The sequence below is a fragment of the Bacillus sp. FSL M7-0003 genome, from assembly GCF_038628485.1.
Lineage (GTDB): Bacteria > Bacillota > Bacilli > Bacillales > Bacillaceae > Bacillus > Bacillus safensis.
The window spans coordinates 2,705,031-2,817,736 of the sequence record NZ_CP152024.1 but is presented as its reverse complement, the minus strand read 5'-3'; the positions used below and the strand labels follow the sequence as shown (position 1 = coordinate 2,817,736).

Genomic DNA, 112,706 nt, shown 5'->3' with positions numbered 1-112,706 from the left:
AAATGATGGAGCGCTGTTAAGAATGTTTCTCCGGCTAATGAAGCTGGTACAGGTATGATGGTGACGTGTTTATGCAGCGTCATATGTCGTTTTTTCTTAAACGCCGTGAGTTGTTCCTTTATTAGAAAATGTTCAACCATTAAATGATTGACAGCATCAGAGGTATGAATGACTTGGTTGGCACCAGCACGCTCGGCATTCTTCACGTAACGATCTGTTAAAATTTCAATTAAACAATATAGCGAAGGGTTCAATCCTTTTGCTGCAAGTAAGGTCAAAACACTCTGCATATCGGCTGTCACTTCATTTTCATGCTGATCCGCGGTAATCATCAGTGCATCTGCACCGGTAATGTTGGCTTTACGCAGTGTGACGTCTTCGGTCCCGTGTCCTTTAATAAAATGAACATTCTCTAAAAGAGGCCCCTCTTTCAAGGAGTCATCAATCAGCACAATCGGCATAGCTGGATCAATCGTTTGAAACGACTGAAGCAGTTTGTTCGTTTTCTCATTCCAGCCGACGATAATGAGATGTCCTTTTCCCTTAAAGGCTACCTTGCCCTCAACATAATGGTGCTGCTTGCTGAACACAGCGGCGGCAAGTGTGGCGAAATAAGCGGTGACAAAGCTGGCTCCGATAAAAATGAGCGCCATACCTGCCACCTGCCCTGGCATGGTTTGCGGCACAAAATCACCGTAACCAACCGTAGAGACTGTAATAAGCGCCCACCAGATCCCATCAAAGATCGTATGATATTGCTTCGGTTCAAGTAAAACGATTAATTGTCCAAAAAAGAGAAGCAAGAAACAGATGATGATGGCAATTCGAAGATAAAGCGGCCACCTTAGCCAAGCAATAAAGATACGGTTTGATTTCATCGGACTCTTCCTTTCAGGAGACTGCTAATGTCAGTATGCCCGATTGGGAACACATTTTTTCATCTTTGTCATGTATTGAAATAGAACCCATATCTTAAAATAAGGGAGAAGAAGGAGGGAATTCGAATGTCGTTTGTTCAAAAGACCGTACTTCTTTTTATTGGTGTGCACTTTTTATCATCAGCTGTCATCTTACTCGTGTTTGATTTAAATGCTGTGAATCATTTTATGAATGATTTTTCATGGCTGCACTTTTTTCAAGACCTTTATGGTACGGGAACCTTTTATACAGCTTGCTTAGGTGTGTTCTTCTTTTTCATTGGTGCGGTTATCCCCCTGAAAAAGACCTAGTGCTTTTTGCTGTACATGGTACATAAAAGTCATTAAAATTGTAAATAAATATATAAAATAAAAGGAAGCTGATGAGCATGCTGTTTTTTTATTTTTTAACATTTGCCGCATTGGGATTATCATTTTGGGCACAATTTAAAGTGAAGAATAATTTTGAAAAGTATTCAAAGGTGGAAGCATCCAGTATGAAAACAGGTGCTGAAACCGCTCGATATATTTTAGATCGCAACGGGTTATACGACGTGCCTGTTGAACCGGTAAGAGGAACTTTGACTGATCATTACGACCCGACGCAGCGTGTGGTTCGTTTATCTGAACCTGTGTACTACGGCCATTCCATTTCGGCCATTTCAGTCGCATCACACGAGGTTGGACATGCCTTGCAGCATCAGGAATCCTATGGTGCGCTTGTTTTGAGACATAAGATCTTTCCTGTCGTGAACTTTGCATCTGGTGTTGCTCCGCTTCTTTTCCTTGGTGGAATTTTGCTCAGCAGCCTTAACTTAATCGGGCTTGGGATCATTTTGTTCTCAGCAGCTGTATTCTTTCAGCTTGTGACATTGCCTGTCGAGTTTAATGCAAGTTCTCGTGCAAAAGATATCATTGTTTCAGAAGGAATCATTAGAAGCAGTGAAGAAAGAGGCGTGAACAAGGTGTTAAATGCTGCAGCTCTGACGTACGTAGCAGCGGCCCTTGTCTCCCTGTTTGAATTGCTCCGTTTTGTAATGATCTTCCTAAATGGCCGTAATGATTAATTGATGCCAGAGGAGGTGAGCCCTTACCAGTGTTAGGTAAGGGTTTTTTTGTATATTTTAAACGTATTTTTAGTCATATTACTCATTGCTGCGACAGCATTTTTTGTTGTCACTGAATTTGCGATTGTGAAAATTAGAGGCTCTAAAATCAACCAGCTGATCGAAAGCGGTGATAAGAGAGCCATCCATGTTCAAAAGCTGATATCAAATCTCGACGAATATTTATCCGCCTGCCAACTTGGCATTACCATCACGGCCTTAGGTCTAGGGTGGCTGGGTGAACCGACGGTGGAGCATTTTCTGCATCCGCTGTTTGAAAAAATCGGGCTTCATTCTGCATTGACTGACATCCTTTCGTTTATCATCGCATTTGTGATCATTACGTTTTTACATGTCGTGGTGGGAGAGCTCGCGCCTAAAACAATTGCCATTCAAAAGGCAGAGGCCGTCAGCCTTGTGACAGCAAAACCACTCATCTTTTTCTATAAAGTCATGTACCCGTTTATTAAGGCATTAAATGGGGCTGCACGAAGTATCGTGAAATTATTTGGTTATCATTCTGTCAAAGAACATGAAGTGGCGATCAGTGAGGAAGAATTGCGACTCATTTTATCTGAAAGCTATGAGAAGGGTGAGATTAACCAATCTGAGTACAAATATGTGAATAAAATCTTTGAATTTGATAACCGAGTGGCGAGAGAGATCATGATCCCGCGTACAGAAATTTCAGCTATAGAGATTGAACAGACCTTAGAAGATGTGACCCATTATATGCTGAACGAAAGGTACACACGCTACCCTGTTATTAAAGAAGACAAAGATCATGTGATTGGTGTTATCAATAGCAAAGATGTATTTAAGGCCAGCTTCCTAAATCAAGATGTATCTATTGAAGACTTAATGCGTCCGGTGATCCGAGTGATTGAAAGCACCCCTGTTCAAGAATTGCTCATTTTGATGCAAAAGGAACGAATCCATATGTCAGTGCTCGTAGATGAATACGGAGGTACAGCGGGACTTGTCACAGTAGAGGACATATTAGAGGAAATTGTCGGAGAGATTCGAGACGAATATGATCAGGATGAAACACCTCATATCGTTAAAAAAGGTGATTTTCATTATGTGATGGATGGGAAAGCATTGATTGATGAAGTAAATGATTTATTGGATTTAGCCATTGAAAATGATGATGTTGATACAATTGCAGGCTGGATGATGACGCATAAATTTGATTTTGACATTGGAGATACGATTGAAGCAGAAGGCTGTGAATTTACGATCATTGATGCTGAAGACCACCATATTCGAACCATTGAAGTCAAAAAGGTTCACTTTTCTTAAAAACCTCGCATTGCTTGACGAGGTTTTTTTGCTTGGTAAACTTTAGATAAGAAGATTTGTTTCACATAAAAAGGGTATGGTTTTTATAGAAACATCAAAAAGGAGCAGCTCATATGAAAAAAATCAATGTACAAACAGACAGACGCGATGACATGATCGATGTCACACACGAGGTTCTCCAATATGTCAGGGAAACAGGCATACAAAACGGAACTGTCATCGTCTATTGTCCACATACGACAGCTGGGATCACCATTAATGAAAATGCGGATCCAGATGTGAAACGGGATATGCTTCGCCGGCTTGATGAAGTCTTTCCGTGGAAACATCCAAAGGATCGCCATATGGAAGGAAATACGGCAGCACATATGAAAGCGAGTTATATGGGGGCGTCTCAGCATGTTCTCATTCATGATGGAGATCTTGTGCTAGGCACGTGGCAGGGAATCTATTTCTGTGAGTTTGACGGGCCGAGGCAGCGTCATTTTTATGTACAAGTAATGTCAAACGAGTAAGAGATGGGGGAAATAAATGGGGGATATCAAAAAGTTGCAAATCGAACATGGAATCATCCAAGCGCCAATGGCAGGAGGAGCTGTGACACCGCAGCTGGCAGCCGCTGTTTCAAATTACGGAGGGCTTGGCAGTCTGGCAAGTGGATATGTGCAGCCTGACGATTTGAGACAGCAGATTAGACAGGTCAAACAGCTGACATCTCGCCTGTTTCAGGTCAATGTGTTTGTACCAGAGCCAATTCCTGATGTGAAAAAAGAGGATGTGGCATTTTGGAAGAGGAAACTGCCTGTATGGTCCGAAGCTCATAGGATGCCAAGCGAAGAAGAATTGTGGGATGATTTTGAACAAAAAATCAACATTCTTCTGGAAGAAGACGTTCCGATTGTTTCCTTTACATTTGCCTGTCCAAAAGAACAAACGATTCACCGCCTAAAACAAAAGGGGATCTTTTTAATCGGAACGGCCACAACAAAAGAGGAAGCACTGCTTTTAGAGGAAAAGGGAATGGATGCCATTGTTCTGCAAGGATGTGAAGCAGGAGGGCACCGCGGCACATTTTTACATACAAAAGGAGACGCTCTGCTGGGACTCATCAGCCTGATCTCAGATGTCAAACGGGTCTGCCGCGTGCCTTTGATTGCCGCAGGAGGCATCACGGACCGATCAGGTGTCAAAGCAGCGCTAGCGCTTGGAGCAGATGCGGTTCAAATCGGTACACGGTTTTTAGCCAGCAAGGAAAGTGCTGCGGCAGAAGTATATAAGAAGGCTATTTTACAGGCACAAGGCAGTGAAACAAAGGTGACCAGACTTTTTTCTGGGAAAAGAGCGAGAGGTATTGTGAATCAGTGGATGGAGGATGAAAGCCTGCATGAAGATCGGGTTCTTCCTTATCCAGTTCAGCATGTATGCACAACACCGATGCGAAAAGCAGCTGCTGCCGGCGGTAACCCTGATCAAATGGCTCTGTGGGCAGGACAGGGGGTTGGACGTATTCACTCGATTTTAAGCGTTGAAGACATCATGCACGAACTGACGCAGACATAAAATCATGATGGGTGGTGTGACAGGATGGACATCTTAAAACATTCCTACCGAAAAAAAGGCCAGATTGAATTTTGGTTTGATGATTTCCCTCATTCTCCTGCTGTCCTTACGCCCATTCGTCATTACTATTTTGTTCGCTACGTGAAATGGAGCCGGCACGACTCGCCGGTTACAAGAAAAGATTTAGAAGAAATGGAGGTCCTTGCGAACACGATGCTTGGCACACTCCAAAATTATCGTAAACGCAAGGCATACAAAAGCCCCTTGTCATAACCAAGAGACAAGAGGCTTTTTTTAGCTGCCAAACATTTGCCTGAGATAAATGACATCCATCCGTGTAGTCTGCGGTAATAAATAAGCGGATTGAACCGCACCTGGCCGTCTTCTCTTATTTAGTTTGTCGATAATTTCTGCCGCTGTTAAAATTCCAAGCCCGTGACCGTAATATTGATCTTCTCCTAAGTAAATCACATTTTCTCCGCGCCATTGCGACTGCTGATAGCTAAACTCTGGATTTTCGAAATATAGACAATCCCCATAGATAAAATCATTCCCGCGCTCTGTATAAATCGACAAAGTATCATAGTGCCAGTCATACAGTGTTAAACTGAGAAGTCTCCGATTAAACTTCTTCTCTCCTACTGTTTGCAAGACCCCCATATAAAACACAATGACAATTGCCGTTGCACATTCAAATGCATATTTTGAACCATTTTCAAAAATGTCTTTAATGCCTCTAGATGGCTCCACTTGATAGCGCAGCTCTAGTGCTCCTGCTTCCGATACTCGCCAAAACGCATCATTTGCACGCGATCTTTGAAAGATGGCAAATGAGGCACCGCTTTTATTCAAATCTCTTGCAGCATTCATAATGTTCGATCTTAAAGTGACCTCAAATAGCAAATCAGATGCTTGCCTATAGCGGAACGTATCATTTGAGGCTTGTAACTGCATCAAAATGCTCCGCTTTTGTCCCTCTAGCTGAAACGATGCCAGCTGCTCATTTGTCACTGGCTGTCCTGAAAGGATAATCATATGAAAAGCGCCCCCTTTTGTATTAGCGTATGCAGGGTGCTTGGGCAAGGAATCAATTTGTGAAAATAAACAAAATAGCATCCTTTTTATTTGAAAAACATGAAAATACTATGAAGATGTCCGATATAAAACATATCGTTTAAAAGGAGGAAAAACATGAAAAGTGCAATAAAATGGTTGAAAAAACCATCGATTTCCAAGAGACTGATTATTTCATTCACACTTGTTCTCGTCTTGCCAATCATTACACTTAGTACAATTTCATATCAGATTGCCAAAGAAGAATTAGATCATGAAATCATGTACGGAGCAAAAGCAAGAGTCAATGATATGAATGACATGATCGAGCAAAAGCTTTTGAATAAAGAAAACGCGGTGAAACTTTTTACTCAAACAACTACTGCTGCAGACTTTAAAAAGAAAAACCAGGACGAACTGTATGAGCATTTTGAAATATACAGCAAAATCAACGAAGATGATGTAGTTGGATTTTATGCAGCAAGTAAAAATCGTGATTTCATTCAGTTTCCTAAAGTAGACATGCCAAAAGGCTATGACCCAACAACACGCGATTGGTATCAGCAAGCGATGCAGGATGAAAAAGGTGAGCCAGTTGTCACCAATCCATATATTTCTGCTACAACAAACGGCATGGTGGTCACGATTGCCCAGCGCCTGAAGGACGGGTCGGGAGCAATCGGAATCGACATTGATGTGCAAGACATTGTTGATAAAATCAAAGAAATTAAAATTGGACGAGAAGGATATCCAATTATTGCAAATAAAAGCAAACAAATTGTAGCCCATCCAGAAGAAAAATCAGGATCTGAAGTCACAGGAAATATTTCATCAATCCTTTACAGCGGCAAAGAAGGAACATCAACTTATGAGAATAAAGGAGAACAAAAACGTATCGTTTTTGTCACAAATGATTTAACAGGTTGGAAAATTGCTGGAACGATGTTTGTATCAGAAACAGAAGAAGCAGCACAGCCAGTTTGGAATTCTGCCATTATTCTTTTAATTACTTCATTTATCCTTGGCGGTGTCGCTATCTTCTTCATCGTTCGCTCGATCACCATTGGACTGAGAAGGCTTGTTGATTTCTCAGAAAAGGTGAGTGAAGGGGATTTAACAGAAACCCTTGAAACCAAATCGAAGGATGAAATAGGAGACCTCACAAGAAGCTTCAGCAAGATGAGTGAATCTCTTCGTGACGTCATTCGCGCTGTACAGCAATCTGTCGACAACGTGGCTTCGGCTTCAGAGGAGCTGACGGCAAGTGCCAGCCAAACGAGTCAAGCAACAGAGCATATCACGATGTCAATTGAACAATTTTCAAATGGAAATGAAGCACAAAACGAGAAAGTCGAATCCAGTACGAATCAGCTTGTGGCAATGAACGAAGGATTACAAGATATGTCACAAACCTCATCTGAAGTGGCTGCTGTCTCACTTCAATCAACAGAGGCGGCTGGTCAAGGCGGACGCATTGTTGAAAGCACAGCAAGCCAAATGAAACATATTGATACATCTGTACAAGAAGCAGAACAGGTCATGAAAGAATTAGAATACAAGTCTAAAGATATTACGAGTATTTTAAATGTCATTAACGGCATCGCGGATCAAACAAACTTACTTGCGCTTAATGCAGCAATTGAAGCAGCAAGAGCAGGTGAATCAGGACGCGGCTTCTCCGTTGTTGCAGAAGAAGTGAGAAAACTAGCTGTCCAATCCGCAGATTCAGCGAAAGAAATTGAGAAGCTTATCCAAGAAATTGTGTTAGAAATTGCTAAATCTCAAGATATGTTCAAAGCAGTCAATCGAGAAGTAAATGCAGGACTTGGTATGACAGAAGAAGCAAAAGAAAGCTTCCAGCACATTTATGAGGCGGCAGAAGGAATGTCGAAAAAACTGTCGCAATTAAACGATACAGCTATTGACCTATCGAGCGGTTCAAAGCTTGTTTCACAAGCGATGCAGGAAATGCGCCAAGTCTCAAGAGACAGCGCAGCAAACATTCAGGACATTGCGGCTTCGGCAGAAGAGCAGCTAGCATCTATGGAAGAAATCACATCTTCTTCTGTGACACTTGCCAACATGGCGGAGGAACTAAAAGAGCTCACAAGTCAATTTAAAATTAATTAAATAATGATGAAAAAGTATCCAGAATTGTCTGGGTATTTTTTTTATTTTTAAACCTCATTTCCTGCCTCTAAAAATACACCTTTCATCCGATAATAACTTTAGAGAAGTAAAGGGGGAAAGTTAAAATGGGAAAAATGATCCAATGGTTCAAAAAACCATCCATTTCAAAGAAATTAATCATTGCCTTCTTGGTAGTTCTTATCCTGCCGACTGTGGCACTGACAATTAGTGCGTTTTTTACATCAAAGACAGAACTAGACAAACAGATTATGCGCAGTGCGATGAGTCAGGTCAATGCATTTGATACCTTAATCAATGAGAATATTGGCAACAAATCAGATGCTGTGACACTGTTTTCAGACTCGCTCAAAGCGTCTAATCTTCAAGAAAAAAATAGAAATGCGACCATTAAAGAATTACAGCAATTTGGAAAAATTAATGAAAAAGATGTTTCTGCGATCTATGCAGGCTCTGAAAAGGGATTGTTTATGCAATACCCAGTTCAAAAGATGCCAGATGGCTACGATCCAAGAGAACGTCCATGGTATCAAGAGGCATTGAAAGCAGAAAACGGCAAACAAGTCATCACAAAACCATATGTAGCAGCATCTACAGGCAAAATGGTTATCACAATTGCCCAAAAAACGAAAGATGGTTCTGGTGTCATTGGTCTTGATATGGAAATTGACAGCCTGCTCCAAAAACTAAAAGAAATCAAAATTGGGCAAAAAGGCTATGCTTTCATGATGGAGAAAGATAAAACGGTTTTAGCAGATCCAACCCAAAAGTCAGGAAGTCAGGTCAATGAAAATCTGGCCAGTATTATTTATAAAAACAAAGAAGGAAGCGGCAGCTATACCCTCAAAGGAACAGATAAAAAGGTTGCATATGTCACCAATGAATTAACCGGCTGGAAAATTGGTGGAACAATGCTCGTATCTGAAGTAGAAGAAGCGGCAAAGCCCGTTTTCAATACTGCCATTATCGTATTCAGTGTCACACTCATTGTAGCAGGAACCCTCATTTTCTTTATCGTCCGCTCTATTTCAAAAAGATTATCCAATCTTGCCCGCTTCTCGAAAAAAGTCAGCGAAGGTGATTTACGCGATAAGCTTCAGATCCAGTCAGATGACGAAATTGGACAAGTTGGTAAAGGCTTTAATACAATGATTGATTCATTGCGATCCCTCATTGGAGCCGTTCAAACTTCTGTTGAAAATGTCGCATCTTCATCAGAAGAACTGACTGCCAGCGCAGGACAGACAAGTAAAGCAACAGAGCATATTACATTAGCCATTGAACAATTCTCCAGCGGAAATGAAAGCCAAAATGATAAAGTCGAATTGAGCTCAGTCGAGTTAGATGAGATGAATCGTGGTCTTCAACATATGAATGAATCGGCTGAATCTATTACGGCTTCATCGATCAAATCAACAGATATCGCAGGAGAAGGCGGCCAGCTTGTTGAAAAAACGGCTTCTCAAATGAATGTCATTGATCAGTCCGTGAAAAAAGCAGAGAACGTCATTAGTGCGCTTGAAAATAAATCTAAAGACATTACCCAAATTCTCGGTGTCATCAATGGAATTGCGGATCAAACGAATTTACTTGCGCTAAATGCAGCGATTGAAGCAGCAAGAGCTGGTGAATCTGGCAGAGGCTTCTCCGTTGTAGCAGAAGAAGTAAGAAAACTGGCGGTTCAATGTGCGAACTCGGCAAAAGAAATTGAGAATTTGATCAAAGAAATCGTGCAAGACATCGACGTATCCCAGGAAGTATTCACTGCGGTGAATCGAGAAGTTCAATCAGGCCTAAGCTTCACTGAACAAACGAAAGTAAGCTTCCACAATATTTTTGACATGACAAAGGAAATTTCTAACCAGCTTCAAACAATGAATCAAACCGTTGTTCAGCTTTCAAAAGGCTCTGCACATGTGTCAGAGGCTGTTCGTGAGATTGCAGACGTATCACGTGAAAGCTCGGCAAATATTCAAGACATTGCTGCTTCAGCTGAAGAACAGCTGGCATCAATGGAAGAAATCAGCTCGTCCTCTGCCACACTCTCTTCGATGGCAGAAGAATTACGCGATTTAATTAGCAAATTTAAAGTTGAGTAGACAGGAAGAAAAGAGCCTCCAGCTAGAGGCTCTTTTTTATTGGATAAACCAAAAGAAATGGGTAATTATACTTATTTTTTGTTTTTATTGAACATTATTCCTTGAAAAATAATTCATATTACCTAAGAATAGAAGAGAAAGACCACAAATCATAAATCAAAAGGAGTAGAGTCATGAAAAAATTCAACTTTTTTAAGCACTTTACGATGTCGAAGAAATTAATTACTGCATTCTTAGCGATTCTCCTAGTGCCAATTCTCGTATTGGCCGCATTTTCTTATGAAGTGGCATCAAAGTCTCTCAATGATGAGATTATGTCTAGTGCTGCAAATGGTGTTCAACAATTAAACGAACTCATTAATAAAGATATACAGCCTAAAATTGACATTGTTTCATATTTATCCAGATCGGTCAAAAAGGAAGAATTGACTGCTAAAAACAAAGATTTACTCAAAGTGAAATTAGAGCAATTATCGGAAACGGATGACGATGTAGTAGAAGTATTTGTTGCAGATCAAAATGGTAAACTAACTGAATATTCCGAGATTCACAAAGGTAATGCAAAGAGCGCAAAAAATGAACCATGGTTTCAGCAATCGATGGGAGAGAAGAAACTCATCATTTCAGATCCTTTCACCGACAAGTCATCAGATGACCTGCTCATCACAATATCTGAACAGTTAGCAGATGGATCTGGTGTGATTGGGGTGAATGTTCGATTAAATACGGTTGTAAAAGATACAAACAGCATCAAAATTGGCCAAGAAGGCTATGCGTTTATCGCCACATCAGATCAGCGTTATGTGGCCCATAAAACCGATAAGGCGGGGACAAAGCTGACTGGTGACTTCATCTCAAAACTATATGATAAAAAAGAAGGCAGCTTTGAATATGAATACAATGGCCAGCCGAAGCAAATGTTTTTTGCCACAAATGAAGCAACCGGCTGGAAGCTAGCTGGAACGATGTATGTGAATGAAGTAAAAGAAGCCGCACAGCCAGTGCTCGACTTAACAATGATTATCCTTGCGGCTGCGATTGCCATTGGCGGAATCGCGATTTATTTTATTATTAAATCGATTCGAAAGCCACTGATAGAGCTCTCTGAATCGGCTGAGAAAATCAGTCAAGGTGATTTGACCCAGCATATTGAAGTTCGTACGCACGATGAAATTGGTAAGCTAGCGCAAAGCTTTAACGACATGTCAGCAAAGCTGAAGCAAGTCATTCAAGCTGTCCAAAATTCCATTGAAAATGTGGCTGCTTCGTCTGAAGAGTTAACGGCAAGTGCAGGACAAACAGCTCAAGCGACTGAGCATATCACATCATCTATTGAACAGTTCTCAAACAGCACTGAACATCAAAATGATATGATCGAAAAAAGCTCAGTCCAGTTAAACGAAATGGATCGGAGCTTATCGCATATGGTCGACACAACCTCTCATATGATGGAATCGTCGATCGAATCGAGCAAAACCGCTCAGGCTGGAGGAGAACTCGTTCAAAAAACAGCAGGTCAGATGCAAACGATTGAGCAGGCAGTAAAAGAAGCAGAGCTTGTCATTGCAGGCTTGGAGCAAAAATCAAAGGATATTACAAACATTCTTGGGGTCATCAACGGTATTGCGGATCAAACGAATCTCCTTGCTTTAAACGCTGCGATCGAAGCCGCACGAGCAGGTGAAGCAGGCAGAGGCTTCTCTGTTGTCGCAGAAGAAGTCCGCAAATTGGCAGAGCAGTCAGGAAGCTCTTCAAAAGAAATTGAAAGCCTGACGAACGAAATTGTGGAGGAAATAGAAAAATCGCAGAAAATGTTTAAACAAGTAGCAGGTGAAGTACAATCTGGATTAAACATTACAGATGAAACGAAAGTGAGTTTTGAGAAAATCACTGATAAAACATCAGAAATGACAGAACAAATGAAACAAATGAACGGATCAGCCAAAGAGCTATCGCATGGCTCAAATGATATTTCTCATGCGGTGAATCAAATCAAAGAGCTCTCAAGAGAAAGCTCAGCAGGCTTCCAAGATATCGCAGCATCAGCAGAAGAACAGCTTGCATCTATGGAAGAGATCAGTTCATCATCTGCCACTTTATCTCAGATGGCAGAAGAACTAAGGGAGCTCATTAAACAATTTAAAATGTAAGAGAGTAGCGAAACACCTGACGTCAAAACGTCAGGTGTTTTTCCATTCGATGCATATAAATTGGGTAATTTGGACTTATTTAGACTTTAATAAGTTAAAAAAGTAAAGAACCTAGTAGTACTTCCGATATATATACTATCTTACTAAAAGGAGTTTTCTTTTTTATGAAATTCATACAGTATTTCAGAAAGCCATCTATTTCAAAAAAGCTCGTATTCTCTTTCTTATTTATTCTTTTATGCCCAATCATCGTATTGGCATTCTCTTCATACCATACGGCAAGCACCTCCTTAAATGATCAAATTATGCAAAGTGCAAAGGAAAACGTAGAGCAGCTAGATAAAAATATTACGAAGGTTGTAAAAGTGAAAACAGACGCAGCCGATTTCTTTAGCAAATGGATCACGGAGAAAAAGCTCAAGCAAAAAGGAACGACCGATATTCAAGGACGCTTTGAGCAGTTCATGAGCATGAATGATGACACAGAAGGCATTTTTGTCGCTTCAAGTGACGGCAAAGTGTTTTCAAGATATCCTAATCAAAAAATGCCTGCCGATTATGTCGCAACTGAGCGTGATTGGTATAAAGACGGCTGGGCGAAAAACGGTGAGCTGTCTGTTTCAGCACCATATGCAACGGCTTCAACCGGTACACTTGTGGTGACCATCTCTAAAAAATTAGAGGATGGATCAGGCGTCATCGCGATGAACCTAGACATTGCGAATCTAGTTAAAGAGTCCAATAGCATTAACATTGGGAAACAAGGCTTTGCCTTTATTGGAAGTCCAGATCGCACATATGTGGCGCATCCAAAGAAAAAAGCAGGAACAAAAATATCTGGTGGTGAATGGTTAGAAAAACTGTATTCACAAGATAACGGAGCTATGAGCTACATGTTTGAAGGAAAAGAAAAGCAAATGGAGTTCACCACAAACAAGGCGACTGGCTGGAAGATTGTCGGGACGATGTTTGTCAGTGAAGTAGAAGAAGCTGCACAGCCAGTCTTTAACATGGCCGCTATTATTTTAACAGGCGCGCTTATCATTGGCGGGATTCTAATCTTCTTTATCATCCGTTCCATTACAAAACCACTTTCCACTCTTGTCTCTTCTTCGAAGAAGATCAGTCAGGGAGATTTGACAGAAAAAATTGATGTCCGCTCAAAAGATGAAATTGGACAGCTTGGCACAAGCTTTAATGAAATGAGTGAGTCCCTAAGAGATGTCATTCAAGCTGTACAAACATCTGTTGAGAATGTCGCTTCATCATCTGAAGAACTGACGGCGAGCGCAGGTCAAACAACAAAAGCAACCGAACATATTACATCATCTATTGAAACATTCTCAAACGGCAACGAAAATCAAAGCGAAATGGTGGAGCAAAGCGCGGCTCATTTAAAACAAATGAATGAGGGTCTGAACGAAGTTGCCGAAACGTCTGATGTCATCACATCGTCATCTATTCAATCAAAAACAGTTGCGGAAACAGGCGGACAGCTTGTGGAGCAAACTGTTGGCCAAATGAAGACGATTGACCATTCAGTGAAAGAAGCTGAAGGCGTGATCAACGGGCTAGAGCATAAATCAAAAGATATCACAAACATCTTAGGCGTGATTAACGGTATTGCGGATCAAACGAATTTACTTGCACTAAATGCCGCCATTGAAGCAGCACGCGCAGGCGAGTCAGGCAGAGGATTCTCTGTTGTTGCCGAAGAAGTGCGTAAACTAGCGGTTCAATCATCGGATTCAGCAAAAGAGATTGAAAAGCTTGTAAATGAAATCGTCACTGAAATTGAAACATCTCAAAATATGTTCAAAGCAGTGAATGAAGAAGTGAAGAATGGTCTTACAATTACAGATCAAACGAAAGAAAGCTTCTCACAAATAAATGAACAAACAGCGGAAATCGCAGCAAGAATGAATGAAATGAATACAACGGTGCGCGAGCTGTCGAAAGGATCTGAGCAAATTTCTAAAGCAGTGAATGAAATTGCAGATGTATCGAGAGAGAGTTCAGCAAGCATCCAAGATATCGCAGCATCTGCTGAAGAGCAGCTTGCTTCTATGGAAGAGATTAGTTCTTCATCTACGACTCTTTCCCAAATGGCGGAAGAATTACGTGATTTAATTAAAAAATTCAAGATTAGTGAATAAGGTTAAGTGGTTCTCCTCAAGGGGAACCGCTTTTCTTTTTAACAGGACATCTCGTACAATAGAGGAAATCGAAAGAAGAGGAGAGATAGTATGCGTTTATCAGATAAGAAGGTCATTGCGTTTGTCAGCGATGATTTTGAAGATTTAGAGCTGTGGTATCCGGTTCTGCGATTAAGAGAAGAGGGAGCAACTGTCCATCTTGTAGGTGAAAAAGCAAATCATGAGTACATCGGGAAGTATGGTGTGCCGGCGGTATCCGATGCAGATTTTTATTCCATTCAAGCTGATGATTATGATGCTGTGCTTGTCCCTGGTGGATGGGCGCCTGATAAACTGCGCCGCTATCCAGAAGTATTAGACATCGTCCGTACATTTGATGCGAAGGCAAAACCAATCGGTCAGATTTGTCATGCCGGCTGGGTGCTGATATCAGCAGGAATCCTGAAAGGCAGACAAGTGACAAGTACACCTGGTATTAAAGATGATATGACAAATGCTGGTGCGGACTGGTTCGATGAGGCAGTCGTCACAGATGGCCACCTCATCTCCAGCAGACGCCCGCCTGACCTTCCGCCGTATGTGAAAGCATTTGCGGATGTGTTAGCGGCAAAATAAATGACTGACACGAAACGTAAAAAACAAAGGGCGAACAAATCAATCATTCGCCCTTTGTTCCTCATTTCATGCCCTATACATTTTGTCTGTCGGCAGGATACATCACGCCCATTTGTCTTCTCGCTTCGTCCATGACAGACATGGTTTGAACAGATAAGGCAAATGTATTGACCGGAGACTGCCCCATTCCCTGCTGAATACACTCAATAAAATGATTCATTTCATAAGACATAGCTGGCTGATCATCTTTGAGAGAGATGTCAGTTTGATGTCCGTCACGGTCATGTATCGTAATTTGTGAAGGACGGTGGAATTGATCAATCACCATCGTAGCATCCTCGCCTTGAATTTCAGCCGATAAATGAGACGTTGAAATTTTAGAATGAAAAAGAAGTGCTTGATGCCCGTCATACTGTAAAAGGACTGAACCGTTCCCATCCACACCAGAAGAAAGCTTATAGCCTCTCGCGGTGATTTGATTCGGCAGACCAAATAAGGATATGACTGGGTAAACGAGGTACACCCCGATATCCATTAAAGAACCATTAGATAGCTCAGGCTTAAAGGCATTTGGAAGCTCACCGCTTCGATAGGCATCGTATCTTGAAGAATATTTACAGTAATGCGCGACCACTTGCCTGATAGGTCCAAGCTGATCAAGATGCTGTTTGATTTGAAGGAAGTTAGGCAGAAATGTCGTTTTCATCGCTTCCATCAAACAAACGTGATGTTTTTTCGCTGCGGCAATCATTTCTTCCACTTCTTTTCGATGAGAGGCGAATGGTTTTTCGCATAAAACATGCTTTTGATGCTCCATCATCAACATGGCTTGCTCTTTATGAAGGGCATTTGGACTCGCAATATACACGGCATCAAACGTATCACTTTCCGCCATTTGTTGTAAGTTCGTAAAAACCGTATCAATCCCATATTTTTCGGCAAAGGCCTGTCCTTTTTCAGCGGACCGTGAATAGACGGCTGTACATGTAAAATTAGCTAGTTCTTCACCAGCTTGTAAGAACCGATCTGTAATCCAGTTCGTTCCGATGACAGCAAATCGAATCATGTGATTCCCTCCTTCTGCTTTTCTCTGATTATACATGCTTTGAAAGCGTTTGTATGAAAGAATATTCTTTTTATTGACAAGCGGATGAAACCTTTATATAGGCTGAAACGTCTTACATAAAGGATATAAATGTACGAAAAGTGGGTAGTTTCTTCCTTCTTCGGGTAATACTCAGGATAGAAGGGAGAGAAGGAAACATGAAGCGCGTCCTGCATATAGGAAGTACATACATCTTTGCGCTTTTATTCATAGCGGCTGGTATTTTTCATGTGATAGAGCCGAGCGGCTTTGCCCGCATGATGCCAGGCTGGCCATTTCCATATGTAATGGTCTATGCGACTGCATGTTTTGAATGGCTGCTGGCCGTGCTGCTGCTTTTGCCAAATGTCAGGATTACAGCGGCAAAATCCATTGCTGTCTATCTTGTACTCATTTTCCCTGCAAACTTATTTGCTGCTCGTGAGGGAATACCATTTCCAGGTCAAGAAAATACAGAACAAGCCTTGCTATGGATAAGGCTTGTTGGACAGCCGATTCTCATTGTATGGGTGATGTCTATTGCAAAATGGGAAAAAAAGCTGAAACAATGACCACCATATCATGATCAAGTAGTGTACAATTTACTCATAAAATAGCCCGTGTTTGGAGGAACGATATGAACTCTATGCAAATGTGGAGCAGTCGATTTAGAAAATTTTTTCTTGATAACAAGTTTGTTCTCTTTTTACTCGTCCTGTTATTAATTGGATTGAATATCCTTGTTTTCATGAAAACATCATTTATTTTCACACCGCTCATTGTACTCGTCAAAACCATTGCCTTACCGATTATTTTAACGGGGGTCGTGTATTATTTATTAAATCCAATTGTCAACTTGTTAGAGAAAGCAAGAATCAAGCGGATCTATTCCATTTTGCTTTTATATATTGTCATTATTGGGATTATTACAGTGACCATCGTGTCCATTATTCCTTTTTTACAAGCTCAAACCATGAGTCTATTTCATAATCTTCCGAAATACGTCGATACGGTAGAAGATCAAATTAGACAATTAACAGGAAGTAACTTTATTAATCAAGTGCAAAACTCGATGAACTTTAACGTGTCTGAATTAGTAAGTAAAGCATCCAGTCAAGCGACGAAGATTTTGGAAAGCACCTTTACCGGTGTAGGAACATTCTTAGGGGCGCTCACAGAAGTCATCATCTCGATCGTGACTGTGCCGTTTATTCTGTTTTATCTATTAAAAGACGGTAAAAAGCTGCCTGACTATCTATTGAAATTTTTCCCAAGTAAAATGAGGGAACATACACATATCATGCTTCACGAAATGAACCACCGTCTGAGCTCGTATATTCGCGGACAGATCATTGTCAGCTTCTGTATCGGTGTTCTTCTGTTAATCGGTTATATGATCATTGGACTTGACTATGCGCTGCTGCTCGCTATCATTGCTGCATGTACAAGCATAGTGCCTTACCTTGGTCCAACAATTGCGATTACACCAGCGATTGTGATTGCACTTGTGACGTCACCAGTAATGCTGTTAAAACTCATTATAGTCTGGACAGTGGTTCAGCTAGTTGAAGGGAAATTCATTTCTCCTCAGGTGATGGGGAAAAATCTTCATATTCATCCCATTACGATTATTTTTGTTATATTAACAGCTGGTAAATTGTTTAACGTGGTCGGCATCATTGTCGCTATTCCGACGTATGCCGTTCTGAAGGTCATCACGACTCACTTATTTGATTGGTTCAAAATGCGGTCCAATTTGTATAAAGAAGAAAAGGTTTGATGTCATAATCTTTTTTTGAAAAAAATATAGTATCATAAAGACGAGCTTTCGATGAAGGAAGCTTGTCTTTATGTGGACATAGATGTTTGGCGTGTTCAAAAGATCAGAATTGAAAGGAAAGAAAATCATGAATCTATGGGATTTATTCGTGGCACTGGTTTTAGGAATTGTCGAAGGATTAACAGAGTACGCACCTGTTTCATCTACAGGTCACATGATCATTGTCGATGATCTTTGGTTAAAATCAAAGGATATTATTACGCCAGAAGCGGCCAACACATTTAAAGTCGTGATTCAGTTAGGCTCAATTTTAGCTGTTATGATCGTGTTTAAAGATCGTATTTTAAACTTATTGGGCTTAAAGAAAAATATCACCGAAGAGCAAAAGCGCAGCGGGCATAAACTGACCATCGCCCAAATTGCAGTTGGACTTGTTCCAGCCGTCATTTTAGGATTCTTATTTGAAGATTATATTGATAAATACTTATTTGACGTCAGAACGGTCGCTGTCGGTTTGATTTTAGGGGCAGTGCTGATGCTTGTCGCTGACTGGATCAATAAACGAAAAACAGAAACAAGCTCTGTCGATAACATGACGTACAGACAAGCGCTTTATATTGGACTGTTTCAATGTTTAGCTTTATGGCCAGGCTTTTCGCGCTCAGGTTCGACGATCGCAGGCGGGGTTATTCTTGGTTTGAATCACCGTGCTGCGGCAGACTTTACATTTATCATGGCGATGCCGATTATGGCAGGAGCAAGCTTGTTAACCCTTGTGAAAAATGCCGAATATTTAACACCGGACATGCTGCCATTCTTTATCGTCGGCTTTGTGAGTGCGTTCGTTGTGGCTCTCTTTGTTGTTCGATTCTTCCTAAAACTGATCAATAAAATCAAACTGGTGCCTTTTGCGATATACCGAATTATCCTAGGTGTGATTTTATTTATCCTGTTCATGTAATACTGTAAACTACTCTTTTATAAAGAGTAATTTCAGCGTGTAGACAAACCCTCGCATTCGGTGTCAGGTCTGCGCTCCAGTGCTCACGAATGTCGAATTCGCTCCGCTCCGGTGCTCGCCCTTCCTAGACTGCAAAGGTTTTCTATCACGCTGAAAAGAAGACAAAGGGCTAAAATCAAGATCATTTTAGCCCTTTGTCAACAATCTGAAACTACTCTTTTATAAGGGTAGTTTTTTTGTTATTTCGCCTAATTAAACAGTAAAAACCCCCTCTTAATTGGTAGAATAAGAATTTTTTTCATAAATTAGTGTTTAAGGGACAGATAAAGGGGTAGTACATAAACATACCAATTAAAGGAGGAGTTAGAAATAATGAGAAAAACAAGCAAAATGTTTGTTGGTTCTGTCATCGCTACGTCAATGATTGCTGCCCCTCTATCTCTTACGACTTTTGGTCAAACGGCTGAAGCTGCTACAACAACAGGTGTTGATGGAAGTGTCTCAATTGATCCAGTAGCCATTGCCGATAAAATTGAACAAGCAGTAAAATCATCTCAAAATCGTGATGGATTCGTAAAAAATGCGGCATACAGTGCGTTCTATGAAGCAGGTCAAAACTACAACGTTGTTGTCCAAAACTTAAGCCAAGACCACGACTTTAGCGGTCTGAACAATGTTGTTTACTATGATAGTGTTGAATATGACGGTATTACGTTTGGTATTTGGGTATTTGAAGATGGTACGTTTGTCAATAATGGCGACGGTGGATATATTAACTGGACGTTTGTTGGCAGCTTTGACCGAGAAGATGGAAGCGGAACTGTCGATTTTCATAAAAGATTCTAATCTTAAAAGTCTGCCGGAGAATCGGCAGACTTTTTTTATAACGCACATTCTTCTATTTCAAACCCTAAATCTTCAATGATGTGATGATCCGTTTGGACTTGCTGGCCTTTTGTTGTTAAATAATCACCAACAAAAATGGAATTTGCGGCATAAAGTGCGAGCGGCTGGAGTGTCCGTAAATTAAACTCTCTGCCTCCGGATACCCGAATTTCTTTTGTTGGGTTGACAAATCTCATCATTGCCAGCACTTTCAATGCTTTGATTGGGTGTGTTCGTTTTTGATGCTCAAGCGGTGTTCCTTCGATGGCATGAAGAAAGTTGACTGGAATTGAATCCGCATCAAGTGCTCTGAGCGCAAAAGCCATTTCAACAATTTGCTGATTGGTTTCACCCATTCCAATAATGACCCCTGAGCAAGGTGACATGCCGGACTGTTTGACCTGCTCAATGGTCGATACACGGTCATTGTATGTATGAGTTGTCGTAATGTGAGCATGATGATCATGATGTGTATTGATATTGTGATTATACCGATGAACACCCGCTTCCTTCAGCCGCTTCGCTTTTTCTTCATTTAATAACCCAAGACAGGCACACACCTTCAAAGGCATTGTTTCAGTGATCTCCTTGACTGCTGCTGTGACTTCATCTAATTCCCTATGAGAAGGCGCTCTCCCGCTTGCCACAATACAATAAGTCCCGGCTTTTCTTTTGAGAGCTTCACGCGCACCAGCTACAATGGTCTTTTGATCAAGCATTGTATATCTTTCAACTGGTGCTTTTGAAATCATCGACTGTGAACAATATCCACAGTTCTCAGGGCAATATCCACTTTTCGCGTTAAAAATCATATTTAATTTCACCTTTTTTTGAAAAAAATGAAATCGCACTTGATAGGCTGCATGCATAATAGGTAACAATTCTCTATCGTCAGCTTCAAGAATGTCTAGACCCTCTTGCGCCGTGATCGGTTCATTTTTCAGAGCTTTCTCTGCTATCGTTTCCCAAGACAAAGATATGTGTTTTATCATCATCAGCCCCTTAATATGTCAACTTATTATAAATAAAAGTTAACATATTGGTTGATCTATAGCAAGAATTGAATGTCTAGCTCGTTTTAGAGAATTGTCACATTATGAAAGGCGATGATATGATGTCATCGCCTTAAGTTTAATAAATTTAAAAGAGTTTTAGTAGGTAATTGTATAGTTGTTAATCACAAGTTCACCATCTGAATTTAGATAAGATACTTTAACAAAGCCAGGTTTTAAAAAGTAAATCCAAGTGAAATTTGGAGCAGTTTGTTTCAGTTCAACAGCATCAGTACTACCTGACAAATTTATTTTACTGATTGGAATTGAAAAAGCACCAGACCATCCTACCTTAACTTTACGGTCGATCGTAATTACTTTATTCATAATAGGAGCTTTTTCTATAACTGGTTCTTTAGGTTGTGCAGCTGCATGGGCACCTTCAGTTTGGAAGAACGTAAGAGCACCAACAGCAGCTAAAGACAATATACAAGCTTTCATGAATTTTTTCATCGGTAACACTCCTTTTTTTTTGATATATACATATATTAATAATAATAGAATTATTTGTCAATTAAATATATGAAAAAAAGAGTAATTATGGTGAAAATTGTCACATATTTGTTGGAAAAGACATGATTTTTTATTCATATGCTATTTCTTTTTTAAGGGAAAAAGAGGTATAAAAAAAGCTGGGTTTGTCCCAGCGTAAAGCAGATGAAAAGAGATGATCAATTGTCGTCACGCTTTTTTGGCTGACGACCTTTTTGCTTCTCTTTCTCTCTAATGTAGTTAATAAAATCGATGGTTTGTCTTCGTGCTTCTTCGGAAAAATCTGAGGCTGCTTTAAACGCAATTTGCAAATCAGGATCGTCTGCAAGATCGTCATCGGGCCTGCCTTTGTCCTTACCTGTGAGAAGATAATCGGTTGAGACCCCATATAACTCGGCAATTTTCACAATCATTTCACCGTCGGGTTTTCTCAAGCCGTATTCCCAGTTTGCATAAGTGGACATTGCCTTTAATCCGAGTTTTTTAGCAACTGTTGACTTGCTCCATCCATGCTTCTCTCTTAATTCAGTTAGAATCTTCCCAGTCAAATTATCCATCAGAAACACCTTTTTTCATGTTATGAGTAAATTTTATCATGAATTACACGGAAAAGATAAATAAATACACAAAAAGAATAAAAATGTGATTGACTTACTCGTTACGTGTATATTATCATAATGAATATAACTTACACATATTGAGTAAGAGGTGGACAGATGAAACTTGAAAATTTACGAGAAGAGCGCATATTGCAAGGTAAAACACAAACCTATATGGCGAAAAAATTGGGATATAAGTACACAAGCGGCTATGCGAATATCGAAATGGGCAGAACGAAGCCTAGCTTAGAAATAGCAAAGCATATTGCAGATCTGCTGAATACCGGGGTTCAAGAGCTTTTTTTTGGCCAAAAGTTACACGAAAAGAGTAATTCTTTAAAAAAAGATCGGTTCTTAGAAAAGGGGAGACGAGCAGAATGAATATTGAACATCCAATGGTGACTCAGATGAGTGACTTTGGTTATCCAAAAAGCTATTGGTTATATGACATGAAACGATATGGATACCAAACAGAAATTGAGGACAGCTTGGAGGGAGCTGAAGAAGATGAGACATCAGCTGACGTTTGATGCTAGAAAAGAAGCGCAGCTTTGTTTAGACCAAGCTGGCGGCTGGATCGCCTTTCATCGTCAGAAACCGATGTTTGTTTTTGCCACAGCAGAAGAGAAAGAGACATATATGACCCTCCTGGAGGCTAAGGTCGATGATACAAAAAAGGAGGAATCAGGGCAACGTGAAACGATGGAAGCAAATCATGACATTTTTGAAATGCTTGCTCAAAGCGAGTAAAAACGAACAAGACATCCGCCAGTGGTCAAAGGATGACGGGAGATCATAACATGGTCATCCATTTAATGATTGAACATGAGCATTTGTTAACAAAAGAGACATTGATGAAAAGAATACGATCAGCTGCAAAAGGGCAATGCCCCCAAAAATTAAAAGGCGCACTATCACTTGAAATTCGTTTATTTGATCACATGCCGTTTGACATAGCTGACTGCCAAAAAAAGCGTACATACGCAGAAAAAGGGTTGATACGCCCAGTACACGTCAGCATCTTTCAGCCGAATCTACAGCATATTCAAGAAGCACTTCATTCTATAGCTGATGAAGTCCCTCTGCAGCTGGTCGATTTAAGAGTTTCCCAGTTTTATAGTATGTGTCCAAGAGTTGAAATCATTATCAATACGGTAGGTGGTGGCACGAGGCCATCACCAAAAAAGGAGACAAGCATATGAACGAGCCAAAACAACTATTCATTCAAGAAAACCAAACATTTGTCGGTGAGATGGAAAAAGGAAAAATTCAAGTCATCGTGTTAGATGGGAATGTAGGAACGGCTTATAAAATGGATGTACCTGAACATGGAAAAACCATTATTCAAACGGCAAAAGGTCATTTTGCAAGAGTAGATCACGAGATTGGTTTTAAAATCAGCTAACTGACTGAACACATCAAAGCACAATATTATGTCCAAGACGGAAAGCCTGCGGACACTGATCAAGACCCTGCTAAAAGGGGGCCTGATTGGTGTCCGTTTTTTATTTTCTTAAAAAAAGGGAGAGAGCCAATATGCAAGATTTACTCATTGAATATAAAAGAGCTTTAAAGAATGCTAGAAAACAATATGAACCATTCAAAGAAAAAGAAGAACATCAGCTGTCCGTTCAAGACAAGCATGATAAAAAAATGATCGCCAGTATGGTAAGCGATCTGGAATATGTAGTAGAATGGCTTCAAATCGGAAGAGAGCCAGGTGCGCGCAGAGGATTAGACAGACGTTCAGTCTATCAGCGTACCATTCTCGCAAATCCAGAAGTGTTAGAGGCTTTATCACATGAATATACCCTTATTCAAGAGAAAGAAAGAGAAGTCAGTGAGAGAGACAAAAGACGAATTGATGAAGCTTTGTCTGTTTTAACAGATCGAGAAAAGGACGTATTCTTTATGCACACAACACAAGGGTTATCGTTTAGCGAGATTGCGGTTATGCTGGATGTCAAAAAAGGAACTGTCCAAAAACATATGGAAAGAGCGCGGACGAAGATGTCCAAAAAAGTACAAGAACGCCTATTCAGAGCTGCTGAATAGGCGTTTTTTCTATCCGAAAATAAATCAGTGAAAGCTTGTCTTACAGTTGCCACCTATAGTTAGAAAGACCAAACGAATGTTTGCTAGCCCTACACAAATGATTCCTTCAGAGGGAATCATTCGAATTAAAAGGAGGCGGCAGGTGAATGTAAATGAAAGATAAACGGATAGAGGCCAAGCAGGATTATATGAAGGGGATGACGTACCAGCAAATTGCTGATCATTACAATGTCTCGATCCATACCGTCAAATCGTGGAAAAGGCGATACGGATGGCAAAGACAAAAAACTTCGTCAAAGCAAGCACACTCGATTTTCAATCAATTTCTTTCAGATGAAACGATTGAAATCATGGAGAAAATGGATGGACGCACATCGCTTGATTTAATCTGGGATCAAATTCAAATTCAATATGCAGCCATTATTCGGGCGCAGCGAATCATGTATGTAGCAGATCAAGAGGACATGATCAAAGAGCTGAAAAAGGCGGCATACATGCCTTCTTCATTAGAAGAAACAGGAGAAGGCATTCAGACAGAACTAGACATCACCTCAGAAGAATATTCGTTTCAATTTTCATGGGATCGGCATGCGACGTTTTTAAATGCACAATCCCGTGCAATGGGTGAACTCAGGCGTTTAATAAAACAGTTTGAAGAGCTCGCACATGCGAAGGATGAACGAAGATTAAGGCTGAAGCAAATTGAACTGACAATCGAAAAAACGAAAAAAGCAGTGCGTGAAGAAAAAGAGGAAGATCTTCAAATCATGATCAAGCGAAAAGAGGACGACTCATGACGCCATTGATTGAAAAAGAAGTCAATCCTCATTTTGAACACTTTCTATTCGATTGGAATCAAAAGTTTCAATTTTTAGTAGGGGGCTATGGCTCCTCTAAAAGCTATCACATTGCTTTAAAGCTCGTTTTAAAGCTGCTGGAAGAAAAACGGACAGCACTTGTCATTCGGGAGGTGTATGATACGCACCGCGAATCAACCTTTTCTTTATTACAAGAGATCGTCAGCGACCTCGGCATCGACCACGTGGTAAAGTGCCGAAGTTCGCCGCTTGCACTAACATTTCGAAACGGCAGCAGCATCCTATTTAAAGGACTGGACAAGCCTGAAAAATTGAAATCGATCAACAACATTTCGATCATTTGGATTGAGGAATGTTCAGAGGTTTCTTATGAAGGCTTTAAAGAGCTGCTTGGAAGGCTGAGGCATCCGTCCTTACCGCTTTATATGATGTTATCGACGAATCCTGTTGGTCAGGATAATTGGACGTACAGACATTTTTTTCGAGATGAACAGCTGAAGCGATTTGTTTTAGATGACGAAACATTATACAAAAAGCGAACCGTTGTCATCAAGGATACGTATTACCATCACTCCACGGCGGAAGATAACCTATTCCTTCCTAAAAGCTACGTGAAGCAGCTGGATGAGCTGAAAGAGTATGATCCAGATCTCTATCGCATTGCGAGGAAGGGGTATTTCGGCATTAATGGCACAAAGGTTTTTCCTCAATTTGAGGTGAGAAGCCATTCTGATGTATTAGAAGCCATTCAGCAGATTGACAGACCGCTGAAGCGAGCAGGCATGGATTTTGGATTTGTTGAATCATACAATGCGCTCATTCGGTTAGCTGTCGATCATGAAAAAAAGTACTTATATATTTATTGGGAATATTACGACCGCGGGAAAACAGATGATGAAACAGCCATTGACTTGAAAGAGTTCATTGAATCAAAGGAACTGATTAAAGCCGACGCAGCCGAACCTAAAACCATTCACTATTTTCGGCAGCGCGGCTTTCAAATGGTAGCAGCACATAAGTTCCAAGGCTCACGTTTGCAGTATACAAAAAAAATCAAACGGTTTAAGAAAATTATTTGTTCTGATGCTTGTCCATATACCATCTATGAACTTCAATCACTAACCTATAAGGCAGATAAGGATGGACGTCTAGAGGAAGATGAATTTCAAATCGATCCGCACACTTTATCAGCCATCTGGTATGCGCTGGATGATTATGAAGTGACAGATTTGAAGCAGACCGCCTCAGAGCGTGTCCGTCCAAACAGAGAGAGGAGGTCCATACAATGAAACAATTGAAAGCAACCATTATGAAGGCAAACATGTCTGATCATACAAAACAAATGTATGCAGATGAATTTTCCTACGAAAAAGATGACATTGTTCCCCCGCCTTACAATATCAATGAATTAAAAAGCATGGCAGAATATTCAACCATTCTTCAGCAATGTATTGATGCGTATAAGACCAATATTTTAGGCTTTGGTTTTGGTGTAGAATATGCCTTTGACTTTAATGCAGAAGGTGTGAAACCGGCAAAAAAGAAAGCAGCAGAGAAGGAATGGACAAGACTTGAAGAGTTTACGAAATACATGAACTATGATGAGTCTGCTGATGTGGTGCTTGGCTATGTCATCGAAGACCGGGAGAAAACGGGGAATGGTTTTTTAGAGGTTCTCCGAGATGGTCAGGGAAAGCCGGCAGGAATCGAGTATTTAGATGCGCTCCATATCCGTATTTGCAAGCTTAGTGAGCCAGTTGACGTTGAATTCCGGTATACAGAAAACGGCGAATTGAAAACAATGAATCGAAAGAAACGATTCCGGAAATATGTGCAGGTGATCAATGAAAAGAAAGTCTTCTTCAAGGAGTATGGTGATCCGCGCATTTTACATTGTGAAACAGGCAAATACGATGACACCACCCCAGAGCCGCTGCGCGCAACAGAAGTGATTCATTTTAAAATAGGCAGTGGAACGTATGGGATTCCCCGCTGGATTGGCAACATCGTCAATATGTATGGGGCACGCAAGGCAGAAGAATTGAACTATCTTTATTTTAAACAAGGGCGGCATGTACCTGGTGCCATCATTGTCGAAAATGGAATGCTGTCTGAGTCTTCCTATCAGCAGCTTCAGGATTATATGGACGATATTGAAGGCTCTGATCATGCACATAAGTTTCTCTTGCTTGAAGTTGAAGGACTCCCGACAGAAAAAGGGTTAACTGGAGAAGAAGATGTCTCAAATGTCAAAGTGAATTTTAAATCCCTAGCAGAGATCTTGCAAGAAGATGCACTCTTTTTAGAATACGATGAAAAAACAAGAAACAAAATCCGCTCTGCTTTTCGCCTGCCGCCTATTTACACAGGTGAGTCTCAAGACTATAACAAAGCGACAGCCGATACGGCGCGGAAAACAACAGAAGAACAGGTATTTCAGCCTGAACGGCATCTCATCACAGGAAAGCTCAATACACTTTTCCTGCCGGATCTTGATATTTGGCATGTTCGTTTCCTATTAAATGGTCCTGACTTTAGAGATCCATTAGAGATTGCCAAGGTTCTGACACCGTTTATTCAGGCTGGGGCAGTGTCACCAAACGATTTGCGAGATCTAGCAGGACGTATCCTTGGGAAAACGTTAGAGGAATGGCCGGAGGATCTCTATCACAGACCTTTAGAAAGCCGCATGGCATCAGCCGAACAAGAGTCTCAACGAGAGACGAATCAGTTGAAGGAATAAACCGAAGCGCGTGCGCTTTTTTGAAAGGGGGTGAACATATGCCAAGAGAATTAAAAAACGCAAAAATTACGCATGTTTCCTACGTAGACAGAGCAGCAAACAAAAAGAAATTCTTTTTGATGAAGGCAAAGAAAAAGCGGCCTGACTTTCAAAAGGAGGTTAGTGTGCTGACAAAGGCAGAAGATGCTCATCGCCTTGTGTATGGTGTCGTGTATGAACCGAATACACCTGATGCACATCAAGACTTTATGTCTGCCAAAGAAATTGAAAGAGCGGCACATGGTTTTATGAAGGATGCCCGCCACATTGACAAGCAGCATGATTTTCAACATGGTGTGGGCGAGGTTGTTGAATCATACATTGCCCCCGCTGATTTTGAGGTAGGCGGTGAGCAGATTCGAAAAGGATCTTGGGTACTTGTAACAAAGGCTTCCCAAGAGATTTGGGATCAAATTCAGAAAGGCCACATTACAGGGTATTCAATGGCTGGAACGGCGGACATCGTAGCAATAGAAGAACAAGATCAGCTCCTATCTCAAAGCACAAATGAGAGAGGGCTTTTTTCTTTGCTGAAAAATTTCTTTTTGAAAGAGGAAGGTGCAAACATGTCACAACAATTTTGGAGCGTTTTAGACCATCTGCTGGAAGCCTTACAGTCAAGTGATGGTGATGAGGCGGGTGTAAGATCAGCGCTTGAGCAATTGCTGCCAATCGTGCAGGACATTTTGAAGACAGAGGATGTGCTTCAAACGATTGGTGAAAGGCCAGCCTCCGTACAAAAACAAGATGCCGCTCTGACAACGGAGCAAGTACAAGAGCTTGAAAAAGCAAAAATGGCCATTGAAAACGTCTTACAGCAGGCAGAACAGCAGGAAACAGATCAAACAGAGGAAGAACCTGTCCAAAAGGTGCTTGAGCAAGTCGTTGCACCGATTCGTCATCAGCTTTCTTCCTTAGAGAAATCAGCCAGCAGAGAAAAAGCAGCGCTTGAGCAAGTGCTTCAGCAGCAGCTTTTGCCTATTTCAGAGCGGATTCACATGCTTGAAAAAGCGCGCGGTATGTCAAAACAAACAATCCACGATACACAAAACGACAGTACAAAGCCCATATGGGATGGCTTACTATAAGCCTAAATAAGGAGGAAACAGTGTGAGAAATCAAGAGTTGATTCGCAAGGCCGAAATGACACTTGCCAGCTTAAAAACCGGCGGTCTCATGAACGCAACCCAATCCAACACATTCATTAGAATGATGCAAAATACACCAACCGTTTTAAATGATGCACGTATCATTCCAATGGAAAGTGATTCACAAAAAATCGAAAAAATCGGCTTTGGCCAGCGTATTTTGCGCCCAGCAGAAGAAGGCAAAGCACTTGATGCGAAAGACCGTGTTGTCCCAGCGACAAGCACTGTCCAGTTAAATGCGAAAGAGGTCATCGCAGAGATTCATATGACCTATGACAGCATTGAAAACAATATTGAGAAAGACGGAATTCAGCAGACGATTATGCAAATGCTCGCTGAACGAGCAGCCGTTGACATTGAAGAGCTCATCGTCAATGGCGATACGACTTCAGCAGATCCATTTTTAGCTCAAATGGATGGCGTGAGAAAACAAGCAGTCTCTCATATCGTAGATGCAAACGGAGCGGAAATCAGCCGCCAAATGTTTAAGCAAGCCTATAAAGCGATGCCGTCAAAATATTTACGTGTACCTCAGGATTTCCGTTTCTACACATCCCCAAGCTTAGAGGTTGAATGGAAGGATCAAGTAGCAAACCGCCAGACAGGCCTTGGAGATGCGGCCATTCAAGGCGGACTTTCTTCTGCATTTGGTGTGCCGGTCAAAGGTCTTGCCAATATGCAGCCATATGACGAAGCGGGAACAGACGTATCAGATATTTTGCTGACACACCCTAAAAATATTATCGTAGGTTTCTCTCGTAATATTCGAATTGAAGTAGAAAAAGATATTCGCAGCCGTAAATTTATTATTGTCCTCACAGCGAAGCTAGACAGCAAATTTGAGGAAGAGGATGCTGTAGCAAAAGTGATGAAAGTGAAAGAGTAGGTGACGGCAGGCCATGATCATTTCTGCTGAAGAACTGCAAGCCTATTCTGTCTTTGATCGTGTGAAAAATCGATCTGTGGAAAGACTGACAGCAGATATTATCGAAGCAGAAGCTGCGGTATTTCAGATCGTAGGTCACGATTTCTCAAGCGAAAAATATCAGCCCCTCCCTGAAAAAGCAAGAATCGCATTATTAAAAATGGCCCAATATTTTGCCATGCTGAATGATGATGAATCTATGATGAAAGGCTTTACGTCAGAAAAAATGGGCGATTATTCATATGCGAAGGCAGCTGATCAAGTGAAGGGCAGACCCTATGTATATGCCCTGCTTGTAGATTACATTGAACCAACATTGACCGGCGGCAGTGCCAAACTAAAGGTGAGATCATTATGAGCTATCAATCTCTATTAACAGACCGCTGTGATCTTTTTCACCTTGAGCATAAGGAGTCTGCCCGCGGGAAATTTGGAATTCCAGCTGATGATTTACAAATGACACTTTCCTATCCCGATGCTCCCAGCCTAGCCGATCTAGCTTGTTATGTCATAGAAAAGAACCAGTCACTTGTGCAAGAAGAGCCGAATACAGTCATTTATCAATCCTACCTTGTCCATTTTCCTTTAGGAAGTGATATTCGCTTGCATGACAAAATGGTGTGGAATGGCGTGTCACTCAAATTACAGCAGCCTAAAAAAGTGAAAAATCATCACATCGAAGTGATGGCAGTCAGGAAGGAAAATCTATGAAAATTGATGGACTTGACCGGCTGCTCTCACAGCTGCAGACAGCGGGTGATGGCGGCTTAAAGGCAGAATATCAAGATTGGCTGGAGGACATGGGCCTGCAGTTTTTAGACATCATTCAGGATGAATTAATCAAGGAGAATGCTGTCGATACAGGCCGGCTTCTTAGTTCCTTTACACAAGGCGATAAGGAGAATCATTTTCTCATTTCAAAAGGCGGTCTCACACTTGAAGTGGGAACGCAGCTTGAATATGCCTCCTATGTCAATGACGGACATGCCACTTCTTCAAGTGGAGAGCGAAGATGGTTGCCTGGCAGATGGACTGGCAGCCGCTTTGAATATGATCCGAATGCAAGTACCGGAATGATGCTTGCCTCTCAATGGATTGATGGAAATGGCTACTGGGATCATGCTGTCATGCTCTATGAGCAAATGTTTGAACAGTCGCTGGATCGAAAGCTCCAAAGCTGGTTCGATCGACATTTTGGGAGGTGATGGAATGAATCAAGAAGTCGGGGCAATCATGCATTATATCTACACACACTTTCCTGTGACAATGTATGATCGTCTTTTGCCAGAACGCTTTCAAGTGCCATCCGTTTATGTGCCGCCTGTGACAGTAATCAGTGGTCCAGATACGGTCTCTACCTTTATGAAATCTTATTCGCTGCAAGTGAAAGTCTTTCATATTGATACAGAAAAAGCACATGATGCGGCAGAAACAATCGTTGATGCATTGCTTGCTGATCGTCAAATCATTCAGATGGTGAGTGAAGACGGAGAGGTGCTTGATGATTATGTCCGCATAAAAAGAGTGGAAACAAGAATGATAGATCAAGGCGTAGCAGCGATTGTCCTGACGTGGGATAGCAGCTATTGGTATAACCGCGACAAAGAGGCAAGCCTTGAAGACATCAACTTTTCAGATGGGGTGATCAAACGTGAGCAAGACTAAACATGCTCAGCCTGCTCAAACAGCCGGCGAAGAAAAAGAATTTGGCTTTTCATTTGAAGCCTTGAAGGAGCACAGTAAGGATCTTTTTGGGGTCAAACCAGAAATCCTTGAAGGGGCTCTTTTTTATATCAAACATCAACCAATTACAAAAACAGAAGCGAAAAAGCACATTGATGCTTTTTTGTCCAAGGAGGTTTAAAGGATGAACGGAGGCACTTTTACACCAGGTACAGAGAAAAAGCGTCCTGGTATTTACTTTAATTTTAAAACAACAGCAGAGCAGCGAATTACTTTAGGCGATCGAGGTACGGTGGCACTTCCCCTTGTGATGAGCTGGGGAGAACCAAAAACCTTTATTTCCGTTTCAAATATGGAAGATTTAAATAAAAAGGTTGGACTTAACATTGATGATAAGACACTTCTTCTTTTCCGTGAAGCAAAGAAAAAAGCGCAAACGGTCTTGCTTTACCGTCTCAATGAAGGAGAGCCGGCCAAAGCCGAAATTGCTGAAAATTTTGTCGTCACAGCAAATTATGGCGGCCAAAAAGGAAATGAGATCACAGTACAAGTCGCCGAAAATGTACTTGATAGCAAAAAACGCGATGTGATCACTTATCTTGGAACAGACATTGTGGATAAACAGGTTGTCACTGATGTGAAAGATCTTGTGAAAAACAAATACGTTCAATTTTCTGGTGAAGGTGAAGCTGTCATCACAGCTGGTGTGGCACTAAGCGGCGGGAAAAATGGCGTGGCAAGTGTCGCAGATTATACAGCTTTCCTAGAAGCAGCAGAAACAGAATACTTTGATGTCATTGCCCTTCCAGTCGATAATAGTGAGCAATTAAAAGCAACCTTCGCTTCATTTATCGAACGTTTACGTGATAAGCAAGGACGTAAGGTGCAAGGAGTTGTGGCGAATTATGCAGCGGACCAAGAAGGAATCATCAATGTGACAAGCGGTGTTGTACTCGAAGATGGAACCGAACTAACACCTGCTCAAACAACAGCATGGGTCGCAGGTGCAAGTGCCGGAGCAAATTTCAATCAGTCACTGACCTTTGTTGAATACGAAGGAGCGGTCGATACATTAGAACGCCTTGACAATGATCAAGTCGAATACCGATTATCTCAAGGGGAGTTCCTTTTCACCTTTGATGCGCGAGATCGCACGGTGAGTGTTGAAAAAGATATTAACTCCTTGACAAGCTTCACAGCTGAAAAGAACCAGCAAATGGCGAAAAACAAAATCATTCGTGTGCTTGATGCGATCAACAATGATTTAACATTCGAATTAAAAAATCTGATTAAATTACGTAAAGCCAATGGCAATGACATTCCAGCATCAGATGATGGTGTGCAGCTTGTGAAAACACTGATTACCCAGTATCTCACACAGCTTCAAGATGGCAGCGGTATTACAGGCTTTAATTCAGAAACAGATATCGTGATCGGTCTCAATGAAGATCGTGATGGATTTATCATCGATTTAGCGGTTCAGCCAGTAGATGCAGCAGAAAAATTCTATTTCAATGTGGAGGTGAAGTAAGATGGCTTTTAAAGCGCAAAATACAATTTCAGGTAAAGAAGGTCGTCTTTTCTTAGAAGGTGAGGAACTTGCATTTATCAAAACCTTCGAAGCAAACGTGGAGAAAAACAAATCAGAAGTCAACGTCATGGGCCGCCGAATGACTGGCCATAAAACAACGGGAGCAAATGGAACAGGAACGGCAACATTCTATAAAGTTACGTCCCGTTTCGTTCAATTAATGCTCAATTATGTGAAAAAAGGAGAAGATCCATATTTCACTCTTCAAGCGGTAATTGACGATAAATCATCAGGCCGTGGCACTGAGCGTGTGACATTATTTGATGTCAACTTTGATTCTGCTAAAATCGCTGGATTGGATGTTGATTCAGAGGCACTTGAAGAAGAAGTTCCTTTCACATTCGAGGACTTTGACCTGCCTGAAAAACTGAAGAATACATTCTAAGAAAAGTGGAGGAAATTAGCTAATTAATTAGCTAAATAACAGCTGAATATGCTATAATGCAGTTGTAATACAACCGTCTTGATGCCGTCTTCATTTCGTCTGGTAACGTCTTGTATTCGATTCATTAAAATATGTTTACTTGCAAAGCAATTTGCATAAAATAAAAAGAAGCCAGGATGCTCTAACATCCAGGCAATGTACAATGAGGCCCTTCAAGGGGCTGGCTTATCGAATAGGTTCTTTAGGTAGACTTCCCTTTAACCTTCCACAGCTCAAGGGGGAGTCTATTTTTTGTCTATATACGTCAACAAAGTAAAGATAAACATCCCGAATAAAAGCATAAGGGAAATCGCTTCAAATGTTGACATATGCATCACCCCCTTCCTATCGGGGATGAGCCAGACGCCCTTGAGCAAGCCGTTCAATTGTACAATTTAAATTATACATGAAAAGATTGGAAAGCACATTCAAAAATGGATGTGCTTTTTTGCATTCAAAAAAACATAACAAAGGGAGTTTTTAAACATGAGTGAAAAACAAACATTTGATCTTTCATTTTTTATGCCAGGACAAACAGTAGAAGCGGAAGAAGTCAAAGTACCGATTTCTAAGCGTTTTGTTGATAAAAAAGGGAATGTCATTCCTTTTGTCTTTAAAGCTATTACAACTGAACGTATTGATGAATTGGAAAAAGAAAACACAACCTTCAAAAATGTCAAAGGCAGAGGACGCGTGAAAGACTTAGACAGCCAGCGCTTCTACGCACGTATTGCGATTGAATCGACGATTTATCCAGATTTCCGCTCAAAGGAATTAAGAGAAGCCTACAGCACACAAGATCCAGTTGAAGTAGCAAAACGGGTCCTGTCAGTCGGCGGTGAATATGCGAACTGGTTAAACAAAGCGATCGAAATCAACGGATTCGAAGATGAAATTGAAGATTTAGAAGAAGCAGCAAAAAACTAATAAAAGATGGGGATAAAGAAGCGGTGTTTTTATATTACGCAATGCACGAGCTTCACTACTCCCCATCTGAACTCCTTGAATTATACGAATCACCAAGACCGTTCAAAGCATTCCTTTTCGGACTCATCAGCTACAAGCTAGACATGCTAGAAAAAGAAGCAAAGAAAGGAGGTAAATAATTGGCGAAACTTACAGCACGATTTGAATTAGAAGACCGGGTGTCGAAGAAGTTATTACGCATTCAAAAACGATTTCAAACGTTTGAGAAGCAGCTCAAACCATTTAGAAAACCAGTGAAAATAAGTCTGGAAATGGATGAAAAGAAATTAAGAAACCTCACTTTATCGCTGCGGAAAGTTTCAGTGTTTTCTATGAGACTGGATCAGGGAATCTATCGGGATCTAAAAGCATTGAACAATCAGTTAAATATGTTTCCAAATCATCTGGTCATATCCTTTCAAGCGAAGGGGCTGGATGTCATTAAATCCAACATAGATCGTTTGAAACAAATGGGGACAAGTCCCATTATGCTGACGTTTAAACTAAACGATCAATTGTCAGCGAAAATGTCATCGATCAAAAAATCAATCCTTCAGCTCATCAACAGAACGTACTATATGAGATTAAACATGGTTGACCAAGCCACCGCTGCAATTCAACGAATCAAAAAGACACTCAAAAGCTTGACGATGTCCAAACACGAAATCAGAGTGTCTGTTCAAGACAATGCAAAAAGTAAGTTGAAAAAACGAGATCAGGCAGAGTCTGTTGTGAAAGAAAAGAAAGTAAAAAAGCAACCTAATGCAACAGCTGCTACAAAAACGAATGAAAACAAACAGAGCTGGTTGGGTAATTTGGGAAATAAGGCCCTAAAAGAAATTGAAAAATATGCAGGTGACGTTTCAGATAAATTGAAGGAAAAATTGAGTCCTAGAAACTTTTGGGATAATAATGCACTCCCTTGGATTGAAACGAAAATCGACGCATACAAACAAGAAGTAATCGGACGAATTAGTGAGAAGATTAAAATCAATCCTGAGGAGTATTTAGATAAATGGTTTAACAAAGGCTTAGATTTGATCCTTGGCCCGAAAAATCCATCAAGCGAGAACAACAGTAACTCTTCAGCTCAAAGTCAAACGACTGAAGCATCAACAAATCCAACTCCTAATACGCAGCCAAATAAACAAAAAGGAAAAGGTTTGTTTCGTAATAGCTGTTGCCCTTGTTGTGCTCGAGGGTTAAGCAGGCGTGGTTCTAATAGAACTAGAAATAGAAATGGCCGTACTCAAAGGCAGCCCGCAAATCCTACCGCCATTTCTAGAGCTGAAAGAAATAGAAGACCTTCAGGTAGACTAGGAAAACTGAAAACAAATGCAGGTAAGATTTTTGAAAAAATCCCTAGTGGATTGAAGAAAACTACAGGCATAGTAGCCTCAGTTGCGGGACTTGCTGGACTGATGAAAGGTAGCGGCGGGTTAAGTAGTTTAGGCGATTCATTAAAAAATATAGGTAGAGGAAGTAGTAAGTTATTAAAAAGAGTGCCTGTATTGGGGAACTTATTAAGTGCAACAGATTTAATAGGAACAACCAAAGAAAACGTTGGGGAAAAAGTAGGTGGTTTCTCTGGAGGTCTTGCAGGAGGAGTTAGTGGAGCTGCAATTGGTCAGGCTCTAATTCCAATACCATTTGTAGGAGCTGCAATTGGTGGTGTTGCTGGAAGCATGGCTGGCACTTATGGTGGATCAAAATTAGGGGAGATATTTGATACTTCAAAACTTAAAGAGAATATTTCAAACACTTTATTTAATGGCGAATGGTGGAGTGAAAAGTGGGGGAGTGTTAAAACTTCTGCAGAAACGTCTTTAGGAAACTTAAGTGAGAAATGGGAAGATATAAAAACAACAGCATCGAATACACTGTTCAATTCAGAATGGTGGGCAGAACAAGCTGGATACGTTACAGGAGTTTTAGAATCTACTGTCTTTAATGGCGAATGGTGGAGTGAAAAATGGGATGCTATCAAGGACTGGACTCAAGAAAAGTGGGATAGTGCAGTCGAAATATGGGATTCTATTAAGGGGAAACTTAGTGAGACCGTTTTCAACGGAGATTGGTGGGGAGAGAAGTGGGATAATGTAAAGGAATGGACCAAAGAAAAATGGGATGGTGCAGTCGAAATATGGGATTCTATTAAGGGGAAACTTAGTGAGACTGTTTTTAACGGAGATTGGTGGGGAGAGAAGTGGGATAATGTAAAAAAATGGACCAGAGAAAAATGGGATGGCGCAGTCGACATATGGAATTCAATTAAAGGGAAAATTCGTGAAACGGTCTTTAACAAAGATTGGTGGGGGGAAAAGTGGGATAACGTAAAAAGTTGGTCAAAAAGTAAATGGGAACAATCAAAAACAATTTGGTCAACTGCAAAAGCAACTATTTCTTCAACTCTATTTAATAAAGACTGGTGGTCAAGAAAGTGGAGTAATGTTCAATCTTGGGGTAAAAATATTTTAGGAGATTCATGGGATTTAATCAAAAGTGAAGGCGCAAAATTCGTTGGTAGGCATATTGTGAAATTTGAAAAAGGTCGAGAAAACGGGAAAAAGGATTTTAAACCTGGTAAAAAAGCCACAGGCGGCTATATCACCCAGCCAACCTTATCATGGGTCGGTGAAGCAGGTAACGAATTTGTTATACCAACTCAAAATAACCGAGGACGCGGAAAAATGCTGCTGGCACAGGCAGCTTCTCAACTTGGAATGTCTGTTGTACCAAGCGGAGTGTCAAGCTCTCCAGCTCCTCCAGCAGTAGTTTCATCATCTTCTGTCGGTTCAATAGACGGATCGGTCTCGATGACTGGGGGCATTCAAGCCTCTAGCATTGGCGAGCAATTTAATAACGATTTTGAACAAGGATTAAACCGTAAAGTCATCTCCCTTGATCAATGGAAACAAAAGAATATTCAGCAGCCTTTTAGTCAATTGACATCAGACTCAGGTAAGTATGGTCAGCAAACGGTTTCTGCCTTTGCAAATGGTCAGCAGATGACACCAACAGGAACAGATAGCTTCTTGCAAAGTCGTGTAAAAGCACCCTACCAACAAGTGATGACAGCATCACCCACTTGGGGTTCTGGAACGGTTAGTGGTTTTGCAGCAGGCCAAAATGCTACATCAATTGGCACGAGCCAATACGTAGATCAAAACATTAAACAACCATTCCTGCAAGCGAAACAAGAATCACCAGGCTGGGGTTCAGGAATGATTGACGCCTTTAACAGCGGCATGCGTTCCAAAGGAAGCGAAGTTACGCAAGCGGCCAAAGAAATGGCGAAGAAAGTAGAGCAGGCGTTTAGAGAAGAATTAGACATTCATTCCCCTTCACGCGTCATGATGAGTCTTGGGAAATTTGCATCGATCGGTGTCGTCAAAGGGCTTGACTCAGTTGATGTGAAAAAATTTGCTGAAAATCAGGCTGGTTCATTGATTGGTGCCTTCAGCGGGATGGGGGCTTCAGGTCTTAGTGTTCAGCAATGGCTTATGGCAGCTCTCATGGCAACTGGCACATCTATGAGCTGGCTACCTGGTTTGATGACCATCGCGCAGCATGAATCAAATGGAAACCCGAGAGCGATCAACTTATGGGATTCCAACGCCAAAAAGGGAACACCTTCTAAAGGCTTAATGCAAACCATTGGACCGACTTTTAATTCCAATAAAGGCAAAGGTATGAATGACATTTGGAACCCAATTCATAATGCCGTAGCAGCCATTAACTACATTAAGGGAAGATATGGAACAGTCTTCAACACACCGGGATTACGAAGTATGAGAAGAGGCGGCCCTTATAAAGGCTATGCAAATGGCGGATTGATTACTCAAGAGCAGGTTGCTAGAGTCGGTGAAGGAAATAAACACGAATGGATTATTCCTGAGGAAAGAGGCATTCGCGGAAGGTATTTATTGACGCAGGCAGCTAAAGCACTTGGGATGCAAGTATATGATCCATCAAATGCATCTGCTCCTTTACCAGAAGCACAGATGCAGCAAGTTACCTCAGCTCAGTCTACTGGCAGTACAACATCGCCAGGTAATAAACAAATCACGATTCAATTCAATGGAGATCAGCATTTCCATAATGGACAAGATCAGCAATCGCTAGTCGAAAAAATTAAACAAATGCTTGTAGATGAACTAGAAGTAGAGATTCATACAGGAACGAAGGGGGTCGTAATTGATGGGTAAATCAGTGTATCAATTGTGGATTTCCCAAGGAAAGGACAAGTTGCGATTCCCTGTCCTTCCATCCGAACTCGAAATCACAAATAACGTACAAAATGAAACGGTAAAGGTCGCCTCTTTTGGAGAACTGACCTTTATTGACGTACCATCGGCGAAACAAGTATCATTCACCTCATTATTTCCTAAGAAATATTCGCCGATTGCTGAATATAAAAGCATTCCATCACCAGAGAATGCGATCGCGAAAATTGAACGAATGATGCGTTCAAAGAAATCTGTGCGGTTGATTGTAACTGGGACAAAAATCAATATGACGTGCAGCATTGAAAGCTTTACCCACAAGGAAGGGTCATATGATATTGGCGATCGTGAATTTACAATCGAGTTAAAGGAATATAAAACCGCATCGCCTAGGAAAATTAAACGAAAGAAAAAAGCAAAACAAACGAAAAAGAAGCGGCCTTCAAAAACACCACCAAAAATGTACACCGTCAAAAAAGGGGATACGCTATGGGCCATTTCAGGCCGATTTTATGGTGACAGTACAAAATGGCGGCGTATTTGGAATGCCAATAAAGCAGCGATGATTAAACGAAGTAAACGCAATATTAAGCAGCCAGGGCATTGGATTTTTCCTGGACAAAAATTAAAAATACCACAATAAGGGGGGCTGGCATTGATTGAGCTTTTTGCCATCAGAAGCGGCACCATGTATGAGCTTGTCACAGAGAGTGTGACACTTCAGGGGCAAAGGTATCAAGCCCCTCGCTCTATTCAGGCAAATATTATCACAAAGCAAGGCAGTCAAACATATTACCGTGTCTCGGAAGGGGACACGGTTCTTTTTAAATGGAAAGGAAAAGAGCTGTTTAGAGGCATCGTTTTTTCCCGGACGCCGGTTGAAGGAAAGCTGACCTTTACCGCATACGATATGCTTCAATATTTGGTGAAAAACCAAGATGTCTATGTTTTTTCAAATCAAAGAGCAGATCAAATCTTAAGGCGGATTGGAGCTGACTTTCAAATTCCAATGACCTCCATCTCCAATACAGGACATGTCATAAAATCACTAGTGTTTAAAAATGATACAAGCTTGTATGACATGATATTGAAAGCATTGAAAGAAACGAAGCGGCAAACAGGAAGAAACTATCAAATCTATTCTGCTAAAGGCAAGATGGGGCTGAGAGCCTGGCCTGATCCAGAGGACGTCTGGGTCATTGAATCAGGCGTCAATCTCATCAGCTATCAATACAGCACCTCGATCGAAGAGACAGCCACTCGTGTCAAGATGCGTACGTCTGCTGATGAACAGGGGAAGAATAAGAAAAAAGGCAGTAAATCCGAGATTGTGGTGATTGAACAGGATAAAGCCAGTCAGAATAAATACGGTATTTTACAGCATGTTGAGACAGTCACTGGGCAAATCAACCAGCCGCAATTGCAAAAAAGAGCCAAAGTACGGCTGGCAGAGAAAAAAGGCGTCAAACAAGAAGTCAAAAGTATACAAGCCCTAGGAATTCCTGAGCTGCAAAGCGGTCTCCCGATCTATTTGAAAATTCCTGAAATCAACGTAAAAAAAACTTACTGGATCGATCAAGACAAACATGAATTCAGTGGGGTGAAACACACCATGACCATTGATGTTGTTGAGAAAAATTCCATGTCAAAGGGTGATCAAGCGTGAGATTAAGTGAAGCGATTAAACGATTAGCAGTGAATGCAGTAGACGCAGAATCGCCAATTGATCTTGTTATCGGAGAAGTCACGGCAGTTTCCCCTCTGAGCATCCGATTAAATGAAAATCATAAGCTGATCATTCCAGAAGAATTACTGATTTGGCCGAAGCGCTTAAATAAGGGTGAGGATGATGAGCTGAAAAGGGGAGACAGTATTATGGTGCTTGCAATGGCAGGAGGCCAGTCCTTTTACATCATCGACAAATTGTAAGGGAGGTGATGAACGTGGCACTTTCACCAGAGGAAGAAATCGAGGAAATAGAAGAAGATGAAGAGGTCGAAACCTCAACGACGTATCGAATAGATTTTGAAACTGGCAGACTGACAGGCGAAACCATTTCAGGTATTGAGGCAATCCGGCAATTTATTTATATGACGCTTAGGACAGAGAGGTATGCACATCCTATCTACAGCCACGACATTGGCACTGAAATTCAGGAGCTGTTGACGGATACAGAAGCTACAGATGAATACAAAGAAATGGAGATTCCAAGGCTGCTAGAGGAAGCGCTGCTCGTTGACGAACGGATTGATCATATTGAAGAGTTAGAGGTCACAAAACAAAATGACTCGTTTCATGTCAAACTAGCGATTGTCACAGATGAGGGCACATTAGAAATAGAGGAGGTGATGGAGGGCGATGTTTGAGGAACAGACGTACGAAGCATTAATGGAAAGAATGCTGGACAGACTGCCAGATGATATAGATAAAAGAGAAAACAGCGTCATTTGGAATGCCTTGGCACCTGCTGCCGCTGAACTGGCCCAGTCCTATATTTGGCTTGACCAAGTGTTTGAGCTGGTCTTTGCAGACACAGCACAAGGAGAGTTTCTAGATCGGCGGGCTGCTGAAGTAGGGATCGAAAGAAAACCAGCCACTAAAGCGGTTTGGTCAGCGGTCATTCAGCCAGACAATATCAACATACCAGCTGGCTCACGTTTTTTTATTGAAGACGTTTATTTCCAGTATTCGAAGGATGGTACGCTAGAATGCGAGACAACTGGTAAAGCTGGCAATGTTCAACTAACAGATCAGCCGCTGCTGTCACTTGATACAATTCCAGGACTTGAATCGATTAAGATGAAAGAACTGGTGATACCAGGTCAAGAGGAGGAAGATGACGCTTCTTTATATGATCGATATTTAATACGTGCGAGGCGGGAGGCTGTCAGTGCCAACAGGGCGCATTATAAAAAATGGGCTGAGGAAGTGCCCGGTGTTGGCAGAGCGAAAGTGTTCCCGCTTTGGAACGGAGAAGGGACAGTCAAAATTGTCATCACAGATGGCAATCTAGATGTTGCATCAGACCTTCTTGTCAAAAGGGTACAGGAATATATCGATCCAGTGCCAGGTGAAGGAGAAGGACAAGCGCCTATAGGCTCGAAAGCAACCGTTGAAAGCGCCAAATGGCTGGATATCGACATAGAAGTGGCTGTCGAACTTCAAATGGACTGGACCCTTGAAGGAGCTCAGAAAGAAATAGAAGAAAAGGTCAAGACGCTGTTGAAATCAATCGCATTTGAAAAGAGTACCATTCGAATGTCCGCCTTAAATGATATTCTGTACCATTCAGAAAGTGTGTCAGATTATGCAGATGTGTTATTGAATGGAGAGTCGAAAAACTTAGTATTACAGGACATTGAGATTCCGCGTCTTAGGCAGGTGAAGGTTATTGAGCAAACAGGATGAAATGAAAAACTACCTGCCGCCATATTTTACAGAGATTTATGAAGTTGATCACCTGCTCAAGACAGAGGCACCGGAATTTGAGGGATTGGACGAATCTATTTTCGACTTAACGGATCAGTTCTTTCCTCTAACAGCGACATGGGGATTGAATAGATGGGAAAGAATGCTGAAGGTGCAGCGGGAATCAGATGATTCAATTGAACTGCGCAGGGCACGCTTACTCAATATGATGTCAAATATTCCCCCAATCACGTACCTTTCATTAGAGAAATCAGTCAATCGCTTTCTCAAGAATCCAAGTGCTGTCATCCGTCTCACAACCAATCGTTATCATTTCGCCTTACGTGTGAACCTAGATGATCTGCAAAACACGAGATATATTGTAGAAATACTTGAAACGTTAAAACCTGCACACTTGGCTTATACGTTCACGGCTTTGCATCATACCGACATACATGAAAAAAATGATCATCACGGGAGGCTCACACTGCGCAGCAGAGTGGGTTTTTTCGATCATATCCCCATTTTACTCAATGGTGAATTTGTCTTAAATGGTACGTTTTATCTCAGCGGAACAAGGGGGACAACGGATGTGCCTGCTCGTTTTCAGCACTCATTAAACATGAGAATGCCGCTTCAACATCAGTCAGACACAGCATATCGCATGAACTATGTCATGAATGGAGCGGTACATGAAACGAAGCAAGGAGCGGCATTGACTTTACGCACAAAAAATCATCTCCAGCATCAAACCAAGAAGAAGATGACGTTCCGTCTGCCAGTACATGTCCAAACTGAGCAGGATGGAAGCTTACTGATCAAGGATCATTACTGGATTCTCGATGGATCTGTTCCACTGGACGGATCAAAAATGCTAGCAGCAACTTCTAAAAAAATAGATTTATAAGGAGGATCACAATGGCTGATCAATTAACCGTAACAACACTGTATGCACGTCAACAAATGGCAAAGGCAAGAGCCGAAGGAACAAAACTCACAAAAGTCGTCAAAATGGCCTTTGGAAATGGGGGAACGAAGGATGGAAAACCGATCTCTCTAGACGGCACTGAACAAAAACTCAAAAAAGAACTAGTTCAAAAAAATATTGATTCGTTTACTTTCATGGAACCAGCAAAAATCCGCTACACCTGCACGATCGCCGAGGGAGAACTGGCAGGAGAAGTGATCAACGAACTAGCACTTGTCGACGAAGACGGTAAATTCACCGCCATCCGCACCATGACAGACAAACAAAAAGATGGCGACATCGAATTTGTTTTTGAGATTGATGATATTTATTAATGGAGGAGAAATGAAGTGGACATAAAATCACCTTTACCGTTTGAAACCTCTGACAAAGCACATGCCAATTTGTTTAACCGGATGGTCGACACACTTGTGGAAAATGACAATGCGCTTAGTAAACAAATAGCAGGGATCACAAATGAAAGCTTATTCAAACTAACAGGGGATCAAGCCATTCAAGATGCAACAGTCAGCGGCGAGGAATATCCAATAGGTATTACATTCATGGATATTGGTCAAGCCAATGATACGGGATACCCTACAAGATTCGGCTTTGTGAAAAATGAAAAATATAGTAACTTTCGATTTGTTCAATATTATTATGGGACTGGAAACGAAGCAGGCAGCTATTTTGATAGCACAGGTACGTGGTGCCGTCATTGGTGGACTGGATCGGGTTGGACCGACTGGCATAAGCTCTCAGGTTTTCTTCATACGAACATTGGTACAACTGGGAAGCAGTTGCTTAATAATGCTGAGCGACAAAAAATCCTTTTTAATCGAAAAATCAAAGATAGTCACAATAATTTTGATATAAAAAATAGTCGTTTTATTTGTCCGGAAAACGGAATGTACCTAGTAAACGCTGGAGTCTATATTGAGACGGTTCAAATGTATGCAAATTTTGAGCTGTCTATCTTTTTAAATGGTAAAAATTATAAAAATATATCTCATTATAGACATCTCCCTGCTACACCCTCTGAAACGGCAAAACTTGATATAGGTTTATATGGGGCTGCGAATGTTCCAGCAAATAAAGGAGATTACGTTGAAATTTACATGTATATAGGCTATGCGGGAAATTCTGATCGTTATATATCTGATAATTCAGGCTGGTACAACTATTTCGATATTACGGAATTAGGCGGCCGCAATTTCCCGAGAGTATAGGAGGGTTTTGATGATTTTATATGAAGCCATTAAATATAAATATCCAGATGCGGATCCGCAAAAGGATTTTGAACTAAGAAATGACGGTGCTGGTTCGTATATAGATGAATGGTATCTGGATGTGCCCAAACCAACAGAGAAAGAGTTGAAAAAATGGTGGGAGGAATCACAAGCCAATCCAAGGTATCAACCACCGCTCCCGCTAGATTATCTAGCACAAGAAGTAGCAAAAGAAAAGCTGATGAGAAAACAGCTTGAACATCAATGTGATCTTCTATCAAACGAACTAAAAGCGCTAAAAAATGAGATCCTTTTCATTAAAGGAGAGAGTACAACATGAATTATTGGGTAATGGCATTATATTTTCAATGGGTGACACCTGAGTTGGTCAAACAAGCAGTTGAACTAGGTGATTGTTCGATGGAAGATCTAAATGCAGGATACGAGCAAAGGATACTCACTTTAGAGCAGCTGCAAGAGATTGAATCAAATTTCAAGGCAAGGGAGTGAAAGTCGAATGGAAATAAAAGAACCAAAAGCTTTTGAAGTGAATGATAAAGCGCATGCAGATCTGTTTAATGACATGGTCAAAGTACTACTTGAAAATGATACTGGACTATTAGAGCAGCTCTTAAAACATACAAATGATGGGAGAGTACATGCGTCTGAAGAAGAAAAGAAAAAATGGAATGACTCACAAATCTATAAAATAACTGCAGATAACGGTATGCAGCTTATCAATGTTTCACCAGATTCAAAAATATTTGATGCAATTAAGGATAAAGGAACATGTACATTTTACGCAGCTTCTGGAGTCCAAGATTCTCCATCATCGTCAAATACTTCACTGAGAGGTATGCAAATAGTAGGTCAAAATAATATTGGGGCAGGCTTTGCGGTAGACATAGCAGGGAATGCTTACAGTTTTTACTACAATTCTGGTCATACAACTATTACTTGGACACCACTTCCGAGTAAAGAAGATTTAAATAAATGGAATGGCAGTCAGCTAATCAAAATTACAAATGATACGGGTGGAGTTCGTGTATCTGTAGGAGCTACAGAGAGTTTGTTCGATAAAATTACTCAAACTGGGAAAACATTTGGCACATTTTATTCTCCATCTGGGGTACAGGACAATCCTTCAGCTTTATCGGCACGTGGTTTTTATCACTTTACATCTGCCGATAGTAATAACAAAGGGACTTTTGGATGGGTGATTGCTGTAGATTATCGTAATAACGTCTTTACAAATTATCTAGATTTAAATTTAGGCTGGCAGGGCTGGCGAAGATTAATATCTGATGCTGATTTTGAAAATGTTCAGTGGCTAAATGTCACATTAGACAATGGTTCTTCTATTGGTGACAGACCGGTTCAATATGTTAAATGGGGAAACTTATTATTGTTGAGAGGTCATCTAGTAGCAAATAGAGAAGTTATCTGCGGGAAAATTCCAATTACTGGATTACCTGATAAAGGCATAGTAGTATCAGTACCAGTATCAGGTACAACGGGTCATAGTAAATTATATATATATAAGACAGGAGAGCTAAAATTAACCGGTTTACATGCAGTGAATAACAGTGCAGTAACTGGCTACTATTTAGACACAGTCGTCCCATTAAATTAAGGAAGTGATAGTATGATACAAGTTTATGAGTACAATCATCAAAATGAATTGGTCAGACCTATAGTAGTGTTTGAGAGGGATGATGAAGGAAATTATATCATTCCAGATCAATGCACAACAATTGCTCCACCCAATAATCCTTCTTTTTATAAAGCAGCTTTTGATGTGGAAAAACAACAATGGTATGAATCTGCGACACAGGAGTATATAGATAGCCTAAAACCAGCCCCTCGCCCGCCAAATGATATAGAACTATTAAAGAAACAAAATGCTTTATTATCAAAACAATTAACGCAGCTATTTGCTATCTTTAAAGGAGCTGAATCAAAATGATGTTTCCAACTGTAGCAGATATCAAACAATTTTGGGACTGGCAATGTTACGGCCCAGAGGACATTGCATTTTATGTAAGCATCGGCTGGATCTCGGCAGATGACTATCAAGACATAACAGGAGACAAATACGAAGCCTAATGGCTTTATTTTTTTGCCGGAAAGAAGGTGATTCCAATGGAAGTAGATGTTGTTCAAAACTTAATGACCCAAGGCCCATTTGCCGTTCTCTTTTGCTGGATTCTGTTCTATGTTCTCAACACAACAAAGGAAAGAGAAAACAAGCTCAATGAGCAAATCGAGGCGCAAAATGATGTGTTAGCAAAGTTTAGTGAGAAGTATGATGTCGTGATCGACAAGCTTGACAAAATTGAACGGAATTTAAAATAGGAGGTAAATATCATGAAAACATTCGACAAAGGCACTGTGATTCGCACAGTGCTTCTTTTTATTGCTCTGATCAATCAAACGCTTGTCATGTTTGGACAGACGGTGCTGCCGATTAGTGAGGAGCAAGTACAAACCGCAGGTGAGGCACTATATGTGGCAGGTTCTACAATTTTCACTATGGTCACAGCGGTAATAGCTTGGTTTAAAAACAATTATGTGACCTACAAAGGCAAATTACAAAAAGATGCTCTGAAACAAAGAGGGCTAACAAAATGATACTTGAAGGAGAAACGACATGGTAAAAATCATTCAAGCATTGATTCCAAAACAACATCGCAACAGACCCGGAAACACGATGAAGCCGCTCTATATTACAGTGCATAATACATCTAACAGTGCAAAAGGTGCTAATGCGGCCAGTCATGCAGCGTTTGTTGCACGTTCAAGTACCGGTGTCAGCTGGCATTACACCGTTGATGATCAGGTGATTTATCAGCATTTACCGTTAAACGAAAACGGCTGGCACGCAGGGGATGGCAGAGGCACCGGCAATATGAAATCAATTGGAATTGAAATTTGTGAAAATGCAGACGGCAATTTTGAACAAGCAGTTGAAAATGCCCAAAGGCTCATTCGAAAGCTGATGGGAGATTTCGGAATTCCTTTATCAAATGTAGTGCCTCATAAACATTGGAGCGGGAAAGAATGTCCAAGGAAACTTCTCGGACGGTGGGATCAGTTTAAAGCTGGAATAGCCACAACGCATACCGGCAGCAAAAGTACAAGAAAACCAGTTCAAGCAGAAAGTTTGAGCCACAAAACACCCGTTTCCAAACAGAAATCGTCAAATCTGCCATCAGGCATTTTAAAAGTCACCAAGCCCTTAACAAAAGGCCCTCAAGTCACTGCCGTGCAAAAAGCCTTATCATCCCTCTATTATTACCCAGACAAAGGGGCAAAAAACAACGGGATTGACGGCTATTATGGACCGAAAACGGCGAATGCGGTCAAGCGGTTCCAGCTCATGAACGGCTTAGCTGCAGACGGAATTTACGGACCGAAGACGAAGAACAAAATCGAACAACTACAGAAGAAGTGATGATCTATAAAAAAAGCTATCAGCAAGTGAGGAAATGCTTCCTTGCTGATAGCTAACTAAAATTGACTTCATTTGTGATATAATCGGCCAAATCCCTATCATGAGAGGAGAGAAAATGAAAAAAGAACTGTTCCAGATCATCATGCTGTCAATGCTGCTCATCTATTTCATTTATCACGGAATGACGAGCGGTTTCCCTGTGTCCTACATAATCATTCTCATCCTAACTTATCTTTCTGTGATCACATACCGCATCATAAAGTTATGAAGAAAAAACAAAAAACAAACAGAACTGTAACAGATATGTACATAAAAAAACCATCCTTGATTTTACAAGAATGGTTTTTCGTATGGAGCATAGCGGGATCGAACCGCTGACCTCTACGCTGCCAGCGTAGCGCTCTCCCAGCTGAGCTAATGCCCCAAGGTATGACGACATAATTTATTATAATCAATCCTCCTATGAAATTCAAGCTGTAAAACGTAAACACATCGTCTATTTTTCTTTCTGTTCAATCGGAATATAGTCAAAAATTTCACCAGAATGAACAGAGTGGGCTAATCGTCTCAGCCAGTCATAATAGGCTTTTGAGCTTTCAAGCTGCTCAATGAGCTGCTGCGCTTCTTCTTTTACATGTTCCTCCAGCTGATCATCACGCGACACCTCTTGAAGCCGCTCTTGCGCTTCTTCAATTGCCGCTAAATTGACCTCGACCTCACGTTCCCATTTTTGCGGAAAGAAGTTCGTGAAAAACTTAAAAAAGTCTTTTTCCGCAACAAAGCTGTGTTTTCTTCGGCCCCGGTGAAACGTCTTTTTGACAATATTCATGTCTTGCAGCTTTTTCACACCCGTGCTCATACTCGGCTTACTCATTTGCAGCTCTTCACGCATTTCATCCAGTGTCATTTCCTCATTTAAATACATCGTTCCATATAGAATACCTGCACTTCTTGTAATGCCGTAGAGATCCATCGTTTCAGCTATGGAATCAATGACTAGATCTTTAGCAGCTAAAATACGATCTTCTGCTTGCGGTTTTTCCTGCTTTTTCATTTTGTCCCTGCTTTCTATTAAGAAAATTCAATCCGTTCAAAAAAATCTTTATGGACTATATGTTAACGAAAGAATACAAAATGTCAAAATAAATGAAGCATATCTCCCTTTGACAGAAAAATTTGAACATGATAAGTTAATTATGTTCAAAACGTTAAATTTTTATTTAACAAACTTACCAAAGAGAATCAGAGGAGGTTCCTTCTATGAGTCAAACGCTATTTATAGACGGACAATGGGTTGGCGCTAAAAGTAGCGACACACGGGACATCATCAATCCGTTCAATCAAGAAGTGATCGCGACAGTCAGCGAAGGATCTAGAAATGACGCGCAGCTAGCCATTAAAGCAGCGAGAAAAGCCTTCGATCAAGGGGACTGGGCAAACCTGCCTGGACTTGAAAGAGGAAATATTGTGTTTAAGATAGCTGAATTGATTAGACGTGATCTTGATGAACTAGCCAAATTGGAATCGCTTGATACAGGCAAAACATTAGAGGAAAGCAAGGCAGATATGGACGATATTGCGAACGTGTTCCAATATTACGCAGGTCTGGCTGATAAAGATGGCGGGGAAATCATTGCATCGCCAATTCCAAACTCGAAAAGTGAATTAGTCAGAGAGCCTGTCGGTGTATGCGGACAAATCACTCCTTGGAACTATCCATTGCTTCAAGCAAGCTGGAAAATCGCTCCTGCACTTGCGGCGGGAAATACAATCGTTTTAAAGCCAAGTGAAATCACACCACTCACCACAATAAAAGTATTTAAACTCATGGAAGAAGCGGGCGTTCCAGCAGGCGTTGCAAACCTAGTGCTTGGACCTGGAGCAACCGTTGGAAATGAGCTTGCTGTAAATGATCAAGTAGATTTGATTTCATTTACAGGCGGTATTGAAACAGGGAAGAAAATTATGCAGGGAGCCAGCGGGAATGTGAAAAAAATAGCCCTTGAGCTTGGCGGAAAGAATCCGAATATTGTGTTTCAAGATGCTGATTTAGAGTTAGCGGTTGACCAGGCAATGAATGCTGTATTTTTCCATGCAGGGCAAGTGTGTTCAGCAGGTTCACGTTTGCTGGTGGAAGAATCTATTCATGATGAATTTTTAGAAGAACTGGTGAAGCGTACGAAAAAAATCAAGCTAGGCAACGGCTTTGATGAAGACACCCAGAGCGGGCCGCTCATCTCAGCTGAGCATCGAGAAAAAGTAGAAAAATACGTCAGCATCGGTTTAGAAGAAGGCGCTAAGTTAGAGACAGGCGGAAAAAGACCTGACGCAGAGGAGCTGCAAAATGGGTTCTTCTACTTGCCGACCATATTCTCAGGCTGCACGTCAGATATGCGGATTGTGCAGGAAGAAGTCTTTGGACCTGTCCTGACAGTCGAAACCTTCCGTACAGAGGAAGAAGTCATCAAGCTGGCAAATGATACGATTTATGGATTAGCAGGAGCTGTGTGGTCTTCTGATATCAGCAAGGCCGAAAGAGTGGCTCGACAATTAAGATTGGGCACGGTTTGGATCAATGACTTCCATCCTTATTTTGCTCAAGCACCTTGGGGTGGCTACAAGCAATCAGGCATTGGGCGCGAATTAGGACGCACGGGACTTGAAGAATATACCGAGCTGAAGCATTTATATCGAAATACAAAACCTGAAGCAGTTCATTGGTTTAAATAAAAATTACGCATTTGGAGGAGATTCTATATGACACTAAATATGAAAATTGAAAGCATGCAGAAATTCCATACATTTGAAATTCCGACTGTTATCAAACACGGCATTGGTGCAGTGAAACATGTTGGGGAAGAAGTAAAAGCATACGGCGTTTCAAAAGTATTGCTTGTAACAGACCCTGGTATTTATCAAGCCGGCGTGGTGGACCCAGTAATTGCTTCATTAAAAGAAGCACAAATCGATGTCGTTCTATTTGATAAAGTAGAGCCAAATCCGCCAGTCCGTCTAGTGAACGAAGGATCTGCTTTATATGAAAAAGAAAGCTGTAATGGATTAGTCGCAGTAGGCGGCGGCAGTTCAATGGATACAGCAAAGGCAATCGGAGTAGAGGCGACTCATGAAGGCTCAGTCCTTGATTACGAAGCGGCAGAGGGAAAAAAACCGCTAGAAAACAGAATCCCTCCTTTAACCACTATTCCGACAACAGCTGGTACGGGTTCAGAGGTAACGCAGTGGGCGGTCATTACTGATGAAGAAAGAGAATTCAAATTCAATACTGGTGGACCTCTCATTGCAGCTCATCTAACAGTAATTGATCCAGAGCTTCATGTGTCCATGCCGCCTCATGTGACAGCAATGACTGGAATTGACGCGCTTGCTCACGCGATTGAATGCTATACGATGAAATTTGCTCAGCCGATTACAGATGCGGTAGCGCTCATGGCAATTGAATATGCTGCTCATTATATTCGCCGTGCCTTTGCTGATGGCGAGGACTTAGAAGCCAGATATGGAATGGCACAAGCTGCGATGCTTGCCGGGCTTTCTTATGGAAGTGAATCAGCTGGAGCTGCACATGCGATGAGTCAAACACTCGGAGGCATTATTCCTGTAGCGCACGGTCAGTGTGTTGCAGCGATGATGGGACCAGTGATGGAGTATAACTGGAAAGGGTATCCGGAAAAATTCGCTCGAATTGCGCAAGCGTTTGGGATTGATACAAGCAGAATGACAACAGAGGAAGCAGCCAAAGCAGCTGTGAACTGGATGTATGATTTAGTGGAGGATTTAGAAGTTCCTTCATTAGAAGAACAAGGTGTATCAAAAGATATGATTGATCGTTTATCTAAAGAAGCGATGAAAGATCCGCAAACAGTTGGAAACCCAAGAGATTTAAACGAAAAAGCGTACAAATGGATTTATGCTCGCTGCTTTGAGTTAACACCTAAAACGGTGTAACAATGAAAAAAAAGGCTCCCAAAAGGGAGTCTTTTTTATGTCTATAGTTGTTCTTTAATTTCTTTGATTTGATGAATATGGCGTTTTTCGTGTGCGCCGATAAAATCAAGATATTGCTTAAGGGATAGCTCTTTAAACACAGGGTGTGCAATGACGCGTTTGAAATCTTCCTCAGTAAATGTTGATAAAATTTGATTGAGCTGCTCACGAGCTGTATCCAGCTCATCCTTTAAATGTGTAGGTGTCACATGCTTGCGGTCAGGCGCAACAATACTAGGCGCAGTGGCTTTTTTTGAACGGTCCTCTGCCATTTCCACCGGCTTTGGTTCATATTCTTTGATCGGTGCTTTTTTCCCCTCAGCAGCTAGATGTTTTGCTGCAACTAGGTCCATTTTCTTTAAATGATCTGCTACCTCTTGAATACTCCAAGTATCATCAGATAATTTTTGGTTCAATTGTTCTTCGTTCAAACCTTGCAGCTCGTGCCACAATTCTTGTCTTGCTTCATGTAATAAACTCATTTTCTTCATCACCTCAAGATCAAATTTTAACATAAGGGTACATGACAATCATTCTTGAGCTATCCGAAAATCCCTTTGAAGAATTGTGATGAAATATGAAACCTTTACAAAAGTGGTTCGTATTACCTGTTAGAAGGAATACATTGGAGGTGAGTGTGGTCTAAATGAAACAAAAGATGTTCATTTCATGAAGAAAGGATGAGGAAGATGGATGTGTTCGGGCTGCCTCTTCAGACGCTGTATTTATACATATTAATGATATCAGGAATCCTGACACTTGTTTTCGTCTTTTTCGGCGATGTATTTGATGGATTGTTTGAAGCGATCCCTGTTCCATTCCTTCAACCAACATTGATCCTCGCATTTCTTACCTTTTTCTCGGCTGGAGGGTTTATCTCTGAAAAAACAGCAATTGTAGGAAGTGGACTTGGCGCAGTATTATCTGCCATCCTCGCAGTGATCCTTGTGACCTGTTTGAATGTATTTGTATTAGTCCCGCTTTCCTCTGCTGAAGAATCTCTCTCTTATACGGAGGCCGATTTAAAAGGAAGAACTGGGGAGATCATTGTATCTGTTCCAAAAGACGGATTTGGAGAAGTGCTGTTAATCAGTAATAGCGGGAAAATCTCAAAGCCAGCTGTCAGTTTCGACCAAGAGGAGATTCCATATGGAACCCGTGTGCTAGTTGTCGAAGTGAACAAAGGCGTCTTATCTGTTATACCAAATGAAGAAATCTAGGAGGGAATGCTATGCCAGGAACAACGATTTTAGTGATCATTGGAATTGTGCTTGTGATTCTTATTGCACTTATTGGTGTATTTGTTTCTAAATACCGGACAGCAGGTCCAGATGAAGCATTAATCGTCACAGGAAGTTACCTAGGAAGTAAAAATGTCCACGTGGATGAAGGTGGAAACAAGATTAAGATTGTGAGAGGCGGCGGTACCTTTGTACTTCCAGTCTTTCAACAAGCAGAGCCGCTCAGCTTACTATCTAGCAAGCTAGACGTTTCAACACCTGAAGTCTATACCGAACAAGGTGTACCGGTCATGGCGGATGGAACAGCCATCATTAAAATTGGCGGATCGATTGAAGAAATCGCGACTGCTGCAGAGCAATTTTTAGGGAAAACAAAAGAAGACCGCGAAAACGAAGCAAGAGAAGTATTAGAAGGCCACCTTCGTTCCATCTTAGGATCAATGACAGTTGAAGAGATTTATAAAAATAGAGAGAAATTCTCTCAAGAAGTACAACGTGTCGCTTCTCAAGATTTAGCGAAAATGGGTCTTGTCATTGTATCGTTTACGATTAAAGATGTTCGTGATAAAAATGGCTATTTAGAATCTCTAGGTAAACCAAGAATTGCCCAAGTAAAACGCGATGCAGATATTGCAACAGCTGAAGCAGATAAAGAAACACGTATCAAACGTGCCGAAGCAGATAAAGATGCGAAGAAATCTGAGCTTGAGCGTGCTACTGAAATCGCTGAAGCAGAAAAGATCAATGAGCTGAAAAGAGCAGAATTCAGACGTGAACAGGATACGGCGAAAGCAAGTGCTGACCAAGCGTACGATCTAGAAACAGCTCGTAACCGACAGCACGTAACTGAACAAGAAATGCAAGTCAAAATCATTGAGCGTCAGAAACAAATTGAATTAGAAGAAAAAGAGATTCAGCGTCGTGAACGTCAATACGATTCTGAAGTGAAAAAGAAAGCAGATGCGGACCGTTATGCTGTTGAGCAGTCAGCTGCGGCGGAAAAAGCGAAACGCCTCGCTGAAGCAGATGCGAAGAAATACAGCATCGAAGCAATGGCCAAAGCAGAAGCTGAGAAAGTCCGTATTGACGGGCTTGCCAAAGCGGAAGCGGATCGTGCAAAAGGGGAAACAGAAGCAGAAGTCATTAGACTAAAAGGCCTTGCAGAAGCCGAAGCGAAAGAGAAAATCGCTGAAGCATTCGAACAGTATGGTCAGGCAGCCATTCTTGATATGATTGTGAAAATGCTACCTGAATATGCGAAGCAAGTATCTGCACCACTTTCTAACATTGATAAAATTACTGTTGTGGATACGGGCGGTAACGGGGAAGGCAGCGGTGCTAATAAAGTCACTGGCTATGCCACAAACCTCATGTCCAGTCTGCAAGAAAGTCTGAAAGCATCCTCTGGAATAGATGTGAAAGAAATTATTGAGAATTTTTCTGGCAAAGGCAATGTGAAGCAAAGCATTCAAGAGCTGACAAACGAGATCAAACAACCAAGAAAAAGCGAAAAAGCGAATCATCAAATAGAAGAATAAAATCAAAAGACACCTTCCAGCAGAAGGTGTCTATTTGGCATGCGCCCGATATGGATTCTTTTTTACATATGAAGAAAGATTCACGAGAATACCAGCCGATATCATCATAAACATTAAGGAGGAGCCGCCATAGCTAATAAAGGGAAGAGGTATGCCTGTAATGGGGAGAAGCCCGAAGACAGCTCCTAGATTAAAGGCTGCTTGGAGCATGATTTGAAACGTGAGCCCGATCGTTAACAGTTTTCCAAATGGGTCGTGTAAAGCTTGCGCAATTCGCATGGCTCGATACATGATGAGGAGATATGCACCAATCACAAGCAAAATCCCCATGATTCCCAGTTCTTCACTGATGATGGCCATGATAAAATCCGTATGGGCTTCAGGAAGAAAGCCCAGTTTTTGAATGCTCCCGCCTAAGCCATTTCCCGTCAGCCCGCCTGAATTCATCGCGAAATACGAATGAATCAGCTGATATCCATCCCCATTTTCATACTGAAAAGGATTACGAAAAGAAGTCAGCCGTTTTAAACGGTAAGGAGCTGTCACAGCAAAAAAAGTGATTCCCGCTGCGGCAGTCCATCCTAGTAAAATAAGATGGCGCGTTTTCAGTCCAGCGCATAATAAAATAATGCCGCAGCTTAATAAAATAGACACAGCTGTGCCTAAATCTGGCTGCTTTAAGATCAATAAAAAAGCAATCCCTAAAAGAATGAGTGGCGGCATTACACCTTTTTTAAAAGATGTAATGTACGCTTGTTTTTTCGCATACACATAGGCAAAATAGATCACCATCACTAGTTTCACAGCTTCTGAAGGCTGGAGCATGAGAGAACCTAGATGAATCCACCGCTGTGAATTATTTTTGACAACACCAATTCCAGGAAGCAGGACAAGGATGAGACATAGCAATGACAGTAAGACAAGCCACTTTATCCATTTGCGATAAATCTGATAAGGGAGAAGAGCGGCAATGAAGAAAAAGAATCCCCCCATCACGAGCCATTGCCATTGTTTGATAAAGAAATAGCTGCCCTGTTCATACTTCACTTCTCCTAAAGGATAACTTGCACTGTAGACCATCAGTAAACCAAATAAGCAGAGAAACACAATCGTACCAACAAGAATGCGGTCGATTCTTTTGAGATGGGATAAAAGGAATGTCATCATCTTCAACCCCAATTGCGACCAAACATATAGGATGATGATCTAAGATTGACACTAAACACGAGACCAATGGCGATCATGTTGGTCAATAGCGCACTGCCTCCATAGCTGATAAAAGGAAGTGCAAGTCCCGTCACAGGCATTAAACCGATTGTCATCCCTACGTTTTGGAAAACTTGAAACATGATCAGCCCAACGACACCTGCACATATGTATAATCCATAGAGTGTATTAGCGTGCATAGCCACGTGAATGATTCGGTAAATCATCATTAAGTACAGACACATCAAAAGAGAGGCGCCAATAAAACCAAACTCCTCACCAATGACGGCAAATATAAAATCCGTATGGGCTTCAGGGATATTGCCACCTTGTACTTGTTGCCCCTTTGTAAAACCGCTTCCTGATAATTGACCTGATCCAATGCCGAGTATCGATTGTTTCAGCTGATACCCGTATGTTGAATCAAATTCATCAGGAGAGAGCCACCCATAAATGCGATCAAGCTGATGAGGCTTAATGATTTTCGTAAAATGCTCAAAATGATGATTGTGCAGATAGATCAAAAAGGCAAGAAGTGCAAGAAAAGCAGCCATTAATGCAGCCGTCATCTTGCTCGAAATCCCTGATACAAGCATCAGTGTAAAGGTAATGGATAAGATCACGAGCGCTGTTCCTAAATCAGGCTGAATTAAGATGAGGAAAAAAGGGACGATAGTCCAGCAAATGACTTTAGTTGTAGGAATGATGCTTTCTTGAAAAGTAAATCGCTGATGCTTGTATTGGTTCAAGACAGCCGCAAGCAGCAGGATCACAAAAATTTTCATGAACTCTGATGGCTGAATTTTGATTGAACCGAAGCTGATCCACCTTTGGGAACCATTTTGACTCGTTCCGAAAAAATGCACAAGAATAATGAGAAAAATACCACCTGCAAATAACCGAAAAGATAAACGTTCAAGCAGCTCATAATCAAAGTAGGCAACTGCTGCCATGAGAGCGAAACCGACGATATACCAGAAAATTTGCCTTTTGACGAAATAAAGCATATCTTGCGTTTCATACTGTCCCGATCCGCTATAAACAGCTAGTAGGCTGATGACAAATAAACAAATAACAGTGAGTAAAAGTGCGAAGTCAATGCTGTACTGTTTTTTCATGGCTTCTTTTCCTGCTATGCCCTATTTGTCAGTTGGTTTAATATGACTTGCACCGCAGCAGCGTCATCAATATAGCCGATCGGAAAAATATAATCTGGTATTAAATCAACAGGCATAATGAAATAAAGGAGTGCGCCTCCCATCAGCATCAATTCTCGAGGAGTTCCTCGTCCATTTATGAATAAACTGTACATGTTTTTCAACTGCTCAAGAAATGGTCCGACGCCGCTTAGCGTCTTCATCTTTTTTTCAAACTTTGCCGTAATCGTTTCTTTTCCTTCAGCTGTTTGGCTGTAGACTTCGTATTCGTTTAACTTTTGTTCCAATTTGGTCTGACTAAACGTACCGTCGTAGACCTCTTGATCTTTTAGGGTTTTTTCAATTTCTTCTACCGCTTGAATGAACGTATCACCGTGCGCCTTTTCGTTTTTAATTGGATACCCTGAAGCAGTCAATAGTTGATCTAATGATATGTTCAGAGATTCTGAAAGCCGCTGCAGATGATTCAAAGTGGGTTTTCTTTTTCCATTCATGATTCTGGACAGTGTCGCTTTATCGATTCCTGTGTATGTGCTGAGCTCTCTTAAAGATAAAGAGCGTTGCTGCAATTTTCCCTTTAAAATTTGCCCAAGCTCTGTTGTCTTAATATCCATTTTCTACGCCATCCTTTTCATTATGTATCAACTCTTCTATAGAAGAAGTCGTACCCAATATAAAGGTGTGTTGACAAAATGTCAACGGATATCCTTTATTGATTGAATTTTAAAAAATAAGAATTTATCATAATATAAATAGGATAAAAACAGTGAGTAGGAGTGGCGCGGATGAAGGTGAGACATGCGGTACATCAAGTTATTCCAAAAATCGCTGAGATTCATGTGAAAAGCTGGCAGACGACTTATCAGGGGATTATTTCGCATGAGTATTTAGATGGTTTAAACATTGAAGATCGGAAAGAGAGCTGGAGAAGAAGGTCACTTGAAGGGACGTTTGTCGCAGAAGATGCGGATGGCGTATTTGGTTTTGCTTCTTTCGGAAAACAACGTGACGAACGTTATTCTACATATGATGGAGAGCTATATGCCATCTATTTATTACAACAGAAACAGAAATCAGGTGCGGGTATTGCCTTAATTGCTAAAGGTGTCGATTATTTAATAGAAAAAGGGTATCAGAAGTTGATGCTATGGGTGTTTGAACAAAATTCGGCAAAACAATTTTATCAAAAACTTCAACCTAGTTTTGTCGTTACCAGCCAGTTCGAGCTGGCTGGCGAGAACCATAATGAAATAGGGTATGGATGGGAGCTGTCTATATTGAATAACCATGTACAGCGAATTAAATCGTCAGCTTCCAGTAATAATGAGAGAAAAAAGTGAAGAGCACAGCAAGCAACATGTAAGAAATAAACGGTGAAGCTTCTACTTTTCCTTTCACGCCTGCTATTTTTAAAGCTTCATAGAAGCCTGCCAAAAAATAAGCAAGACTGAGAATATAACAGCACAGCATAATGGAGTAAGGGCTCATTGTCGTACCTCCAGCATGAAATCTTCTACTATTAATAGATTCCATAGAGCAGCAAATTATGCATAAAAAAATAACCAGCTGAAATCAGCCGGTTATTTTTGACGAGGAAAAACCAAACGGGATGCACTTGGGATAAGTATACAAAGAACGATACTGCAAATAATAAATGAAGGAACCATATATGTGCTGTTATAAATTAAAGAGTAGACCCATCCTGGTGTTCCTTTCGGTGCATATTGAGAAAAGAAAACGACGCCAGAAATAAAGAACGTCAGCAGCCTGAAGAAACTAGCAATAAAAACAGCTAGGGTAATATAGAAGAATTGCTGTTTTCGCTTTTGATCCTGAATGGCTTTTTTGATCAGTCCAGAAAACAGGCCGCTTAAAGAAATGACAACAGATGCAACGAAGTAATCGAGGAATCCTTGAACAGGTGTAGCGATAATCGGGCTATTCATCAGCTGAAGACCTGCGATTAACACACCGATGATAAATCCGGTAGATATTCCCCATCTAATAGACATGAGAATGACGGGAATCATAATCAGCGCAAGAGAACCGCCATTGGGCATTCTTAAAAAGAGACCTGATAAGTAATCTAATACAAGTGCAAGTGAAGTCATAATTGCGATTTCCATCAGTCGTACCAATTGATTTGATTGCTGCATAAAAAAATCTCCTTTTTCATGAATTGAGCAAGGAGAGACCGTGTAAGGATGAGTATGTTATTCATAGAAAAACATATCGATTTGAATACACCGTATGTATTCAAGTGATTCCACATTCCTACTTCAGTATTAACTGACAGGTTCAAAGGGTCAGAACAACGAATGTTCACTCTCAGCACAAAGCTCCCCCTGCGGTTATTTAGTTTCAATCTATTATAAATATACTAAAGACCTGCAGGATCAACAATAGACAATTCCCGAGATAAGCAGCATTTGTATCAATATATAGGGAGAGATAAGGAAAAATAAATTATTTAGAAAAAATACTTGTTTCTTCTTTCAAAAGGTGTTATATTTGTATTCGCCGCTGAAACAGCGCGGTTGATAAATAACATTAAGAAAAAAGTTGTTGACTTTATCTTGATAGAATGTTATATTAATAAAGTCGCCTCTGAGAGACGGCGAAGATGATCTTTGAAAACTAAACAAGACAAAACGTACCTGTTAATTCGAGTTTTTATAAAAAATCCTATGATACTTCATAGGTAGTCAGTCAAACTGGCGAGGCAGGAAATGATCACTTGCTAAGTTCGCTACATCGTGTAGCAACGCATGTGTGATATACATCCTGCATACCTCGGAGAGTTTGATCCTGGCTCAGGACGAACGCTGGCGGCGTGCCTAATACATGCAAGTCGAGCGGACAGAAGGGAGCTTGCTCCCGGATGTTAGCGGCGGACGGGTGAGTAACACGTGGGTAACCTGCCTGTAAGACTGGGATAACTCCGGGAAACCGGAGCTAATACCGGATAGTTCCTTGAACCGCATGGTTCAAGGATGAAAGACGGTTTCGGCTGTCACTTACAGATGGACCCGCGGCGCATTAGCTAGTTGGTGGGGTAATGGCTCACCAAGGCGACGATGCGTAGCCGACCTGAGAGGGTGATCGGCCACACTGGGACTGAGACACGGCCCAGACTCCTACGGGAGGCAGCAGTAGGGAATCTTCCGCAATGGACGAAAGTCTGACGGAGCAACGCCGCGTGAGTGATGAAGGTTTTCGGATCGTAAAGCTCTGTTGTTAGGGAAGAACAAGTGCGAGAGTAACTGCTCGCACCTTGACGGTACCTAACCAGAAAGCCACGGCTAACTACGTGCCAGCAGCCGCGGTAATACGTAGGTGGCAAGCGTTGTCCGGAATTATTGGGCGTAAAGGGCTCGCAGGCGGTTTCTTAAGTCTGATGTGAAAGCCCCCGGCTCAACCGGGGAGGGTCATTGGAAACTGGGAAACTTGAGTGCAGAAGAGGAGAGTGGAATTCCACGTGTAGCGGTGAAATGCGTAGAGATGTGGAGGAACACCAGTGGCGAAGGCGACTCTCTGGTCTGTAACTGACGCTGAGGAGCGAAAGCGTGGGGAGCGAACAGGATTAGATACCCTGGTAGTCCACGCCGTAAACGATGAGTGCTAAGTGTTAGGGGGTTTCCGCCCCTTAGTGCTGCAGCTAACGCATTAAGCACTCCGCCTGGGGAGTACGGTCGCAAGACTGAAACTCAAAGGAATTGACGGGGGCCCGCACAAGCGGTGGAGCATGTGGTTTAATTCGAAGCAACGCGAAGAACCTTACCAGGTCTTGACATCCTCTGACAACCCTAGAGATAGGGCTTTCCCTTCGGGGACAGAGTGACAGGTGGTGCATGGTTGTCGTCAGCTCGTGTCGTGAGATGTTGGGTTAAGTCCCGCAACGAGCGCAACCCTTGATCTTAGTTGCCAGCATTCAGTTGGGCACTCTAAGGTGACTGCCGGTGACAAACCGGAGGAAGGTGGGGATGACGTCAAATCATCATGCCCCTTATGACCTGGGCTACACACGTGCTACAATGGACAGAACAAAGGGCTGCAAGACCGCAAGGTTTAGCCAATCCCATAAATCTGTTCTCAGTTCGGATCGCAGTCTGCAACTCGACTGCGTGAAGCTGGAATCGCTAGTAATCGCGGATCAGCATGCCGCGGTGAATACGTTCCCGGGCCTTGTACACACCGCCCGTCACACCACGAGAGTTTGCAACACCCGAAGTCGGTGAGGTAACCTTTATGGAGCCAGCCGCCGAAGGTGGGGCAGATGATTGGGGTGAAGTCGTAACAAGGTAGCCGTATCGGAAGGTGCGGCTGGATCACCTCCTTTCTAAGGATATATGGAGCAGCGTGCGTTTTCGTCTTGTTTAGTTTTGAAGGATCATTCCTTCAAAACATGTCTCTAGCGAGACAGGATTGTTCTTTGAAAACTAGATAACAATAAGTAATACATTCACATTGAATGCAATGCAAAGTTCATCACACATAGTGATTCTTTCTAAAGTAAGAAATGGTTAAGTTAGAAAGGGCGCACGGTGGATGCCTTGGCACTAGGAGCCGATGAAGGACGGGACGAACACCGATATGCTTCGGGGAGCTGTAAGCAAGCTTTGATCCGGAGATTTCCGAATGGGGAAACCCACTGCTCGTAATGGAGTAGTATCCATACTTGAATACATAGAGTATGAGAAGGCATACCCGGGGAACTGAAACATCTAAGTACCCGGAGGAAGAGAAAGCAAATGCGATTCCCTGAGTAGCGGCGAGCGAAACGGGAACAGCCCAAACCAAGAGGCTTGCCTCTTGGGGTTGTAGGACACTCTATACGGAGTTACAAAGGAACGATATAAGCGAAGAGGTCTGGAAAGGCCCGCCAAAGAAGGTAACAGCCCTGTAACTGAAATGTTGTTCTCTCCAGAGTGGATCCTGAGTACGGCGGAACACGTGAAATTCCGTCGGAATCCGGGAGGACCATCTCCCAAGGCTAAATACTCCCTAGTGACCGATAGTGAACCAGTACCGTGAGGGAAAGGTGAAAAGCACCCCGGAAGGGGAGTGAAATAGATCCTGAAACCGTGTGCCTACAAGTAGTCAGAGCCCGTTAACGGGTGATGGCGTGCCTTTTGTAGAATGAACCGGCGAGTTACGATCCCGTGCAAGGTTAAGCAGAAGATGCGGAGCCGCAGCGAAAGCGAGTCTGAATAGGGCGCATGAGTACGTGGTCGTAGACCCGAAACCAGGTGATCTACCCATGTCCAGGGTGAAGTTCAGGTAACACTGAATGGAGGCCCGAACCCACGCACGTTGAAAAGTGCGGGGATGAGGTGTGGGTAGGGGTGAAATGCCAATCGAACCTGGAGATAGCTGGTTCTCTCCGAAATAGCTTTAGGGCTAGCCTCAAGGTAAGAGTCTCGGAGGTAGAGCACTGATTGGACTAGGGGCCCCTACCGGGTTACCGAATTCAGTCAAACTCCGAATGCCGATGACTTATCCTTGGGAGTCAGACTGCGAGTGATAAGATCCGTAGTCGAAAGGGAAACAGCCCAGACCGCCAGCTAAGGTCCCAAAGTATACGTTAAGTGGAAAAGGATGTGGAGTTGCTTAGACAACCAGGATGTTGGCTTAGAAGCAGCCACCATTTAAAGAGTGCGTAATAGCTCACTGGTCGAGTGACTCTGCGCCGAAAATGTACCGGGGCTAAACGTATCACCGAAGCTGCGGACTGTTCTTACGAACAGTGGTAGGAGAGCGTTCTAAGGGCTGTGAAGCCAGACCGGAAGGACTGGTGGAGCGCTTAGAAGTGAGAATGCCGGTATGAGTAGCGAAAGACGGGTGAGAATCCCGTCCACCGAATGCCTAAGGTTTCCTGAGGAAGGCTCGTCCGCTCAGGGTTAGTCGGGACCTAAGCCGAGGCCGAAAGGCGTAGGCGATGGACAACAGGTTGATATTCCTGTACCACCTCCTCACCATTTGAGCAATGGGGGGACGCAGGAGGATAGGGTAAGCGCGGTATTGGATATCCGCGTCCAAGCAGTTAGGCTGGGAAATAGGCAAATCCGTTTCCCGTGAAGGCTGAGCTGTGATGGCGAGCGAAATTTAGTAGCGAAGTTCCTGATTCCACACTGCCAAGAAAAGCCTCTAGCGAGGTGAGAGGTGCCCGTACCGCAAACCGACACAGGTAGGCGAGGAGAGAATCCTAAGGTGATCGAGAGAACTCTCGTTAAGGAACTCGGCAAAATGACCCCGTAACTTCGGGAGAAGGGGTGCTTCTTAGGGTGTTAAAGCCCCGAGAAGCCGCAGTGAATAGGCCCAGGCGACTGTTTAGCAAAAACACAGGTCTCTGCGAAGCCGTAAGGCGAAGTATAGGGGCTGACGCCTGCCCGGTGCTGGAAGGTTAAGAGGAGCGCTTAGCGTAAGCGAAGGTGCGAATTGAAGCCCCAGTAAACGGCGGCCGTAACTATAACGGTCCTAAGGTAGCGAAATTCCTTGTCGGGTAAGTTCCGACCCGCACGAAAGGCGCAACGATCTGGGCACTGTCTCAACGAGAGACTCGGTGAAATTATAGTACCTGTGAAGATGCAGGTTACCCGCGACAGGACGGAAAGACCCCGTGGAGCTTTACTGCAGCCTGATATTGAATGTTGGTACAGCTTGTACAGGATAGGTAGGAGCCTTGGAAACCGGAGCGCTAGCTTCGGTGGAGGCATCGGTGGGATACTACCCTGGCTGTATTGACCTTCTAACCCGCTGCCCTTATCGGGCAGGGAGACAGTGTCAGGTGGGCAGTTTGACTGGGGCGGTCGCCTCCTAAAATGTAACGGAGGCGCCCAAAGGTTCCCTCAGAATGGTTGGAAATCATTCGCAGAGTGTAAAGGCACAAGGGAGCTTGACTGCGAGACCTACAAGTCGAGCAGGGACGAAAGTCGGGCTTAGTGATCCGGTGGTTCCGCATGGAAGGGCCATCGCTCAACGGATAAAAGCTACCCCGGGGATAACAGGCTTATCTCCCCCAAGAGTCCACATCGACGGGGAGGTTTGGCACCTCGATGTCGGCTCATCGCATCCTGGGGCTGTAGTCGGTCCCAAGGGTTGGGCTGTTCGCCCATTAAAGCGGTACGCGAGCTGGGTTCAGAACGTCGTGAGACAGTTCGGTCCCTATCCGTCGCGGGCGCAGGAAATTTGAGAGGAGCTGTCCTTAGTACGAGAGGACCGGGATGGACGCACCGCTGGTGTACCAGTTGTTCTGCCAAGGGCATCGCTGGGTAGCTATGTGCGGACGGGATAAGTGCTGAAAGCATCTAAGCATGAAGCCCCCCTCAAGATGAGATTTCCCATTCCGCAAGGAAGTAAGATCCCTGAAAGATGATCAGGTTGATAGGTCTGAGGTGGAAGCGTGGTGACACGTGGAGCTGACAGATACTAATAGATCGAGGACTTAACCTATATTCTAATGTGAAGCATGAACATTGTTATCTAGTTTTGAGAGAACATTCTCTCCATCAGGTTTGGTGGCGATAGCGAAGAGGTCACACCCGTTCCCATACCGAACACGGAAGTTAAGCTCTTCAGCGCCGATGGTAGTTGGGGGTTTCCCCCTGTGAGAGTAGGACGCCGCCAAGCTTCTAGAAGGATCAGTTCCAGTCGGAACTGGTCTTTTTTGTGCAAGTTGAGGGTACATACATTCACTAGTTTGATAAAAGATCGTGGCTTCATTTTATGTCCACAAGCAGCGTGTAAAATACTTGGATATAAAGAGAAAATGAGCCTATCGCATAAAACATATCTATAAAAAACAATAGAGAGATAGAGTATCAGCTTATATAGGGAAATTAAAGAAGTGTAAGCCTATATGATTTTTATAAATGCTTACGGCTAAAGAGATTACATATATCATTAAAGTATAAAAATGAGGGACTGCTAATATTTCTGAAGGAATCGAACGTTTTAAAAGAGAATATAGAAGAGAGAAGTTGAGCTGCTGAACGTGGAACAGCAGCTGTTTGAATAGGTGAAATGACGATCATTTGTTAAAAGAAATACGCAATGAAAATTGAAATAAAATTTTTTTAATATAGCCTTTACAAATGATTAAAACCTGTATATAATAATCTTTGTCGGATCGAGAGATTCCTACATAGTGGAGGATTAGCTCAGCTGGGAGAGCATCTGCCTTACAAGCAGAGGGTCGGCGGTTCGAGCCCGTCATCCTCCACCATATTTATTCTTACATAATGTTAGGATAGATAAAGCCGGTGTAGCTCAACTGGTAGAGCAACTGACTTGTAATCAGTAGGTTGGGGGTTCAAGTCCTCTTGCCGGCACCACTTTCATATGGTAAGATAGACAAGTCGCTTTTAAAGCGAGCCATTAGCTCAGTTGGTAGAGCATCTGACTTTTAATCAGAGGGTCGAAGGTTCGAGTCCTTCATGGCTCACCATGTTTCATGCGGGTGTGGCGGAATTGGCAGACGCGCTAGACTTAGGATCTAGTGTCTTTATGACGTGGGGGTTCAAGTCCCTTCACCCGCATTGCCAAATAAAATAAAGAAATCCTGTAATGCGGAAGTAGTTCAGTGGTAGAACACCACCTTGCCAAGGTGGGGGTCGCGGGTTCGAATCCCGTCTTCCGCTTATACCATCCACGCCGGGGTGGTGGAATTGGCAGACACACAGGACTTAAAATCCTGCGGTAGGTGACTACCGTGCCGGTTCAAGTCCGGCCCTCGGCATTATAAATAAGCGCCCGTAGCTCAATTGGATAGAGCGTTTGACTACGGATCAAAAGGTTAGGGGTTCGACTCCTCTCGGGCGCGCCATTAAGATCGGGAAGTAGCTCAGCTTGGTAGAGCACTTGGTTTGGGACCAAGGGGTCGCAGGTTCGAATCCTGTCTTCCCGACCATCTTTTATGGGGCCTTAGCTCAGCTGGGAGAGCGCCTGCCTTGCACGCAGGAGGTCAGCGGTTCGATCCCGCTAGGCTCCACTTTTTAAAAGATTATTTTGATCATGGCGGTGTAGCTCAGCTGGCTAGAGCGTACGGTTCATACCCGTGAGGTCGGGGGTTCGATCCCCTCCGCCGCTATAAAGGACCTTTAGCTCAGTTGGTTAGAGCAGACGGCTCATAACCGTCCGGTCGTAGGTTCGAGTCCTACAAGGTCCACCATCTATACGGAGGAATACCCAAGTCCGGCTGAAGGGATCGGTCTTGAAAACCGACAGGGGTGTCAAAGCCCGCGGGGGTTCGAATCCCTCTTCCTCCGCCATATTTTTTAAAACCCATATCATCGCGGGGTGGAGCAGTTCGGTAGCTCGTCGGGCTCATAACCCGAAGGTCGCAGGTTCAAATCCTGCCCCCGCAACCAAAATGGTCCGGTAGTTCAGTTGGTTAGAATGCCTGCCTGTCACGCAGGAGGTCGCGGGTTCGAGTCCCGTCCGGACCGCCATTTTTCAAAAGAATACTTGGCTCGGTAGCTCAGTTGGTAGAGCAACGGACTGAAAATCCGTGTGTCGGCGGTTCGATTCCGTCCCGAGCCACTTTTATAAAAATATTCATAGTATGGCGGTTGTGGCGAAGTGGTTAACGCACCAGATTGTGGCTCTGGCACTCGTGGGTTCGATTCCCATCAATCGCCCCATACATATTTTTGCGGGTGTAGTTTAGTGGTAAAACCTCAGCCTTCCAAGCTGATGTCGTGGGTTCGATTCCCATCACCCGCTCCATTTGTATATCTGTTCATGGGCCTGTAGCTCAGCTGGTTAGAGCGCACGCCTGATAAGCGTGAGGTCGGTGGTTCGAGTCCACTCAGGCCCACCATGATCTTCCGCAGTAGCTCAGTGGTAGAGCTATCGGCTGTTAACCGATCGGTCGTAGGTTCGAATCCTACCTGCGGAGCCAAATGGAGAAGTACTCAAGTGGCTGAAGAGGCGCCCCTGCTAAGGGTGTAGGTCGCGTAAGCGGCGCGAGGGTTCAAATCCCTCCTTCTCCGCCATTGATCTGGCCCGTTGGTCAAGCGGTTAAGACACCGCCCTTTCACGGCGGTAACACGGGTTCGAATCCCGTACGGGTCATTTTTAAAAGAGATCTTGTCAAAGATCTCTTTTTTATTTTCTCCAAAACGAAAGACCGCATCATGGCGGTCTTTTTTTTACATATTCATGGAATAGATCGTATAAGACAAGTATGTGGCAAAGAAGCCCCATAAGACATAAGGAATCAGTAAAATTGGAACGACTTTGCTTAGTTTACGTGAGACGATGACAAGTGCAAGTGCTGTCAGTGCGACGAGAAGGCAGTCGATTGTAGCTACAAACAAATCCTTTTGTGTAAATTGAAAAAAGCTAAAGGCTTGATTGAAAACATAATTTAAAAGGAAAAGAATCCAAAATGGTAAAGTGATTTTTTGGAATCCATATTTTCCATAAATGATCGCTGCGGACAATGAGATGAGTGCAAATAAGACAGCCCACACAGCACCAATCACACCGCCACCAGGCGTCCATTCTGGTTTATTCAATGCGTCATACCATTCTCTGTCGATGGGGAACAAGAATCCGGCAATAGAGAATAGTGCGTATGTAATAAAGAAGACAACAATCGCCCAAATGATACTTTTTCTAGCCATCAAGAATCTCCTCCAATCAAATTCACTCTTAAAATGATTTCCCAATAATTACATGATATAAACATAAAGCCCCCAATATGAGGGGACTAATGATTTTCTTCTGTATAAGGTTCTTCCTCGTACGGTTTCAAGTCACCAAATACCGTCATGACACCTTCTTCGTCTAGTGCTTCTTCATAGGCCTCGTGTGCTTTGGTCGGATACACCTTGCTTGCTTTTCCTTCAATATCAGCAGCTGCGAATCCTTCGTAGTCCTCCACATAATCTTCATCTTCTGATTGTGTATATACATCATCGTATGTTAGAGGAGGGAATTCCATATCAGACGGGGTCTCAGAGTTTCCGTAGCGTTCTACGTCTTGGTAGGCATCCTCTCCATCGTACGCAGCACTTTCTTCATTTTCAAATTGTCCCGCGGGCGGACTTAATAAATCCTCTTCAATCGGACGGTTTTGTGAAACGGTCTGTTCTTTTGAATGCTCTGTGCATGTGACGGCAGTAGGCAAGGCTTCTAAGCGTTCCTTTGGAATAGGGGCTTTACAGACCTTGCACAGACCATAAGAGCCGTCTGCAATGGCTTGGAGTGCTTCATTGATGTCTAACATATGTTCATGTTCCAAGCTGTTTAAAGCAATATCTTTCCCCCGCTCGAACAGCTCTGTCCCTTGATCACCCGGGTGGTTATCATAGGCAGACAATTCACCGATCGAATCGTAAGGAAAGGATACTTTCTGTTCATCGTCATGGCTTTTGGCTTCAAGTTCTTTCTTTTCATCAAGAAGGCGCTGCTTCAAATGATGTAATTCGTCTTTAGACAACAAAGCGATCATCCTTTCATATCAAACATATTGTTAGTATGAGCAATTTTGTATGTAAGACTAGTTCCAATTTGAAGCAATTCCTTATTAAAAAAACGCCTGCGGCTGCAGGCGTTCTTTGTTACGCGATATAGTATTGTATGATTAAAGCGATCGTCAGCAGAAAACCAAAAAATGTATTGGTTTGAGCTGTAGATTTCATGGCATTCATTAATTCAATCGGTTTTTCTTTTTGCTTAAACTCTTTAATGGCTGTATAGGCTTTTGGCACACTCAGTAAAACAAGAAGACTCCAAAGACCGACGATATCTGTGAAGATATAAACAAAAATGAGGACATATGATACCAAAAACATGGAAAGTAAAATGTTCACTGCAGCTTTGCGTCCAGCAAGAATGGCAAGTGTTCTTCGTCCATTTTCCTTATCCCCGTCTAAATCACGGATATTGTTCGATAGTAAGATGGCACCAACTAAAATAGAAATTGGTAGTGAGATGAGAACCGCTTTAGACGTCAGTGTGCCTGTTTGGATATAGAAACTAATCAGGATGATTCCTAATCCCATAAAAGCACCTGAAACAAGTTCTCCAAACGGTGTATATGCAATTGGTACAGGGCCGCCAGTATAGAAATAGCCTGCTGCCATACAAATAAGTCCTATTAGTGCAATCCACCAGCTAGACATCATGCAAATATATACCCCAAGTAATAAAGAAAGCGCAAATAGTGCATAAGCGAGGCTGAGGACTGTCTTTGGCTTCACACCGTTTCTTACAATGGCTCCGCCGATGCCGACAGATTTCTCGTTGTCAAGCCCGCGAACATAATCAAAGTACTCATTAAACATGTTTGTTGCGATTTGGATAAACATAGATGCAAACAGCATGGCTAAAAATAGCCCAACATGTATTTGACCACTTGGAAGTGCTAAAACAGTTCCTAAAGTAACGGGAATAAATGCCGCTGTTAGTGTATGCGGTCGTAGTAAATTCCACCAAATTCGCCAGTTTTTATCAGGCTTTATTGGTGAAAGCTGATCTGATATCGATTGATGCTGCATAAAATATACTCCTTTAAATAAAAAAATACGTACACGTCCAAATTCCAGTTTAGCAAAGTTCAAAAAGGTGTCAATATATTGATGCGATGAATCGGGAAAAAGATGTTTGCTAATCGTTGCCATATCGAAGAAAAGCTTGATTTTAGAACAGGTCCTGCCATTTTATCTTTGATGCTCTCGTTTCAATAAGCAGGAGCGAAAAAATCTTGAAAGCGTGATATAATAAGGATTCGAGGTTTTAAAAGCTGTTTTCTTTACTAAGTTCATCTGTTAAGGTTTATAATAGAAAAGCAGGTCATTCGACATATTCGAATGTTCATGTATTTTTTTGTTATGGTTTTATTTTTTATGTTATTTCATGGATTTTGGAGGAATGTATCATGGTGACAACAGTGCAAAGTACTTTCCGGCAGGAAGCGCTCGCGACATTAGAAGAAGCGAATAACGTCAACCATGCTGTTTTGATAAGCTACTCCAGAAGAGTTGACGATCTGGATCCTCTTGCCTTTTTCCAAAGCGGAGAAGCGGATTTTTTAGGCGAGCGGTTTTTTTGGTCTGATCCAGAAAGCCAAATGATATTTTCTGGACTTGGCAGAGCGGCCGTCATTAAATCATCTGAGCAAGGCAAGGAACTATTCGATATAGTCCATCAAGAATGGGAACAGCTAAAGCAGCACATGTTCCATTTTCATGATGAGAAGGAGTTAAAGCAAGCGGCTGTTGGTCCGCTTTTATTTGGAGGATTCTCGTTTGATCCGCACGAAGAGAAGGCGCGTCATTGGGAAGCATTTGGCGAGGCTCATTTTTTTGTGCCGTCGATCATGCTGACTGTCTCAAAAGAAGGCAGTTTTCTTACGATCAATGAGTGGAAGCAGGTGGACGGGAATGTTCATCAGCTTATTCAAGAATTAGAACAAAAAGCCTCCCGTTTCGAGGCATTGCCAGTACGGACTGGTGGACAAGCTGAACTTGTTCAAATGGAAGAGCTGGATGTGAACGAGTGGATGAAGGCGATCCAAGCAGCGACAGACCACATTCGTGCAAACGAATATGAAAAGGTTGTTTTAGCAAGAGAAGTCTTGCTTCACTATAAAAATCAAATTGAACTTGCTCCACTATTAGCAGAATTATTAAAGCACCAAACAACGAGTTATGTATTTGCGGTTGAACAGGGAAGACAAGCATTTGTCGGAGCCACGCCGGAACGCTTAGTGAAAAAAAGCGGTGGAGAGGTCTTTTCATCCTGTTTAGCAGGTTCCATTGTTCGCGGAAAAGATGAAGCGGAGGATCACGCATTAGGCGAGGAACTGCTGCATGATGAGAAGAATTTGATTGAACATCAAATTGTCGTCAATATGATTGAGCAGGCATTTAAAGCGAATTGCCTTCATGTGCATAAACCAAATCAACCAAGTCTTTATAAAACGAAAAACATTCAGCATTTGTTTACACCGATTGTGGGAGAAATCAAAAGCAGCTGTTCCCTCTTTTCATTAATTGAGCAGCTTCATCCGACGCCGGCATTAGGCGGATATCCTAAGGAAAAGGCGGTTGAAGTGATTCGTGAAATCGAACCGCTTAAGCGCGGCTGGTATGCAGCGCCGGTAGGCTGGATTGATTCTCAGGATAATGGAGAGTTTGCTGTAGCCATTCGGTCAGGTCTTATTGAGGAAGATCGTGTTCGTTTGTTCGCTGGCTGCGGAATTGTAGAGGATTCCCTTGCAAAGCAGGAGTATGAGGAAACACAAGTGAAGTTAAGACCAATGCTGTCTGCTCTTGGAGGTCATCCTATTGAATAATCACATCATGACAACATATATAGGCAGATTGATGGATGAATTCGTCCAAGGTGGTGTGAAAGAGGCAGTTGTCTGTCCTGGTTCTCGTTCAACTCCGCTTGCGATGCTGGCCCTTGCTCATCAAGACATCCATGTCCATGTTTTAGTGGACGAACGGTCTGCTGCTTTTTATGCGCTTGGTCTTGCAAAAGCAAGTCAATCACCAGTGCTACTTATTTGTACATCAGGTACAGCAGCTGCTAACTTTTATCCAGCCATTGTAGAGGCGCATTATTCTCGTGTACCTCTTATTGTTTTAACTGCTGATCGGCCGCACGAATTGAGGGAAGTGGGGGCACCTCAAGCGATTGATCAGCAATTCTTATTCGGTAAGTTTGTTAAATGGTTCACAGACTTAGCATTGCCAGAGGAAAGTCAAACGATGCTGCGTTATGTTCAGACAGCAGCTGCGAGAGCAAATCACATGTCGATGCAGGAGCCAAAGGGGCCTGTTCAGATCAATGTACCTCTGAGAGAACCATTGCTTCCTGATCTGTCTATTGACCCTTTCGCGCGAGAAGAATCAGACACGAAAAAGGTATTAGCATCAGGTCAGGCTTTCCCAAATGATCGAGTGATGTCTGAAATCGTAACCGTCATAAACCAATCCAAAAAGGGACTGATTGTGGCCGGTGAACTTCATACACAGGAAGAAAAAGAGGCAGTTTTACGCCTTTCAAAAGCCCTGCATTTACCTATTTTAGCTGACCCGCTTTCTCTTTTGCGCAACGGGCATGAAAATGAAGATCTGATCATCGATGCGTATGATTCTTTATTAAAAGATGAAGCATTACAGCAGCACCTATTGCCGGATATGGTCATTCGTTTTGGACCGATGCCTGTATCTAAGCCCTTATTCAAGTGGCTGGAAAAACATGCGGAAGTGAAGCAGATTGTTGTAGATGCAGCCGGAGGTTTTCGTGATCCTGGGTTAAGTGCTTCATACGTCATTGAAAGTACTGTCTCTGCTTTTGTAGAAGCAGCATTAAATCAAGCAGTACAACGTAAAGAGACAAGTTTCTTAAACTGCTGGCAGAATGCTAATTCTTCATTCAGAACGCATGCAGCCCGCTATTCAGATGAGGATTTGTCCTTTGAAGGGAATGTGTACCGTCAGCTTCAGCACCTCTTGCCAAAGGAGAGTGTCCTTTTTATCGGAAATAGTATGCCGATTCGTGATGTAGATACATTTTTTGAAACTCAGTCCAAGCCTTTTCGAATGATGGCGAATCGCGGAGCAAATGGCATTGACGGCGTTGTGTCCACAGCACTTGGCACGTATGCAGCATTGAAGCAGCCAGTCACTTTAGTCATTGGAGATTTATCATTTTACCATGATATGAACGGTCTGCTTGCAGCTAAGCTGATGGACATTCCGCTGACAGTTGTTTTGATAAACAATGATGGGGGAGGTATCTTTTCTTTCCTTCCGCAGGCGTCTGATAAACCTTATTATGAAAAGCTCTTCGGTACGCCGACAGGACTGAATTTTGAGTATGCATCGAAGTTATATGGGGGAACCTATTCGAAACCGGCAACGAAACAAGAGTTACATGATGTGTACATGGCGCATATCGATGAACCTGGGCTTCATTTAATTGAAATTGAAACAGATCGTCATTCCCGTGTAGACAAGCACCGTCAAATGATGGATGACATATTGGAAGAAGTGAAAAAAGAATGCCTTCGCTCATCATAAGAATGCGTGATGGGGTAGCGTACGAAGTGGTGGACCAGAACCCTTCGGCAGCAAATGCCACATTATGCTTACACGGCTTCACTGGAAGTGCAGCGTCTTGGACGTTCTTGAATGCTTATTTGAAGAATACAAGACTGATTCAGGTCAGCTTGCTTGGACATGGGCGTACGGACTCGCCAGAAAGTGTGAGAAGATATGCCATGTCTCAGCAGCTGACAGATCTTGTAGAGATTTTAAACCAATTAAAGCTTCACAAAGTGAATATTCTCGGATATTCTATGGGAGGACGTATTGCTTTATCATTTGCCGCTCGTTATCCAGATCGTGTCAATAAATTGATTCTTGAGAGTACATCTCCTGGGCTTCGCACTTTTAAAGAGCGGATGTCAAGACTAAAGCATGATCATCAGCTTGCTCAAAAGATTAGACATGAAGGCTTAGTGAAGTTTGTGGATTTTTGGGAAAGCATTCCTTTGTTTGCGTCGCAGAAAACTTTATCAGCGGAAAGGCAGACTGAGCTGAGAGAGGGAAGACTAAAAGCCAATCCTCTTGGACTGGCTCGCAGCTTAGAAGGAATTGGAACAGGTTCACAGCCGTCTGTTTGGAAGGCGTTAAAGCATATTCATTTGCCTGCTTTGTTCATTTGCGGAACGCTTGATGAAAAGTTCTGCCATATCGGCAAACGTATGCAGCAGGAGCTGAAAGGAAGTCAATTTATAGTGGCTGAGCATGCTGGGCATACAGTTCATGTGGAACAACCACATTTTTTTGGTAAAATAGTAAGTGAGTTTATTTTAGCGCAAGATTAGAGGAGGAAATATTGATGGCTATTGAATGGCAAACTGAGCGTCAGTATGACGAAATTTTATATGAAACGTACAATGGGATCGCAAAGATTACGATTAATCGTCCGCACGTACATAACGCGTTTACCCCGAAGACTGTTAGTGAATTAATTGATGCATTTTCACGGGCTCGTGATAATTCAGAAGTTGGTGTGATCGTACTTGCAGGTGCTGGCGGAAAAGCATTCTGTTCTGGTGGAGACCAAAAAGTTCGCGGCCATGGCGGTTATGTAGGAGACGATCAAATTCCACGTCTAAATGTATTAGACTTGCAGCGTTTGATTCGTGTCATTCCAAAACCAGTTATCGCAATGGTAGCAGGTTACGCGATTGGCGGAGGCCACGTTCTTCACGTTGTGTGTGACCTGACAATTGCAGCAGATAATGCAATTTTTGGACAAACAGGTCCAAAAGTAGGCAGCTTTGATGCTGGTTATGGTTCAGGTTACCTTGCACGTATTGTTGGTCATAAGAAAGCAAGAGAAATCTGGTACTTATGCCGTCAATACAATGCACAAGAAGCGCTTGATATGGGACTTGTTAACACAGTTGTGCCATTAGATCAGCTTGAAGAAGAAACGGTGAAGTGGTGTGAGGAGATGCTAGAAAAGAGCCCGACTGCTTTACGATTCTTGAAGGCTGCATTTAACGCAGATACGGATGGATTAGCTGGAATTCAGCAATTTGCAGGAGATGCGACACTTCTTTATTACACAACAGATGAAGCAAAAGAAGGACGCGATTCCTTTAAGGAAAAACGCAAGCCGGACTTCGGCCAGTTCCCGCGTTTCCCTTGATTCAATGATATCAATGAACAACAGCTTAGTGCATCAGACTAAGCTGTTTTCTTTTACAAAAAGGAGGTGTCATGATGAAGCAACCTAATTGGCTGCTGCACCGTGCCTATTTAACGCCAGATCGAGTCGCACTCATTTATCAAGAGAAAGAGTGGACATTTCACGAATTAGCTCAAGAAGCGGAAGAGCTTTCAAATAGACTTGCTCAGGCATCATTGAAAAAAGGGGAAACGGTTGCGCTTTTGATGAACAATCATCCTCAAATGGTGATGCTTGTACATGCCTGTTTTTTATTAGGGTTAAAAATTGTGCTATTGAATAATAAGCTGACAAAAGCTGAAAGGCGCTATCAGCTAAAAGATGCAAAAGCCGCGGCGTTATTAACAGAATCTAGTTATGCAAGCGATCATGAGGGTGATTTACCCGTTTATACAATGGAAACTTTACCTGAACCAGGGCAAGGCCATGTCAACAAGATCGAGAGTGAATTTGATTTGAATGAAACAGCGACCATCATGTATACATCTGGGACAACAGGACGTCCAAAAGGGGTAGAGCAAACGTTTGGTAATCATTTTCATAGTGCTGTTTCCTCTGCACTGAATCTGGGTCTCAGAGAGGATGACCGCTGGCTCATTGCCCTGCCTCTTTTTCATATTAGCGGCTTATCTGCTTTATTTAAGTCTGTGATATATGGAATGACAGTCGTGCTTCATCAGAAGTTTGACGTCGATGAAGTAAAGGATTCTATTGAACGGCATCGTGTAACGATGATTTCTGTTGTGCAGACGATGTTATCTCGTTTGTTAAGCAGATTGGCAGAATGTCCGTCTTCTTTGCGCTGTCTTTTATTAGGGGGAGGACCTGCGCCTTATGCGATGCTTCAAGAAAGCAAAGAGAAGGGCTTTCCTGTCTTTCAATCGTACGGGATGACGGAAACCTGTTCACAAATTGTGACCCTTGCGCCCGAATTTAGTGTAGAGAAGATTGGGTCAGCGGGAAAACCTCTTTTTGGGTGTGAGCTGAAAATTCAAGATGGAGATCGCATTTGCCGTCCTTTTGAGCATGGCGAAATTATGGTGAAAGGTGCAAATGTGATGAAAGGTTACCTTTACCGTGAAGAAGCGACCGCGGCTGCCTTTGATGAGGGCTGGCTGAAAACGGGTGATATTGGCTATGTGGATGAGGAAGGGTTCTTATTTGTGCTTGACCGCCGTTCAGATTTAATTATTTCTGGCGGAGAAAATATTTATCCTGCGGAAATTGAAGCGGTTCTGCTAACACATCCGCATGTCAAGGAAGCCGGAGTAACGGGTATGTATGATGATAGATGGGGAGAGGTACCTGCTGCTTTCCTTGTAACAGATGGTAAGATACCGGAGAATGAGCTCTATGCTTTATGTGAGTCGCATTTAGCCAAATATAAATGGCCCGCCGCTTTTCACTTTGTGGACGAGCTGCCAAGAAATGCGTCGAATAAATTGCAAAGGCACAGACTCAGATCAAAGGGGTTTTCAAATGATTCAAATTGAACGAGTAATTTTATATCATGTCACGATGAAGCTTAAACAGCCATTTACAACAAGTCTTGGAACCATTTCAGAGCGTGAGTTTATTATTGTTGAAGTCAAAGATCAGACAGGATTGACTGGATGGGGAGAAGTCTCTGCCTTTTCTTCTCCGTGGTATACAGAAGAAACAATTGAGACTTGCTATCATATGCTGAGAGCTTTCTTTATCCCGAACGTGCTGACGCGCACCTTTACACATCCTTCAGAAATCCCTGACAGTCTGTATCATTTTAAAGGCAATAGGATGGCGAAAGCAGGCATTGAAGCGGCTGTTTGGGATATTTATGCGAAGCGTGAGAATAAGTCTTTACGCGATGTATTAGGCGGTACAAAAGATAAAATACCATCTGGCGTTGTGGCGGGGTTAGGCCCTATTGACGATATGCTTGAGCAAATTCAGCAATTTGTTGACCAAGGATATCAGCGGGTGAAGGTGAAAATTAAACCAGGACAAGATATTGGACTTCTTCAAAAGATCAGAGAGTCTTTTCCTGATCTGCCATTAATGGCAGATGCAAACTCTGCTTATGAATTAAAAGATATCAGCAAGCTTAAGCAGCTCGACGATATTCGTTTATTAATGATTGAACAGCCTTTAGCAGCAGATGATATTGTGGACCACCGCCATTTGCAAAAGCATTTAAAAACGCCGATTTGTTTAGATGAAAGTATTTGTTCATTAGATGATGCTAGAAAAGCTGTAGAGCTTGGCAGTTGTCAAATTATTAATGTGAAGCCTTCACGAGTTGGCGGATTGACAGAGGCTCTTAAAATTCATACGTTCAGTAAGGAGCATCAAATTCCGTTATGGTGCGGAGGGATGATTGAAACAGGTATTTCCCGAGCGCAGAACGTAGCACTTGCTTCGCTTCCTCAATTTACGATTCCCGGTGATATTTCAGCTTCGTCAAAATTTTGGGAGCAGGATATCATTTTTCCTGAAATTAAGGTTGAAAATGGGTTTATTGAGGTGCCTCGCTCCCCAGGAATGGGCGTGGAGGTTGATTACCAAGCGCTCCGTTCGTTTTCAGATAAAATCGACGTGTTTACAAAACATGATTATGTGAGATAAAAACGAAGGAATCACCTTTTGCATCCCAAATAGAATCTAGATATAGTGAGAGAAAGTTTTTCCTTCCTGTCTGAACAAAAAAGAAAGAGCGGTGATCCGCTCTTTCTTACTCTTCAACCAGCTCGCTGTCATAAGCAAGCTGTCCGATATACTGATGAATTTCACTTGGCATGTTTGATGCATGTCCATATTCATAATCCCAAAGATTTAAAAAGGAGTGAGCGGCTTGGTGGAATGCGGCTTCATCCGCGTCATGAATTTCGTCAAAAAACGTTTGAAGCAGCCGATCGTGTTTCAAATTGAAGCGCCTCCTTTAATGAGACTTAAAGGTCTTGTGGTTTAAACGTTTTACAATCCGTTTCTTCACTTTTCTCAGCCGTATTTCCTGTGTGGCTGACGACATAGATTGCATCTGCACCACAGCGGTTTCCAGCATTCCAATAGGAACAGTTATTGACTTCACAAAGGATTTTTTGACTCATACAGATGACCTCCTTTTGAGTATGTCTTTCATCTATAATGTAACCGAAATGAAGCTCGTCCATTCATGTTAATCTTCCTGACGAATATAGCGCTTATCCTTCATAAATAATTTCCAGAAGAAATAAAATCCGGGAAACAAGATGATAAACCCTACAATATAGGTGATAAATAATGCCCTAAATGTGACAGGGTCTGTAAATCCAGACATGATTGTAATATCTGGATAAGCCATGTAAGGCAAATGGGCACGCCCATATACATAGCTTGCTAAGAAATATTGAATGGTAATCGCAATGACGGCAAGGCGTGGTCTCCCTTTCCGATGCTTAAACCGGCTGTTTGGTAAAAATAGAGCCAGTCCTGCGAGCAGAAACATTAGGAGAGATACAAGAAGAATAGGAATGTTCTGCATCATTTTTGTGAACAGCCAATTGGCCTCGCTTCGTAATGTCAGCATGATAAAAAAGGCCATCATGAGTGAAAGTGGACCTGTAATGAGCGCCCCTCTTCTATAAATGCTGTAAGCTTCATCTTCATTAGCTACATTAGAGAAATCAGCTAAAAGCAAGGACGAAAGAAAAAGGGTGCTGAAGATGGCAAAGCCGACAAAAGAATAAACATTTGCACTTGTAAAGACCAGTCCTAGATCTAATGAGTAGACGTTGTTCTCCTGAAAGATAAAGCCACCATGGGTGATTGGGAGAACCATGATCAGGATGGACGGAATGATAAAGCCGCTGATCCCTGAAATATACGTCACCGCTTTTCGATATTTCTTAGGCAGTGAATGAGAAAACACGAGAAACCCGCTTCGCAGTGCAAGAAGCAATAATATGATGCTGCCGGGTATTAATAAAACGGTACCAAGTACAAAGGTCGCACCTGGAAACAGGCTGAACAATGCGACAACGATGGCGACAATAAAGACATTTGTCACTTCCCATGTCGGAGAAAGGTACTTATTTGCGATATTAGCGGCCTTTGTTTGTTCTCTATTCATATAAATCATCGACCAAAATCCTGCGCCGAAATCCATTGATGCCATCACTGCATAGATAAAAACGAATCCCCATAAGATGGTGATTGCAATGAGCGCATCAGTTGTAACATCCATTTGCATCAAGATCGCTCCCTTTTTAAGATTCTGTTAACCGTAGGTCTTCTTCAATCGAATGTTTTCTAAAGTAGTACGTCAGCACAATAACGGTTGCTATGCCTAAGATGAGATAGACAATGGCAAAAAGGATAAAAAGTGTCCCGATCGAGCCTGATGATGTGACAACCTCTGAGGTTTTGAGCATTCGATAAATGACCCATGGCTGGCGGCCTGTACAAGCAAAGATCCAGCCAAATTCAATAGCTAAAAGACTAAGAGGCCCGCCGAATAAGTAAAGAAAAAGGAGCCACTTCGGAAATTTGTCCCGTTTTAAAATTTTACGGTAAAGCAGCGCTAATACCGCAAATAGAATGAGCACCGATCCAATAATGACCATGCCGTTAAATAATGTGTGTATAAATAAAGGCGGCCACTCGTCACGAGGAAAATCATTTAAGCCTTTGACCACTGTATCGAAGCTATTTCCTGCCAGAAAACTGAGCGCCCAAGGAATTTCGATCGCACCTTTAATTTCCTGCGAATCAGCATCCGTAAAACCACCTATTGCAAGAGGCGCATGTGATTGCGTTTCAAATAAACCTTCAGCTCCAGCCAGCTTTTCAGGCTGATATTCATACAGAAGCTGAGCGGATTCGTGGCCATTTAAGGCTGTTAGAAAAGAGAAAAGTCCTCCGACAATGAGTCCAAGAAAAAGGGCTTTTCGATGAAATGTATAGAGTTTCTCATTTTTTCTCGTTTTGAGCATTTTAAAAGCTGCAACTGAAGCAATCACAAAAGCACCTGTTGTAAAAGCAGACAGCACAACATGTGTAGCAGTTACAGCAAAGCTTGGATTGAAAAAGGCCTTCCAAGGCTCGATATTTGTGATTTCTCCATTCACCATCTGAAAGCCGGCAGGTGTCCCTTCAAAAGCATGTACGTTTGTAATTAGAATCGCTGATGCAGCTGCACCAATGACGATAAAAATAACCGTAATGATGCGCATTGCATTTGATAGGCGATCCGCTGCGTACACATAAATAGACATAAATAATGCTTCTATAAAGAACGCATAGATTTCAATCTGGAATGGCAGTGACATGACCTTTCCGATGACCTCCATAAAACCTGGCCATAAAAGGGCAAGCTGCGTACCAGCAATAGTACCTGTTGGAATGGCGACCCCTAACAGAACAGCCTGTGCTTTTGTCCACCGCTTGGCCATGATGGCATAATGCGGGTCCTTCGTTTTTTGAAAGATGAGTTCAGCTAACAAAATCATTAGCGGGATGCCAACGCCAAGCGAGGCATAAATAATATGAAAGCCCATAGTTGTGCCGAACAGGCTTCTAGCTAAAACGAGATCAGTCAATTTTTTCTCCGCCTTTCTTATCGCTTCTCTTTTTCATGATGCTTATTATTCTCCACCATTTTTAGATTATTCTTCCTGACTAAGAAAGCTTGTTTTTTGACAAGTTGTAAAAGAGGGAGTAGAATATAAATATAAAACGTAACAATTACGTTTTATTAACGAAAGGAGTTTTGACATTGAAAAGAGATATTCATCCAACCTCACATGAAGTTGTATTTATGGACGTAAACAGCGGTTACCGCTTCTTGAGTAGATCAACAAAGACATCAAATGAGACAGTAGAGTGGGAAGATGGGAAAACGTATCCTGTCATTAAAGTAGAAACAAGCTCTGATACGCATCCTTTTTATACAGGACGTCAAAAATTCGGAGAAAAAGGCGGAAGAGCTGAGCAGTTTAAGAAAAAATATCAAATGTAATCAAAAAAGCACGCCTGATAAGGGACTGACCCCATAAGATGAGACAAATAAAAAACACCTTCAAGTTTGAAAACGGATCGTTGTAATCCGAAATAAAACATGGAGGTGTTTTTTCTATGGGGACAAGAGTGAGTTATCCGGTTGAAGTCAAACAGAAGGCTGTAGAAATGAGATTGGCAGGCGTATCAATGAAAGAGATTTTGCGGGAATTGAATATCAAAAATAAAACGCAGGTTCAGACATGGGTGAGGTGGCATAAGGCTGGGGATACACACCGGTTCGAACAGCCTGTTGGAAAACAATATACCCATAGAAAGGGTCCCGAGTACTCTTCCGAATTAGAGAGACTGCAGGCAGAAAATCGCTATCTGAGTCAACAGAATGAAGTTTTAAAAAAGTACAACGAATTGGAAAGGAAGTTGATAAGGAAACGTCAATCAAACTGGTAGAAGAATTGTGCAAAACAATGACAGTACAGGACATCTGTGTCCATTTAGGCGTCTCACGCGCTTCGTACTATAGATGGAAAAAAGATCTGACTCAGAATCATTCTAAAAAACAACTAGAGGAACAAATCGGCACGTTGTGCCGAGAGCACAAGTATCGATATGGATATCGAAAAATCACAGCCATACTAAAAATGAGGATGCATATTAACCATAAAACTGTTCAACGTATCATGCAGAAAAACCAGTGGCAGTGCCGGGTTAAAATGAAAAAGCGTAAGAAGAATGGGCAGCCCTATGCCGTGGCCGGTAATATACTGGATCGGAACTTTCAATCTGATCGCCCTCTTGAAAAACTAGTAACGGACATCACGTATTTGCCTTATGGACAGAAACAATTGTACCTTTCCAGTATATTGGATTTATATAATGGAGAAGTAATTGCGTTTACGATTGGTGATAAGCAGGACACAGACTTTATTTTAAACACACTTGATCAGCTCCCAGCACTGCCTGAAAACTGTGTGTTACATAGCGACCAAGGTTCTGTGTATACATCTTACGAGTATCAGAAAGCTGTTCATATAAAAGGCATTACCATGAGCATGTCCCGTAAAGGGACGCCCGCTGATAATGCCTCCATCGAATCGTTTCATTCCTCGCTAAAGTCTGAAACGTTCTATCTTAACAGCATTGATCGAACTACAACCAACATTGTAGAACGCACTGTCAAAGAATACATTTATTATTATAACAACATTCGTATTCAAACAAAACTAAACAACCAATCACCGATCAACTATCGGCAATTGGCTGTATAAAGGTGTTTTGATCCCTGTCTCAAAAACGGGGGTCAGTCCCTAACGGTGTGCTTTTTTTTACAGCAAAAAACCCCGGTTGATCACCCGGGGTTCAAAGCATTAATCATTTAATGCAGTTTTTAAGGTCTTTAAGTTTTGTTTCATTAAGCTGACGTAGCTTTCGCCATTTTTGACATCATCCTCAGTAATGGATTCTAGATTTTTAAGGGTCAAGCTTTTTGCCCCAATTTCACTGCGGATTGTATCTGATACTTTGCTGCTGACGTTGTTTTCAAAAATAACGTATTGAATGTGATGCTTTTCTGCTTTTTGTACAATGTTTTCGAGCTGTTTTTGTGATGGCTCCTCAGAAGCGGATAACCCTAAAACACTGATTTGCTCAATGCCATAGCGCTTTTCCCAATAACCATAAGCTGCGTGAGAAACAAGAATTTCTTTATGTTTCGCTTTAGATAACGTTGTTTTAAATTCTTGATCTAACGATTGCAAATCTTTTTTTAGATGTTCATAGTTTTTTGTGTATTCGTCTTTATGATCTGGATCTAAAGAGACGAGTGTGTCTTTAATGTTTTTCGCCATTTGCTGTGCATAAACTGGGTCTAACCATGCATGAGGGTCTTTATCTCCGTGATCGTGCCCGTCATGATCATGGTCTTCACCTTCATGGTCAAGATCTTCGCCTTCTTCATGTGCATGTTCTTCATTTGTCGATAACAATTTGATGCCTTCGGCTGCTTTGACTGTTTTCACACCTTGGTCTTTTAAAGTGGCAGCTGTTTTGGCTGCGAATGCTTCAGCCCCTGTGCCGCTGTAGATAAAGGCATCACCTTCAGCCATTTCAACCATTGTTTTTGAACTTGGTTCAAAGGTGTGTGCATCTGCATTTGCAGGATACACGCTTTGAGCATGAACGTGAGAGCCGCCAATTTTTTCAGTGAAATCTTGGAGTGGGAAGATCGTGGTGTAAACAATTAGTTTCCCGTCTGCTTTTCCTTTTGAAGCATTAGTGCCCGCGCTGCTTGAGCAAGCGGCAAGACCGATCGCGAATAAAGCAGCTGTTAAAATAAAAAAGATTTTTTTCATGTAGAAAATGTCTCCTCTCAATCTAATAGATAGAAATGATTACGATTTAATGTCCTGAGTTATTGTATCGTAATAATTACGATTTGAAAAGAGGAAAATAAAAAATTTTCATCAGCAGATGTTTCCTCTAAAAAAATAAGCTGCAAAACGTGACGAAATTTCTTACATTGTGCTATATTTATTTTTAAAAAAGATAAAGGAATGGACAAACGTATGAAACTTTTAGATGAAATCATCGAATATAATCAACAATTTATTGAAGAAAAGAAATACGAAGAATTTACAACAACAAAGTTTCCACAGAAAAAAGCTGTCATTCTATCGTGTATGGATACAAGACTTGTTGAACTGCTTCCGCGTGCCATGAACATGAAAAATGGTGATATTAAGATTGTCAAAAGTGCTGGGGCGCTTGTTTCTCATCCATTTGGAAGTATTATGCGAAGCATTTTAGTTGCTGTTTACGAATTAAATGCTGACGAGGTATATGTCATTGGGCACCATGATTGCGGGATGAGTAAAATAGACAGCCAAACACTTTTAAATAAAGCCGTTGAGCGCGGTATTCCAGAAAAACGTATTGAAGTACTGGAATACTCAGGAATTGATTTTAAACAGTGGCTCAAAAGCTTTAGTTCAGTCGAAGAGAGCGTGAAGGACAGTGTGTCTGTAGTAAAAAATCACCCGCTTCTTCCATCAGATGTACCTGTACATGGTCTTGTCATTGACCCTGGAACAGGGAAGCTTGACTTAGTTGTCAACGGATATGAAGAAAAGTAAGTTACTTTTCCTTTTTAGGCGGGACAGGATCGATGCCGCCAGGATGAAGCGGATGACATTTCAAAATCCGTTTTATGGTGAGCCAGCCGCCCTTGACCGCTCCATGCGTTTTGATTGCCTCTAGTCCATAGTTTGAGCATGTTGGATAAAACCGGCAGCTTGGCGGTGTCAGAGGGGAAATACATTTTTGATAAAAGCGTATTATGCCGATAAAAATTTGTTTCATAGAGGTTCCTCCTTGTCTGTCTTCCACAGTATAAGAAAAAAGAACAAGGAAGGAAAGTTTTATAAACTAAACTGGTCGGAGAAATATGTTATAATATAGGAAATTGCAATTATAGGAGTGGTGATTATGCCTTCAGTCGAAAGCTTTGAACTTGATCATAATGCTGTAAAAGCGCCATATGTTCGTCATTGCGGCGTTCATAAAGTGGGATCAGATGGGGAAGTAAATAAATTCGATATTCGTTTTTGTCAGCCCAACAAGCAGGCGATGAAACCTGATACGATTCATACATTAGAGCATTTGCTTGCGTTTAATATTAGAACACACTCAGAGAAATATGATCATTTTGATATCATTGATATTTCTCCAATGGGCTGCCAGACAGGCTACTATTTAGTTGTCAGTGGTGCACCAACTCCAAAAGAGATCGTTGAACTTCTTGATGCAACATTCAAGGATGCGGTTGAAGTAACAGAAATTCCTGCTGCAAACGAAGAGCAATGCGGCCAAGCGAAGCTTCATGATCTTGAAGGGGCAAAACGTTTAATGCGTTTCTGGCTTTCTCAGGATCAAGAAGAGCTTTTAAAAGTATTTGGTTAATAGAATGATGAACCGGACATTGAGATGTCCGGTTTTTTATTTGAATTCAAACAGAGATGTAAAAATAGGGGATATTTGTTAAAATGGACATGTCAGTAAAAGAAGGGGGAAACGCAGGATGCGAAAAATGTTGGGAATGATTCTGATACTCACGTTATTGAGTGCATGTGGAAACTCTGCAGCAAATAGCGGCAAAGGGGAAGTGCCTGAGCTATTAGAAGTAAAGCTCACAGGACCTGAGCAAGTGGAGAAAAATGAAAGCGTTATAGTAAAAGCAGCTGTCACATACGGTGATACGCCTGTTGATGATGCAGATGATGTTCAATTTGAAGTGTGGAAAGATGGCGACAAGGATAACAGCAAGATGATTCAGCCAAAGAAAGAAAACAAAGGTGTATACGAATTGCACACAGCCTTCAAAAAAGATGGCCTTTATATCATACAAGTCCATGTGACAGCTAAACAGCAGCATAATATGCCGAAAACGAACATCCACGTAGGTGAGGTGAAAAAAGAGAGTTCAACTACTGCAGAAGAAGAAACCTCACATCATTAAAAGCGGATTTATTTTGGATTAGGACGTTGATTTGGTTCTGCATCCTGTGGTGAATCGACTTTATGCTTATATTCATAAGCCTTCGATGTCGTCCACAATGATAAAAAGACAACGATTGAGATAATGATAAAGCTGATAATCCCAAGTAACAGCATCTAACTCCCTCCTTATTTCCATATTAACATATATTTCATGCAGTCAAAATAGAAGAAATACACGGCAGGTTTCAGTATAATAAGAAAAGGGTATTCTCATACTAAACGCAATTACATAAGGAGGAATAAATATGTCTGAACAATTATTAAACGTCGTTAATAAACAAGTAGCTGATTGGACTGTGCTTTACGTGAAATTACATAACTATCATTGGTATGTAAAGGGAAAAGATTTCTTTACACTCCATGAGAAATTTGAGGAACTATATACAGAAACAGCTACATATATTGATGATTTGGCTGAGCGTATGCTTGCTTTAAATGGACAGCCTGTTGCGACAATGAAAGAGTGCTTAGAAATTTCCAGCATTCAAGAAGCAGAAGGCAAAGAATCAGCGGAGCAAATGGTGAAAAATCTATATAATGATTTCTCCAATATCGCTGAGGAATTAAAGAAAGGAATGGAGCTGGCTGCAGAGGTTGGCGATGAAACTACAGGTGATATGCTGCTTGCGATTCATCAATCCATTGAAAAACACAACTGGATGCTTAAAGCATATTTAGGATAATACACGTATGTGAAAAGAATGTCGGTCATCAATAGACCGACATTCTTTTTTTATTGGAATAGGGACAGACAGCCCATTGAAATCATAGGGCTTTCAGCCGAAGAGAAAAGAGAAGGGAGGGAAGAAGATGTCTTCTATTGCAGGAATGATGAGTCAGCAAGTAGCGAGCATTCAAAAGACACTCAATATTAGTTTGTTGAATTCACAGCTTGCTACGAATACAGCACAAGCTATGGTGATGCTGGATCAAGTGCAGCAGCAGCCTCAAGCTGTTCAGCCAAAGGATTCAGATGCTTCATTTATTGATGTCAGAGTCTAAAAAGAGAAGTCGCCTCATGGGCGGCTTTTTTGGTCTCATTCGTCTCCCTGAATACATAACAGCGCCTTTATTTTTTGTCGTCCAAGCTATTGCGAGAATTCGGCATATACTATTGAGGTAAGGAGTTCCACTTTGAAAGGATGTTGATGCCAAGTGAGCAAGGATTTAGGCATCTTTTCGTTGGTTACAGTGAGTTTGTCGGCGATGGGCTTTCTGTTTGGTGGAGCAGGATATTTACTGATGATTTTAGTGACGTTGATGGCTATTGAATTAATTTGTTCAAGCCTAAGAGAATCTTTGACTGGGCAGCTCACAATGAAGCGGTTTTTAACGCGGCTTGTTCGAAAGGTCGTGACCGTCTCCTTAATATCTATGGCACATTTCTTCGATGTCATGCTGAAGACAAATGGGACGATTAAGGATTTAGCGATCATCTTTTATATTATTTATGAATCTTACCAAATCGTCTCGACAGCCAGAGCCCTTGGAGTTCCCATTCCACAGTTGTTTATTGATGTATTGGACATGTTGAAAAATAAATTGCGCAAAAAGCCGTAATTTCCTCATATCTGGTCATACTAAAGGCAAAAAGGATGATTCGGATGGCGAGACACACATACTATGTATCCGTACAAGATGGATCGATATCGCAGCATAGAGATGCAGCGGCTTGGCAATTTCAAATAGAAGCAGATGATGATCAAATTTTGCAGCTGAGAGACTACTTCGATGAACAGTATATGACAGATTGGAAAGGCTTCTTTCGGGCGCATGTTCCGTTTCTTGAATATCATTATGATAGTCCAAATGATGAAATGGATAGAAAAAGAAAAGAGATTTACACAATGATTTATGAGCTCGGCAATGAAGAAACAAGGAGCTTTATTGAGACAAATGGTTTGATGAATTGAAAAAGCATGTAGAGAATCTCTACATGCTTTATTTTCGCGGTTGTAAAATGCCTCCGATCAAATCACTGATCCCGCCGCCTCTATTTTCTTGCTGTGAATTGGTGAATTCATGAGAGGAGCTCTGGCTCTGAGGTTTGTAGCGATTATCATCTAAGCCCACCCGTAAGCCAGATGTGCGCTCAGATGGCTGGATAATGACGATTTGATCTTGTTCCTGAAACTCAAATAAGTAGGATTCGCCAGATGTTTGTCCAATGAAAGTTTTCCAGTTCACATCTAGTTTGACCTTCGGTGCTTTGCCTGTCCAAGCAACAATTGCGTCAGGGTCTACACGGCAGGGGGCTTTTAAAATGAGCGGATTTCCATTCGTTTTAATGGCGACTTGCGCTCCGTGCCCTTGATAAGAGAGTTTTGATGTAAACAGTCCTTTCTGTGATAAAATACCAACGCCTACTGGTGTGACGCCGTAATGGCATTCCTCAGTAAAGGCAAGTAAATCTTCACTTTCTACACTTACATGCTGCCAAGGACCGCTTGGCTCAAGATTAATCACTGTTACATGTTCGCTTGCATCCGCCAAGTAGCAAGTACCTTGTCCACTCACTTCCATCATCTCAAGGTTTTCACCTGTGAATTTTCTGCTGATATGGTTAAATACTTGGCTGACCATATTTCCTTTATTCGTTCCAAGTAATCGCTTGCGGTATTGGAAACTTCCTTGATCAGCAATCATGGCGCCTTTTTTGGCAAAAAAGATTCCGCTGCCTTCTGCTTGTAAGGTAAGTTCTTCTATCGTGTTGAAATGAAATCCCATAGGTGCCGGCTCCTTTCCTGCGTCAAGATGTAAATCCGTAGATGCGGCATAAATCATTTAAATCTAGAGTAGTCCCTTGCCCGGTCGCCGTGATTTTCCATTCCTCCTGATCTCTCGTGAGTTCAGCGCATATAATGGATGTACAATACGAATAATCCTCTGTTAACTGAAAGGTACAAATCTCTTGCTGCGAGATTTGATCCGTAAGTCGCACGTAGGCATTGGTGACTTGTCCAAAATGATGCTGGCGTTCGTGTGCATCATGTATCGTGGCTGTGACGACAATTTTATGAATATCAGGTGAGACTCTGCTTAATTGCATAATAATCATTTCATTGTCTCGATACCCTCCGCCAAATTGATGATCACCAAGATGACGAACAGCTCCATCTAAGCTTTGCTGCTGGTGATAATAGATCAGATGCTTAGGAGACAACAGCTTGTCCTCTTCATTTAAAAGAAACACTTGCGTATCTAAATCAATTGGCTGACCAGCCAGGTCCCAGCCAAGCCCGATATGAATTTGGTCGACCGCTGGATTGTCTTTTGTTAAATCTAACTTTTGCCCTTTCACGAGGTGTTTCTTGATCACCTCATGGGGTGCGTTTTGTTTTGACCCATTTTTTATACTCATGCTGATTTCCTCCTCGTTGTCATAGGACAAACACTGATTCATTTACGTTATATAGGGATAAAAGGTTTCATGATTAAAATTGGGTGAAGTTGGAGATGATAAAAAGGTTTTAGCAACAATACCTCATTTTAGATACAGACGAGTTGGAACCACTCGTTTGTTTCACTTTTGATAAAAATTCTTCAGATAAATGGGATCTGTGGTATGATGTTTTACAAGAAGCAAGGACAGGATATGAGGGATTTCACATGCATGTATTTAAAGACTATTATCATAATACGGTCAAGCTCTCTTTTGAGGAGAAGCCTTTTTCAAGTCATCCTAAGCATGTTTGGGCCATCTGCCGCTACCAAGGGAAATGGCTGCTCACTGAACATGAGGATCGGGGCTATGAGTTTCCAGGAGGGAAAGTTGAGCGGGATGAAGAAGCAGACCAAGCCGCTATACGGGAGATTCAAGAAGAGACGGGTGCTGTTGTTCGTGAATTAACGTATATTGGTCAATATCAGGTGCTGGGCAGAGAAAAGGTCATTGTCAAGAATATTTATTTCGCTGATATTGAAAAGCTAGTGAAGCAAGACACGTATTTTGAAACGAAAGGACCCGTTCTTTTCGCAGACTTGCCAAGATCCATCGCCAAAAATAAGAATTTCAGTTTTATTATGAAAGATGATGTGTTAAGACAAAGTCTTGCTTATTTAGAAAAGAACGGTTTGATTCGTTAAAAAAAGCGCAGGGTGACAATGGGACTGACCCCATAAGATGAGACAAATAAAAAACACCTTCAAGTTTGAAAACGGATCGTTGTGATCCGAAATAAAACATGGAGGTGTTTTTTCTATGGGGACAAGAGTGAGTTATCCGGTTGAAGTCAAACAGAAGGCTGTAGAAATGAGATTGGCAGGCGTATCAATGAAAGAGATTTTGCGGGAATTGAATATCAAAAATAAAACGCAGGTTCAGACATGGGTGAGGTGGCATAAGGCTGGGGATACACACCGGTTCGAACAGCCTGTTGGAAAACAATATACCCATAGAAAGGGTCCCGAGTACTCTTCCGAATTAGAGAGACTGCAGGCAGAAAATCGCTATCTGAGTCAACAGAATGAAGTTTTAAAAAAGTACAACGAATTGGAAAGGAAGTTGATAAGGAAACGTCAATCAAACTGGTAGAAGAATTGTGCAAAACAATGACAGTACAGGACATCTGTGTCCATTTAGGCGTCTCACGCGCTTCGTACTATAGATGGAAAAAGAATCTGAATCAGAATCATTCTAAAAGACAACTAGAGAAACAAATCGGCACGTTGTGCCGAGAGCACAAGTATCGATATGGATACCGAAAAATCACAGCCTTACTAAAAGTGAGAATGCTTATTAACCATAAAACTGTTCAACGTATCATGCAGAAAAACCAGTGGCAGTGCCGGGTTAAAATGAAAAAGCGTAAGAAAAATGGGCAGCCCTATGCTGTGGCTGGTAATATACTGGATCGGAACTTTCAGTCTGATCGCCCTCTTGAAAAACTAGTAACGGACATCACGTATTTGCCTTATGGACAGAAACAATTGTACCTTTCCAGTATATTGGATTTATATAATGGAGAAGTGATTGCGTTTACGATTGGTGATAAGCAGGACACAGACTTTATTTTAAACACACTTGATCAGCTCCCAGCACTGCCTGAAAACTGTGTGTTACATAGCGACCAAGGTTCTGTGTATACATCTTACGAGTATCAGAAAGCTGTTCATATAAAAGGCATTACCATGAGCATGTCCCGTAAAGGGACGCCCGCTGATAATGCCTCCATCGAATCGTTTCATTCCTCGCTAAAGTCTGAAACGTTCTATCTTAACAGCATTGATCGAACTACGACCACCATCGTAGAACGCACTGTCAAAGAATACATTTATTATTATAACAACATTCGTATTCAAACAAAACTAAACAACCAATCACCGATCAACTATCGGCAATTGGCTGTATAAAGGTGTTTTGATCCCTGTCTCAAAAACGGGGGTCAGTCCCCAATCCCTGTGCTTTTTTATTTTTGAAGAAAGCGGCGTTCGAGCCATTCCACAAGCTGGTACATGATAGTCGCAAATACGGCAATAATGAAAAGACTTAAGAACACGAGTGTAAAATTGAAGACTTGAAAGCCGTAAATGATCATGTAGCCGAGCCCTTTTGAGGAAACAAGAAATTCCCCTACAATAACCCCAACCCAAGAAAGGCCGACATTGACTTTGATCGCAGAAATCATCGTTGGAATACTAGCTGGCAAAATGACCTCGCGAAAGACGACGCTTTTTTTCGCACCAAAGGTTTTCATCACCTTTAAATAATTCTCATCGACCTCTTGAAACGCTGTATAAATGACGATCGTCGTAATGATCACACTAATGATTGCGCCCATGGCAACGATACTGATCATGCCAGGCCCAAGGGCAACAATTAAAATCGGGGCGAGGGCAACTTTTGGCATGGCATTTAAAATGACTAAATAAGGATCAAGAACGTTTGCCAGGCGGGTGGACCACCATAAGGCGGCAGCAAGCAAAATGCCGCAAAAGGTACCAAGTAGAAATCCGAGTACTGTTTCAAATAATGTAATACTCATATGATTCACTAAAGACCCATCGGATATTTTTTGTACAAACAATTGGCAGACCGCTGATGGTGAACTAAATATCAGTGGATCGATGAGACGAAAATGACTGGCAAGCTCCCAAAGCGAAAAGAAGCTGGCGAAAATAATGAACTGATAGATTCGGGTCATGCGCTTTTCCATTCGGTATTTTTTTCGATAGGCTTCATGTAAAAGGTCACTGTGTTTCAACGGTTTTCAGCTCCTTCCAAATCGTTTGAAAGAGCTCTTGGAAACTCTGGGTCTGTCTTGCTTTAAAAGGAGAAAGAGTCCTCAGATCCTCTGGAACGGTAAAAATCCGCTGAATCGAGCCAGGATGCTTTGAGAATAAGAAAATGCGATCACTCATCGCAATGGCTTCGCCAATGTCATGTGTCACAAGAACCGCTGTTTTTTGATAGTTTTTGAGTGTATGAAAGACGAGATCCTCTAAAGTGAGTTTGGTTTGGTAGTCTAGAGCTGAAAAGGGTTCGTCTAGTAAAAGCAGACCGGGATTCACTGCAAGCGTTCGGGCGAGAGCCGCACGCTGCCTCATACCGCCTGACAGCTCTTTCGGGTATTTTTCCTCTACATCATGAAGGCCAAGCTTAGGCAGTAAGCCAAGAGCGGCGGAGGTGGCTTCATGTGAATCTTGTTTGGTAATTTTCAACCCGAGAATGATATTTTCCTTGATGGTTTTCCAAGGGAACAAATAATCCTGCTGGAGCATGTAGCCGATTTGATGCTCCTTTTGATTCGGTTCTTTTCCTTCGATTAAAATTCGGCCTTCAGAAGGCGGCGTTATTCCTGCAATGATAGACAGCAGGGTGGTTTTTCCGCACCCACTGGGACCAATAAATGAGATAAATTCTCCTTGGTCTATCTCCATATTGATGTGCTGTATGGCCGTTGTTTTTTCTTTTAAAGAGAAGTACGTGTGGGTCACATGGTCAATTTGAAGGAAAGACATGTGCTACCTCCTATTCTATTTATGTTCTGTGACCTTCTTTGCAATGGATGAATCGACAAGTTGTTTATACGGGATAAATTTCGGCAATTCATCGCTCTCCTTCATAATTTCCTGCAATTTGTTCCATTCCTCTTCATTCAGAAGGGGGTCTGTTGCATAGGAGTCCTGCTGTTTGTAACGTTTAATGGCTGTTGATAAGACATCAAGTGCTGTGTCAGGAAAATGAGATCGAATGGTTTTGGCAATCTCCTCCGGCTGCTTGGCTTCCACCCATTTCTGCGCTTTGTAAATGGCACGAGTGAAGGCTTCTGCTGTCTCTTTGTTTTCCTCTAAGTAACTTTTCTTTGCCATGAAGGTGGTATACGGCACCTTTCCGGAAGCCTCTCCAAAGGAGGCGGTGATGTACCCTTTGCCTTCTTTTTCAATTAAGGATGCTGTCGGTTCGAATAACTGCACAAAATCGCCAGTTCCAGAGGAGAAAGCACCTGAAATATTGGCAAAATCAATATTTTGAATCATGCGGAGATCCTTTTTTACATCAATGCCTTCCTTTTTCAGGACATATTCACCGACCATTTGCGGCATGCCGCCTTTCCGCTGTCCAAGAAAGTCTTTTCCTTTTAATTGATCCCAAGAGAATTCGCTCACTTTCTCCCTTGAAACAAGAAATGTACCGTCTGTTTGTGTCAGCTGTGCAAAGTTGATGACAGAGTCTTTTGTGTCTTGAGCCTCTACATAGATAGAGGATTCAGATCCGGTCAGGGCGATATCTGCACCGCCGGATAAGAGAGCTGTCATCGTTTTATCACCGCCCCAAGTCGTTTTTAATTCAACCTCTAGCCCTTCTTCTTTGAAGAAATCCTCAGATAAGGCAACATATAGCGGAGCATAAAAAACCGAATGGGTCACCTCGGCTACTTGTACGGTCTGCTCTTGTTCTTTTTTACAGGCGACAAATGGAATAAAGAGCAGGACAACGACGATGAATGCCAGTCTGACTTTGATGGAACGATTCAAGAGTAATTCGCCTCCTTTGTTCTAGATCACTAATTAAAGTATGTCAAAAGGGATTTTTGGTGAGTGCCTAGATGAAAATAAGAAGCGCATTGTTTATTTATAGAACGTGTCTTTTTTTCTATACTAGGAGCATGAATACTTTCTTGAATTTGGAAGAAATAAAGGGGCGATTTCGTGTATAGAGTGAGTTGGGTATTTCTTGGATGGTATTTAGTAGGACTCATATTAATGGTCTCTTTTGAAGTGCCAGCATGGCTTCAGTTTGCAAATGGCATTTTCCTTGTGCTGTATGCCTTCTGTGTGATAGAAATTGGGCGAAATATTTATGGGTCATGGGGATTTGTGATCAAAAGGGCAGCTATTGTCGGGGTGCTGACATTTACGGTTGAATGGATAGGGATCACAACTGGTTTTCCTTTCGGGGGCTATGACTATTATCCGACGTTAGGTTTTCTAGTGGCAGGGGTGCCTTTAACCATTGCTTTTGCATGGGTTGGTGTGTTTTTAAACAGCCTTTTTTTAGCTAATCAGCAGTCGAAATGGAAACGAGCTGTCGAAACGGGGATATGGATTGTCTTGCTTGACCTCATATTAGACCCAGTAGCGGCTGAACGGAAATTTTGGGTGTGGTATGACGGCGGTGGTTTTTATGGTATTCCTTTTGAGAATTTTGTGAGCTGGGGTATGATTGGAGCAGGACTTTCCTTTCTCTTCCCGCTTGTTCAGATTGATCAAAAGGCTCTGAGCTGGACGAGCCGTATTTATCAGGCAATGGTGTTCTTTTTTGGTGTGCTGGCATTAAAGGGCGGGCTCGATGTCATTTTTTATTTAGCACTGATCATTGTTATTTTGTGTGAAGGAAGGGTTCAATTTGAAAGAAAGCGACAAAAGCCGATCGTTTAGACGTATATTTTCTCTTTATCTTGAGCGGTATTTACTTCATAAACATTTCCGCTCTGTGATGATGAAAGGCACTGTGGACCCAAACGAGAAGCTGCCTGTTCTTTATATCGCCAATCATAGCTCATGGTGGGATGGACTGATCATCTTTCTTTTAACAGAAAAAGCGTCCGAACTCGATCATTATATGATGATGGAAGAGAAACAGCTGAAGCAATATGCCTTTTTCCGAAAGCTTGGTGCCTTTCCGGTTCAGAAAAAGAATCTGAAAAGTGTGAAGCAAGCATTAATGACGGCAAAAGAGAACATGCAGGCTGGCGGGGCTGTATGGCTTTTTCCACAGGGGAAAATCATGCATCAGGATATGCGGCCGCTTGAATTGGAGGGCGGGGCTTCATTTTTAGTGAGACAATTTGAGCAAGTTGTCGTGAAGCCTGTGACCTTGCATTATACATTTAATCAATTTCAAAAGCCGACAGTATCTGCTTTGTTTGGTGAAGATACCTTAGTATGTGGCGGAGAACTACGAAGCAAGGACGTGACGCATCTGCTTAGAGATCTGCTTGAAACGCAGCTAAACGCACATCAAGCACAGGTCATCGCAGATCCTGATTTTACAACTAATCAAGAATTTAGACAGATGACGAGGACAAGTCAGTCAACAAGTGATGCGTTTGATTCCTTTAAAAAGTGGGTGAAAACATGGCGGTCTTCTTAACCGTAATCAGTGTACTCTTGCTCTGTCAGTTTATTTTCACCATATGGAATATGAAGCAGCTTCCTGTTTTAAAGCCAGCATCCATTTCGCCTGATGAACTTATTTCATTATCAATTCTGATTCCAGCGAGAAATGAGGAAAAACGAATAGAAGCCTGTCTTCAGTCGATCGTTGATCAACGTCTTTACCCGAAAGAGCTCATCATCCTTGATGACCATTCGACAGATCAGACAAGAGCGATGGTGGAGCGGTTCGCAGAAAAATACCCGTGGATCCGAGTCCAGTCAGGTCAGCCATTAAAGCGGGGCTGGCTTGGTAAATCATATGCCTGCTCTCAGCTCGCTGAGGCAGCAGTTTCTGACTGGCTGCTATTTTTAGATGCGGATGTCCGGTTAAAAAGAGGGGCAGTTGAATCAGTATACAAGCAGTTATGTATGCAAAAAACGGGCATGCTGTCAGGTTTTCCAGAACAAAAAACAGGTACATTTTTTGAGCATCTTGTCGTTCCTATGATGATGTTTACCATTGGCTGTCATCTGCCAGTGAAATGGGTAAGAAAATCTAAGAACCCGGCTTTTGCCGCAGCACATGGCGGCTTTATTGCCATTGAAAAGAATTGTTATCACGACATTGGCGGGCATGAAGCGATCAAGGATTCACTCGTTGATGATATGGCCTTGGCTAGACGGGTGAAGGAAAAAGGCTTTCCGTTCACACTTGCAAGCATTCATCCATTTGTGTATATGAGAATGTATGAAAGTGGACAAGAGGTTTGGGAAGGTTACCGGAAAAATTTATTCCCAGGTGTGAATCGAAGCATTGCTTTGTTGAGCAGTGTCTTTTGTTTATACACCCTCCTTTATTTGGTTCCTGTCATTTGTTTCATGATCGCATTGTTTCAGCTGGATGTTTTGAGCATATGCTTAGCCATTCTTTGCTATGGGCTGGGTGTATCGATTAAAGCGGCAATTGATACTGAAAATGGGCGGACATCTGCGAAGGCTTTTTTATTGCCGGTCAGTATTTTAAGCCTGATCGCCATTGGCTTTGCTTCTATGAAAATCGGTCTGAAAAAAGAAGGGTATGAATGGAAAGGGAGAAGGTACGAATGAAAAAAGTGATCATCATCGGCGGTGGACTTGGCGGATTATCAGCCGCGATCCGTCTACAGTCACGCGGGGTTCAGGTCACCATTTTAGAAAAAGAAGCGGCTTTAGGGGGGAAATTGCAGCGCCATCACGAGGCAGGCTACTCTTTTGATTTAGGACCGAGCACCATTACAATGAAGGCCTATTTTGAAGAAGTGTTTACATCCTGTCATAGACGGATGGAGGATTATGTGACCTTTTATCCGATTTCTCCGCTGACCAAAAATATTTTTCCAGATGGACATACGGTCGAGTTTACGCCGAATATTGAGCAAATGGAATCACAAATTGCTGCATTCAGTCCTGAAGATGCGAAGCAATACCGCGCATTTTTACAGGAATCAAAGACGCTTTTTCAAAAGGCAGAGGAGCAGTTTTTAAATCGTTTGTTATTGAGCTGGAAGGATAAGGCGGATGTAAAGCTGATGAAAGCACTTCTTGCTGTCAAACCATTCACATCGGTTCAGCGCCTGCTGCGTCAATATTTCCGTCATCCCCATACATTGGCGATGTTTGGACGGTATGCCACTTATATTGGCTCTTCTCCCTACGAGGCGCCGGCTATTTTTAATATGATGGCGTATTTAGAAGGAGAGAAAGGGATTTATGGAATACAGGGCGGTACATATCGTTTAGTTGAGGCATTTGAGACGCTGGCAAAAGAATTAGGCGTTCAGATTTACCTCAATGAACAAGTGAACAAGATTCATGTGAAGGATCGGCGCATCAAAGGAGTAGAGACGGATCAGCAGATGTATGAGGCAGATCAAGTCATTGCAGGAGCAGATGCGCTGACTGTATACCGTCATCTCATAGATGAAAAAGACCGTCCTCGTTTTATAAATCAAAAACTGTCTGGCATTGAACCGTCGTTGTCGGGCTTTGCTCTCTTATTAGGGGTACCTAAAGTCTATGAACAGCTGGTCCATCACAATGTGTTTTTCCCTGAGGATTATGAGCAGGAATTCAAGGATATTTTTCAGAAAAAACAACTGCCTCAAGACCCGACACTTTACATATGCTATTCAGGCCATTCAGAACCAGCTTTAAGCGGAGGACCGGGAAGAAGCAATCTGTTTGTACTGGCCAATGCACCTTATGTGACAAAAGAGCAAGATTGGGACATGCTAAAGGAGACATATCGTCAGCATGTAAAAAACAAATTAATGGAAAAAGGTCTTTTTGATTTGGATGAGCTTATTGAATATGAAGCGGTTCAAACCCCGCTTGATCTGCAGCAGAAAACGGGGGCATATCGTGGAGCCATTTATGGCATGTCTTCAAACTCGTTCAAACAGGCGTTTTTTCGCATCAATAATCAGTCAAAAGATATTGAAGGACTTTGGTTTGTTGGAGGAACAAGTCATCCAGGCGGCGGCACGCCGATGGTGACAAAATCAGGCCAGCTTGTCGCAGAAGCGATGCTGAAGCAATGGACGTAATCAAAGATGAAAAGGAGAGAAATCGAGTGATTGTGGAAAAAAGAAGGTTTCCGTCGCCCCATCCGCATATTCACTTATATACAGTGACCTATGAGGCAGATGGACTTCGGATGAAAGGGCTGCTCGCTGAACCGGCCGGAGAAGGTTTCTACGACGGCTTTTTGTATTTACGTGGCGGCATTAAAAATGTGGGGATGGTCAGACCTGGCCGGATTGTGCAATTTGCCGCGCAGGGCTTTGTCGTCTTTGCTCCCTTTTACCGAGGAAACCAAGGAGGCGAAGGGAACGAAGATTTTGCCGGAGAAGATCGAAAAGATGCGTTCGCTGCCTTTCAGCTGTTAAAACAGCACAAAAAAGTGAAGAAGGACCGCATTCATATCTTTGGTTTTTCGCGAGGCGGTATTATGGGCATTTGGACCGCTGTTGAAATGAAACAGGAGGCGGCTTCCTTTGTCACATGGGGAGGCGTCAGTGACATGAAACTGACTTATGAAGAGCGTGTGGATATGAGACGGATGATGAAGCGTGTGATTGGCGGACCGCCGCATAAGGTGCCAGAGGCATATGAGAACAGAACCCCTTTAAATGAGGTAGACAAAATTGAAGCACCTGTCCTTATCATCCACGGAGAAGAAGATCAAAATGTATCGATTGAGCATGCGTATTTGTTAGAAGATGCGCTGCGCCAGCACGGAAAGTCTGTGGAGACATGGTATTTCCACGGATACAACCACTATTTCCCGCCGCAGCATAATCGAGAAATTGTGAGAAGGCTGACCACATGGATGCACAGCCGAAAAAGCGGAAATGTGGTAAAATAATCAGTATAACGAAATATAGAAAGTAGGGGGATTTTCATTATGGGAATGCCTGTTGAATTTAATACAATGATTGTCACAAAGGGAAAAGAGACAAGAATTGAAGAAAATGTATTTGAACTCATGAAGGATGGATACCGCATTTATCCATTAAATATTCCACTTGAGGTGCGCAAAACGAAAGACGGAGAAAAAACTGGGACAGCACATGTTGAAAAGCTGGAGCTGACAGACAATGTCACGAAGGTGACGTACCGTCTTGTGTCATTGCATTCAACCAACTAAAAAAGCTGAGGGATTGAATTTCCTCAGCTTTTTTCATTTGGTTATACGAGTGGTCCGCCTTTGGCTTCAATGTCACTTGCCGCGTGGCTGAATTTTTGGAAGTTCTTTTTAAATTCATTGGCAAGGAAGTGTGCTTTTTCTTGATAAGCCTCTTGGTCATCCCATGTTTTAGCAGGTTGAAGCACTTCATCTGGTACACCAGGAATATGAAGCGGGATGTGTAAGCCAAAGATGTCATCAGTAATCATCTCGGCATTGTCAAGGTCACCTTCGATTGCTGCCTGCACCATTGCTCTTGTATGAGCGAGATTCATTCGTTTGCCTGTACCATAGCCACCGCCAGTCCAGCCTGTATTCACAAGGAATACTTTAGCACCGTGCTCATCAATCTTTTTGCCAAGCATTTCAGCATAGACGTGAGCTGGAAGCGGAAGGAATGGTGAACCGAAGCAAGTAGAGAATGTCGTTTCTGGTGATGTGACACCGCGCTCAGTTCCAGCTAATTTACTTGTGTACCCGCTCAAGAAATGGTACATTGCCTGCTCTTTTGTTAAACGGCTGATTGGAGGTAAGACGCCAAACGCATCAGCTGTTAAAAAGACAATAGCAGATGGATGTCCTGCGATACTTGGTTTCACGATGTTATCAATCATTTCGATTGGGTAAGCAGCGCGTGTATTTTCAGTAAAGAAGGTATCATCGTAATCCGCTTCACGTGTTTCTTCATCAAGCACAACGTTCTCAAGAACTGATCCGAAGCTGATCGCTTTGTAGATCTGCGGTTCTTTTTCTTCACTTAAGTTCACACATTTCGCATAGCATCCGCCCTCGATATTGAAGACCCCTGTGCCAGACCAGCCGTGTTCATCGTCTCCGATCAGCTTGCGGCTTGCGCTTGCAGAAAGCGTCGTTTTCCCCGTACCTGAAAGTCCGAAGAATAGGGCCACATCGCCTTCTTGACCTACGTTTGCTGAGCAGTGCATGGATAAAATGTCTTGCTCAGGAAGCAGGTAGTTCATCACAGAGAAAATGGACTTTTTCATTTCTCCTGCATATTCTGTTCCACCGATAAGAATCGTGCGTTTTTCAAAAGAAACGATGATAAACGTTTCAGAGTTTGTGCCATCTGTTGCAGGATCTGCTTTAAAGTGCGGTGCAGATAAGATGGTGAAAGGTTTTTCGTTTGAAGAAGGTGTTGACCCGTCAGGTCTGATAAATAGCTGCTTGGCAAAAAGATTGTGCCATGCGAATTCGTTTACAACTGTAATCGGCATACGATATCTTTCATCAGCGCCTGCAAACCCTTCAAAGACGAATAGTTCATCACGTTCTTTTAAGTATGACACAACCTTTGTATATAAACGGTCAAATGCTTCTTTGGAGATCGGCTGGTTTACTTGACCCCAATCGATTTTATGTTCAGAGCTTTCTTCTTTGACGATAAATTTATCTTTAGGCGAACGTCCTGTATAGGCTCCAGTTGTGGCGCGGACAGCTCCAGTTGATGTTAAAACGCCTTCATTACGTGCCAAAATCTTTTCAACAAGTTTCGGAACAGATAAATTTTGGTGCGTATTTTCTAATGAGAGCAATGACTGCAAATCTTCTTTTAAATCCACTGAGTTCATAAAAAAACCCTTCCTTTACCGTTGAATTTGTTTGTTTCGATTAGTATAACACATTAATAATAATAGTCTATACTATTTAAAAATTTTTGTGTGTGTTTTTTCATTTCTGCTATGAAAATATGCTTTTTGGTGATGCTAATGGTGAGGAGAAAAAAGAGGGAGATAATTCTTATGAAGCATTGACATGACGCAAGGGTTTAAGATAAGATATCTTATTGAACGGATACTCTTATCCCGAGTTGGTGGAGGGACAGGCCCGATGAAGCCCAGCAACCGGTTTCTTATGAAAAAGGCATGAAAATGCTGAGAAACCAAGGTGCTAACCTGATGCAAGGTACAAGAACACCTTGAGCGATAAGAGTGAAAGGCATGCGATCTCAGACCCTTTCCTCGCAATGAAGGAAATGGTTTTTTTATTTTTGGGATATCATATGAACAAATTGCCAATAACATCTCTAATATAAACGTTTTCAAATATAAGAGGGAACGAGTTCCGTATCATATTGGAGGCCTCATCTTGGGATGATGTGGTCTTGTACAGGAGGAAATAGCCATTATGAGTCAAAATCGTCGTTTATTTACTTCAGAATCAGTGACAGAAGGACATCCGGATAAAATCTGTGATCAAATTTCAGACAGCATTTTGGATGAAATTTTAAAGAAAGATCCAAATGCACGTGTTGCCTGTGAAACTTCTGTTACAACCGGTCTCGTATTAGTAAGCGGTGAAATTACAACGTCTACTTATGTCGATATTCCAAAGACGGTGCGTGACACAATTAAGGAAATTGGCTACACACGTGCGAAATATGGTTTTGATGCGGAAACATGTGCGGTACTTACATCAATTGATGAACAGTCTGCTGATATTGCGCAAGGTGTAGACAAAGCGCTTGAAGCACGTGAAGGAACAATGACTGAAGAAGAAATTGATGCGATTGGTGCAGGTGACCAAGGATTGATGTTTGGTTTTGCTAACAACGAAACCGAAGAGCTCATGCCGCTGCCAATTTCACTAGCGCATAAATTATCTCGCCGTTTAACAGAAGTACGCAAGAATGAAACACTTGCATACCTTCGTCCAGACGGAAAAACACAAGTCACAGTTGAATATGATGAGCAAAACAAACCAGTTCGTATTGACACAGTGGTTATTTCTACGCAGCATGCACCAGAAGTGACGCTTGAACGAATTCAAAGTGACTTAAAAGAGCATGTCATCAGTCCTGTCGTTCCAAGTGAACTGATTGATGAACAGACAAAATACTTTATTAACCCAACTGGCCGTTTCGTGATCGGTGGACCTCAAGGGGATGCTGGTTTAACTGGACGTAAAATCATCGTTGATACGTATGGCGGGTACGCTCGTCATGGCGGCGGTGCTTTCTCAGGTAAGGATGCAACGAAGGTTGACCGTTCTGCGGCATACGCTGCACGTTACGTAGCGAAAAACATCGTAGCTGCCGGCCTTGCAGATTCTTGTGAAGTACAGCTTGCTTATGCAATTGGTGTTGCACAGCCTGTATCGATTTCAATTGATACATTCGGAACAGGAAAAGCTTCTGAAGAAAAATTAATTGAAGTGGTTCGTGCAAACTTTGATCTTCGTCCAGCTGGCATTATTAAAATGCTTGACCTGCGCCGTCCGATCTACAAACAAACAGCTGCATACGGGCATTTCGGCCGTCACGACTTAGATCTTCCGTGGGAAAAAACGGATAAAGCCGATACACTTCGCAAAGAAGCATTGGGACAATAACAACATAAAAAACCGCTTATTTTAAGCGGTTTTCCTTTTGATTAAAAAAAAATATGCAAAAAGCGAAAAAATGTGAAACAAAATCGGACAAAATACTGTCTAATTATAGGTCTACTTTTAAGAAATAACATAACGTGGAGGCAATAATATGTGTGGGTTTGTTGGTGTATTTAATCACCGTCCATTGTCCGAAACTACTGAACAGGAAGAGCTAATTAAACAAATGAATCGTCTCATCGTTCATCGTGGTCCGGATGATGAGGGGTACTTTCATGATGAGCATGTAGGATTTGGATTTAGACGTTTAAGTATTATAGATGTTGAGCACGGAAAGCAGCCGCTTTCTTATGAAGATGAAAAGTATTGGATTATTTTCAACGGAGAAATTTATAACTATGTGGAGCTGAAGGAAGAGCTTGTGAAAAAAGGCTATACGTTCAGCACAGATTCTGATACGGAAGTACTTCTTGCCACATACCGTCATTATAAAGAAGAAGCGGCTTCAAAGCTTCGCGGCATGTTTGCATTTTTAATTTGGGATAAAGAAGCGCAATTATTATATGGCGCAAGAGATCCTTTTGGCATCAAACCGCTTTATTTTACACAAATGGATGAGCAAGTGTACTTTGCGTCTGAGCGCAAAAGCTTGATGGCAGTGAACGAGAACATTTTATTTGATGAAACATCCTTACAGCAATATATGTCATTCCAGTTCGTACCTGAGCCAAATACACTTGATCAAAAGGTGCACAAAGTAGAGCCAGGTCATCAGTTTACTTTACGCCCAGGACAGGAGATTGAATTTAAGACTTACTGGAAGGTTCAATTCAAGCCTGAGCAAACACAAGAACAAAAGCTGATTGAAGAAGTCCGCGATGCAATCTATGATTCTGTGAAAATTCATATGAGAAGTGATGTACCTGTTGGTTCCTTCCTATCAGGTGGTATCGATTCTTCTTTCATCGTATCTGTCGCAAAGGAATTTCATCCTGAGCTGAAGACGTTTTCTGTTGGCTTCCAGCAGGATGGCTTTAGTGAAGTTGATGTAGCGAAGGAAACGGCTGATAAGCTTGGCTTACAAAACTTCAGCGCGGTGATTTCTCCTGAGGAATATATGAATGAGCTTCCGAAAATTGTTTGGCATTTAGATGATCCTTTAGCTGATCCGGCGGCGATTCCATTGTACTTCGTGGCAAAGGAAGCGAAGAAACAAGTGACGGTTGTTCTTTCTGGTGAGGGAGCAGACGAGCTGTTCGGTGGATATAATATTTACCGTGAGCCGCTTTCTCTTAAACCATTTGAATCTGTACCATCTATGCTGAAAAAGCTTCTTCTTCGTCTGGCACGCTTAATGCCAGAAGGAATGAAAGGAAAAAGCTTTATCGTCCGCGGCTGTACACCATTAGAGGAACGTTATATCGGTAATGCGAAAATCTTTGAAGAGCCAGTAAAGAAAAACCTCTTAAAGCAGTATGATCCGAACATTACGTATCGTGATGTGACGAAGACATACTTCGAGGAAAGTGCAGGCTACAGTGATATTAACAAAATGCAATATGTTGATATTCATACGTGGATGCGCGGGGACATCTTACTGAAAGCAGATAAGATGACAATGGCGAATTCTCTTGAGCTTCGTGTTCCTTTCCTTGATAAGGTCGTATTTGAAGCGGCTTCTAAAATTCCAGAAGAGCTGAAAACAAAAGATGGCACAACGAAATATTTATTGCGTAAAGCAGCAGAAGGCATTGTGCCTGACCATGTGTTAAACCGCAAGAAGCTGGGCTTCCCTGTTCCAATTCGTCATTGGCTGAAAAATGAGATGAACGCTTGGGCGAAAGACATCATTAAAAACAGTCAAACGGACGAATATATTAACAAAGCGTATGTGCTTGATTTATTAAATGAACATTGTGCTGGTAAAGCAGATCATAGCCGTAAGATTTGGACTGTCCTGATCTTTATGATTTGGCACAGCATTTATGTCGAGCGCAGTATTGATCCAGAGCAATTGAATCATCAACCGAAAGAAGTCATCTTCAGTTAATGAAAAAAGGTTTTCAGCTTTGTGCTGAAAACCTTTTTTGTCATGATAGAAAGTGGCGGAAAAGGGTAAAATAACAAGCGGTTCATAGTTATTGCTTAATATCCTGAAAAAAACATGATAAAGTGAAGATACACGTATGATGTTAACGAGATAAAAGGGAACGATAGTATTGTCCTTTTTCTACATATTCTCTGCGGATTCGGTCCATGTCTTGGATATCTTCATCTGTTAACAGCCGAACGACTTTGGCTGGACGGCCAAAAGCGAGTGATCCTTTTGGGATGACCTTTCCTTGAGGGACAAGACTTCCTGCACCGATAAAGGCGCCTTCGCCAATCTCCGCACCATCGAGAATAATAGACCCCATGCCAATGAGGGCATTTTTTCGAATGATTGAGCTATGTAATGTGACTTGGTGTCCAATAGTAGCACCATCTTCAATAAGAAGTGTTTTTCCAGGACTTTGATGCAGGCACGATAAATCTTGAATGTTGACGTTCTTTCCAATTCTCACAGGTGCAACATCGCCTCTGATGACGGTTTGAAACCACACGCTCGAATATTTTCCGATTGTGACATCACCGGTAATGGTGGCGTTATCTGCGACAAAGACCGATTCATGAATCTCAGGTGTAAACTGATGATATGGATAAATCACTTTTTCGACTTCCTTTCTTAATACAACATTTGTGAGGTGTTTACTTTGTGGACTTGGCATGCTGAAAGACCAGTTGGTACAATTGTCATTGTACATGGTGCGAGTGAATATCACGGCCGATATAAATGGCTGATTGAAATGTGGCGGAATGCAGGCTATCACGTCGTCATGGGTGACTTGCCTGGACAAGGCACATCGACACGTGCGCGAGGCCACATTCGTTCGTTTCAAGAATACATTGATACAGTCGATGAATGGATCGAACATGCGAAATCATTCAGACTTCCTACTTTTTTACTTGGACACAGTATGGGTGGACTCATTTCAATTGAGTGGATGAAGCAGTATACCCATACGAAGTTGAATGGCCTTATTTTATCATCACCTTGTTTAGGTCTGCAATTTAAACCGAAGAAGCTGATGGATTTTGCGTCAAAAGGTTTAAATGTGCTGGCACCGTCTTTTAAAGTGGAGTCAGGTCTGTCGATTGAACTAGCGACACGAAATCAGGCGGTCATTGAGGCAGACTCAAATGATTCTCTTTACGTGACAAAGGTGTCGGTTCGCTGGTATCGAGAGCTGATCAAAAATATCGATGCGGCGATGCAGCCGACGAATGTCTTTAAATCGATCCCGCTCCTTTTAATGCAGGCGGGAGATGATAAGATCGTCGATAAAACGAGGGTGATTAAATGGTTCAATGGCATAGAATCAACCAATAAATCATACCGTGAATGGGAAGAGCTGTATCACGAAATTTTTAATGAACCAGAAAGAGAAGATGTGTTTAAGGCGGCAAGAGCCTTTACAGATCAATATATTTGATTGTGAGCTTTAAGTTGGGGGTGGAGTGATTTGTCAGTACCAGAGCGTCCTTTTGCACTGATGACAAAAGTGTATAAAGATATTTTTCCGCTTGTTCATCAGGAGCTGAAAAAGTGGCGGGCTCATGCAGAAATGATTGAAAATGAAGAACTGAGAACGCAGGCACTAGCGAGCATATCGAGTAAAACGTTTCACTGTGAAGGCGGAGGCATTTTATCTCTTCTAGCAGGCGATGAGAAAGAAACGTGCATTGAATTCATTGTGGCGTATCAAACCATCAGTGACTACTTAGATAACCTATGTGACCGCAGCACGTCGCTTGATCCTAAGGATTTTCATATGCTGCATCAAGCGATGAGAGATGCGCTTGATATTCATGCTGAGCTCAAGCCATACTATCAATTCCGTGATGATCAAGAGGATCATGGATATTTACATGCGCTTGTCCGCACATGTCAAGACGTGCTTACGCGCGTTGGGCATTATCCGATCATTCAGCCATATTTACACACGCTGTGTGATTACTATAGTGACCTGCAAGTACATAAGCACGTCGTTCCTCATGAGCGTGTACCACGGCTAGAGTCATGGTTTCGCCAATATGAAAAAGATTTGCCGAAGATGGAATGGTATGAGTTTTCAGCTTGTGCGGGATCAACGTTAGGAATATTCTGTCTTGTGGCGTATGCGCTGCAGCCTGATTTTACAGAAAAGCAGGCGAAACAAATTTACGAAAGCTATTTCCCTTATATTCAAGGTCTGCACATTTTACTCGATTATTTAATAGACCAAGAAGAGGACCGGCTTGGGGGAGATCTGAACTTTTGCTCATACTATGATTCTCATCATGAGATGATGGATAGACTTCAGCATTTTATCGAAAAAGCGGATGAGCAGCTGAAAGGCATTCCGCATGAAAACTTTCACAAATTGATTAACAGAGGATTACTGGCGGTTTATTTGTCCGATGAAAAAGTGACAGCCCAAAAAGAGATGAACAAGCTGGCAAAGCGGCTGATCAAATCAAGCGGGAAAACATCGTTCTTTTTCTATATTAACGGAAGAGCCTATCGGACCTATCAGAAAATGCCTTGGATGAAATCATCATAAAAAAGCTCAAATCCATTAGGATTTGAGCTTCAGCGTGTAGACAAACCCTCGCATTCGGTGTCAGGTCTGCGCGCCGGTACTCACGAATGTCAAATTCGCTCCGTTCCGGTGCTTGCCCGTTCCTAGACTGCAAAGGTTTTCTATCACGCTGAAAAGAAGAAAAAAAGCTAAAATGCACATCATTTTAGCTTTTTTTCAATGGCGACCACAAACGGCGGGTCGTTTTGAATATTCATGTATTGATATGATAAAACTTGTACCTCTTCATGAGGCAGTGATCTGCAATAGTCGAGAAGCACTTCTTTTTCTCTTTTTCCTTCGGGATGTCCGTGGTAGATCACAAGGACGATCAGACCTCCGGGTTTGAGCCATTCGAGGAGCTGCTTGATGGCTTCAATGGTTGTATGAGCCTGAGTGGTGACGGCTTTATCGCCTCCGGGCAGATACCCAAGGTTAAACACTGCACCGGCTATTTGTCCATAAGCATCCTTCGGAAGATGATCCGCCAGTTTTTCATGCCCATCATGGATGAGGTGAACGTAAGGATATTGACCGCCAAGCCTTTTGCTTGTCTGCTGCAAGGCTTCCTCTTGCACGTCGAATGCAAACACTTGTCCATCAGTTCCTACAAGGTCAGCTAAATAGAGTGTATCGTGGCCGTTGCCCATTGTTGCATCTATAACGATGTCGCCTTTTTGACAAGCGCGTTCTAACAGCTCTTTACTAAAAGGAAGCATGCGTTTCAAAATCATTTAGCTGCTTCTTCCAATCTGACGAAACGTTTCCCTTGGTAGCTGTTACGTCTTTCGAGCTCAGCATTAATGGCATTGAGTACTTCCCACTTATTTACACTCCACATTGGACCAACCATTAATTCAATTGGGCCGTCGCCTGTAATACGGTGAATAATCATTTCTGGCGGCAGAATCTCCAGCTGATCACAAACAAGCTGAACATATTCCTCCTGGCTTAAAAACTCAAGCTTTCCTTTTTCATATTGCTTGACCATTGGAGTCCCTTTTAAAAGGTGAAGCAAATGAATTTTAATTCCTTGCACATCTAAATCCGCAACAGCTTTTGCTGTTTCCATCATCATGTCCCGGTTTTCAAGAGGCAGTCCATTGATGATATGTGAGCAGACACGAATTCCGTGTTTTCTCAGTTTTTCTACACCTTCAACGTAGCATTCATAATCATGAGCACGGTTGATGAGCATAGCTGTCCGTTCGTGTACCGTTTGAAGACCAAGCTCTACCCATAGGTAAGTGCGTTCGTTTAATTCGGCTAAATACTCGACTACGTCATCCGGCAGACAGTCAGGTCTTGTTGCAATGGATAGACCTACGACACCATCCAGATTCATGACGGTTTCATATTTTTCTTTTAGGACAGGAAGCGGTGCATGTGTGTTTGTATACGCCTGGAAATACGCCATGTATTTTCCGTCTTTCCATTTTGTATGCATCCGGTCTTTGATTTCGTTAAATTGAGTGATGAGATCATCAGCCCGGTTTCCTGCAAAATCACCAGATCCAGCGGCACTGCAAAATGTACAGCCGCCGTGGGCTACAGTACCATCACGGTTTGGGCAGTCAAAGCCGCCGTCTAAGGCTACTTTAAATACTTTATGACCAAAGTGTTCACGCAAATGGTAGTTCCACGTGTGATAACGTTTTTCGCTGTTTGAATATAAAAAAGGGTTATGCTGATCCAAGTCAGTAACCTCCTTGCATAATAATAGGCATCCTTAAAGTTTAACAAAAATCACGAAGGAGGACAATTGAATCTGTCCAACATTTTCTTTAGTGAAAAAGCGTTACATGGGCAAAATAGGCGGGAGCGATGATGAAATGGAGGGAATGTAAGATGGCAACAAGGCAGTCGATCGATGAATTTATCCAAAAAAGTACGGAAACCCTTGAGTTTGCAAATGAACAATTTGATTTGAGCTCACGTCAGGAACATTATAATGAGGAAGAGTTTTCAAAAGCACAGCTCATGCTTGAGAATACGGTCAATGAATTAGAAAAATTAAAAGATGTCGCCAATGACCAGCAAAGAGAACGTTTAGACAGGGCGCGAGTTCAAATTCAGAGCTTGCAAAATCAAATGATTTTAGGGATTTCCTACGATAATGAATGATAAACAGATCCTTCTTTTAAGGGTCTGTTTTTTATTTTTTTTAATAAGTGATTGACTTTTATGCTGGGTGTCTATATTGTATTAAGTGTACTACATCAACTAATACACTACAGACACTTAAAAAGTGAAGAAAGGTGTTCAACCATGAAAAAAGAAAAAAAACCAATCAATTTGAAGTGGATGGTGCTGGCTGTTGCGTTAGCATGTACATTTTTTTTCGTTCTTGTTTTCATTGGTTTTGAAGTTCAAAAAGATTTGATACCCAATTCAGTTCCTTTAATGCAAGGACATGATCAAGCGATAGGACTGCAAAAGCATGAATGAGGAAAGAGGGAGTCATCATGATTCAAATAGATCCAAGAAGCGCTGCGCCAATATATGAACAAATCATTGAGCAGCTCAAAATTTTATGTTTAAAAGGCGTGATGAAGCCAGGTGACAAACTGCCCTCTGTCAGAGAGCTCGCCACCATTATTATTGCCAACCCAAACACCGTCAGTAAAGCGTATAAAGAGCTTGAGCGGGAAGGGATTATTGAAACTCTGCGGGGCCGCGGTACGTATGTAACAGAAGGTGCTCAGTTAAAGCTGAATGAAGGGAAGGTGCTCGAGATGAAAGAACAGTTAAGACAACTCATCATAGAAGCTCATTATGCTGGTATTGATATTCATCAGCTCAAGGAATGGCTGGAAGAGATTGGCTCAAGTCTAAAAGGAGGAAAACAAGTTGATTGAGGTCAGAAATGTATCGAAGAAATTAAATGGACGCGAAGTACTCAGCGACGTTTCCTTCAAAATAGGCGAAGGTGAGATCTTCGGTCTGCTTGGCCGGAATGGCTCCGGGAAAACAACACTTCTCAGATTGATTCAGCAAATTCTTCTTCCGGATGAAGGAGAGATTTATTTTAAAGATGTGCTGGTGAAAGACCACCCTTTAGTAAAGCAAAATATTGTATTCATGCCAGTCGTGAATCCTTACTTTGATAGATACAATTACGGACAGCTTGTCCAGCTGTTAAAGCATATATATCCAAAGTTTGACGTGACCTATGCCAATGAGCTTGTGAACCGCTATGAAATTCCGGAAAAAGTGAAGTATCGTGAGTTGTCGACAGGGTTAAAGAAACAGCTGTCATTAATTTTAAGCTTTGCCATCAAACCAGCGGTCATTTTATTAGATGAGCCGACTGATGGAATTGACGCCGTCACAAGAAATGACGTTCTTCAGCTGATGATTGACGAGGTGGCAGAACGACAAACAACGATTTTAATTACATCTCACCGCTTAGAGGACATTGAGCGCATGTGTAATCGAATTGGATTTTTAGAAGGAAATGAACTCACAAGTGTCATGGATTTAGATGAATTAAAGAATGACTATGTCAAAATCCAAATGGCCTTTGAAGAAGATATGAACTTAAGTATTCGAAAAAATGGCGTGGCGATTTTGGATCAAGCGGGTGTTTTCTATACAGCGCTTGTTCTAAAAACCGACGAAGAAGCTAAAGAGTACTTGAAGTCACTGAAGCCAAAAGTATGGCATGAACTGCCTGTGAATTTAGAAGAAGTGTTCATTGCGAAGTTTGGAGGGAAACGCAGATGGTAAAGCGGCAATTATTATATAAGGAGTGGAAGCAATCAGAGCTGACATTCATTTTAGTGATGCTTGTTGCTGCGCTTGCGACGCCCTTCGCATTCTTAATGGAATATTCGTCTTTTCAAACGTGTCTAAACGATACAGAGTGTATTACGGATGCACCACGTTTTTCTTATATCTTTAAGACGGATCCTTTCCTCTCTCTTTCATGGCTAATGGGAATTTTCTTTGCTGTCATGCAGCTTGGATTTGAGAGAAATAAAGGGCAGATGGATTTTACCTTATCCTTACCATTTAGCAGGAGTACAATCTATCACACAAAGTTTTTCTTAGGTGCTGGAATCATTGCAGTCGCTCATGCCGTTTCTTATGTTCTTACTTATTTACTTATTTTAGGACTTAACCCACTAGAAACACCTGGCTTTCATAGCGTTTATATCATTTCGCTTGTGTCCTCCTTGATGTTTTATAGTTTATTTTTTGCAGCGGGTACTTTAACCGGAAGTTCCATTGCGCAAGCAATCGTTGGGTTCAGCACAGCTATTTTACCCTTTTTAGTGATCGGATTACCGCTTGTTCATGTAGATTTTATTATCAAGACAAGTGGGAGTTGGTTAGATAAGAGCTTCGCTTATTTGATATCGCCTATATCTCCAATCAACTATATTATAGATGAACCTTTCCGATCTGATTATCCTCTTTGGTTCTCAGGCGAAAAAATCATTATACCTATTGTCATGGTGGTTCTGTTTTATCTAATTGGCTTAATTAGCTTTATAAAACATCCAATTGAAAGAAATGGCCGCTTCTTCCTTTACTCAAGTATGGATAGACCTATTCAGATTATGGTCATTGTCTTCGGTGTTCTAGGGTTTGGATGGTTTGGTTTTTCTTCAGATAATTCCATATTTGGTTATATCGTTGGCATGCTCATCGGTGGAGTCGTAGGCGCATTAACGAGTTATTTCTTAATCTATAGAAAAAGATAAACAGAGAGCAGGGGAGTAGAGATGATTCAGATTCAAGCATTAGATCATGTATTTAAAATTGGTAAAAAGGGCAGGGAAAATGAAATTCCTGTGCTGAAAGGGATTGACCTGTCCATCAAAAGAGGCGATATTGCTTGTATTGTTGGACGAAGTGGTTCGGGGAAATCGACTTTATTGAACTTAATATCAGGCTATATTACGCCAACGAGTGGAAAAATTGTCATTGATGGCACCGATGTGACCGGCTTTAATGAAAAAGAATGGGCAGACTTTCGCTTAGATCACTTTGGCTTTATCTTTCAAAGCTTTCAGTTGATCGGGAGCTTAACAACGTATGAGAATGTTGAACTTCCACTCACTTTAAAAGGGGTGAAGCCGTCTGAACGAAAAGTGAAAGTAAAAGAAATGCTGAAACGAGTAGGACTCGAACATCATGCAGGACATTACCCAAATGAGCTGTCAGGCGGACAGCAGCAGCGTGTGAGTATTGCAAGAGCCTTGATTTTAAATCCATCTATTATTTTAGCGGATGAACCAACAGGTAGTCTGGATTCAGAAACTGAAGGAGAAATTTTAGCCTTTATCCAGCAGCTCAATCGCGAAAAAGGAATTACATTTGTCATCATTACACATGACGATGAAGTCGCTTCAATCGCAGACACAACGTTCCAGCTTCACGATGGTGTATTAAAGAAAGGGGAACAATCCATTGAAATTTAGAGATCAGGTCAAATTCATTAGAAGAAATATGAAGAAAAATAGATTGCGTGTGTTTATGACCATTCTTGCGACGACAATGGCATGCTCTTTCTTAATCGTTCTAGCGTCTGTCGGTTTTGGTTTGCAAAAATCAGCTCAAGATGAAATTATGAAACAGCAAATCATCACAGAAATTAAAGTGTTAGGAAAAGAAAAAGGAGACGTTAAGATTGATGATTTAAAGAAATATGATCATGTGAAATCTGTCGTCTCAAGAACGGCGATCAATCCATCGGTTAACGTCGAGCTCGATAACCGTTCAAGTGAAACGCAGGCTGCTTTGACTGATATGAAAGAAGAAAAAGAAGCAGGACTTGAGCTAGACCGAGGAAAAGTCCCAACATCAGCGAACGAAATTGTGGTTGGGTATCATATGGCGCAGCAACTGTGGACAAAAAAAGAACGCGAAGCCTATGAAAAAGAATTAAACCAGACGTCAAATGGGGAAGAAACACCGAAGGAGCCAAAAGGCTACACGAAGGATATTTTAAATAAAGTGATTCAAATCAAAGTGCCAAAACTAAATGAAGAAGGGGAAGTCGTTAAAGAAAAAACATTTGATTTCCGTGTAGTAGGTGTTTTGAAAAAGCCGAATTTAGAGTGGCAGGAGGATCATAAAATTCTGATACCGAATGCTTATGAAAAAGAATTTGGTCAAATACTCGACCTGTCTCCTGAAGCAGGAAATGTCGAGAAAATGACTTCTGTTTATGCAGATAAATTCGACAATGTCGGTACGCTCACGAATAAACTGACAGATGAGGGCTATCAAGTCATCTCTGTAACGAACCAGCTTGAAGGAATGGATATGTTCTTTACGGTCTTCAAAATTGGACTCATTTTTGTCGGATGTATTGCAGTCATTATTTCTG

At 42.0% G+C, this 112,706-nt stretch carries 123 protein-coding genes, 22 tRNA genes, 3 rRNA genes and 2 riboswitches (2 of these 150 cut by a window edge); of the genes, 116 read left to right on the top strand and 32 right to left on the bottom strand.

The window, feature by feature from the left end; genetic code table 11:
- A protein-coding gene (locus tag MHI23_RS14560) for a potassium channel family protein (protein WP_125586189.1) crosses the window boundary here: on the bottom strand, positions 1-878 show its 5' portion. The gene continues 109 nt to the left of window position 1, outside the view; 878 of the gene's 987 nt are visible here — the first part of the coding sequence; the start codon lies at positions 876-878; its stop codon lies off the left edge, out of view.
- 126 nt (positions 879-1,004) lie between these two features.
- On the opposite strand from MHI23_RS14560, the gene MHI23_RS14555 reads away from it, so the two are divergent.
- The 6 genes from MHI23_RS14555 to MHI23_RS14530 all read left to right on the top strand — a co-directional run bounded on the left by MHI23_RS14555 (position 1,005) and on the right by MHI23_RS14530 (position 5,158).
- Positions 1,005-1,229 (top strand): hypothetical protein, encoded by a 225-nt coding sequence (locus MHI23_RS14555; protein ID WP_024423289.1) that lies wholly within the window; start codon positions 1,005-1,007, stop codon positions 1,227-1,229.
- 80 nt (positions 1,230-1,309) lie between these two features.
- Positions 1,310-1,984 carry a zinc metallopeptidase gene (locus tag MHI23_RS14550; protein WP_024423288.1) on the top strand — a complete coding sequence of 225 codons (675 nt, stop codon included), beginning with the start codon at positions 1,310-1,312 and terminating at the stop codon, positions 1,982-1,984.
- 48 nt (positions 1,985-2,032) lie between these two features.
- Positions 2,033-3,325, top strand: coding sequence for a hemolysin family protein (locus MHI23_RS14545; protein WP_024423287.1), 1,293 nt, complete (start codon positions 2,033-2,035; stop codon positions 3,323-3,325).
- Between the two features lie 113 nt (positions 3,326-3,438).
- Positions 3,439-3,840: a secondary thiamine-phosphate synthase enzyme YjbQ gene (locus tag MHI23_RS14540; RefSeq protein ID WP_025094201.1), complete on the top strand. Its 402-nt coding sequence runs from the start codon at positions 3,439-3,441 to the stop codon at positions 3,838-3,840.
- A 16-nt stretch (positions 3,841-3,856) separates the two neighbouring features.
- Positions 3,857-4,885, top strand: coding sequence for a nitronate monooxygenase (locus MHI23_RS14535; protein ID WP_342492036.1), 1,029 nt, complete (start codon positions 3,857-3,859; stop codon positions 4,883-4,885).
- A 24-nt stretch (positions 4,886-4,909) separates the two neighbouring features.
- Positions 4,910-5,158 (top strand): hypothetical protein, encoded by a 249-nt coding sequence (locus MHI23_RS14530; protein WP_024423284.1) that lies wholly within the window; start codon positions 4,910-4,912, stop codon positions 5,156-5,158.
- Positions 5,159-5,179: 21 nt separating this feature from the next.
- Here the strand turns inward: MHI23_RS14530 and MHI23_RS14525 are convergent, their stop codons facing one another.
- Positions 5,180-5,920: a protein-glutamine gamma-glutamyltransferase gene (locus MHI23_RS14525; RefSeq protein WP_342492035.1), complete on the bottom strand. Its 741-nt coding sequence runs from the start codon at positions 5,918-5,920 to the stop codon at positions 5,180-5,182.
- Between the two features lie 156 nt (positions 5,921-6,076).
- Here MHI23_RS14525 and MHI23_RS14520 point away from each other — a divergent pair, with 156 nt between their 5' ends.
- The 5 genes from MHI23_RS14520 to MHI23_RS14500 all read left to right on the top strand — a co-directional run bounded on the left by MHI23_RS14520 (position 6,077) and on the right by MHI23_RS14500 (position 15,106).
- Positions 6,077-8,068, top strand: coding sequence for a methyl-accepting chemotaxis protein (locus MHI23_RS14520; protein WP_034622109.1), 1,992 nt, complete (start codon positions 6,077-6,079; stop codon positions 8,066-8,068).
- 125 nt (positions 8,069-8,193) lie between these two features.
- On the top strand, positions 8,194-10,185 hold the full coding sequence (locus MHI23_RS14515; RefSeq protein ID WP_285709614.1) for a methyl-accepting chemotaxis protein: 1,992 nt from the start codon (positions 8,194-8,196) through the stop codon (positions 10,183-10,185).
- Between the two features lie 173 nt (positions 10,186-10,358).
- Positions 10,359-12,335: a methyl-accepting chemotaxis protein gene (locus MHI23_RS14510; protein ID WP_277722860.1), complete on the top strand. Its 1,977-nt coding sequence runs from the start codon at positions 10,359-10,361 to the stop codon at positions 12,333-12,335.
- 164 nt (positions 12,336-12,499) lie between these two features.
- A complete protein-coding gene (locus tag MHI23_RS14505) occupies positions 12,500-14,491 on the top strand; it encodes a methyl-accepting chemotaxis protein (protein WP_024425916.1) in 1,992 nt (663 codons plus the stop codon).
- A gap of 90 nt (positions 14,492-14,581) precedes the next feature.
- On the top strand, positions 14,582-15,106 hold the full coding sequence (locus MHI23_RS14500) for a type 1 glutamine amidotransferase domain-containing protein (protein WP_024423278.1): 525 nt from the start codon (positions 14,582-14,584) through the stop codon (positions 15,104-15,106).
- A gap of 73 nt (positions 15,107-15,179) precedes the next feature.
- On the opposite strand, the gene MHI23_RS14495 is transcribed toward MHI23_RS14500, so the two are convergent.
- The gene (locus MHI23_RS14495) at positions 15,180-16,172 is read right to left on the bottom strand and encodes a Gfo/Idh/MocA family oxidoreductase (RefSeq protein WP_224426579.1); all 993 of its coding nucleotides are present in this window, start codon (positions 16,170-16,172) and stop codon (positions 15,180-15,182) included.
- Between the two features lie 197 nt (positions 16,173-16,369).
- Between MHI23_RS14495 and MHI23_RS14490 the strand changes: the two genes are divergently transcribed.
- The 4 genes from MHI23_RS14490 to MHI23_RS14475 all read left to right on the top strand — a co-directional run bounded on the left by MHI23_RS14490 (position 16,370) and on the right by MHI23_RS14475 (position 19,777).
- On the top strand, positions 16,370-16,762 hold the full coding sequence (locus tag MHI23_RS14490) for a DoxX family protein (RefSeq protein ID WP_120207592.1): 393 nt from the start codon (positions 16,370-16,372) through the stop codon (positions 16,760-16,762).
- A 65-nt stretch (positions 16,763-16,827) separates the two neighbouring features.
- Positions 16,828-17,970: an AI-2E family transporter gene (locus tag MHI23_RS14485; protein ID WP_024423275.1), complete on the top strand. Its 1,143-nt coding sequence runs from the start codon at positions 16,828-16,830 to the stop codon at positions 17,968-17,970.
- Between the two features lie 127 nt (positions 17,971-18,097).
- Entirely contained in the window at positions 18,098-18,931 is an 834-nt protein-coding gene (locus tag MHI23_RS14480) for an undecaprenyl-diphosphate phosphatase (protein ID WP_342492034.1), read from the top strand.
- Positions 18,932-19,303: 372 nt separating this feature from the next.
- Positions 19,304-19,777, top strand: coding sequence for a hypothetical protein (locus MHI23_RS14475; RefSeq protein ID WP_024423274.1), 474 nt, complete (start codon positions 19,304-19,306; stop codon positions 19,775-19,777).
- 35 nt (positions 19,778-19,812) lie between these two features.
- On the opposite strand, the gene bioB is transcribed toward MHI23_RS14475, so the two are convergent.
- The 3 genes from bioB to MHI23_RS14460 all read right to left on the bottom strand — a co-directional run bounded on the left by bioB (position 19,813) and on the right by MHI23_RS14460 (position 21,917).
- Positions 19,813-20,808 carry a biotin synthase BioB gene (gene bioB / locus MHI23_RS14470; RefSeq protein WP_056765938.1) on the bottom strand — a complete coding sequence of 332 codons (996 nt, stop codon included), beginning with the start codon at positions 20,806-20,808 and terminating at the stop codon, positions 19,813-19,815.
- Positions 20,809-20,967: 159 nt separating this feature from the next.
- Positions 20,968-21,321: a hypothetical protein gene (locus MHI23_RS14465; RefSeq protein ID WP_056765941.1), complete on the bottom strand. Its 354-nt coding sequence runs from the start codon at positions 21,319-21,321 to the stop codon at positions 20,968-20,970.
- 218 nt (positions 21,322-21,539) lie between these two features.
- Positions 21,540-21,917 carry a helix-turn-helix transcriptional regulator gene (locus MHI23_RS14460; RefSeq protein WP_024425910.1) on the bottom strand — a complete coding sequence of 126 codons (378 nt, stop codon included), beginning with the start codon at positions 21,915-21,917 and terminating at the stop codon, positions 21,540-21,542.
- Positions 21,918-22,076: 159 nt separating this feature from the next.
- On the opposite strand from MHI23_RS14460, the gene MHI23_RS14455 reads away from it, so the two are divergent.
- The 38 genes from MHI23_RS14455 to MHI23_RS14270 all read left to right on the top strand — a co-directional run bounded on the left by MHI23_RS14455 (position 22,077) and on the right by MHI23_RS14270 (position 47,903).
- Entirely contained in the window at positions 22,077-22,340 is a 264-nt protein-coding gene (locus tag MHI23_RS14455) for a helix-turn-helix transcriptional regulator (protein ID WP_342492033.1), read from the top strand.
- Complete coding sequence (locus MHI23_RS14450; protein WP_162860191.1) at positions 22,337-22,489, top strand: hypothetical protein; 153 nt, start codon at positions 22,337-22,339, stop codon at positions 22,487-22,489. Before MHI23_RS14455 ends, MHI23_RS14450 begins: the two co-directional genes overlap by 4 nt.
- Complete coding sequence (locus tag MHI23_RS14445; RefSeq protein WP_029706250.1) at positions 22,467-22,709, top strand: hypothetical protein; 243 nt, start codon at positions 22,467-22,469, stop codon at positions 22,707-22,709. The genes MHI23_RS14450 and MHI23_RS14445 overlap by 23 nt, the downstream gene beginning before the upstream one ends.
- A 50-nt stretch (positions 22,710-22,759) precedes the next feature.
- Positions 22,760-23,161: a holliday junction resolvase gene (locus tag MHI23_RS14440; RefSeq protein WP_342492032.1), complete on the top strand. Its 402-nt coding sequence runs from the start codon at positions 22,760-22,762 to the stop codon at positions 23,159-23,161.
- Positions 23,158-23,364, top strand: coding sequence for an XtrA/YqaO family protein (locus MHI23_RS14435; protein WP_024423268.1), 207 nt, complete (start codon positions 23,158-23,160; stop codon positions 23,362-23,364). The genes MHI23_RS14440 and MHI23_RS14435 overlap by 4 nt, the downstream gene beginning before the upstream one ends.
- 131 nt (positions 23,365-23,495) lie before the next feature.
- A complete protein-coding gene (locus MHI23_RS14430) occupies positions 23,496-24,014 on the top strand; it encodes a sigma-70 family RNA polymerase sigma factor (RefSeq protein ID WP_024423267.1) in 519 nt (172 codons plus the stop codon).
- A gap of 152 nt (positions 24,015-24,166) precedes the next feature.
- Positions 24,167-24,811, top strand: coding sequence for a phage terminase small subunit (gene terS, locus MHI23_RS14425; protein WP_024425907.1), 645 nt, complete (start codon positions 24,167-24,169; stop codon positions 24,809-24,811).
- 8 nt (positions 24,812-24,819) lie between these two features.
- Positions 24,820-26,121 (top strand): PBSX family phage terminase large subunit, encoded by a 1,302-nt coding sequence (locus tag MHI23_RS14420; protein WP_192929568.1) that lies wholly within the window; start codon positions 24,820-24,822, stop codon positions 26,119-26,121.
- Positions 26,118-27,575: a phage portal protein gene (locus tag MHI23_RS14415; RefSeq protein ID WP_342492031.1), complete on the top strand. Its 1,458-nt coding sequence runs from the start codon at positions 26,118-26,120 to the stop codon at positions 27,573-27,575. Before MHI23_RS14420 ends, MHI23_RS14415 begins: the two co-directional genes overlap by 4 nt.
- Before the next feature lie 38 nt (positions 27,576-27,613).
- On the top strand, positions 27,614-28,702 hold the full coding sequence (locus tag MHI23_RS14410; protein WP_342492030.1) for an XkdF-like putative serine protease domain-containing protein: 1,089 nt from the start codon (positions 27,614-27,616) through the stop codon (positions 28,700-28,702).
- Positions 28,703-28,724: 22 nt separating this feature from the next.
- Positions 28,725-29,648: a phage major capsid protein gene (locus MHI23_RS14405; protein WP_024425904.1), complete on the top strand. Its 924-nt coding sequence runs from the start codon at positions 28,725-28,727 to the stop codon at positions 29,646-29,648.
- A gap of 13 nt (positions 29,649-29,661) precedes the next feature.
- Positions 29,662-30,045 carry a DUF3199 family protein gene (locus tag MHI23_RS14400; RefSeq protein WP_024423261.1) on the top strand — a complete coding sequence of 128 codons (384 nt, stop codon included), beginning with the start codon at positions 29,662-29,664 and terminating at the stop codon, positions 30,043-30,045.
- Positions 30,042-30,398, top strand: coding sequence for a YqbH/XkdH family protein (locus MHI23_RS14395; RefSeq protein ID WP_059375836.1), 357 nt, complete (start codon positions 30,042-30,044; stop codon positions 30,396-30,398). The genes MHI23_RS14400 and MHI23_RS14395 overlap by 4 nt, the downstream gene beginning before the upstream one ends.
- On the top strand, positions 30,395-30,892 hold the full coding sequence (locus MHI23_RS14390; protein WP_125586211.1) for an HK97 gp10 family phage protein: 498 nt from the start codon (positions 30,395-30,397) through the stop codon (positions 30,890-30,892). Before MHI23_RS14395 ends, MHI23_RS14390 begins: the two co-directional genes overlap by 4 nt.
- Positions 30,893-30,896: 4 nt before the next feature.
- Positions 30,897-31,352 carry a phage portal protein gene (locus MHI23_RS14385; protein ID WP_342492029.1) on the top strand — a complete coding sequence of 152 codons (456 nt, stop codon included), beginning with the start codon at positions 30,897-30,899 and terminating at the stop codon, positions 31,350-31,352.
- Entirely contained in the window at positions 31,339-31,551 is a 213-nt protein-coding gene (locus tag MHI23_RS14380) for a hypothetical protein (RefSeq protein WP_034282476.1), read from the top strand. Before MHI23_RS14385 ends, MHI23_RS14380 begins: the two co-directional genes overlap by 14 nt.
- 3 nt (positions 31,552-31,554) lie before the next feature.
- Positions 31,555-32,901, top strand: coding sequence for a phage tail sheath family protein (locus tag MHI23_RS14375; protein WP_342492028.1), 1,347 nt, complete (start codon positions 31,555-31,557; stop codon positions 32,899-32,901).
- A 1-nt stretch (position 32,902) separates the two neighbouring features.
- On the top strand, positions 32,903-33,346 hold the full coding sequence (locus tag MHI23_RS14370; RefSeq protein WP_024423257.1) for a phage tail tube protein: 444 nt from the start codon (positions 32,903-32,905) through the stop codon (positions 33,344-33,346).
- Between the two features lie 525 nt (positions 33,347-33,871).
- Positions 33,872-34,312 (top strand): phage portal protein, encoded by a 441-nt coding sequence (locus MHI23_RS14365; protein ID WP_012011040.1) that lies wholly within the window; start codon positions 33,872-33,874, stop codon positions 34,310-34,312.
- A gap of 41 nt (positions 34,313-34,353) precedes the next feature.
- The gene (locus tag MHI23_RS14360) at positions 34,354-34,491 is read left to right on the top strand and encodes a hypothetical protein (RefSeq protein WP_095357030.1); all 138 of its coding nucleotides are present in this window, start codon (positions 34,354-34,356) and stop codon (positions 34,489-34,491) included.
- Complete coding sequence (locus MHI23_RS14355) at positions 34,492-38,559, top strand: transglycosylase SLT domain-containing protein (protein ID WP_342492027.1); 4,068 nt, start codon at positions 34,492-34,494, stop codon at positions 38,557-38,559.
- Positions 38,552-39,220, top strand: coding sequence for a LysM peptidoglycan-binding domain-containing protein (locus tag MHI23_RS14350; protein ID WP_024425897.1), 669 nt, complete (start codon positions 38,552-38,554; stop codon positions 39,218-39,220). Before MHI23_RS14355 ends, MHI23_RS14350 begins: the two co-directional genes overlap by 8 nt.
- A gap of 12 nt (positions 39,221-39,232) precedes the next feature.
- Positions 39,233-40,243, top strand: coding sequence for a phage portal protein (locus MHI23_RS14345; RefSeq protein WP_125586215.1), 1,011 nt, complete (start codon positions 39,233-39,235; stop codon positions 40,241-40,243).
- Positions 40,240-40,506: a DUF2577 family protein gene (locus tag MHI23_RS14340; RefSeq protein WP_024423253.1), complete on the top strand. Its 267-nt coding sequence runs from the start codon at positions 40,240-40,242 to the stop codon at positions 40,504-40,506. Before MHI23_RS14345 ends, MHI23_RS14340 begins: the two co-directional genes overlap by 4 nt.
- A gap of 14 nt (positions 40,507-40,520) precedes the next feature.
- Entirely contained in the window at positions 40,521-40,943 is a 423-nt protein-coding gene (locus MHI23_RS14335) for a DUF2634 domain-containing protein (protein ID WP_024423252.1), read from the top strand.
- Positions 40,936-41,985 (top strand): baseplate J/gp47 family protein, encoded by a 1,050-nt coding sequence (locus MHI23_RS14330; RefSeq protein WP_125586217.1) that lies wholly within the window; start codon positions 40,936-40,938, stop codon positions 41,983-41,985. The genes MHI23_RS14335 and MHI23_RS14330 overlap by 8 nt, the downstream gene beginning before the upstream one ends.
- The gene (locus MHI23_RS14325; RefSeq protein WP_125586219.1) at positions 41,969-42,892 is read left to right on the top strand and encodes a YmfQ family protein; all 924 of its coding nucleotides are present in this window, start codon (positions 41,969-41,971) and stop codon (positions 42,890-42,892) included. The genes MHI23_RS14330 and MHI23_RS14325 overlap by 17 nt, the downstream gene beginning before the upstream one ends.
- A gap of 11 nt (positions 42,893-42,903) precedes the next feature.
- On the top strand, positions 42,904-43,287 hold the full coding sequence (locus tag MHI23_RS14320; protein ID WP_024423249.1) for a phage tail protein: 384 nt from the start codon (positions 42,904-42,906) through the stop codon (positions 43,285-43,287).
- Positions 43,288-43,302: 15 nt separating this feature from the next.
- On the top strand, positions 43,303-44,181 hold the full coding sequence (locus MHI23_RS14315; protein ID WP_125586220.1) for a hypothetical protein: 879 nt from the start codon (positions 43,303-43,305) through the stop codon (positions 44,179-44,181).
- A gap of 10 nt (positions 44,182-44,191) precedes the next feature.
- On the top strand, positions 44,192-44,521 hold the full coding sequence (locus tag MHI23_RS14310) for an XkdW family protein (protein WP_125586222.1): 330 nt from the start codon (positions 44,192-44,194) through the stop codon (positions 44,519-44,521).
- Positions 44,518-44,691: an XkdX family protein gene (locus tag MHI23_RS14305; protein WP_125586224.1), complete on the top strand. Its 174-nt coding sequence runs from the start codon at positions 44,518-44,520 to the stop codon at positions 44,689-44,691. Before MHI23_RS14310 ends, MHI23_RS14305 begins: the two co-directional genes overlap by 4 nt.
- Positions 44,692-44,698: 7 nt before the next feature.
- A complete protein-coding gene (locus tag MHI23_RS14300) occupies positions 44,699-45,814 on the top strand; it encodes a hypothetical protein (RefSeq protein ID WP_125586226.1) in 1,116 nt (371 codons plus the stop codon).
- Positions 45,815-45,826: 12 nt separating this feature from the next.
- Positions 45,827-46,147, top strand: a complete 321-nt coding sequence (locus MHI23_RS14295; protein ID WP_024425888.1) for a hypothetical protein — start codon at positions 45,827-45,829, stop codon at positions 46,145-46,147.
- Positions 46,144-46,287, top strand: a complete 144-nt coding sequence (locus tag MHI23_RS14290) for an XkdX family protein (protein ID WP_034624530.1) — start codon at positions 46,144-46,146, stop codon at positions 46,285-46,287. Before MHI23_RS14295 ends, MHI23_RS14290 begins: the two co-directional genes overlap by 4 nt.
- 36 nt (positions 46,288-46,323) lie before the next feature.
- Complete coding sequence (locus MHI23_RS14285; RefSeq protein ID WP_017367922.1) at positions 46,324-46,536, top strand: BhlA/UviB family holin-like peptide; 213 nt, start codon at positions 46,324-46,326, stop codon at positions 46,534-46,536.
- 12 nt (positions 46,537-46,548) lie between these two features.
- A complete protein-coding gene (locus MHI23_RS14280) occupies positions 46,549-46,812 on the top strand; it encodes a phage holin (RefSeq protein ID WP_024423242.1) in 264 nt (87 codons plus the stop codon).
- 19 nt (positions 46,813-46,831) lie between these two features.
- The gene (locus MHI23_RS14275; RefSeq protein WP_125586228.1) at positions 46,832-47,635 is read left to right on the top strand and encodes an N-acetylmuramoyl-L-alanine amidase; all 804 of its coding nucleotides are present in this window, start codon (positions 46,832-46,834) and stop codon (positions 47,633-47,635) included.
- 115 nt (positions 47,636-47,750) lie between these two features.
- Positions 47,751-47,903: a hypothetical protein gene (locus MHI23_RS14270; protein WP_164512158.1), complete on the top strand. Its 153-nt coding sequence runs from the start codon at positions 47,751-47,753 to the stop codon at positions 47,901-47,903.
- An 83-nt stretch (positions 47,904-47,986) separates the two neighbouring features.
- On the opposite strand, the gene MHI23_RS14265 is transcribed toward MHI23_RS14270, so the two are convergent.
- Positions 47,987-48,059 (bottom strand) — tRNA-Ala (locus MHI23_RS14265).
- A gap of 72 nt (positions 48,060-48,131) precedes the next feature.
- Entirely contained in the window at positions 48,132-48,689 is a 558-nt protein-coding gene (locus tag MHI23_RS14260; protein WP_024425886.1) for a GbsR/MarR family transcriptional regulator, read from the bottom strand.
- 206 nt (positions 48,690-48,895) lie between these two features.
- Here MHI23_RS14260 and betB point away from each other — a divergent pair, with 206 nt between their 5' ends.
- On the top strand, positions 48,896-50,365 hold the full coding sequence (gene betB, locus MHI23_RS14255) for a betaine-aldehyde dehydrogenase (RefSeq protein ID WP_125586232.1): 1,470 nt from the start codon (positions 48,896-48,898) through the stop codon (positions 50,363-50,365).
- A 27-nt stretch (positions 50,366-50,392) separates the two neighbouring features.
- Complete coding sequence (locus tag MHI23_RS14250) at positions 50,393-51,601, top strand: iron-containing alcohol dehydrogenase (RefSeq protein ID WP_044332570.1); 1,209 nt, start codon at positions 50,393-50,395, stop codon at positions 51,599-51,601.
- Between the two features lie 41 nt (positions 51,602-51,642).
- Here MHI23_RS14250 and MHI23_RS14245 read toward each other — a convergent pair whose 3' ends face one another.
- Complete coding sequence (locus tag MHI23_RS14245; RefSeq protein WP_034624515.1) at positions 51,643-52,122, bottom strand: DinB family protein; 480 nt, start codon at positions 52,120-52,122, stop codon at positions 51,643-51,645.
- Positions 52,123-52,329: 207 nt separating this feature from the next.
- On the opposite strand from MHI23_RS14245, the gene MHI23_RS14240 reads away from it, so the two are divergent.
- Together MHI23_RS14240 and MHI23_RS14235 are read left to right on the top strand one after the other, a co-directional pair.
- On the top strand, positions 52,330-52,860 hold the full coding sequence (locus tag MHI23_RS14240; protein WP_034284306.1) for a hypothetical protein: 531 nt from the start codon (positions 52,330-52,332) through the stop codon (positions 52,858-52,860).
- 11 nt (positions 52,861-52,871) lie between these two features.
- Entirely contained in the window at positions 52,872-54,419 is a 1,548-nt protein-coding gene (locus MHI23_RS14235) for a flotillin family protein (RefSeq protein WP_024425881.1), read from the top strand.
- A 30-nt stretch (positions 54,420-54,449) separates the two neighbouring features.
- On the opposite strand, the gene ftsW is transcribed toward MHI23_RS14235, so the two are convergent.
- From ftsW to MHI23_RS14220, 3 genes are read right to left on the bottom strand one after another with little or no spacing between them, the layout of a single operon-like run.
- Complete coding sequence (gene ftsW / locus MHI23_RS14230; protein WP_268436894.1) at positions 54,450-55,592, bottom strand: putative lipid II flippase FtsW; 1,143 nt, start codon at positions 55,590-55,592, stop codon at positions 54,450-54,452.
- Positions 55,589-56,743 carry a rod shape-determining protein RodA gene (gene rodA / locus MHI23_RS14225; RefSeq protein ID WP_342492026.1) on the bottom strand — a complete coding sequence of 385 codons (1,155 nt, stop codon included), beginning with the start codon at positions 56,741-56,743 and terminating at the stop codon, positions 55,589-55,591. The genes ftsW and rodA overlap by 4 nt, the downstream gene beginning before the upstream one ends.
- Before the next feature lie 14 nt (positions 56,744-56,757).
- Positions 56,758-57,396 carry a DUF1232 domain-containing protein gene (locus MHI23_RS14220; RefSeq protein WP_125586238.1) on the bottom strand — a complete coding sequence of 213 codons (639 nt, stop codon included), beginning with the start codon at positions 57,394-57,396 and terminating at the stop codon, positions 56,758-56,760.
- A 171-nt stretch (positions 57,397-57,567) separates the two neighbouring features.
- On the opposite strand from MHI23_RS14220, the gene MHI23_RS14215 reads away from it, so the two are divergent.
- The gene (locus MHI23_RS14215) at positions 57,568-58,122 is read left to right on the top strand and encodes a GNAT family N-acetyltransferase (protein ID WP_342492025.1); all 555 of its coding nucleotides are present in this window, start codon (positions 57,568-57,570) and stop codon (positions 58,120-58,122) included.
- Between the two features lie 240 nt (positions 58,123-58,362).
- On the opposite strand, the gene thiT is transcribed toward MHI23_RS14215, so the two are convergent.
- Positions 58,363-58,938, bottom strand: coding sequence for an energy-coupled thiamine transporter ThiT (gene thiT, locus MHI23_RS14210; protein ID WP_025094237.1), 576 nt, complete (start codon positions 58,936-58,938; stop codon positions 58,363-58,365).
- A gap of 98 nt (positions 58,939-59,036) precedes the next feature.
- Positions 59,037-59,138: riboswitch (TPP riboswitch) on the bottom strand.
- A 434-nt stretch (positions 59,139-59,572) separates the two neighbouring features.
- Between thiT and MHI23_RS14205 the strand changes: the two genes are divergently transcribed.
- The 24 genes from MHI23_RS14205 (at position 59,573) to MHI23_RS14090 (ending at position 66,856) form a co-directional block, all read left to right on the top strand.
- Positions 59,573-61,121, top strand: a 16S ribosomal RNA gene (locus MHI23_RS14205).
- 182 nt (positions 61,122-61,303) lie between these two features.
- Positions 61,304-64,234: ribosomal RNA gene (locus MHI23_RS14200) — 23S ribosomal RNA — on the top strand.
- Positions 64,235-64,295: 61 nt separating this feature from the next.
- Positions 64,296-64,411: ribosomal RNA gene (rrf, locus tag MHI23_RS14195) — 5S ribosomal RNA — on the top strand.
- Together the 16S, 23S and 5S rRNA genes form the textbook arrangement of a ribosomal RNA operon.
- A 519-nt stretch (positions 64,412-64,930) precedes the next feature.
- A tRNA-Val gene (locus MHI23_RS14190) sits at positions 64,931-65,006 on the top strand.
- 33 nt (positions 65,007-65,039) lie between these two features.
- A tRNA-Thr gene (locus MHI23_RS14185) sits at positions 65,040-65,115 on the top strand.
- A gap of 37 nt (positions 65,116-65,152) precedes the next feature.
- A tRNA-Lys gene (locus tag MHI23_RS14180) sits at positions 65,153-65,228 on the top strand.
- Positions 65,229-65,236: 8 nt separating this feature from the next.
- Positions 65,237-65,319: transfer RNA gene (locus MHI23_RS14175), tRNA-Leu, on the top strand.
- Positions 65,320-65,349: 30 nt separating this feature from the next.
- Positions 65,350-65,421, top strand: a tRNA-Gly gene (locus MHI23_RS14170).
- A 12-nt stretch (positions 65,422-65,433) separates the two neighbouring features.
- Positions 65,434-65,519, top strand: a tRNA-Leu gene (locus tag MHI23_RS14165).
- 10 nt (positions 65,520-65,529) lie between these two features.
- Positions 65,530-65,606, top strand: a tRNA-Arg gene (locus MHI23_RS14160).
- Positions 65,607-65,613: 7 nt separating this feature from the next.
- Positions 65,614-65,690: transfer RNA gene (locus tag MHI23_RS14155), tRNA-Pro, on the top strand.
- Between the two features lie 8 nt (positions 65,691-65,698).
- A tRNA-Ala gene (locus MHI23_RS14150) sits at positions 65,699-65,771 on the top strand.
- A gap of 25 nt (positions 65,772-65,796) precedes the next feature.
- A tRNA-Met gene (locus MHI23_RS14145) sits at positions 65,797-65,870 on the top strand.
- 4 nt (positions 65,871-65,874) lie between these two features.
- Positions 65,875-65,951, top strand: a tRNA-Ile gene (locus MHI23_RS14140).
- A gap of 7 nt (positions 65,952-65,958) precedes the next feature.
- Positions 65,959-66,051, top strand: a tRNA-Ser gene (locus MHI23_RS14135).
- Positions 66,052-66,073: 22 nt separating this feature from the next.
- A tRNA-Met gene (locus MHI23_RS14130) sits at positions 66,074-66,150 on the top strand.
- Positions 66,151-66,154: 4 nt separating this feature from the next.
- Positions 66,155-66,231, top strand: a tRNA-Asp gene (locus tag MHI23_RS14125).
- Between the two features lie 18 nt (positions 66,232-66,249).
- Positions 66,250-66,322, top strand: a tRNA-Phe gene (locus MHI23_RS14120).
- Between the two features lie 25 nt (positions 66,323-66,347).
- Positions 66,348-66,423: transfer RNA gene (locus tag MHI23_RS14115), tRNA-His, on the top strand.
- 11 nt (positions 66,424-66,434) lie between these two features.
- A tRNA-Gly gene (locus MHI23_RS14110) sits at positions 66,435-66,508 on the top strand.
- A gap of 17 nt (positions 66,509-66,525) precedes the next feature.
- Positions 66,526-66,602: transfer RNA gene (locus MHI23_RS14105), tRNA-Ile, on the top strand.
- A 6-nt stretch (positions 66,603-66,608) separates the two neighbouring features.
- Positions 66,609-66,683, top strand: a tRNA-Asn gene (locus MHI23_RS14100).
- Positions 66,684-66,686: 3 nt separating this feature from the next.
- Positions 66,687-66,777: transfer RNA gene (locus tag MHI23_RS14095), tRNA-Ser, on the top strand.
- 7 nt (positions 66,778-66,784) lie between these two features.
- Positions 66,785-66,856: transfer RNA gene (locus MHI23_RS14090), tRNA-Glu, on the top strand.
- Positions 66,857-66,933: 77 nt separating this feature from the next.
- On the opposite strand, the gene MHI23_RS14085 is transcribed toward MHI23_RS14090, so the two are convergent.
- The 3 genes from MHI23_RS14085 to MHI23_RS14075 all read right to left on the bottom strand — a co-directional run bounded on the left by MHI23_RS14085 (position 66,934) and on the right by MHI23_RS14075 (position 69,288).
- A complete protein-coding gene (locus tag MHI23_RS14085) occupies positions 66,934-67,410 on the bottom strand; it encodes a tryptophan-rich sensory protein (RefSeq protein WP_024424942.1) in 477 nt (158 codons plus the stop codon).
- 86 nt (positions 67,411-67,496) lie between these two features.
- Entirely contained in the window at positions 67,497-68,231 is a 735-nt protein-coding gene (locus tag MHI23_RS14080) for a TraR/DksA C4-type zinc finger protein (RefSeq protein ID WP_024425775.1), read from the bottom strand.
- 118 nt (positions 68,232-68,349) lie between these two features.
- Complete coding sequence (locus tag MHI23_RS14075; protein WP_025093657.1) at positions 68,350-69,288, bottom strand: 1,4-dihydroxy-2-naphthoate polyprenyltransferase; 939 nt, start codon at positions 69,286-69,288, stop codon at positions 68,350-68,352.
- Positions 69,289-69,668: 380 nt separating this feature from the next.
- Here MHI23_RS14075 and MHI23_RS14070 point away from each other — a divergent pair, with 380 nt between their 5' ends.
- The 6 genes from MHI23_RS14070 (at position 69,669) to menC (ending at position 77,110) form a co-directional block, all read left to right on the top strand.
- Positions 69,669-71,087, top strand: a complete 1,419-nt coding sequence (locus MHI23_RS14070; RefSeq protein WP_342492024.1) for an isochorismate synthase — start codon at positions 69,669-69,671, stop codon at positions 71,085-71,087.
- Complete coding sequence (gene menD, locus MHI23_RS14065) at positions 71,080-72,825, top strand: 2-succinyl-5-enolpyruvyl-6-hydroxy-3-cyclohexene-1-carboxylic-acid synthase (RefSeq protein WP_024425778.1); 1,746 nt, start codon at positions 71,080-71,082, stop codon at positions 72,823-72,825. Before MHI23_RS14070 ends, menD begins: the two co-directional genes overlap by 8 nt.
- Positions 72,807-73,634 carry a 2-succinyl-6-hydroxy-2,4-cyclohexadiene-1-carboxylate synthase gene (gene menH, locus MHI23_RS14060; RefSeq protein WP_024425779.1) on the top strand — a complete coding sequence of 276 codons (828 nt, stop codon included), beginning with the start codon at positions 72,807-72,809 and terminating at the stop codon, positions 73,632-73,634. Before menD ends, menH begins: the two co-directional genes overlap by 19 nt.
- 14 nt (positions 73,635-73,648) lie before the next feature.
- Positions 73,649-74,467 (top strand): 1,4-dihydroxy-2-naphthoyl-CoA synthase, encoded by an 819-nt coding sequence (gene menB / locus MHI23_RS14055; protein ID WP_024424937.1) that lies wholly within the window; start codon positions 73,649-73,651, stop codon positions 74,465-74,467.
- Positions 74,468-74,538: 71 nt separating this feature from the next.
- Positions 74,539-75,999, top strand: a complete 1,461-nt coding sequence (locus MHI23_RS14050) for an o-succinylbenzoate--CoA ligase (RefSeq protein ID WP_342492023.1) — start codon at positions 74,539-74,541, stop codon at positions 75,997-75,999.
- Positions 75,986-77,110, top strand: a complete 1,125-nt coding sequence (gene menC / locus MHI23_RS14045; protein WP_342492022.1) for an o-succinylbenzoate synthase — start codon at positions 75,986-75,988, stop codon at positions 77,108-77,110. Before MHI23_RS14050 ends, menC begins: the two co-directional genes overlap by 14 nt.
- A 106-nt stretch (positions 77,111-77,216) precedes the next feature.
- On the opposite strand, the gene MHI23_RS14040 is transcribed toward menC, so the two are convergent.
- The 4 genes from MHI23_RS14040 to MHI23_RS14025 all read right to left on the bottom strand — a co-directional run bounded on the left by MHI23_RS14040 (position 77,217) and on the right by MHI23_RS14025 (position 80,061).
- A complete protein-coding gene (locus MHI23_RS14040) occupies positions 77,217-77,408 on the bottom strand; it encodes a hypothetical protein (protein ID WP_024424934.1) in 192 nt (63 codons plus the stop codon).
- A gap of 25 nt (positions 77,409-77,433) precedes the next feature.
- Positions 77,434-77,592: a DUF1540 domain-containing protein gene (locus MHI23_RS14035; RefSeq protein WP_008360682.1), complete on the bottom strand. Its 159-nt coding sequence runs from the start codon at positions 77,590-77,592 to the stop codon at positions 77,434-77,436.
- A gap of 68 nt (positions 77,593-77,660) precedes the next feature.
- Positions 77,661-78,707 carry a cytochrome d ubiquinol oxidase subunit II gene (locus tag MHI23_RS14030; RefSeq protein ID WP_169510868.1) on the bottom strand — a complete coding sequence of 349 codons (1,047 nt, stop codon included), beginning with the start codon at positions 78,705-78,707 and terminating at the stop codon, positions 77,661-77,663.
- 22 nt (positions 78,708-78,729) lie between these two features.
- Entirely contained in the window at positions 78,730-80,061 is a 1,332-nt protein-coding gene (locus MHI23_RS14025) for a cytochrome ubiquinol oxidase subunit I (protein WP_024425783.1), read from the bottom strand.
- A gap of 176 nt (positions 80,062-80,237) precedes the next feature.
- On the opposite strand from MHI23_RS14025, the gene MHI23_RS14020 reads away from it, so the two are divergent.
- Together MHI23_RS14020 and MHI23_RS14015 are read left to right on the top strand one after the other, a co-directional pair.
- Positions 80,238-80,480 (top strand): type B 50S ribosomal protein L31, encoded by a 243-nt coding sequence (locus MHI23_RS14020; RefSeq protein ID WP_024424931.1) that lies wholly within the window; start codon positions 80,238-80,240, stop codon positions 80,478-80,480.
- Between the two features lie 116 nt (positions 80,481-80,596).
- Positions 80,597-81,747, top strand: a protein-coding gene (locus MHI23_RS14015) for an IS3 family transposase (RefSeq protein WP_098677243.1) whose coding sequence is annotated in 2 segments (ribosomal slippage) — positions 80,597-80,870 and positions 80,870-81,747 — 1,152 coding nt in all. Because the reading frame shifts where the segments join, the coding sequence is not laid out codon by codon here.
- Positions 81,748-81,846: 99 nt separating this feature from the next.
- On the opposite strand, the gene MHI23_RS14010 is transcribed toward MHI23_RS14015, so the two are convergent.
- The gene (locus tag MHI23_RS14010) at positions 81,847-82,830 is read right to left on the bottom strand and encodes a zinc ABC transporter substrate-binding protein (protein ID WP_163114935.1); all 984 of its coding nucleotides are present in this window, start codon (positions 82,828-82,830) and stop codon (positions 81,847-81,849) included.
- A gap of 213 nt (positions 82,831-83,043) precedes the next feature.
- On the opposite strand from MHI23_RS14010, the gene MHI23_RS14005 reads away from it, so the two are divergent.
- Entirely contained in the window at positions 83,044-83,610 is a 567-nt protein-coding gene (locus MHI23_RS14005) for a carbonic anhydrase (RefSeq protein WP_024424929.1), read from the top strand.
- A gap of 1 nt (position 83,611) precedes the next feature.
- Here the strand turns inward: MHI23_RS14005 and yidD are convergent, their stop codons facing one another.
- Entirely contained in the window at positions 83,612-83,836 is a 225-nt protein-coding gene (gene yidD / locus MHI23_RS14000; RefSeq protein ID WP_024425785.1) for a membrane protein insertion efficiency factor YidD, read from the bottom strand.
- A 126-nt stretch (positions 83,837-83,962) separates the two neighbouring features.
- On the opposite strand from yidD, the gene MHI23_RS13995 reads away from it, so the two are divergent.
- Positions 83,963-84,436, top strand: coding sequence for an S-ribosylhomocysteine lyase (locus tag MHI23_RS13995; RefSeq protein WP_003217624.1), 474 nt, complete (start codon positions 83,963-83,965; stop codon positions 84,434-84,436).
- Positions 84,437-84,554: 118 nt separating this feature from the next.
- The gene (locus tag MHI23_RS13990) at positions 84,555-84,992 is read left to right on the top strand and encodes a FixH family protein (protein WP_024425786.1); all 438 of its coding nucleotides are present in this window, start codon (positions 84,555-84,557) and stop codon (positions 84,990-84,992) included.
- A gap of 8 nt (positions 84,993-85,000) precedes the next feature.
- Here the strand turns inward: MHI23_RS13990 and ytzI are convergent, their stop codons facing one another.
- A complete protein-coding gene (gene ytzI / locus MHI23_RS13985) occupies positions 85,001-85,147 on the bottom strand; it encodes a YtzI protein (RefSeq protein ID WP_003217544.1) in 147 nt (48 codons plus the stop codon).
- A 131-nt stretch (positions 85,148-85,278) separates the two neighbouring features.
- Here ytzI and MHI23_RS13980 point away from each other — a divergent pair, with 131 nt between their 5' ends.
- The 4 genes from MHI23_RS13980 to MHI23_RS13965 all read left to right on the top strand — a co-directional run bounded on the left by MHI23_RS13980 (position 85,279) and on the right by MHI23_RS13965 (position 86,946).
- Entirely contained in the window at positions 85,279-85,716 is a 438-nt protein-coding gene (locus MHI23_RS13980) for a Dps family protein (RefSeq protein WP_133744337.1), read from the top strand.
- A 127-nt stretch (positions 85,717-85,843) separates the two neighbouring features.
- Positions 85,844-86,035 carry a hypothetical protein gene (locus MHI23_RS13975; RefSeq protein WP_024424925.1) on the top strand — a complete coding sequence of 64 codons (192 nt, stop codon included), beginning with the start codon at positions 85,844-85,846 and terminating at the stop codon, positions 86,033-86,035.
- A 153-nt stretch (positions 86,036-86,188) separates the two neighbouring features.
- Positions 86,189-86,593, top strand: a complete 405-nt coding sequence (locus MHI23_RS13970; RefSeq protein ID WP_024424924.1) for a phage holin family protein — start codon at positions 86,189-86,191, stop codon at positions 86,591-86,593.
- Positions 86,594-86,637: 44 nt separating this feature from the next.
- On the top strand, positions 86,638-86,946 hold the full coding sequence (locus MHI23_RS13965) for a hypothetical protein (protein WP_024425787.1): 309 nt from the start codon (positions 86,638-86,640) through the stop codon (positions 86,944-86,946).
- Positions 86,947-86,974: 28 nt separating this feature from the next.
- Here MHI23_RS13965 and MHI23_RS13960 read toward each other — a convergent pair whose 3' ends face one another.
- Positions 86,975-87,760: an AIM24 family protein gene (locus MHI23_RS13960; protein ID WP_024424922.1), complete on the bottom strand. Its 786-nt coding sequence runs from the start codon at positions 87,758-87,760 to the stop codon at positions 86,975-86,977.
- Between the two features lie 22 nt (positions 87,761-87,782).
- Positions 87,783-88,394, bottom strand: a complete 612-nt coding sequence (locus MHI23_RS13955; protein ID WP_046312174.1) for a TerD family protein — start codon at positions 88,392-88,394, stop codon at positions 87,783-87,785.
- 248 nt (positions 88,395-88,642) lie between these two features.
- Here MHI23_RS13955 and ytkD point away from each other — a divergent pair, with 248 nt between their 5' ends.
- Complete coding sequence (gene ytkD / locus MHI23_RS13950) at positions 88,643-89,119, top strand: RNA deprotection pyrophosphohydrolase (RefSeq protein ID WP_125587604.1); 477 nt, start codon at positions 88,643-88,645, stop codon at positions 89,117-89,119.
- A 115-nt stretch (positions 89,120-89,234) separates the two neighbouring features.
- Positions 89,235-90,385 (top strand): IS3 family transposase gene (locus MHI23_RS13945; protein WP_149125941.1). Its coding sequence is split into 2 segments (ribosomal slippage): positions 89,235-89,508 and positions 89,508-90,385, totalling 1,152 coding nucleotides; the frame shifts between segments, so codons are not numbered across the junction.
- Positions 90,386-90,441: 56 nt separating this feature from the next.
- On the opposite strand, the gene MHI23_RS13940 is transcribed toward MHI23_RS13945, so the two are convergent.
- The 3 genes from MHI23_RS13940 to MHI23_RS13930 are packed head-to-tail and all read right to left on the bottom strand — an operon-like array spanning position 90,442 to position 93,010.
- Positions 90,442-91,236, bottom strand: coding sequence for an ABC transporter permease (locus tag MHI23_RS13940; protein WP_039180873.1), 795 nt, complete (start codon positions 91,234-91,236; stop codon positions 90,442-90,444).
- Positions 91,223-91,993 carry an ABC transporter ATP-binding protein gene (locus tag MHI23_RS13935; protein WP_285604801.1) on the bottom strand — a complete coding sequence of 257 codons (771 nt, stop codon included), beginning with the start codon at positions 91,991-91,993 and terminating at the stop codon, positions 91,223-91,225. Before MHI23_RS13935 ends, MHI23_RS13940 begins: the two co-directional genes overlap by 14 nt.
- Before the next feature lie 15 nt (positions 91,994-92,008).
- Positions 92,009-93,010: an ABC transporter substrate-binding protein gene (locus MHI23_RS13930; protein ID WP_342492021.1), complete on the bottom strand. Its 1,002-nt coding sequence runs from the start codon at positions 93,008-93,010 to the stop codon at positions 92,009-92,011.
- A gap of 174 nt (positions 93,011-93,184) precedes the next feature.
- Between MHI23_RS13930 and MHI23_RS13925 the strand changes: the two genes are divergently transcribed.
- From MHI23_RS13925 to MHI23_RS13900, 6 genes are read left to right on the top strand one after another with little or no spacing between them, the layout of a single operon-like run.
- The gene (locus MHI23_RS13925) at positions 93,185-93,913 is read left to right on the top strand and encodes a carotenoid biosynthesis protein (RefSeq protein ID WP_342492020.1); all 729 of its coding nucleotides are present in this window, start codon (positions 93,185-93,187) and stop codon (positions 93,911-93,913) included.
- Positions 93,882-94,628 (top strand): lysophospholipid acyltransferase family protein, encoded by a 747-nt coding sequence (locus MHI23_RS13920; RefSeq protein WP_342492019.1) that lies wholly within the window; start codon positions 93,882-93,884, stop codon positions 94,626-94,628. Before MHI23_RS13925 ends, MHI23_RS13920 begins: the two co-directional genes overlap by 32 nt.
- Positions 94,613-95,740: a glycosyltransferase gene (locus tag MHI23_RS13915; protein ID WP_125587188.1), complete on the top strand. Its 1,128-nt coding sequence runs from the start codon at positions 94,613-94,615 to the stop codon at positions 95,738-95,740. The genes MHI23_RS13920 and MHI23_RS13915 overlap by 16 nt, the downstream gene beginning before the upstream one ends.
- Positions 95,737-97,218: a phytoene desaturase family protein gene (crtI, locus tag MHI23_RS13910; RefSeq protein WP_125587187.1), complete on the top strand. Its 1,482-nt coding sequence runs from the start codon at positions 95,737-95,739 to the stop codon at positions 97,216-97,218. Before MHI23_RS13915 ends, crtI begins: the two co-directional genes overlap by 4 nt.
- A 26-nt stretch (positions 97,219-97,244) precedes the next feature.
- Positions 97,245-98,039: a prolyl oligopeptidase family serine peptidase gene (locus MHI23_RS13905; RefSeq protein WP_125587186.1), complete on the top strand. Its 795-nt coding sequence runs from the start codon at positions 97,245-97,247 to the stop codon at positions 98,037-98,039.
- A 39-nt stretch (positions 98,040-98,078) separates the two neighbouring features.
- Complete coding sequence (locus MHI23_RS13900) at positions 98,079-98,321, top strand: DUF2584 domain-containing protein (RefSeq protein WP_025092385.1); 243 nt, start codon at positions 98,079-98,081, stop codon at positions 98,319-98,321.
- Positions 98,322-98,362: 41 nt separating this feature from the next.
- Here the strand turns inward: MHI23_RS13900 and pckA are convergent, their stop codons facing one another.
- A complete protein-coding gene (gene pckA, locus MHI23_RS13895) occupies positions 98,363-99,949 on the bottom strand; it encodes a phosphoenolpyruvate carboxykinase (ATP) (protein WP_024424910.1) in 1,587 nt (528 codons plus the stop codon).
- Between the two features lie 226 nt (positions 99,950-100,175).
- Positions 100,176-100,310, top strand: a riboswitch (SAM riboswitch).
- Positions 100,311-100,505: 195 nt separating this feature from the next.
- On the opposite strand from pckA, the gene metK reads away from it, so the two are divergent.
- Both metK and asnB read left to right on the top strand, forming a co-directional pair.
- Entirely contained in the window at positions 100,506-101,708 is a 1,203-nt protein-coding gene (metK, locus tag MHI23_RS13890; protein ID WP_342492018.1) for a methionine adenosyltransferase, read from the top strand.
- Positions 101,709-101,856: 148 nt separating this feature from the next.
- The gene (gene asnB, locus MHI23_RS13885) at positions 101,857-103,755 is read left to right on the top strand and encodes an asparagine synthase (glutamine-hydrolyzing) (RefSeq protein ID WP_024426217.1); all 1,899 of its coding nucleotides are present in this window, start codon (positions 101,857-101,859) and stop codon (positions 103,753-103,755) included.
- Between the two features lie 142 nt (positions 103,756-103,897).
- Here the strand turns inward: asnB and MHI23_RS13880 are convergent, their stop codons facing one another.
- Positions 103,898-104,413: a gamma carbonic anhydrase family protein gene (locus MHI23_RS13880; protein WP_342492017.1), complete on the bottom strand. Its 516-nt coding sequence runs from the start codon at positions 104,411-104,413 to the stop codon at positions 103,898-103,900.
- A gap of 45 nt (positions 104,414-104,458) precedes the next feature.
- On the opposite strand from MHI23_RS13880, the gene MHI23_RS13875 reads away from it, so the two are divergent.
- Both MHI23_RS13875 and MHI23_RS13870 read left to right on the top strand, forming a co-directional pair.
- Entirely contained in the window at positions 104,459-105,238 is a 780-nt protein-coding gene (locus tag MHI23_RS13875; RefSeq protein WP_024424906.1) for an alpha/beta hydrolase, read from the top strand.
- A 30-nt stretch (positions 105,239-105,268) separates the two neighbouring features.
- Positions 105,269-106,348 carry a tetraprenyl-beta-curcumene synthase family protein gene (locus tag MHI23_RS13870; RefSeq protein ID WP_268414259.1) on the top strand — a complete coding sequence of 360 codons (1,080 nt, stop codon included), beginning with the start codon at positions 105,269-105,271 and terminating at the stop codon, positions 106,346-106,348.
- Positions 106,349-106,527: 179 nt separating this feature from the next.
- Here the strand turns inward: MHI23_RS13870 and MHI23_RS13865 are convergent, their stop codons facing one another.
- Together MHI23_RS13865 and MHI23_RS13860 are read right to left on the bottom strand one after the other, a co-directional pair.
- Complete coding sequence (locus MHI23_RS13865; RefSeq protein ID WP_025092388.1) at positions 106,528-107,100, bottom strand: class I SAM-dependent methyltransferase; 573 nt, start codon at positions 107,098-107,100, stop codon at positions 106,528-106,530.
- Complete coding sequence (locus tag MHI23_RS13860) at positions 107,097-108,062, bottom strand: TIGR01212 family radical SAM protein (protein WP_017358356.1); 966 nt, start codon at positions 108,060-108,062, stop codon at positions 107,097-107,099. The genes MHI23_RS13865 and MHI23_RS13860 overlap by 4 nt, the downstream gene beginning before the upstream one ends.
- 152 nt (positions 108,063-108,214) lie before the next feature.
- Between MHI23_RS13860 and MHI23_RS13855 the strand changes: the two genes are divergently transcribed.
- From MHI23_RS13855 to MHI23_RS13825, 7 genes are all read left to right on the top strand, one after another.
- Positions 108,215-108,490, top strand: a complete 276-nt coding sequence (locus MHI23_RS13855) for a YtzC family protein (RefSeq protein WP_024424902.1) — start codon at positions 108,215-108,217, stop codon at positions 108,488-108,490.
- A 144-nt stretch (positions 108,491-108,634) separates the two neighbouring features.
- Positions 108,635-108,814 (top strand): hypothetical protein, encoded by a 180-nt coding sequence (locus tag MHI23_RS13850; RefSeq protein ID WP_024424901.1) that lies wholly within the window; start codon positions 108,635-108,637, stop codon positions 108,812-108,814.
- 17 nt (positions 108,815-108,831) lie between these two features.
- The gene (locus tag MHI23_RS13845) at positions 108,832-109,224 is read left to right on the top strand and encodes a GntR family transcriptional regulator (protein WP_019743690.1); all 393 of its coding nucleotides are present in this window, start codon (positions 108,832-108,834) and stop codon (positions 109,222-109,224) included.
- The gene (locus MHI23_RS13840; protein WP_024424899.1) at positions 109,217-110,095 is read left to right on the top strand and encodes an ABC transporter ATP-binding protein; all 879 of its coding nucleotides are present in this window, start codon (positions 109,217-109,219) and stop codon (positions 110,093-110,095) included. The genes MHI23_RS13845 and MHI23_RS13840 overlap by 8 nt, the downstream gene beginning before the upstream one ends.
- Positions 110,089-111,075 (top strand): ABC transporter permease subunit, encoded by a 987-nt coding sequence (locus MHI23_RS13835; protein ID WP_024426210.1) that lies wholly within the window; start codon positions 110,089-110,091, stop codon positions 111,073-111,075. The genes MHI23_RS13840 and MHI23_RS13835 overlap by 7 nt, the downstream gene beginning before the upstream one ends.
- A 21-nt stretch (positions 111,076-111,096) precedes the next feature.
- Positions 111,097-111,795, top strand: coding sequence for an ABC transporter ATP-binding protein (locus MHI23_RS13830; protein WP_044332340.1), 699 nt, complete (start codon positions 111,097-111,099; stop codon positions 111,793-111,795).
- Positions 111,785-112,706, top strand: partial view of an ABC transporter permease gene (locus tag MHI23_RS13825; protein WP_024424896.1) — the 5' portion only. It continues 389 nt past the right edge of the window; 922 of the gene's 1,311 nt are visible here — the first part of the coding sequence; the start codon lies at positions 111,785-111,787; the stop codon falls past the right edge of the window. Before MHI23_RS13830 ends, MHI23_RS13825 begins: the two co-directional genes overlap by 11 nt.

What these genes read in the sequence shown, in the direction of transcription:
- MHI23_RS14555 (WP_024423289.1), top strand. Translation starts at nt 1,005, where the DNA reads ATGTCGTTTGTTCAAAAGACCGTACTTCTTTTTATTGGTGTGCACTTT.
- MHI23_RS14540 (WP_025094201.1), top strand. Translation starts at nt 3,439, where the DNA reads ATGAAAAAAATCAATGTACAAACAGACAGACGCGATGACATGATCGAT.
- MHI23_RS14535 (WP_342492036.1), top strand. Translation starts at nt 3,857, where the DNA reads ATGGGGGATATCAAAAAGTTGCAAATCGAACATGGAATCATCCAAGCG.
- MHI23_RS14530 (WP_024423284.1), top strand. Translation starts at nt 4,910, where the DNA reads ATGGACATCTTAAAACATTCCTACCGAAAAAAAGGCCAGATTGAATTT.
- MHI23_RS14525 (WP_342492035.1), bottom strand. Translation starts at nt 5,920, where the DNA reads ATGATTATCCTTTCAGGACAGCCAGTGACAAATGAGCAGCTGGCATCG.
- MHI23_RS14520 (WP_034622109.1), top strand. Translation starts at nt 6,077, where the DNA reads ATGAAAAGTGCAATAAAATGGTTGAAAAAACCATCGATTTCCAAGAGA.
- MHI23_RS14515 (WP_285709614.1), top strand. Translation starts at nt 8,194, where the DNA reads ATGGGAAAAATGATCCAATGGTTCAAAAAACCATCCATTTCAAAGAAA.
- MHI23_RS14510 (WP_277722860.1), top strand. Translation starts at nt 10,359, where the DNA reads ATGAAAAAATTCAACTTTTTTAAGCACTTTACGATGTCGAAGAAATTA.
- MHI23_RS14505 (WP_024425916.1), top strand. Translation starts at nt 12,500, where the DNA reads ATGAAATTCATACAGTATTTCAGAAAGCCATCTATTTCAAAAAAGCTC.
- MHI23_RS14500 (WP_024423278.1), top strand. Translation starts at nt 14,582, where the DNA reads ATGCGTTTATCAGATAAGAAGGTCATTGCGTTTGTCAGCGATGATTTT.
- MHI23_RS14495 (WP_224426579.1), bottom strand. Translation starts at nt 16,172, where the DNA reads ATGATTCGATTTGCTGTCATCGGAACGAACTGGATTACAGATCGGTTC.
- MHI23_RS14490 (WP_120207592.1), top strand. Translation starts at nt 16,370, where the DNA reads ATGAAGCGCGTCCTGCATATAGGAAGTACATACATCTTTGCGCTTTTA.
- MHI23_RS14485 (WP_024423275.1), top strand. Translation starts at nt 16,828, where the DNA reads ATGAACTCTATGCAAATGTGGAGCAGTCGATTTAGAAAATTTTTTCTT.
- MHI23_RS14480 (WP_342492034.1), top strand. Translation starts at nt 18,098, where the DNA reads ATGAATCTATGGGATTTATTCGTGGCACTGGTTTTAGGAATTGTCGAA.
- MHI23_RS14475 (WP_024423274.1), top strand. Translation starts at nt 19,304, where the DNA reads ATGAGAAAAACAAGCAAAATGTTTGTTGGTTCTGTCATCGCTACGTCA.
- bioB (WP_056765938.1), bottom strand. Translation starts at nt 20,808, where the DNA reads ATGATAAAACACATATCTTTGTCTTGGGAAACGATAGCAGAGAAAGCT.
- MHI23_RS14465 (WP_056765941.1), bottom strand. Translation starts at nt 21,321, where the DNA reads ATGAAAAAATTCATGAAAGCTTGTATATTGTCTTTAGCTGCTGTTGGT.
- MHI23_RS14460 (WP_024425910.1), bottom strand. Translation starts at nt 21,917, where the DNA reads ATGGATAATTTGACTGGGAAGATTCTAACTGAATTAAGAGAGAAGCAT.
- MHI23_RS14455 (WP_342492033.1), top strand. Translation starts at nt 22,077, where the DNA reads ATGAAACTTGAAAATTTACGAGAAGAGCGCATATTGCAAGGTAAAACA.
- MHI23_RS14450 (WP_162860191.1), top strand. Translation starts at nt 22,337, where the DNA reads ATGAATATTGAACATCCAATGGTGACTCAGATGAGTGACTTTGGTTAT.
- MHI23_RS14445 (WP_029706250.1), top strand. Translation starts at nt 22,467, where the DNA reads ATGAGACATCAGCTGACGTTTGATGCTAGAAAAGAAGCGCAGCTTTGT.
- MHI23_RS14440 (WP_342492032.1), top strand. Translation starts at nt 22,760, where the DNA reads ATGGTCATCCATTTAATGATTGAACATGAGCATTTGTTAACAAAAGAG.
- MHI23_RS14435 (WP_024423268.1), top strand. Translation starts at nt 23,158, where the DNA reads ATGAACGAGCCAAAACAACTATTCATTCAAGAAAACCAAACATTTGTC.
- MHI23_RS14430 (WP_024423267.1), top strand. Translation starts at nt 23,496, where the DNA reads ATGCAAGATTTACTCATTGAATATAAAAGAGCTTTAAAGAATGCTAGA.
- terS (WP_024425907.1), top strand. Translation starts at nt 24,167, where the DNA reads ATGAAAGATAAACGGATAGAGGCCAAGCAGGATTATATGAAGGGGATG.
- MHI23_RS14415 (WP_342492031.1), top strand. Translation starts at nt 26,118, where the DNA reads ATGAAACAATTGAAAGCAACCATTATGAAGGCAAACATGTCTGATCAT.
- MHI23_RS14410 (WP_342492030.1), top strand. Translation starts at nt 27,614, where the DNA reads ATGCCAAGAGAATTAAAAAACGCAAAAATTACGCATGTTTCCTACGTA.
- MHI23_RS14400 (WP_024423261.1), top strand. Translation starts at nt 29,662, where the DNA reads ATGATCATTTCTGCTGAAGAACTGCAAGCCTATTCTGTCTTTGATCGT.
- MHI23_RS14395 (WP_059375836.1), top strand. Translation starts at nt 30,042, where the DNA reads ATGAGCTATCAATCTCTATTAACAGACCGCTGTGATCTTTTTCACCTT.
- MHI23_RS14390 (WP_125586211.1), top strand. Translation starts at nt 30,395, where the DNA reads ATGAAAATTGATGGACTTGACCGGCTGCTCTCACAGCTGCAGACAGCG.
- MHI23_RS14385 (WP_342492029.1), top strand. Translation starts at nt 30,897, where the DNA reads ATGAATCAAGAAGTCGGGGCAATCATGCATTATATCTACACACACTTT.
- MHI23_RS14375 (WP_342492028.1), top strand. Translation starts at nt 31,555, where the DNA reads ATGAACGGAGGCACTTTTACACCAGGTACAGAGAAAAAGCGTCCTGGT.
- MHI23_RS14370 (WP_024423257.1), top strand. Translation starts at nt 32,903, where the DNA reads ATGGCTTTTAAAGCGCAAAATACAATTTCAGGTAAAGAAGGTCGTCTT.
- MHI23_RS14365 (WP_012011040.1), top strand. Translation starts at nt 33,872, where the DNA reads ATGAGTGAAAAACAAACATTTGATCTTTCATTTTTTATGCCAGGACAA.
- MHI23_RS14360 (WP_095357030.1), top strand. Translation starts at nt 34,354, where the DNA reads ATGCACGAGCTTCACTACTCCCCATCTGAACTCCTTGAATTATACGAA.
- MHI23_RS14350 (WP_024425897.1), top strand. Translation starts at nt 38,552, where the DNA reads ATGGGTAAATCAGTGTATCAATTGTGGATTTCCCAAGGAAAGGACAAG.
- MHI23_RS14330 (WP_125586217.1), top strand. Translation starts at nt 40,936, where the DNA reads ATGTTTGAGGAACAGACGTACGAAGCATTAATGGAAAGAATGCTGGAC.
- MHI23_RS14320 (WP_024423249.1), top strand. Translation starts at nt 42,904, where the DNA reads ATGGCTGATCAATTAACCGTAACAACACTGTATGCACGTCAACAAATG.
- MHI23_RS14310 (WP_125586222.1), top strand. Translation starts at nt 44,192, where the DNA reads ATGATTTTATATGAAGCCATTAAATATAAATATCCAGATGCGGATCCG.
- MHI23_RS14305 (WP_125586224.1), top strand. Translation starts at nt 44,518, where the DNA reads ATGAATTATTGGGTAATGGCATTATATTTTCAATGGGTGACACCTGAG.
- MHI23_RS14300 (WP_125586226.1), top strand. Translation starts at nt 44,699, where the DNA reads ATGGAAATAAAAGAACCAAAAGCTTTTGAAGTGAATGATAAAGCGCAT.
- MHI23_RS14295 (WP_024425888.1), top strand. Translation starts at nt 45,827, where the DNA reads ATGATACAAGTTTATGAGTACAATCATCAAAATGAATTGGTCAGACCT.
- MHI23_RS14290 (WP_034624530.1), top strand. Translation starts at nt 46,144, where the DNA reads ATGATGTTTCCAACTGTAGCAGATATCAAACAATTTTGGGACTGGCAA.
- MHI23_RS14285 (WP_017367922.1), top strand. Translation starts at nt 46,324, where the DNA reads ATGGAAGTAGATGTTGTTCAAAACTTAATGACCCAAGGCCCATTTGCC.
- MHI23_RS14280 (WP_024423242.1), top strand. Translation starts at nt 46,549, where the DNA reads ATGAAAACATTCGACAAAGGCACTGTGATTCGCACAGTGCTTCTTTTT.
- MHI23_RS14275 (WP_125586228.1), top strand. Translation starts at nt 46,832, where the DNA reads ATGGTAAAAATCATTCAAGCATTGATTCCAAAACAACATCGCAACAGA.
- MHI23_RS14270 (WP_164512158.1), top strand. Translation starts at nt 47,751, where the DNA reads ATGAAAAAAGAACTGTTCCAGATCATCATGCTGTCAATGCTGCTCATC.
- MHI23_RS14260 (WP_024425886.1), bottom strand. Translation starts at nt 48,689, where the DNA reads ATGAAAAAGCAGGAAAAACCGCAAGCAGAAGATCGTATTTTAGCTGCT.
- betB (WP_125586232.1), top strand. Translation starts at nt 48,896, where the DNA reads ATGAGTCAAACGCTATTTATAGACGGACAATGGGTTGGCGCTAAAAGT.
- MHI23_RS14250 (WP_044332570.1), top strand. Translation starts at nt 50,393, where the DNA reads ATGACACTAAATATGAAAATTGAAAGCATGCAGAAATTCCATACATTT.
- MHI23_RS14245 (WP_034624515.1), bottom strand. Translation starts at nt 52,122, where the DNA reads ATGAGTTTATTACATGAAGCAAGACAAGAATTGTGGCACGAGCTGCAA.
- MHI23_RS14240 (WP_034284306.1), top strand. Translation starts at nt 52,330, where the DNA reads ATGGATGTGTTCGGGCTGCCTCTTCAGACGCTGTATTTATACATATTA.
- MHI23_RS14235 (WP_024425881.1), top strand. Translation starts at nt 52,872, where the DNA reads ATGCCAGGAACAACGATTTTAGTGATCATTGGAATTGTGCTTGTGATT.
- rodA (WP_342492026.1), bottom strand. Translation starts at nt 56,743, where the DNA reads ATGAAAAAACAGTACAGCATTGACTTCGCACTTTTACTCACTGTTATT.
- MHI23_RS14220 (WP_125586238.1), bottom strand. Translation starts at nt 57,396, where the DNA reads ATGGATATTAAGACAACAGAGCTTGGGCAAATTTTAAAGGGAAAATTG.
- MHI23_RS14215 (WP_342492025.1), top strand. Translation starts at nt 57,568, where the DNA reads ATGAAGGTGAGACATGCGGTACATCAAGTTATTCCAAAAATCGCTGAG.
- thiT (WP_025094237.1), bottom strand. Translation starts at nt 58,938, where the DNA reads ATGCAGCAATCAAATCAATTGGTACGACTGATGGAAATCGCAATTATG.
- MHI23_RS14085 (WP_024424942.1), bottom strand. Translation starts at nt 67,410, where the DNA reads ATGGCTAGAAAAAGTATCATTTGGGCGATTGTTGTCTTCTTTATTACA.
- MHI23_RS14075 (WP_025093657.1), bottom strand. Translation starts at nt 69,288, where the DNA reads ATGCAGCATCAATCGATATCAGATCAGCTTTCACCAATAAAGCCTGAT.
- MHI23_RS14070 (WP_342492024.1), top strand. Translation starts at nt 69,669, where the DNA reads ATGGTGACAACAGTGCAAAGTACTTTCCGGCAGGAAGCGCTCGCGACA.
- menH (WP_024425779.1), top strand. Translation starts at nt 72,807, where the DNA reads ATGCCTTCGCTCATCATAAGAATGCGTGATGGGGTAGCGTACGAAGTG.
- menB (WP_024424937.1), top strand. Translation starts at nt 73,649, where the DNA reads ATGGCTATTGAATGGCAAACTGAGCGTCAGTATGACGAAATTTTATAT.
- MHI23_RS14050 (WP_342492023.1), top strand. Translation starts at nt 74,539, where the DNA reads ATGATGAAGCAACCTAATTGGCTGCTGCACCGTGCCTATTTAACGCCA.
- menC (WP_342492022.1), top strand. Translation starts at nt 75,986, where the DNA reads ATGATTCAAATTGAACGAGTAATTTTATATCATGTCACGATGAAGCTT.
- MHI23_RS14035 (WP_008360682.1), bottom strand. Translation starts at nt 77,592, where the DNA reads ATGAGTCAAAAAATCCTTTGTGAAGTCAATAACTGTTCCTATTGGAAT.
- MHI23_RS14030 (WP_169510868.1), bottom strand. Translation starts at nt 78,707, where the DNA reads ATGGATGTTACAACTGATGCGCTCATTGCAATCACCATCTTATGGGGA.
- MHI23_RS14010 (WP_163114935.1), bottom strand. Translation starts at nt 82,830, where the DNA reads ATGAAAAAAATCTTTTTTATTTTAACAGCTGCTTTATTCGCGATCGGT.
- MHI23_RS14005 (WP_024424929.1), top strand. Translation starts at nt 83,044, where the DNA reads ATGAAACTTTTAGATGAAATCATCGAATATAATCAACAATTTATTGAA.
- yidD (WP_024425785.1), bottom strand. Translation starts at nt 83,836, where the DNA reads ATGAAACAAATTTTTATCGGCATAATACGCTTTTATCAAAAATGTATT.
- MHI23_RS13995 (WP_003217624.1), top strand. Translation starts at nt 83,963, where the DNA reads ATGCCTTCAGTCGAAAGCTTTGAACTTGATCATAATGCTGTAAAAGCG.
- MHI23_RS13990 (WP_024425786.1), top strand. Translation starts at nt 84,555, where the DNA reads ATGCGAAAAATGTTGGGAATGATTCTGATACTCACGTTATTGAGTGCA.
- ytzI (WP_003217544.1), bottom strand. Translation starts at nt 85,147, where the DNA reads ATGCTGTTACTTGGGATTATCAGCTTTATCATTATCTCAATCGTTGTC.
- MHI23_RS13980 (WP_133744337.1), top strand. Translation starts at nt 85,279, where the DNA reads ATGTCTGAACAATTATTAAACGTCGTTAATAAACAAGTAGCTGATTGG.
- MHI23_RS13975 (WP_024424925.1), top strand. Translation starts at nt 85,844, where the DNA reads ATGTCTTCTATTGCAGGAATGATGAGTCAGCAAGTAGCGAGCATTCAA.
- MHI23_RS13965 (WP_024425787.1), top strand. Translation starts at nt 86,638, where the DNA reads ATGGCGAGACACACATACTATGTATCCGTACAAGATGGATCGATATCG.
- MHI23_RS13960 (WP_024424922.1), bottom strand. Translation starts at nt 87,760, where the DNA reads ATGGGATTTCATTTCAACACGATAGAAGAACTTACCTTACAAGCAGAA.
- MHI23_RS13955 (WP_046312174.1), bottom strand. Translation starts at nt 88,394, where the DNA reads ATGAGTATAAAAAATGGGTCAAAACAAAACGCACCCCATGAGGTGATC.
- ytkD (WP_125587604.1), top strand. Translation starts at nt 88,643, where the DNA reads ATGCATGTATTTAAAGACTATTATCATAATACGGTCAAGCTCTCTTTT.
- MHI23_RS13935 (WP_285604801.1), bottom strand. Translation starts at nt 91,993, where the DNA reads ATGTCTTTCCTTCAAATTGACCATGTGACCCACACGTACTTCTCTTTA.
- MHI23_RS13915 (WP_125587188.1), top strand. Translation starts at nt 94,613, where the DNA reads ATGGCGGTCTTCTTAACCGTAATCAGTGTACTCTTGCTCTGTCAGTTT.
- crtI (WP_125587187.1), top strand. Translation starts at nt 95,737, where the DNA reads ATGAAAAAAGTGATCATCATCGGCGGTGGACTTGGCGGATTATCAGCC.
- MHI23_RS13900 (WP_025092385.1), top strand. Translation starts at nt 98,079, where the DNA reads ATGGGAATGCCTGTTGAATTTAATACAATGATTGTCACAAAGGGAAAA.
- pckA (WP_024424910.1), bottom strand. Translation starts at nt 99,949, where the DNA reads ATGAACTCAGTGGATTTAAAAGAAGATTTGCAGTCATTGCTCTCATTA.
- metK (WP_342492018.1), top strand. Translation starts at nt 100,506, where the DNA reads ATGAGTCAAAATCGTCGTTTATTTACTTCAGAATCAGTGACAGAAGGA.
- asnB (WP_024426217.1), top strand. Translation starts at nt 101,857, where the DNA reads ATGTGTGGGTTTGTTGGTGTATTTAATCACCGTCCATTGTCCGAAACT.
- MHI23_RS13865 (WP_025092388.1), bottom strand. Translation starts at nt 107,100, where the DNA reads ATGATTTTGAAACGCATGCTTCCTTTTAGTAAAGAGCTGTTAGAACGC.
- MHI23_RS13855 (WP_024424902.1), top strand. Translation starts at nt 108,215, where the DNA reads ATGGCAACAAGGCAGTCGATCGATGAATTTATCCAAAAAAGTACGGAA.
- MHI23_RS13850 (WP_024424901.1), top strand. Translation starts at nt 108,635, where the DNA reads ATGAAAAAAGAAAAAAAACCAATCAATTTGAAGTGGATGGTGCTGGCT.
- MHI23_RS13845 (WP_019743690.1), top strand. Translation starts at nt 108,832, where the DNA reads ATGATTCAAATAGATCCAAGAAGCGCTGCGCCAATATATGAACAAATC.
- MHI23_RS13835 (WP_024426210.1), top strand. Translation starts at nt 110,089, where the DNA reads ATGGTAAAGCGGCAATTATTATATAAGGAGTGGAAGCAATCAGAGCTG.
- MHI23_RS13830 (WP_044332340.1), top strand. Translation starts at nt 111,097, where the DNA reads ATGATTCAGATTCAAGCATTAGATCATGTATTTAAAATTGGTAAAAAG.